Genomic DNA, 115,343 nt, shown 5'->3' with positions numbered 1-115,343 from the left:
TGGGGTAGTGTTAAAATTAAACGATCATCTAATGCTATATTATTTAATTTCAAAGCTGCTAAATAACCTTCCTTTCTACTTTCACTTACGTTAAAATACTTTTCTGTGGTTATTAAAGCTATTTTTACTGCACCAGCCTTAACAAAATGTGTTACGGAATCACCGGCAGCTTCAAAATCGTTTAAAATAACTTTATCACAATCTATTTCAGTAGTTATACGATCAAAAAGTACTATTGGGATCCCTTGATCAAGCAATTCTTTTAAATGGGTGAAATCGTTCTTTTTTTGTGTTTCAGCGCTTAATGAAAGAATAAAACCATCAATACTTCCATTTGCCAACATTTCCATGTTTATGACCTCTTTATCATAAGACTCATCGGAAATGCATACTATGACATTATACCCCATAGCATTCGCATATTTCTCAATACCCCTAAAAACCGTAGTAAAAAAATGATGTACTATATCCGGAATAACAACACCAATATTTTTTGTTCTTTTATTTTTTAAACTTAGAGCTATATTATTTGGTCTATAATTGTAGAATTTTGCAAAAGCCTTTATTTTGTCCTTTGTTTCCTTACTGATTTCTTTGCTATTCTTTAGTGCTTTGGAAACGGTAGAAATTGATACGTCTAATTCTCTTGCAATGTCTTTTAAAGTAATTTTTGGTTTCAAGATAGAAGGTTTAAAAATTTAAGATAAGAACTTAATCTCTTCTAAAAGTTAAAGTTTACCATGAGGATGAAAACGGTAAATATATTCAAAAATCTAAATTTTATATATTTGTAGAATAATCATATTTTCATATTAATACAGATATATAATTATGAATATAACAAAAAGTCCTTTTAACATTCATTATACTCGCAAAAATTAAAAGTTATCAACACGAAACCGTTTTCGTAAAACTTTATATTTAAGCTTTCTACCATTCACACGTCTTTTTACATATTTTTAACATTTGAAATTAAATTAACTCAACTTAAATTAACAATTTATGAAGATTACATTCCTAAAAAGTCTGTTGGTTCTTGGAGCATTTTTATGCTTTGGATTCTTGCAGGCACAAGAAGTATCTGGAACTGTTTCAGATGCAAGTGGACCTTTACCAGGAGCTAGTGTTCTTGTAAAGGGGACTACGAACGGTACACAAACCGATTTTGACGGTAATTATACTTTGACCGCTGAAGAAGGTGCAGTACTTATTGTAAGTTACATTGGCTACAAGACTCAAGAAGTAGCGGTAAACGGTAGAACTTCAATCAATTTTACTTTAGAAGAAGATGCTGAAGCATTGGAAGAGGTTGTAATTATTGGTTATGGTACAACTACCGTAAAAGATGCAACCGGATCCGTAACAGCGGTTACTGCGGAAGATTTTAACGGTGGTAACATTGCTTCACCAGAACAACTGATCCAAGGTAAAACTGCAGGTGTCAACATTCAAGAAACAAGTGGTGAACCTGGTGCCGGTATTCAAATTAACATTAGAGGTTCTAACTCTGTACGTGCCAATAACAATCCATTGTTCGTGGTAGATGGTGTTCCATTGGGTGGAGGAGATACATCTCCACAAGGTGAGACCGGTTTTGGTCAAAGTGCCGTTAAAAACCCATTGAACTTTATTAACCCAAATGACATTGAAAGCATCAGTATTTTAAAAGATGCATCAGCAACGGCAATCTACGGTTCGCGTGGTGCTAACGGTGTCGTTATTATTACTACTAAGAGTGGTAAAGGAAGTAGCCAAGGCGTGTGGGACTTCTCTAGCTCTTTAAGTATATCTAAGGCTGCCAATACTTTTGACCTTTTAGATGCATCTGAATTTTTATCTGGTGTAACTTCTGTAGGTGGTGATGCAAGTGCGGTAAATTTTGGAGCTAATACAGATTGGCAACAAGTGGTATTGAGATCAACTGCTTCTCAAAACCAAAACCTTTCTTATTCTAAAAACTACGGTAGTGGTAACGTAAGAGCTACTTTTGGATATGGCAAACAATTTGGTATCGTTGAAAATTCCGATTTAGAAAGAATTACAGGTAGATTAAATCTTAACCAAAGATTCTTAGAAGACAAGTTAGTTTTAGGACTACAAATGTCTATTGCACGTATTAATGATTCTCAAGCACCAATTAGTGCACAAGCAGGTGCTGCAGGTGATGTTTTAGGTGGAGCTTATGCCGCTAACCCAACATGGCCAGCTAGCTCAAGCTTTAATGCAGGTGGTTTAAATGTTAACCCGCAAAATGCACTTGACAATACACAGAACATCACCAATACAAACAGATACCTTTTAAACGGTTCTGTTCAATACAACTTTACCCCTGAAATTTCTGCCAAATTAAATGCAGGTATAGACATTTCCGAAGCTTCTAACACATCTGTTATCTCAAGAGACATCAACAACATTAATGGTGTTTCAGATATAGGTCGTGGAAATTATGGTGTTTTAGAAAGAGACAATAAAACTTTAGAGGCTACTGTGAACTACAACAAAGAATTTGAAAATTCTAGTTTAGAGGCATTAGTTGGTTTTGGTTACCAAGATTTCCAAACTTTTGGTTTCAATTCTGGCGGTAGAGGTTATTCTACTAGTGATTTAAATGCTATGGGAAGAGACTTAAGAAGTGCGGTTAACGACTTACAGAATGCAGTAACCGGATCTTATCAGCAAGCGTATTATGCACCCAACACTAATGGAGTTTTAATCAATAGATTATTACCAACAGTTGTAGCTCAAGAAGAATTAGGAAGAAGCCTTAACAGCGCTGTAACTTCTGTTTTTACAGATTCTTTTGACAATACAGATGAACTACAGTCTTTCTTTGCAAGATTGAATTACACATTGAACGACAAATATTTATTTACGGCAACAATGAGAGCTGATGGTTCTTCCAGATTTGGTCCTGAAAATCAATACGGATATTTCCCTTCCGGTGCATTTGCTTGGAAAATGAACGAAGAAGATTTTGTTGGCGAAAACGTTTCTACCCTTAAATTACGTTTAAGTGCGGGTATCACCGGTAACCAAGATGGTTTAGGTTACGGTAACTTCGTAGCAAGACAACGTTTTTCAGGATTAACAGTTCAACAAAACCTTGAAATTAACGCAAATGGTACAGCAATTGTTGCTACAGATAGACCGGACTTAAAATGGGAATCTTCTTTTAACTTAAATGCAGGTTTGGATTTTGGATTTAACAATGATCGTTTAAGTGGTAGTATTGATATCTATAGAACTGAAACTACAGATGTTCTTTTACAGACTCCACCAGCTGCACCTGCAGTTGACCCGTTCCAGTTCCAGAATGTTGATGCCAGTATCATTAACCAAGGTATTGAATTTGCATTGGCTTACGATTTCGTAAGAACTGATGACGCTACTTTTTCCGCAGATTTTAATATTGCCTATAACGACAATGAGGTTCAAAATTTTGATGGCCTTATTGACACGGGTGAGGTTAATGGTCCAGGTCTTTCTGGCGCCTTTGCTCAACGTTTTGCATCAGGACAATCTTTATATTCATACTTCTTACCAATTTTCACAGGTTTTGATAGTGCCGGAACTCCAACATACCAAGATGTAGATGGGAATGGTGTCGGTGATCCTTTCCAAGACAAAACCTTTGTTGGTGAAGATGCTTTACCAGATATTACAACAGGTTTAAGCTTAAACTTAAAAGTTAAGGATTTTGATGCTTCTGTATTCTTCCAAGGTCAGTTTGGATTCTCAGTATATAACAACACTGAAAATGCATACTTTACAGCCGGTGCACTTTCTAACTCTAGAAACGTTACACAAAGTGTTTTAACAAGCGGTGAAGACCCTGGAGCTTCTGCCGATGCTTCTACACGTTTCTTGGAAAAAGGAGATTTTGTACGTTTCCAAAATGCTAGTATTGGGTACAATGTTCCATTATCTGGTGAAGGTGCATTAAACTCTTTGCGTTTTTCAATTACAGGGCAAAATCTTTTCTTAATCACTGATTATAGTGGTTTAGACCCAGAGGTTACTGCCAACACTGGGGATTTAGGTTCTGGTGTACCATCAAGAGGAATTGATTATGGTTCTTACCCAAGACCAAGAACATTCACTTTTGGTATTAATGCATCATTTTAATTAAAAAAAATTGTATATCATGAAAAATAATTTTAAAATCTTAACACTTTCTATTCTATCGTTGGTAGGGGTTTCTTCCTGTACCGACCTAGAAATAGAAGAAACAGATTCGATCATTTCTGACGGATTCCAAGGCTTGGCCGATCCATCATCAACAGTAACGAATTTATATGGATCAATAGCGGGGCAATATGCCGATCAAGGTAATTTCTTCGCTCTACAAGAAGTTACATCAGATGAACATTTGATTCCTACGCGTGGAGGTGACTGGGGCGATAATGGTCTCTGGAGAGTCTTACATACGCACGATTGGGACGGACAGCATGCATTCATCACAAATGTTTTCCAGCAATGGAACGGAAACCAACTTCAAGCATCTCAAGTTTTAGACTCTAGAAGTAATCCTTCTACAGAGAATGTAGGTGACGCAAGCTTTATTAGAGCTTATAGTATGTGGGTTATTCTTGACAACTTTGGACAAGTACCTTATAGAGATACCGAATTACCATCTTCTTCTGTACCTGAAGTACTTACGGGTCAAGCAGCATTGGATTTCATTCTTGCCGATATAGATATGGCTATTGCTAATGCCCCTGCAACATCTGCAGGTAGTGGCGAAGCTAACTTAAGAGCAAGTAAAGCCGCTGCAAGATACTTAAAAGCTAAAGTTCTTTTGAACAAGCATATTTATCTTGGCACAGCTCCAGAAGCTTCAGATATGGCAGAAGTAATTTCTTTGGTAGATGCTATTACTGCCGATGGTTATGCATTACAAGAAGGTTATTTTGATCTTTTCTTACCAGATGCCGATACCGAAACTATTTGGTCTCTAGAAGCTAATACTATTAACAAAGTAGTAATGGGACTTCACTATAACAGCACAAGTATTCAAGGTGGTGGATGGAACGGATTCAGTACCCTTGCCGAATTTTACGATTTATTTGAAGGAGATTCTGAATCTAATGAATTAGATGCGGACCAAAACCCTGTTGACGGGCAAGAAGAACGTAGAGGTGGTGTACCAACAATAGGTGTCCCTTTTGACAATCAACCTTACGCTTCTGAAAAAGATGGTTATGTAAATGGATCAAATGTTGGATATGGTTTTCTTATCAACCAACAATATGACCTAGACGGAACTCCATTACAGGATAGACAAGGAGCTCCTCTTACTTTCAAAAGAAACTTTAAAGATGGTGCGGGTAACGTAAACTTCATTAACAATGATGAAACTACAGGTATACGTATTCAGAAGTATGCTGCTAGAAATGGAGAAGCTTCTATTAGTCATCAAATCGTATTTAGATATGCTGATGCTCACTTGATGAAAGCGGAAGCAATGTTTAGAAGTGGTGGTGATCCTACGGCAATGATCAATGAGTTAAGAACTATACGTAATACTCAAGAATTATTAGGTACCGTATCTGAGCAAGATATTTTAGATGAAAGAGGAAGAGAGTTATACCAAGAAGCTTGGAGACGTAATGACTTAATTCGCTTTGGTCAATTTGGTAGAGATTGGTTATTTAAAGCCGAAGGAACCATCAATAATGATGATTACAATGTGTTCCCAATACCACAAGCTCAATTGCTTGCAAATCCTAACTTAGTACAGAACCCAGGATACTAAGCAAACATAATTTTTAGTTTAAGTTGAAAAGGCCTCCAATATCATATTGGAGGCTTTTTTTATTTATATAATACGCTATTTGAACAAATTAGCTGTAAGATTTCATTAGCTAATGACTGATTACAAACCAGATTGGCTAAATTCAATGGAAATATTACTCAATACACCAAAACAATATCTTTTCCTATTATTGCTTACAGTTATATTTGCTATTACATAGCATTCTATCTCGACAAATTATTTCTTTCTCATACCGGTAACAATGGTTCACAAGAACTTAACGGTGAGAGGACTTGAATTTAGCAACAGCCATTTGCCACAACATACGGTACGGTTTTTAAAGTATTTTTGCGTTATACAACCTATCATTTCATTTACAAGAATACTTTCTATTCTATACTGAACAAGAAATAGAATGAAACATAGGTCAGCTAACAAATAAATCAAAATAGCCACATCAAATACTTGATGTGACTATTTAACTCATGAGTTGTAAAATTCTTACTTTGCAAAGAACACGTAAATGCCGATTACAATACAACAAATAGCTATACCTGCCTGATTCACATACTTATACGGTGTAATGGATACTTGATCCGTATACTCCAAAACAAAAGGTTCTTTTCTTGGTTTAATAGCACCAATAATTAACATAATAACAATATTGGTCACAAACAATATCGCCATTATGTGCAAGAAATGAGGATACGCATCAGCCTCAATCAATTTCAATTGCATAGGGTCTGTAATACCTTTTGCATTAGCATCTGCCAATGCTGCATCTACAAATTTATTCTTCAACCAAAATTGACTAATAATATATAATGCAGAACCTGAAAGAATACCTACTTTGGCAGCAATAGCCGGAACTCTTTTAGTCAAATATCCAACAACTATTATGGTGAAAATAGGAATGCTATAAATACCGTTGATTTCTTGCAAATAATTGAACAAGCTTCCTGCATTTGCTATAAGCGGAGCTATGAACATAGCCGCTAACGCCAAACATATCCCGAAAATTTTACCGTATTTTACCACCGTAGTTTCTGGTGCCTCTGGGTTAATATGTTGTTTGTAGATGTCAATACCAAATAGGGTTACAGAACTATTAAGTACACTATTAAAAGAACTTAAAATTGCACCGAACAATACAGCTGCAAAGAAGCCAACTAATGGCTTAGGTAAAACCGCCCTTACCAATTCTGGGTAAGCCAAATCACTTGAAGCTAAACCACCATCAAAATAATGATATGCGATCATGCCCGGTAAAACCAAAATTAATGGTCCTAATATTTTTAAAAATGAAGCCAACAATAATCCTTTTTGACCTTCGGCCAAGTTTTTTGCCCCTAATGCCCTTTGTATAATTTGTTGGTTGGTACCCCAATAAAACAACTGTACCAACATCATTCCTGTAAAAATAGTTGCAAAAGGTACTTCTTGACCTGGATTTCCCGTAGAATCAAATCTTTCAGGATTCGCACTTACCAATATATCAAGTCCGCCGAAAACACTTCCATCCCCAATAGCCATTAATCCGAATATCGGAATCAACAATCCACCTATCAATAAACCAACTGCGTTAATAGAATCTGAAACAGCCACAGCTTTCAATCCGCCAAAAACCGCATATACGGATCCTATTAATCCAATTCCCCAAATACAAATTACCAATGCCGTACTATCAGAAACCCCCAATAATGTAGGCACATCAAACATACCGCTAATCGCCACCGACCCTGAATACAGTATTACAGGCAACAACACTACGACATACCCCGTTAAAAACAAACCAGAAGTGATGGTCTTTGTTGTAACATCAAACCTTTTGGCCAAAAATTGTGGTATGGTGGTCAACCCACCTTTTAAATACCTTGGCAACAGAAAAATTGCTGTTACTACGATTGCGATAGCCGCTAAGGTTTCCCATGCCATTACAGATAAACCATCTGTATATGCACTACCGTTTAGCCCTACAATTTGTTCTGTAGAAAGATTGGTCAGTAATAAAGAACCCGCTATTACGCCTGCCGTTAGACTTCGACCCCCTAGAAAATATCCATCTGAGGTTTGCTCATCTGTTGTTCTAGTTGCTAAATATGAAATTACGGCTACCAATATGGTGAAGCCTAAGAAAGAAAATATGCCTATCATCTGTTGAGTTGTTTGTTACTTAGTCAAGGTTAAATATATTGGATTATTTTCATTACTTCTAAAAAGATGCAGCAAAATCTCATTATTCGCATTTTACTACGTACACTATAACGATTTCTTTAAATTTTAACGTCTACTTTTGGCAAATAAACCTAACAAATATTAGGTATTTGGCTATATTGCAAATCATTTTTGAATAACCTATTACACAGGTGACTAACTCAATTTTTACAGCGCATATTATTACTCAAAAATCCATTTCAAACATAAAAAGAATGAACTTCAATTTTCTTAAGCTATGCTTGCTTGGCTTATTTTTTTTACTAATACAATCCTGCGGTTCAAAAGAAGACGGTAACACTCTTGAAAATAATAGTGAACCTACACTTTTTACACTTTTACAACCTGAAGAAACGGGTATATCTTTTGTAAATAAAGTTGCGAACTCAAAAGAATTCAACATTTTCAAATACCGCAATTTTTATAACGGAGGCGGTGTTGCCATTGGAGACATTAATAATGATGGGCTATCCGATGTTTTTTTAACAGGTAATATGGAACCCAATAAACTCTTTTTAAATAAAGGAGATTTAAAATTTGAAGACATATCGGAAAAGGCAGGTGTAAAAGGAAACAAACCTTGGTCAACGGGTGTTGTTATGGCAGATATCAATAATGATGGTTACCTAGACATTTATGTTAGTAACGCTGGTAATATGGAGGGAAACAATCATGACAATGATCTTTATATCAATAACGGTGATGGCACTTTTACAGAAAAAGCCCATGAGTATAATTTAGCGGAAACAGGTTTTTCAACCCATGCTTCTTTCTTTGATTATGATAAAGATGGTGATTTAGATGCCTATATTCTAAACAACAGTAATATACCAGTAAGTAGCTTAGGGTATGCCGAACAAAGAGAAGTAAGAGCCCAAGATTGGGAAGGTGTTCCAAAAATTTTTAGAGGTGTTGGCGATATGCTTTTAAGAAATGACAACGGAAAATTTGTAGATGTCAGTGAAGACGCCGGTATTTATGGTAGTCTAATTGGTTTCGGATTAGGTGTAATGGTAGTGGACATCAATAATGACCTATACCCAGATATTTATGTTTCCAACGATTTTTACGAAAGGGATTATTTATACATTAACAACCAAGACGGGACCTTTAGTGAGGAGATTCAAAAATGGACCAATCACCTAAGTTTATCCGCCATGGGGATCGACATGGCAGATATTAATAATGATGGTCTTACCGATATCTTTATTACAGATATGCTACCTGAACCGGATCAACGTGTAAAATCGGTGATGGAATTTGAAGGTTATAATATTTTTAAGCTAAAACAGAGCAAAGACTTCCACCAGCAATATATTCAGAACACGCTGCAGCTTAATAATGGTAATGGCTCTTTTTCTGAAATTGCATATTATAGTGGTGTAGAAGCTACAGATTGGAGCTGGTCTGGACTCATGTTCGATATGGATAATGACGGACTAAAAGATATTTACGTCACTAACGGCATTAACCATGATTTGACAGACCTTGATTTCGTGGATTTCTTTGCCAATGAAATCATTCAAAAAATGGCATTGACCGGAAGAAAGGAGTCTATTGATTCTATTATAAACAAAATGCCGGTTACCCCATTACCAAATTACGCGTACAGAAATAATGGTGATATCACGTTCAGTAATTACAATAAACAATGGGGTTTTGAACTGCCAAGTAGATCAAACGGTTCTGCTTATGGTGACCTAGATAATGATGGCGATTTAGACTTGGTAGTCAACAACGTAAACATGGAAGCCTTTGTATACCGTAACAATTCTGAAACGCAGTCTAACAACAACCATATCACTTTAAAATTCAGAGGTGCAGAGGGCAATAAGTTTGGAATAGGCACCGTGGCCCGCTTATATTACACAGATAACATTATAGAGCAAACATTAATGCCTTCTAGAGGTTTTCAATCTTCTGTAGATTACCCTATGACCATTGGTTTGGGCACTACTGAAACTATAGATTCTGTCCGTATCATATGGCCAAATGACACTACAATAAAACTTGAAAACGTAAAGGCAAACCAGACCATTACCTTTAACCAAGAAGAGGCTACAGATATTTACAAAGTCAAAAACACCAAAGCCTCTACCCTGTTGAAATCTATAGAAAACAATACTTTCTTGACCCATAAAGAAAACAATTATATGGACTTTGATAATGAAGGATTAATATCAAAATCATTGGCAGAAGAAGGTCCTGGTTTAGCGGTTGGCGATGTAAACGGAGACGGCAATGATGATATTTTTATTGGTGGTGCAAAAAACCAAACTGGCGCACTATATCTTCATAATGGCAATGGTTCACTTTCTAAGCCCATAACAAATTTCTTTGTTGAAGAAGCTCAATTAGAAGATACAACAGCATCATTTTTTGATGCCGACCAAGATGGTGACCTTGACCTTATGGTTGGTACCGGTGGTAATGAAATAGGCAATCAAGGTTCTTACGGAATTAGACTTTACATAAATGACGGCAAAGGAAATTTCTCTTTAAGCACCAACAAACTTCCAAGCATCAATAAAAATGTTGCGGTAATTTCTCCCTCAGATTTTGATGGCGATGGCGATGTAGATGTCTTTGTAGGTTCAAGAAGTATTGTAGGAACGTATGGTGTAAACCCAGACCACTTATTCTTATCAAATAACGGTGATGGAACTTTTACCGATATTACTGAACGTTCCGCATATGACCTTAAAGATGCCGGTATGGTTACGGATGCCAGCTGGGTAGATATGGACGGTGATGGTAAGGATGACCTGATTACAGTATCTGATTGGGGAAGCCCAAAAATTTATAAAAACTCTGGCAGAAGGCTTAGTAAATTTACAAGTTCGTTAGATAGTTTAAATGGATGGTGGGGAGCTGTTGAGGCCTATGATTTAGACAATGATGGCGATCAAGATTTAATTCTTGGTAATATGGGTAGTAATATCCATTACAAACCAGCTCCTGGCAAGCCTATGAAAATGTGGGTGAACGATTTTGACAATGATGGTACCATTGAGCAAATTACCACCCAAAACTATGACAATGGCGATTACCCGTTACACCAGAAAAAAGAATTGACAACACAAATATTAGCACTGAAGAAGAAGAATATTAAAGCTTCAGAATATGCAACGAAGACTATTCAAGACCTATTTTCAAAAGATATTCTAGATAATACCATACAAAAGCAGGTAAACATATCAGAATCTGTTATTGCTATTAACGAAGGTAATGGTAATTTCACCATTAAAATTTTACCACCACAAGTACAGTTCTCATGTATTTGTGGCATTCAATGTTTAGATGTAAATAAAGATGGAAACCTAGACCTTGTCATGGCAGGTAATAATTTTGAATTTAAGCCTCAATACTCTAGACTAGATGCCAACTATGGAAATGTCCTACTTGGTGACGGTAAATTAAATTTTAAATGGCAAAATTATTCTGACAGTGGTTTCTTTATACGTAATGAAGTAAAACAATTAAAAACCATAAAGGATAAAAACGGAAACGAATTTATTATTGCCGCAATTAATGACGACACTCCAAAACTGTATAGATTAAATGAGGAATAAGTTATTGTACATATCTTTTTTGGTTTTTGCGTTAGGATGCAAACAAAATTCCGGTGAATTATTTACAAAACGCCCTGCTAACGAGACAGGCATCACCTTTGAAAATACACTCACCGAAACCAAAGACCTAAGCATATTAGATTACCTCTACTTTTATAACGGTGGTGGTGTTGCCATTGGTGACATCAATAATGACAGTTTACCTGACATCTATTTTTCCGGCAATCAGGTAAAGAATAAGTTATACCTCAACAAAGGCAATTTACAGTTTGAAGATATTACTGAAAAGGCAGGCGTTGAGGGTAATAGTTCTTGGAATACCGGAGCCATAATGGGAGATGTAAACGGTGATGGTCTTTTGGACATTTATGTCTGTGCAGTTGTTGGTCTAAACGGATTCAATGGATATAATGAGCTGTTCATAAATCAAGGAGATGCTACTTTTAAAGAAAGTGCAGCTGAATTTGATCTTGATTTTGAATCTTATAGCTCATCTGCCGCATTTTTGGATTATGATTTAGATGGTGATTTAGATATATATCTCCTTAACCATGCCATACACACTCAAGATTCTTACGGTAATGCGCAAATAAGACATAATCGTATTTACGAAACTGGCGACAAATTGCTACGTAATGACAATGGTAAATTCGTTGACGTCAGCGAAGAAGCCGGTATTTATGGTGGAGTAAATGGATACGGATTAGGAATAGCCGTTTCTGATTTTAATCAGGATGGTTACCCTGATCTTTATATTGGGAACGATTTTCATGAGGACGACTATTACTACCTAAATAATGGTGATGGTACTTTTAAAGAGAGTATTAAAGAGGCTTTTGGACATACCACACGATTTTCTATGGGAAGTGATGTGGCAGACATTAACCATGACGGTTTACCAGATTTAATTTCTTTGGATATGTTGGGCAGAGATGAAGTTGTTCTCAAATCATCCGAGGGTGATGATGATATCCAAATTCAAAAAATGAAAACCGAAACTTTTGGATACCATAATCAGTATACAAGAAATATGCTTTCTGTAAATCAACCCGATGGTAAATTCATAGAAACCGCATTACAAAGTGGCGTTGCGGCAACAGATTGGAGCTGGAGCGCGTTATTCGGGGATTTTAACCAAGACGGTGAGCAAGATCTTTATATTAGTAACGGCATACCTAAACGTCCTAATGATCTAGATTATATTAACTATATTTCTAATGATAACATTAGATCAAAAATCAACAATACCAACCTTGTAGATCAAAAGGCACTTAAAATGATGCCATCGGGTTTTATAGGGAATATGATTTTTAAGGGCTCAAAAGACCTTCAATTTATCGATGAATCAAAAAACTGGATTGCCCAAGACACTATAATAACCGGTGCTACAGCCTATAGTGACCTAGATAATGATGGCGACTTAGATTTAGTCACCAACAATCTTTATAGCCCTGCGGAAATACAAGAGAACACTACTAATGATAAAGCCCACTGGCTTAAGATTAAATTAGACTATACGGCAAAAAACAAATTTGGTATAGGCACTAAAATTTTCTCTTACGCAAACGGTGTTCAGCAATTTAAAGAAATGTATACGGTTCGTGGGTTCCAGGCTTCCTCAGAACCTATAATTCATTTTGGGTACGGTGACCTTACTACTATTGACTCCTTAAAAATCATATGGCCGGACAAAAGCTATCAGACTTTAAAAAATATAGCAGTAAATCAAACATTGAATATTAGTCCAAGTCAAAACAAACCTTTTGATTATAATAGCCTACACTTTCAAAAGCAATTACTGTTCAAAAAAACATTGAACAACCTAGGCATTGACTATATTCATAATGAAGATGCTTATAGCGATTATTTACGTCAAAAATTGATTCCTTATCAAATGTCAGACAGAGGTCCAGCAGTAAGTGTAGGCGATTTAAACGCAGATGGTAAAGAGGATATTTTCTTTGGTGGCTCAAAATACATTCCTTCTCAAGTTTATATTCAAGGTGACACTGTCTTTCAAAAAACGAATTATCCAGAGATAAAAAAGGATAGTATTAAAGAGGATATCACTTCGATAATTGCAGATTTTAACAATGATGGAAAGAACGATTTGATTGTAGGGACAGGTGGTGCAGATTTTTACAACGAAATGAAGCCCCTTACAAATTCCTACTACGTATCAAATAATCAAACTTATTCTAAAAAAGAATTTCCCGAAATGTTCGAGAACACATCCGTGCTCTTAAAACTTGACTACGACCATGACGATGACTTGGACCTTTTAGTCTGCAACCAATCTATAAGTGCAGATTATGGAAATAAACCTAACAGTTATTTATTAAAAAATGAAAACGGCAACTTTAGCTTAGCCAAAAATACATTTGAGAACCTAGGTATGGTTACCGATGCTTTGGTCACAGATTTCAATAACGACGGATGGGAAGATCTTTTATTTGTAGGTGAATGGATGTCCCCTAGGTTTTTTGAAAATAATGAAGGTACTTTCAAAGAAATATATCCTTTAGAAAACGATAAGTTAAACGGTTTATGGCAGGCTGTCACTAGTTTTGATATTGATGGTGATGGCGACCAAGATTTTCTTTTAGGCAATTGGGGTTTGAATACGAAGTTCTCCACATCAGAAGAACATCCTATGAAAATGTATTATGGAGACCTTGATAAAAATGGTGCATCCGAAACCATTGTAAGTACATACAAAGACGGTAAAGATTACCCTGTAGACGGATTAAAAGAATTAGCCAGCCAAATGGTTTCGCTTCGTAAAAAATTCAACAACTACCATTCTTTCTCTGGCAAACCCATAGATGAAATACTAGGTGAGAATATGCTAGCAAATGCCGAAATTTTAGAGGTGCACACTTTAAATTCTGGCTATCTTAAAAATAACAATGGTAAATTCACTTTTGTCCCTTTTAGTTATGAACTGCAATTGGCACCTATAATGTCTTTCTTGGAATTTGACTTTAACGGAGATCTTAAAACTGAGGTACTAGCAGCCGGAAATTATTTTGGAGTTAAACCATACCATGGCCGTTTTGATTCTTTTCCCGGGGCGTTGATAAGTAGCGACCGCAATATTACCTTAGCGAATAAAATTGGTCTCGATTTAACGGGAAAATCGATTCGTAATATGAACATAATCAATTTCAACAACAACAATTATATATTGCTCACCTTTAATGACAAAGCAGCAGAGGTGTACCAAATACTCAAACCTTAGTACAATGAAAAAATATGTATTTATACTTTTAGCAGTGGTCTTATTTGCAAACTGTACAGAGAAAAAACAAGAACCAATTAAGATTTCTCCAGATGATCTACATAATTCTATTGACCATGTTATAGATATCATGATCCATGATATTTTCTCTCCGCCAGTAGCCAGTAGAATATTTGCATACCCAAACATTGCGGCATATGAGATTGTTGCTCAAACAAACCCTGACTACCAATCTTTGTCCGGTCAATTAAAGGATTTAAAACCAATACCGGCGATAGATACGGCATCTGCTATAAATCCACAATTATCCGCATTAATTGCCCATATGAACATCAGTAGACAGCTCATCTTTTCTGAAGATAAATTTGATGTACTGCAAGATAGTTTGTTCACAAAATGGAAAAATATGAACGAACCGGAATTTGAAGCCTCTAAAAGCTACGGCTTAAAAGTGGCAGAACATATTAAAGAATGGATGAACAAGGACAATTACAGTCAAACCAGAACAATGCCTAAATTTACGGTCAATACAGACGACCCGGGGAGATGGCAACCTACCCCACCTGCTTATATGGATGGTATAGAACCACACTGGAATAAAATTCGCCCATTTATTATTGATTCGGCATCGCAGTTTAAACCAGTACCACCACCGCCATTCTCATTAGAAAAAGACTCCGACTTCTATAAAGAACTTATTGAGGTTTATAATATTAGTAATGATATCACCAAAACCGGAGATGAATCTGAAGAAGTGGCAATTGCCAAATTCTGGGATTGCAACCCTTATGTTTCGGTAACTAGAGGACATTTGATGTTCGCTACCAAAAAAATTACTCCAGGGGCACATTGGATCGGTATTACAAAAATAGCGGCAAAAAAGACCAATAGTAATTTTGATGATACGGTATTTGCATACACCAAAACTTCAATGGCCATTGCTGACGGTTTCATTAGCTGTTGGGATGAAAAATACCGAAGCAACCTTATTAGGCCAGAAACATTGATCAACCAACATATAGATGAAAACTGGAAACCTATTTTACAAACCCCTCCATTTCCGGAATATACCAGCGGACACAGTGTAGTATCCGGTGCAGCCTCTACAGCATTGACCAGTATTTTTGGCGATGATTTTAGCTTTGAAGATGATACCGAAACTCCTTATGGTCTACCTATAAGAAAATTCAATTCTTTTAACGAAGCTGCCGATGAAGCTGCCATTAGTAGAATGTACGGAGGAATTCACTACCGAGCTGCGGTAGAAGTAGGTGTTGGCCAAGGTAGAAAAATTGGCGATCTTTTAAACTCTAAAATTAAAATGAAGAAAAATTCAAGTTTAGCACATAATTAATTCGCATGAAAAAAGGCTTAACTATAACCATTGCCATATTAATGGTTGCATTGCTTTGGTATTTTCTTATTAAACCACAAGATTATCAAATAAGGGTTGTAGCCAAATCTAACACTGGTACTATAAATCAAGCTTTAAAAGCTTGGAACAATACCTTACCAAATGCCACTGTAAGACAGCTTAATAACTTGGGTAATTTAGAACAAAAAGTTGTTACCGGAGATTCTACCCATATCTATAATTGGAACATAACCCCCATTACGGATTCTACTTCACAATTAATCGTGAATGTAAAAGATGAAGACCATAGTATGGGCAATAAACTTGTAATCCCATTTTACGATAGCGATTTTGAAAAACAATCAAGAAAAACGGTGACCGATTTCATTGAGAGCCTCAATGCCCACAGAAAGGAATTTAAAGTTACATTTATGGGAGAAGATAACCTACCTTCTACCTACTGTGCCTGCGTTGAACACAAAACCACACAAATAACCAAGGCTTTTGGCATGATGGAGAGTTATCCTTTTCTCAATTCCGTAATAGCAAGTAATGGCATTCAGGTAAACGGTATTCCATTTATTGAAACCACAGATTGGAATATGCAAAATGATAGCATAAGCTTTAATTTTTGCTACCCCATTATCAAAAGCGATACCTTGCCTCAAATAAAAGATATTATTTATAAAGAGTTCATTGGCAAAAAATCACTTAAGGCTATTTACAATGGTAACTACATGACCTCTGATAGAGCTTGGTACACTTTATTGGACTACGCTGAAGAAAAGAACATTGCCATAGAAAAAAATCCAATAGAATTCTTTTTTAACAACCCAAATATGGGTGGCGATGCTTTGCGTTGGAAAGCTGAAGTATTTATGCCATTAGCTGATCAAGATGAATAAAATAGTTTTAAGCACATTTTTAGTTTTATCTGTATTCACCTCGTGCTCTAATTACGGTCAATTAAAAGTAATTGCAGATTTGCAAGGCAGTTTGGATGAAAACTCTGGATTGGCTACTTATGGCGATTCTACAGTTTGGGTCATTGAAGATGGTGGCAACAAAGATGAAATATATCAAATAAACCTTAAGGGAGATATTCTTAAAAGTCTTAAAGTTAAAAATGGTGACAATCAAGATTGGGAAGATTTAACCACTGATAAAGCAGGCAATCTCTATATTGGTGATATTGGAAACAATGCGAACAAAAGAAAAGATTTGGTCATCTATAAACTACCCAATCCTACTATTGAACCAGGAGACAAAATTGACGCTGTTAAAATTAAGCTCCACTATCCGGACCAAAAAGATTTTCCACCTAAAAAAGAGGGTTTATTTTACGATTCAGAAGCTATTTTTCACCACGATGGTAAAATATTCATAGTAACCAAAAACAGGTCTAAAGCATTTACAGGAGAAGCCCATATTTACTCAGTACCAGATACCAAGGGTACTTATGAGGCAACCCTTGTAGGTTCATTTACGCCTTGCAAAGATTGGAAAATATGCCAAATCACATCCATTGACATATCTCCAAAAGGGGACAGAATCGTTGCGCTTAGCTATGGTAAGCTGTTCATTTTTACAGATTTTACTTGGGATGATTTTACAAAGGGCAACATGCAAGAAATTGATCTAGGTGCCCGTTCTCAATTAGAATCGGTTTGTTTTCTCAATGATGACACCCTACTAATTTCCGATGAAAAAGCACATAGTGAAGGTGGTAACCTATACACCTATTCTATAAAATAATATACTTTTCTAAAAACCGAAACCTAATCCAAAAGTAAATCTTGGTCCGTCTTCACTAGCAAATATTGCCGTATTCACCGAGATAATATCTGATGCATTTAAGAAAAAACCGCCACCATAAGAGGTATGCCAACGACCAGAACTCATTTCAGGCATCCACACCCTTCCATAATCAAAACCACCAAAAAGCCCCATTGCAGTAGGTAGTAGTCTTGTGCGTTTTTTAGCAAGACTAAATCTAATATCCGTATTTTGATAGTAGGAAGTTTTTCCTGTAAAACGCTGATTTCTAAAACCACGAAGACCATCAACTCCACCTATACTAGCAGCTTGGTAAAATTCGTATTCATCACCTAAGTTAAAATGTGCCTTCCATTTTGTAGCAAGCACCAGCCTTCCGCTTGGTATTAATTTATAATCAAAACTTAAGCTTGGTATTATATACCCAAAACTACCTCCTTCTTTAGAAAGATTTTCTTTATACCCTGCTTCTAACGAAGTTCCCATTCCTAAGGTTGGGAATGCTTCATTATCCCTGTTTTCGTAAGTATAAGTGGCATGAGCTCCAACAAAATCACTATTGGTTTCTTCTCCATTTTGTTGATAAAAAGTGTTTATGAACCTATCATTGGTTTCTTCTACACTAATGTTCTCATAGGACAACCCCAGTTTCACCTTAGCGCCCAACTGTCCTCTCCAAACCAATGATGGTGAAAAGTCTATTTGCCTAAGTTTTACCCTATTAAAATCCAACCCTAAGTCATCATCAAAATTTTCTGTATCGTTACCAAAACCAAAGAAATTCACCGCAAAATTAGGACTTGTAAAACGGGCTTTCAATTCTGCGTTCCAATTCTCAAAAACATGGGCAAATTCTCCCTGATATTTTACGTCAAAACCGCTTGTGGCAAAATAATAAGATGCACCTATGGTATGTTGTTGCGTAAAAGGATTTTGTCTAAACCCATTATAGGTGTATGTATTTAAGAAACCTATTCTAACCCCATCATCTGGATTAAAACCTATAGTAGGTATAATTTGATTGAAACTATTTCTCAATTTAAGTGGTTGATAGGTATTTAGTTCATAGTCATCTGATAATTTAACTTTTGCCCCACTTGTCTTTTCAAACGTGTTTTTCTTGCTCTTAAAATCATACAATGCCACGTTCTTACCATTATCCACTCGATATATATCATTGTTGTGCCCCCCAATAATCCTCACCTTTACTCCCGTAAAATTGGAAGGATTCTTAACCTCAAAAATATCATCGTCATCCAAACCAAACACCCAAAGTTCTTTGGTATCATCACTTGAAAAAATCTTATAATAAAAAAGACGTTTTTTCTTATCTCCTATATTTCTAAAAACCTTTACCTCAGTTTCCTTATCATTAAGTCTATTGATTTCAAACCAATCATCTTTGTCGGTACCCGCTACAACAGCATACTTATTTAAAATCTTGTAGTATTCATTTGCCGTTTCTTGAATGTGGCTTAGGCGTGCCAAAAGTGTTTGCTTAATTTCATTGACCGTTTCATCCCTTACCTCTTCCGGAAAAGCTTTAAACGCCTCATCAATATCACTTTCCTTTAAATTCTCTTGCAAGTATTTTGCCTGAGCTAACCATTGACTTTTTTCTGTTTCTCCTAACAAGGTAAGATCCAAAACATAGGTCATAGGAGAAGAGTTAAAGCCCTTTACACTTCTAATTTCTTCATTAAAACCTTCCATTAACCTTAAACCTGGTATTATACGCGTGGCAATATTCATTAAAGCACCATCGCCCATTTTGGAGTATACTTGGTCACGATCCCTAGGTACAGGTCTATATACTACCTTATCCTTTTTATCGTCTTTAAACTCTGCCCATCTCCACTGATCAACATGCCTGTCCCAATCACCTAACACCATATCAAAAAGCCGAGCTCTTAAATAAAGATCCTTGTCCACTTCATACTTTTCATCATCACGCAAGTCTTCTAGCATTCCATCAGTACTCTTTAAATCATTTGAATATCCAAAGCTTGCCAAATCTCCATGACCATCTCCAGTGTGTTCCTCAATCATATACAATTCATCTCCAAAAGAATCATTATACTCCTTTAAAGCCGGCTGTTTTGGCACATAATACAATACAGGATTTGTATGGTATATACCAACAGCATCTGATAATTGCGCTGTGGTAAAAGGAGCATACGGGTGTGAGCCTGTATAAAAATCCTGCAAAAGTTCTTGGGTATAGGTCTCCTTTAAATCATCCAATACATACTGATCTTGAAAAGCCATGGACTGCAAGTATAGCTCGGCGCTCTTTTTTAAAGCTCGCATGACATACTCCCTACCATCCTTTGCGCGAAGACGAAGTGATTTAGATTGATGACCTCCGCCTTTCTTAACAGGTTCTAGACCACCCATAAGGGAATCTAAACGTACTGTAGGCACCTTTACCTTTGTCCCATAATACTTACGATAGCGTTCACCCCAAATTCCTTTATAAAACCTACTTTTTTCAATCTCATTATCTGTGTATACGGACGCCTCTACAGAATCTGGGAAACTGACTGAAAGTTCAGCTTCAAACGTTACTTGCGTAGGTGGCAACACTTCATTTGTAAACAAAAATTCTTCATTATTGTTTTCGCCAACACCATAAAATCTAACTCTTGACGACCCATCTTTATATACTTCTAAAGTAGCATAACCCATTTTCCCCGTACTGAACTGAGAACCGTTCAGCAACTTTGTAAAACCTTCTTTTGCACCTGAACCACTAACAATTTGCGGCGTATTATTTTCAAGGATATACTGTAATGTGTGTTCATGTCCTGATGCGAATATTACCCGATCGGAATATTGTGCCAAGGTCGTTACCCTTTTCATCAATTCTCTATAACGCTTGTTATTTACATCTTCAATGGATGCGCCAGATGTAGTTCTTAATACATTAATAAAAGTGCCTAAAACAGGTACCGGCACTGCCATTTTTTTTGGATAGAATTGTTTTCTTAACGAATACTGCCCTCCATGCTCGCCATAACTGTTTGATGGATGGTGCATGGCTATTACCGTGGTGCGATCTCTATAATCTTTTATGGCATCTTCCAATTCCAGAAAAAACTTGTCCCTACTCTTGATCTCGCATTTATTATTAATATCGGGGCGTTTGTCCCAATTGGTCAAGTACCATTCTGTATCTATTGTAATGATGGCAACATCTTCCCCAATTTCTATGACATCTATTGGGCAACCGTTCTCAGGTAAAAAAGGGTCTTTTTCCTTCTCTTTTAAAGCTCTTTTTATATAATTTTCTTCCCGTTCCAGACCAATTAAACCTTCAGTGTACCAATCATGATTACCAGGAATAAAAAGTGGCCTGCCCTTAAAATTCTCCAAAGTTTTTATTTGGGCATCTAAATGATTTTTTGCCTCTATATAGGCTTGTGTAGAATCTTTTGGATCCGGTAGCCCGGCAGGATAAATATTATCACCCAAAAATATGGCAGTACTGTTCTTCTCTGCCTTATCCAACTTATTTTTGAAAATTTTGAGTGCAGGATTCATACCCCCAATAGGAGACAAACCTGCATCACCAATTAAATAAAATGTATGTGAAACTTCTTTAGAACTATCAACATCTACAGCATATTTATCATCTACATATTTTGTACTATAGGTTGCACAACTTGTAATAAATATAAAAACCGATAGATATGCATAAATCTTTTTCATAGTAGCCTTGCCCTCTTTAAATTTTCGTAATTTGGGTTATTATTATTCAATTTTCATGTCAGACATCTTAGATAACACACAACAATTTGTAACAGACTTACTAACCAATCAATTGGATCATAAGTTTTTATATCACAATCTAAGACATACACAAAGAGTCGTTAAAAGTACTAAACAATTACTTGAATCTTGTTCTCTATCGGATCAGGATCAGGAAATTTTGCTGTTAGTAGCTTGGCTACACGATACTGGTTACACAAAAGGTACTAAAAACCACGAAGAAAGTAGTTGTGAAATTGCCGAAGAGTTTCTGTCAAAAGTAGGTTATGCAAAAGAATTAATTGCAAAAGTGAAGTCCTGTATTCTTGCTACTAAATGGAATGCAACCCCAAGTAATGAAATGGACATGATTATTCGCGATGCGGATTCTTCTCATTTTGCACAAAGCAGTTATCTTGAAACGTCTGACCTTTTGCGCGAAGAACTTAAATTACTTGGCTTAAAAAATTACTCTCAAAAAGAATGGTTAGACCTAAATATTCAAGTATTTAGAACTGACCATCAATTCTATACGGATTACGCCAAGGAGAATTGGCTGGAAAAAAAAGACAAGAATTTAAGAAAGCTAGTTAAGGACAAAAAGTCACAGAAAAAACTAGCAAAGAAAGAACGACTAAAAGCGCAATTTAAGAGCGAAAGTCCTGATCGTGGCATTCAAACACTCTATAGGGTTACCTTAAAAAACCATATTACCCTTAGCGATATTGCAGATACCAAAGCCAATATTTTATTATCGGTCAATGCCATAATAATTTCTTTGGCGCTCTCCAATCTAATTCCAAAATTGGATAACCCATCTAACGATTACTTAATCTACCCTACCGTAATCTTTGTATTCTTTAGTGTGGTATCTATGATTTTGGCAGTATTGGCAACAAGACCTAACGTTACTAGTGGCGAATTCACTAAAGACGATGTAAAAAACAAAAATGTAAACCTGTTATTTTTCGGTAATTTTCATAAAATGGCACTGAGCGAGTATGAATGGGCCATACAAGAAATGCTAAAGGACAAAGATTACATTTATACCTCTCTGACCAAAGATCTTTACTTTCTTGGAATTGTATTAAATAGAAAATACGCTCTTTTACGATGGACATATACCATATTCATGATCGGCATGATCCTTTCGGTCATAGCATTTGCCGTTTCATTTAAATTCTTTGGTCCGGATCGTAAACTTGAATTATTAAGCCAGGTACTATTCTTTTAAAGCATCCATTAAATCCTGGTAAGTATAGGTTTTTTCTGGTTCTTGCTCTCTTTTATATAAAATTTGAGCACGTATTGCCTTTAAACCAGACACGCCTTGAAGACCTTCTAACTCAACAATTTCTATTTGATTGGTAAAGTATCCTTTAGATTTCAAGAATTTGATATACCTTAAATATTCTAGCTCATCTTTTTTCTGTGAATACACAATTGACAATACTCCTTTTTGGGTCAATCTTTGCTCTGTACCCTTAATGTAAGATTTATCTATTCTCTTTTTAATTACCTCATAACGGGCATTGTACGTGCCATCTACATCAAATTGTTTTTCATCCATTCTAAAACGAATAGATAAAGATGTGTTATATACCAATATTAATGATGCCGCATCCAACGGTACAGGTAATTTGGGTTTTAACGAGTAATGTGCATTTTCCATTTCGCACATTACCTGTAATTGCCATAATCTTAAATTATTTAAGTATAACGGATTGTACTCTTTACTCTCTGAAATAGAAGATCCAATGTACATATTATGCTCCACACCATCTGTCTTATAACGCTCATAGTAATGTGGAAACATATTTTGGGCACTTTCCTGTCTTTTATCAATAACCGACGATAAGGTTTTATTGACCAAGGTTACGCTTTCATCGTAATTTTTTCTATGATCATAATAAGACCCGGTACCCATATCTATTTTGGACTCATATACCAGTATATGATTTTCTATCTCCTTATCCGCTTTTTTAAGATGTTCAAAAACCGGTGAAATTTCATCTTGAACAAAATCGAAAATAGCTTGTTCACTATTGGTGTAGAGCATTTCCTTAATACTATCCAAGTGATTATTTACCCTAAAGATCAACTCTTCATAAATAGGTAAATTCCATTTTTTCAAAGCAATATTCAATACACTATCTATTTCAGAAAGCTGTATCATCAAATCTCTTTGTATTGCCAAATTCCTTGCTTGGGAAGAATCCTTTATATCTATTTGCCCAAATAATGGGTATACATCTTTAAAAACAATTTCCTTAAAAGAAGGTGATCTACCTTCTATTTCATCTTGCATAAACCTTTTGGCCTCTTCCTGAAACCTCCAATACACCGAAGAATGAACAGAAGTACATTCATTTTGAATAATGGCATCTATTCTATTGTTCTCTTCGTTCTTGGTACGTACTACGGCAGAAACAATGAACGGCATTACATCATCTAACTTTTGTGCGTTAACCCCATTGAGCACTCCTTTTTTCTGAGAAACTATTTCTAAAATACCCAATAACTTACCTTCATATGCTATTGGCGCAAATATGGCACTTTGCACTCCTTGATCCTGTAGCCCTTTATATGGCTGCATTTCACCAGATTGCCCCACCATACGATCCATATCCGTAATGGTAAAATAAGAGTTGAAATCTATTAGTTTATGATAAGATTCTTCACACAATGCTACTTTACAGTCAATTGCATGTCTACCCCTTAAAAGAAAGCTATCAAAACCAATACCTGCAACTTCTTCAAACTGATCTTTTTTGGCATCAAAAGAAGCAAAACCTACTTTAATATTAGGTAAACGAAAGAATGATTTAAAGGTCTCCTGCAAATCATTCATAAACTTTACAGGTTGTAAAGTGTCCTTTGAGATTAATTTCGACTTAATATTTGAAATTGCCTGCTCCATGGTAACATCGAACAAATTGGCAATTACAAATCCTTTAGAAATAAAACTTTCTGGCGGAATCTTCTCCTTCCAAAGCTTAATATCAGTTGGGTTTGCCAATAACTCGTCTACATCTTCTTGGGTTACTTCCTTTGCCTTGTCCGTAGGGATAACATCAATAAAATCTGCATTATATAAAATACGATAGTGACGCATTACGCCGTTGGCATCTGGAATATCATAAAAATATGGTCTACTAAAATCTAGCTTATAACCATAATAGTAATTTAATACTACCACACAGCTCATGATATAATCCATATCATCCCCAACGTTTCTTATTTCGGGTTCATAACCGTCACCGGCTTCATGAATTATACTTTGAAAACGTTTGGATGATTTTATAATAACATCTTGGTAGGGCAAGGTAGCTACCTTTATTTCATTACTGCTCAAAGCCTCTGTAAACGTATCTTGTAAAATACGATCGATCAAGTCTTTATTTTTCTCCAATAAAGAAAAATCAGAAAAACCATTCCTCAATTCAGGAAATCCTTTTTCCACAGCCAAAATACGCTCGGCGGTAGCTGCCAAAAAAGGGTCGTCACCTTTCAAATGTTCATCGTACTTCGTAAGAAGCTTTTCAAAACTTATGAGGTGCTTAAACGGCATTTTCATTCTATCGTGCTTTCCCATGTTCTGGTTAGTCTACTAATTTTGTGTAAAGTTACAAAACCAACCCTATTTTTTGACCAACTATAGCATTATGGTTAACGGGATTTTCGGATATTTAGCGAAAACTACAGTATGTCATCGGAAAACAGACTTAATAGAGCTTATGAAAACGCTAAAACTATTCCGTTTGACGACACTTCAAAATTTATTCTATTTAGCGACTGTCATAGGGGCGATAACAGTTTTGCAGACGATTTTGCAAACAATAGAAACATTTACTACCACGCCTTAAAATTCTATTATTCAGAAGGTTTTGATTACTGTGAACTAGGTGATGGAGATGAGCTTTGGGAGAACATTCATTTTGAATCTATTTTTGAAGCCCATAAAAATGTTTTTAAATTATTGAAGCAATTTCATTTAGAACAAAGACTTCACATGATTTGGGGAAATCATGATATGGTCTACAAGGATGAAGCTTACGTAAAAAAGCATTTATCTAGCTATTTTGAACCTATAGATGATAAAGATAAATCACTATTTGAGGGCATAAAATACCATGAAGCACTTATACTAAAACATAAAGAAACCCAACAAGAAGTTTTTCTTACCCATGGTCACCAAGCAGATTGGTGGAATTACACTTTTTGGCGCTGGGGCAGATTTTTGGTAAGGGTACTGTGGAAACCCCTACAAGTATGGGGCATAGCAGACCCTACTTCACCCGCAAAAAACTACACTGAACTCATAAAAGTAGAGCGCCGTATTAAAAGATGGATTTTAAAGAACAGATTAAAAGTTACTGTTGTAGGTCATACCCACAGACCTCGTTTTCCAGAGCCTGGAGATATACCTCTCTTTAACGATGGTAGCTGCGTTCACCCAAGAAGTATTACCGGAATAGAAATTGAAAAAGGATCTATTTCCCTAATCAAATGGCAAATTAATACCACTGATGACGGTACATTACGCGTGGTTAGAATACTGTTGGAAGGACCGCAAAAACTAAAAGATTATGTGGAAAACACTTGATGCATAATTTTATGCAATGTGTTTTAATATAAGTACACCATACTATTTATAATTACAATAAACTCAGTAAAAACTATATAATTAGCTATTATATCACAATAAAACTCATAAAAAATTGTGACTTCATTAAACTTTTGGTTTCTAAATACATACAATCAATTAAACCTTAAGAAAATGAAAAAGTTTATTGCAGAATTTATAGGCACTTTATGGTTAGTTTTAGGTGGGTGTGGTAGTGCCGTACTTGCCGCAGGATATCCAGAATTAGGAATCGGTTTTGTTGGGGTCTCCTTGGCCTTCGGTTTAACCGTGGTAACTATGGCCTACGCCATTGGTCATATTTCCGGTTGTCATTTAAACCCCGCCGTAACTATGGGTGTTTGGGTAGGTGGTCGTTTTGAAGGTAAAGACGTTTTTCCTTACATCGTAGCTCAAGTAATGGGCGGTATTGCCGGAGCAGCCATTCTATTTCTAATTGCCTCCGGCAAAGCTGGTTTTGAACTTGGTGGATTTGCTTCTAACGGGTATAATGAACATTCACCTGGAGGGTATGATTTAACATCAGCTTTTACTATAGAACTTGTGATGACCTTTATTTTCTTATTCGTCATACTGGGATCTACTTACACCAAGGCACCACGAGGTTTTGCCGGGTTGGCTATAGGGCTTTGTCTAACCTTAATTCACCTAATTAGTATTCCTGTTACCAATACATCTGTAAATCCTGCAAGAAGTACCAGTCAGGCATTATTTGTTGGTGACTGGGCGCTAGATCAACTTTGGCTATTTTGGTTGGCGCCAATGATCGGAGCCATTTTAGCGGGATTGATCTATAAGACCATCTCACCCGAGATGACTGATAAATTATAGAATTACAATGTTTAAACTCATCATAATTAGATAATATATGATGAGCTTTTTTTTTATGGTATATTTAGATGATCAACTTAACTAACTCATTTTTAATATGCCATTATTCATTGTTATTTTAGGAATCTTACTCCTATTCATTCTCATTGCAAAATTTAAACTCAATGCTTTTATCACATTTATCATCGTATCACTTTTTGTGGGTATTGCCGAAGGCATGGAACCTATCAGTGTCGTAGATTCCATTCAAAAAGGTATTGGTAATATTTTAGGATTTCTCGTTATTATCTTAGGACTTGGTGCCATGTTGGGCAAATTAGTTGCCGACAGTGGTGCCGCTCAACGAATCACCACCCATTTAGTAGAAAAATTTGGTAAAAAGAACATTCAATGGGCCGTTGTCTTAACCGGCTTCATTGTAGGTATACCCATGTTTTATTCCGTAGGTTTCGTAATCCTAGTTCCATTGGTATTCACTATTGCAGCAGCCACCGGCTTACCACTACTTTATGTAGGTCTACCCATGCTGGCATCGCTGTCTGTCACCCATGGATATTTACCTCCGCATCCTGCTCCAACTGCACTGGCGTCCATGTTCAATGCTGATATTGGCAAAACACTGTTATACGGTATTATAGTTGCAATACCTGCAATTATTGTTGCCGGTCCTATCTTTTCAAGAACTTTAAAAAACATTAATGCAACACCCTTAAAGGAATTTCTAAACCCCATCATCCTAAAAGAGGAAGAAATGCCAAGCATGGCAAACAGTATTATCAGCGCACTTTTACCAGTAATTCTTATTGCCATTGCCGCACTAGCCCAACTTTTGCTACCGGCGGATTTCTTTCTCACCAAGATTTTGGTTTTTATGGGCAACCCTGCCATTGCCATGCTTATTGCAGTTTTGGTAGCAATCTATACTTTAGGTTTGGGTCGCGGTAAAAGTATGAAAGAAGTTATGGACTCTATTGGCAGTGCCATTACGGGTATTACCATGGTACTTTTGATTATTGCAGGTTCTGGTGCCTTAAAGCAAGTATTGATAGATAGTGGCGTAAGTAAATATATTGGGGGTATTTTAGAACAGTCATCTATATCTCCTTTAATTTTAGCATGGCTGATCGCTACCGTAATTCGCGTTTGCGTGGGTTCTGCCACTGTCGCTGGCTTAACGGCTGCAGGTATTGTATTACCATTGGTGCAAGGTACCGGAGTTAGCCCAGAATTAATGGTGCTAGCCATTGGATCGGGCAGTTTAATGTTGTCCCATGTAAACGATAGTGGTTTTTGGTTATTCAAAGAATACTTCAACCTATCCGTAAACGACACTTTAAAAAGCTGGACAGTTATGGAAACCACCGTAGGTGTTATGGGACTAGTAGGTGTTCTAATAATAAATATGTTCATTTAAACAATTAAATATGCAAAAGAAACCTTCAGAAAGGATTAAGGAATTAGGACTTATATTACCCCCTGCCCCACCTCCGGCAGGATTATACAAACCCGTTTTGGTGGTGGATCATTTTCTTTACATTTCAGGGCAAGGACCAATGCAAAATGACGGCTCACTAATAGTAGGTAGAGCCGGTCATGATATGACAATGGAAGAGGCTAAAATTGCAGCAAGGCAAGTTGCATTGACCATGCTATCTACCATACAAACCCATTTTGGCGACATTGACAAAATAAAAAGAATCGTAAAAACCTTGGGCATGGTCAACTCTACCCCAGATTTTGGGCAACAACCTTTGGTCATTAATGGTTTCAGCGAACTTATGGCAGAGATTTTTGGACCTGATAACGGTGTGGGTGTTCGTAGTGCGGTTGGTATGATTTTACCTGGCGGTATTCCTGTAGAGATAGAGGCACATTTTGAACTACATCATTAAAAGATATGGAAGACAACAATTGGTATTCATTGACCCATCCGGAAGACGTAATTTCTCCGTCCCTATTGATCTATCCCAATAGAATTCAACATAATATTGAATTAATGATTTCTATGAGGGGCGATGTAAATCTCTTGCGTCCGCATGTAAAAACATACAAAAACGCCAATATCATTGTTATGCAAATGGATGCCGGTATTCAAAAATTTAAATGCGCTACCATTGCAGAAGCCGAATTACTTGGTAATTGCAAGGCAAAAGATGTACTGTTGGCCATGCAACCGATAGGACCTAATACCAAACGTTTTGTTGAACTTATAAAAGCATACGGCAATACCAAGTTTTCCACTCTTGTTGACAACTCTAAATCTTTACAACTTTTAGGTGACCTTGCTAAAGCCAACAACATTAAAATTCCGCTGTGGATAGATATTAATAGCGGCATGAACAGAACGGGTATAGCTCCTGATCAAAAGGCATTGGCCCTATATCGAGAGTTAAGCGAACATGAGCATTTAATTGCCGAAGGCTTACATGTGTATGATGGTCACTTACGCCATACAGATCCCACTATTCGTGAGGCAGAATGCAATACAGCATTTGAACCTGTATTGAGCTTAAAAGCCAACATTGAGAAACTTGACATACCAAGTCCCAAAATAGTGGCCGGTGGCTCACCGACTTTTCCCTTTCACTGTAAACGAGATGGTGTGGAGACCAGCCCGGGCACTACTTTACTTTGGGATGCCGGTTATGGCAATCTCTTCCCTGAGATGCATTTTTTACCGGCAGCTGTACTAATGACACGTATTCTAAGTAAACCAACTACGGGAATTCTTTGTTTTGACCTTGGTCATAAATCCTTAGCACCTGAAATGCCTTTTCCCAGAATAGCTTTTTTAGACCTAAAGCACAGTAAGCAAATTAGTCAGTCAGAAGAGCATTTGGTCGTTGAGTATGACGACCTTACCATACCTGAGGTAGGGGATGTGCATTACGCAGTTCCTAAACATATTTGCCCTACCGTAGCCAAATACGATACCCTAACGGTTGTTAAGGATAATAAAGTTATAGATCATTGGCCGGTAACTGCAAGAACCCAAAAATCTATGATATAAGTATGTTCATTTTCGATGCCCATTTAGACTTGTCCATGAACGCCATGGAGTGGAACCGCGACCTTACCTGGTCTGTTGAAGATATTAGAAAAGGTGAGCAAGGCATGACCGATAAACCAGATAGAGGTAACAATACAGTATCGTTAGATGCTATGCGAAAAGGTAATATCGGGCTCTGCGTGGCAACGCAAATTGCCCGTTATGTCCATAAAGACAATGCATTACCGGGATGGAAGTCACCTCAACAGGCTTGGGCGCAAACACAAGGGCAGTTGGCATGGTACAAAAGCATGGAAGATGCTAAAGAAATGGTTCAAATCACCAACAAAACTCAACTTGATGCGCACCTAGAACTTTGGAAAACCGATAAAGAAAAGAAACCTATTGGGTATTTATTAAGTTTAGAAGGTGCAGATTCTATCATAGACGTTTCATACCTACAACGTTCATATGATCAGGGGTTACGTGCCATTGGACCTGCACATTACGGTCCTGGCACATACGCCCATGGCACCAACTCATCTGGTGGTATTGGTACCAAGGGAAGAAATTTATTAAAGGAAATTCAACGTTTAGGAATAATCTTAGATGTAACCCATTTATGTGATATCAGTTTTTGGGAAACCATGGTAAATTATGACGGCCCTCTTTGGACCAGCCATAATAATTGCAGGGCCCTAGTTAACCACCATAGGCAGTTTACAGATGAACAAATCAAGGAAATTATAGCGCGTAAAGGTATTATAGGTGTTGTGCTTGATGCTTGGATGATGGTTCCAAATTGGGAAAGAGGGGTTTCTACACCGCAATCTGCAGGCGTAAGTCTACAGCAAATGCTCGATAATATTGACCATATTTGTCAACTTGCAGGTAATGCCAATCATGTAGGTATAGGTTCTGACCTAGATGGCGGATTTGGAAAAGAACAAGGTCCTGCCGATGTAGATACCATTGCAGATTTGCAAAAATGTGTTCATTTATTGGAAAACAGAGGTTATTCACCTCAAGACATTGAGAAAATAATGAACGGAAATTTTATTTCGTTCTTAAGGGAAAATTTGAAATAGAATAGTTCGTTTATCGAAAAAACACTATCCTATACTTATTTTAACGTCGCCTTAAGTGCCCATGGCAGGGTATTTGTTATCTTTATTTCACCCAATGTAAAGTTTAGATGAGAAACCTTTATTATCTTTTTATTGTTTTGTTCTCCCTTTCCATGGCACAGGTTTCTGCACAAACAGATTTACCTACTGCCAAACCATTGAAAATTGAGAAAGCAAACCCTATAAATTCTAGTGGAACCGCTAGCCCCGTTCTTAAAATGCCCTCATTGATCAAAGAACAGCCAAGTCTAGACATGAACAGCAAGAACCCTGTAAAAATGTTACCCGATGAAGAATTGGTACAAGCAGGAACCGGTATGAAAATTGACCCAAAAGTAGCTCCTGGAGAACGCTTAAATGGATCTGGTCAATATTTTCCTGATCAATATCTTGGGGATGTAAAAAGTAGCGGAAAATTTATTGGTATTGTTTGCAGGGACCATGAATATGTAGATGGAGACCGTGTTAAGATTTATATGAACGATATGGTCGTGGAACAAAACCTGCTATTAACCGGAGCGTTCAAAGGAATCAATGTAGACTTACAAGATGGTTTTAACCGCTTAGATTTTGAAGCACTTAACCATGGGTCATCTGCACCGAATACTGCTCAGGTTGATGTATATAACGATAAAGGAGAATTGATTTACTCCAACAAATGGTTGTTGTCCGCAGGTTCTAAGGCTACATTAATCGTTACCAAAGAATCTATGTAAAGTGCTTTAAAGTATTATTTTGTTTTTTCTATTATTCTATTTCTTCCAGACTAATTAAATTATCATCGGGAATTCTATCAATCATTTTATTATACGGGTCTATACCAGCTTTAAACGGTTTTTTACTGGTGATAAACGTAAAAGTACTCGTACCAGGCTTAATCCATTTTTTCTCTAGAATAAGTGGAACTTTTTTTGTTTTACCGTTTATAATGGTGTCATTTTGAAATACTGCAATATCCAATAAATTTGGTTGATCAGGAGCTCCTAAATCTTTACCGTTACCGTCATAATAGTTCTTTTCACTTTCTACGGTAAGCTTAATTTCATAGGAATCATTATCTAATTTTTTAAACGTTGCTTCATTGACCTTATTTGTATATAAGGTAATTTTTTCAAAGCTATCCTCTAAAAAATACTGTAAAGAATCTGGAGTAACCTCTTTGATATAGCCGTACCATTCGTTTGACGTAGCAAAAGGTGCATGAGGTCTAAATGCCGCACTATCTATAAACTTCTTAAACCCTAAATTGAGCTGATTTTCACCTATGTAATCTTGTAAAGCATATAAAACAGATCCCCCTTTTCTATACCAAACATAGGCTTGAGTGTCATTGTCCAATAAGGTTTTTTCAAATTTATTTTCACCGGCACGACCTCGCAAATAACTATCCAATTCTCTTTTCAAAAAATCTTGCATTGCATCTACGCCATATTCTTTTTTCATGACCATAAGCGATGAATATTCTGCCATAGATTCTGAAATTTGATTAGCTCCACGTGTGGCAGAGGGTGTAATTTGATGACCCCACCATTGGTGTGCTACTTCATGAGATGTAACCATATAAGCATAATCCAAATCTTCCGGATCACTAAAATCTCCGGTCCATCCAAAACTTTCGGCATAGGGTACCGTATTTGGAAAAGACTGGGCAAAAGACTGGTATCTTGGAAATTCAATTATTCGCATCTGACGATATTGATATGGTCCGTAATTTTCTGAGAAATAGTCTAAAGAATGGCGAACAGCTTTTGCAAATCGTTTAACATTATAAGGGTGATCTGGATGATGAAATATCTCAATTACAACTTTTTCCCCATTTTCACCTGTCCAATCTTCTTTGTAAATATCATAGCGTGCAGAGGAAACATTAAAAAAATAATCCATTTCGCCTTCCATTTTATAATGGTAATATTTTCTGCCATTTTCTTCCCATTCTTTTTGCAAATAACCGGGCATTATGGCAATCTGGTCAGGAGCCGTACTCACAGTACCTTCGAAAGTTACGTAGTCTGCATCATCATTGAATAATAAATTACGTAATCCCCATTTATCATTTTGAGGAGGAGCCGTATATTCCTTTACCGGCAAATCGTATTCTTTTCTATACTTATCGCTTGTAAGCTCGTATTGTAAATTATAGCCGAAAGTCGGAAAAAAATCATTGTTCAAAAATGTACCGTTATAGACAATATCCGACCCAGAACCCTCATTTGGGAAACCCTTATAACCACGTTTTATTGCAAGATTCATGACCAAGGTATCACCAGGCATCATTGTATTTGGTAATTTATAAAGTTTATAATTGGATTTGCTATATACTTTACCCTCTTTTAAGTCAATATCTCCTACAGAAAACCTTAATAATTCAGTATGCAGCAATTGATTATCGCCCCAGTTTAAGTGTAACGAATCTATAGGTGTTTCTCCTTTATTCACCATAATGAATGTACCGGACATTGTTGCGTATCTTTCTTCAGGAACTAAATCTACCTCTACCTTTACGTCCGTAAATTTTGGTTGATTTATGTAGTTGTATTTACTAATATCTTTCTCATAATTGGCAGCTAATTCCCTTCCTTGTTTTACTGTTCTATAAGAATTTAATTCACTAACATTATAATGAACATACCATCCTGCACCAGCACAAACCAGTACCCCAGCAATCATAGCCGCCTTCTCCTTTAAGCCAAAACGGTGTCTTGCCTCTTTCCATCTGGGCTTTATCCCAGAATCAGTTCCTCTTTTCCAAAACAATAATCCAACTATCGCCAACACAAAACCAAAACCTAACCAATACAAACGAAACCAATTTTGTCCGGATAAGAAATGGCCGAATCCATTCATATCTGAAATGGTATAGCCCGGTGCATAACCATACAAATACATATTATAATCAATATCCGCCAGACTACTAATAGCAAATAACGCTGCCCAGATAGCTATGGTAATAACATGACCTAAAAACTTTTTGGCAATTACGGCATGTACAAAGAAAGCTAACATAACATAAGAAATATATTTGGGAAATTCTATTAAGTAGAGGTCGGTAAAATACATATCAAACTGAAAATTGTAGTACCCCTGTAATATTTGATTTAGCAATCCACTTACTAAAATCATATTTACCAATACAAAACAAATAAAAACCAAGGCCAGAAACTTAGAACCGTAGACTACCCAATTAGGTAATGGTAGGGCACCGTATATTTGATCGTATTTTACACTACGCTCCCTATGTAAAACCTCACCTGTCATAAAAACAATAAGTATAAAAATGAGTACTACATAGTTATAATCTTTAATCTCTAACATATAGTAGGTCATGGGCAACATTGGTGTACCGTAGGTTGGGTTACCAAACCATCCATCAAAAAACAGGAATCCAACGGCCGCAATTAAAATAGCCTTAAAAAATAAATCCTTAGTTATATTTCTAAATTCCATCCATGCCAAATTACCTAGCATTTTCACGTTATGAGACCTACTAAAAACCTGAGAAACTACCGGTATTTTTGTTAGAACTGCAGCTGATGAACCATCTACCTCACCTGCCACTTTCTTTTTAGAACCTAGCTTCTCAGTTAAAAATCGTTGAAAATCAAATCTAAAAACTGTAAACAAACAGATTAAAAGACCTATGCCCACCCATAATATTCTATTCCACATTACAGTATCCTTAAAAGGTACCGTTAAGGTATTTTGCTCTTCTGGAGTCCAGTATTGTATAGTATTATTCAATGCTCCAAAGCCAAAAGGATCTAATAGACTTACCAACTCCTTATTTTCGATATCCTGAGTAAGCGTTAAGGTCACTAAATAAACAATGAACAATATTGCACCACCGGCATAAGCTAACATAATACGTTTGGTCAAAGCAACCAAGGCAAAGAAAATACAACCTGAAAAGAAAAAATTAGACCAATAAAAAACCAGAGAAGGCTGTAAATAGTGCCAGAAATTAAAATCAGCATAACGCTCTGCCGGTTCAAAACCTGCATAAGGACCTATGGCGTAACCAATTATGAAGCCCAAAATCAACCCTAAACTTACTAAAAATAGTGTTAGCATTGACCCCGCAAACCTACCCGAAACATATCCTTTCTCACTTATAGGATAACTGAATAAATAATTCTGTGTACCATGTTCTATATCTCGATAAATTGGAACGCCCATAATGGCACTTGCCAACATAATTCCGAAAATACTGACGACATTCAAAGTTGAAGCTATATTGGTTGGCGCATTTAAAAACACTTTCTCCGACCCCCCTTCGAAACCTCCAATGGAAATAATCATTCCATATAAAAAAAGTATTCCAAAATAGGCCCAAGTTGCAGGACGTTTTAAACGATAATTTAATTCAAATAAGAATATTTCAGTAAACATGATAGTTGGCTTTAGGTGGATGGAAAGAAAATCTATACGGTAACAGCGTTTGATCTAGCTGTAATTTCTGTGAAATAAACATCTTCCAAATTCGCAGGGCTTGTTTCAAAAGTTTCATTTGGCCTCATTTCACTATAAACATGGATAATAGTTCTACCTGCTTTTAAATGAGTTGAAATAACCTGGTGTTCCGCTTTATAGGCATCAAGATCTTTTTTATCAATCATTTTTTTCCAGATTTTACCTTGTATCCTAGAAGTTATCTCTGTCGGGTTGCCTTGAGCCACAACCTCGCCAAGACAAATAATTGCCATGTTCTTACACAAATTAGCCACATCTTCAACTATATGGGTTGAAAGAATTATAATGGTATTTTCCCCAATTTCACTCAACAAATTATGAAAACGCACACGTTCCGCTGGGTCCAAACCGGCAGTAGGTTCATCCACTATTATTAATTTAGGAGATCCAATTAAAGCTTGAGCGATACCAAAACGCTGTTTCATTCCACCAGAATATGTACCCAAACTCTTGTTACGTACATGCCAAAGATTGGTTTTGTTTAAAAGTGCCTCTACTAAATCTTTCCGTTCTCCCTTATTTGAAACACCTTTCAATGAAGCTATATGATCTAACATTTTATAAGAAGTCACTTTTGGGTACACCCCAAACTCTTGTGGTAAATAACCCAAAACTTCCCTAACCCTGTCCGTATCATTTAAAATATCTATATCCCCCATGGTAATACTCCCAGAGTCTGGTTGTTGCAGCGTAGCCATGGTACGCATTAGAGAAGATTTACCGGCACCATTTGGTCCTAAAAGACCAAACATACCTTGTGGAATTGTTAAAGTAATATTCTTTAAAGCATGTACTCCATTAGAATACGTTTTACTCAGGTTTTCAATTTTTAGCTCCATGTACAGTTAGGTATTTAGTGTCAATTTTATTAACACACTGATTATTACCTAAATATACTAATTTCTTTCACCGGGCCTGTAAGTTTCTTCTGCCCTTTTTAAAACATCTTTCTTATAAAAAGGTACTTCTTTCCAATCTATATTTCTGTACCTCTCAATTTGGTCATTAAAATATGGAGAATCAGGATCACCACTTTGCCCACCTGCCAAAATACTTTTGGCTTTAACGGTTTCACCAAATTCAACCACTGCTGCAAAACTGTTGCCCCTTGTACCGTATATCTTTTTTGCGCCTTCGGTGGTGTATCGCGCACCGTATGCCGCCAAGGCTCCCCACCTACCGGAAGCAAACCCTATTGGAATACTTGGTTTAGCATCATCAAAATGCTGTACGATATCTCCTGTAGTTCGCTGATATCTATTTACTTCTCCCCATGGCATTTTCCATGTACCAAAATCTGACTCAATTTGGTTGATTACTTCTTCAAAAATGGGCAATACGGCTTCTGTGTTGTTCCCAAAATAAATCATGCGCTCCATATCACTTATTCCTTTTGGTTGGTTTGCATGTTTGCCTATTGCGGTACCATAAAAATGTGCCAATGTCATGGCTACTTGATCTTCTCCCGTTGTATAGTCCCATTCCTCAAGCATCTTAATCGGCTCTTTTAATTTCGGATTCTTATCGTTATGAGAATTATAAGCTTTTACCAAGCCAGGTATCAAAGCTTTGAATGCCGGTAAATACGGATCATGCGCTAACTGAATAAGACTATCAATGGTGTACCCTTTTCTGTCTTTCAATAATTCTATGGCATGAACGCCTCTAAAGTTCTCTTGATCTCTAGACATGTAATACGGGTAGTCTTCCTTCTTTGGACTAAATTCTAGTGCTGATGTAAACGGAGTAGAATTACAATTCTGAATCCAACCGTTCTCTGGATTTAATACTAGAATATTCTCATCTACCGTATGCAAACCTTGCCAATCTGTTTTAGGGTTGCTACCATCTACCGGTTTTGTATAATTAAATTGAACATCTCTTTTTGGAACGTAATTACCATGAAAATAAGCGATGTTTCCTTCCGCATCTGCATACACTGTATTGTTACTTGAATTGGTACGAATATCCATCATATCCCGAAAACCTTTGTACCCGTTTTGTTTTGTTCGGATGAATGATTGCTCTAACGCTTTCACCGGTTCCCACATCATGGCAGATGCCGTCCATTGGCCATCTGCAACATGGGTTATTGGTCCGTGGTGGGTTCTGTATGCAGGATACTTTTTCTCTTTCAATTCCTCTCCATCCAAATATTTCAATAGTATCTCAGATGATTGCACCGGTAGTAGTTCTTCTCCGTATTGATAGAATAAATTATCATCGTTCTTAACTATTGTCTCCTTAAATTCATCCATAACATCGGTATAAGTGGATGTATGCATCCATCCGGTTTTTTCATTAAAACCTTGATAAACGAAAAACTGACCCCAAGTTACCGCACCATAGGCATTTAATCCCTCCTCTGAAACTACATGAACTTCCCCCCTAAAATAAAACGAGGTATGCGGATTGATCAATAACAGCGGATTACCGGACTGTGTCAACTTTCCTGAAATAGCAATACCGTTAGAACCTTGTGGCTCCTCGGCTTCTTTTTCCTTCTCTAATTGCAACAATTCCATTTCTGGTAATGCCATATCGCTTTCATAGAAGGCAGCAATCTTCTTAGTTGAAATTCGCTCAATATCCCCACCAATGGATCCTTCACTAAAATACATGGGCATCCATGGCTCAAAATGCGTCAACAATCTAGGTTTTACATCTGGGTGCGTATGTAGGTAGTAATTAATTCCATTAGCAAAGGCATTACACAACTCTTTTAACCAAGCGGGACTCTTATCATAATTCGCTTTAGCCTCTTCTTCTGTCATGAACAGTTTTGCGCGCAAATCGCTATACAAAGCCTCTTCGCCATCTACTTCTGCCAACCTACCTGTTGCCCAAATGTAGTTTTGCTCTACGCGATTAAAATCATCTTCGCATTGGGCGTACAATAACCCGAACACTGCATCGGCATCTGTCTTACCATAAATATGAGGGACTCCAAAGTTATCTCTTATTATTTCAACATTAGCAGCTTGGGCTTCCCATTTTTCAACTTCAGGGCTTTTTGGTTTTTCTGTCTTACATGATAAAACCAAGACAAATGCTAACAAGTAAATTATTCTGTTCATGGATACTATTTATTTTGAATATTTGAGATACATAAAAGTACTTGAATTTTACCAACTTCCGCTTGCTCCACCACCACCTGAGCTTCCGCCACCGCCAGAAAATGAACTACCACCACCTGAAGAGCTACTGCCCGAACCGAAAGAGTGGGAACCTGATGAAGAAAATGTTTTTCTGTAATATGTTCTATCGTTCTTTAGCCACGAAATACTGAAACCTTCGTTATCAGATAGTTTAAGCTTAAAAAAAGCGATTATGGCAGCTATGCCAAAAAACGGTAGTAATAACCACAACAGAACTTTAGGATGATCAAAAATTCGCATGGCAAGATCTTGGTCTGCGGTATAAATACTATACCCCACAAAAAGAGGCACCACCATAAATACCATACCAAAAATAGTAGAAATAGAACCTCCTAAAAGCATAAAAACACCAGGTAATACGCCTAATTTACCCATAAATATTCCTCTAAAAACCTCTATAATATTTCTATAGCTTTTAAGAAAGAAAAAACCACCTACCCCAATAAATATTGACAGAAAAACACCAAGAAAAATGTTCATATAAAGCCTTTCCTTCCGTTTTTTATCTTCAATTTCTTGTTTAAACTCATCCAAAGCTTCAGGGTTATTGAGAAACGCTATAAGCTGATCAGTAGCCTCATCAACACCATCAAAATATGCCTCCTCCTTAAATTTGGGAATCATCGTATTTCTAATAATTCTTGAAGCAACGGCATCTGTAATGTACGGTTCCAACCCATAACCTACCTCTATTCTTACTTCTCGGTCCAATTCTGAAAACAGAATCAGTAATCCGTTATCCTTTCCTTCTTGTCCAATTTTATTTTGATTGAACAGTCCGTTCGCATAAGACTCAATGGTATCAAAACCCAACTCATCTATCGTGACTATTACTAGTTGATTGGTAGTATTCTCCTCAAACGCTACCAAACGCTGATTTAAATCTGCTGTTTGACTTGCTGTGAAAATGTCCGCACTATCGGTTACGAAATCACGCAATTCATAGTATTGCTCTTGTGCATTCGTATAAAAAGTAACTAATAAAAAAAGAAAAATGGTTTTTTTAAGCATCGGTCGGTAATCAGGATACTCAAATATAAAAACCTTTATCCATACTCTTAGCCAATATCAAAACCTATTCTAGATTCGGTAAAACTTTAGAATTGAAGTAACTTGCAACTCATTGCCGATCGGTCTCGACTGCGCTCGAACGGACAATGGAATAATTAAACAGTAATTAGTTAGAGCAAACACCTATGGCAGAAAAAAAAGTAAGCATACTAACAGCTTTCAAAACAATTATATGGCCACGCAGAAAACTGGTTTTGTTGGGTTTATTGCTTATCGTAATCAGTAAAGCTGCTAGTTTTGTGGCACCGGTTTCTTTACGATACTTTTTAGATGATATCATCCCTAATAAAAACTATGACCTATTAAAAATATTGGTTGCCGTTGTTATTTTTGCATTTTTGATACAAGCGGTCATGTCTTTCCTACTTACCAAAGTGCTTAGCATTCAGGCACAATACATGATTTCCGAGCTTCGTGCACAGGTACAAAAGCAAGTACTTTCATTACCTATTCGATTTTTTGACAACACCAAATCCGGCTCATTAGTTTCTAGAATCATGAGCGATGTGGAAGGGGTTAGAAATTTAATTGGCACCGGACTCGTACAACTTGTTGGTGGTACCATTACCGCTGTAGTGTCTCTTGTATTGTTATTGAGAATTAGCCCAATAATGACCTTATTGACTTTTGTACCCTTAATATTATTTGCATTCATTGCTCTAAAGGCATTTAAGATTATAAGACCTGTTTTTAGGGAGCGTGGTAAAATTAATGCAGAAGTAAAAGGAAGATTAACGGAAACTCTTGGTGGAATTCGCGTTATTAAAGGCTTTAACGCAGAGGTGCAAGAAAGTAAGGTTTTTGAAGAAGGGGTTGACAAACTATACCAAAATGTAAAAAAGAGTTTAACGGCTACCGCTTTTATGACCAGTGCTTCTACCTTTTTATTGGGATTGGCCACTACAGGGATTATGATGGGGTATGGTGGATACCAAATGATGCAGGGCGAATTGACTACGGGCGAGTATTTTGAGTTTACTTTTCTTCTTGCCCTAATGGTAGCGCCCATTGTACAAATGAGCAATATTGGAAGCCAGCTAACCGAAGCTTTGGCCGGTTTAGATCGTACCGAAGAATTGATGAACAAGGTTTCAGAGTCTGACGAAAAGGACAGAACTATGGTGCTTTCCCAATTAAAAGGAGATATGGCTTTTAAGGACGTAAGCTTTGCGTACGAGGAAGATAAAGATGTCTTGCACAACATTAGCTTTGAAGCTAAATCTGGTGATGTTATTGCCCTTGTGGGTAGTTCTGGATCCGGGAAGTCTACCATTGCAGGTTTAGCGGCTAGTTTTTTAAATCCGGATTCAGGAGTGATCACCATAGATGGCACGGACCTTTCAAAAGTTGACCTAACCAGTTTTAGACAATTTTTAGGCGTGGTTTTACAGGATGATTTTCTATTTGAAGGCACTATTAGAGAGAATATTCTTTTCCCTAGACCAAATGCTTCTGAAGAGGAATTACAAGCAGCGATCAAAGCAGCGTACGTAGATGAATTTACAGATAGATTTGAAGATGGATTGAATACCGTTATAGGGGAACGTGGCGTAAAATTATCTGGTGGTCAACGCCAGCGTATTGCCATTGCCAGAGCTGTGTTGGCAAATCCAAGAATCTTGATTTTAGATGAAGCCACCTCTAACCTTGATACGGAAAGCGAAGCTTTAATTCAAAAGAGTTTGGCTGAACTAACGAAAGGAAGAACCACTTTTGTCATTGCGCACCGTTTAAGCACTATCAGAAAAGCAAATCAGATTTTAGTGATTGAAAACGGACGTATTGCCGAACAAGGAACCCATGAAGAGCTGATTGCCAAAGAAGGCAGATACCATAATCTGTTTACGTATCAGGCTAGGATATAATTTTAGGAGTTAGGAGAAAAAATAAATACAAATTCAAATTCAAAAAACAAGTTCAAGTTCGAAAATTGTTGTTGGTTGTTGGTTGTACGAATAATAAACAATGTTATTTAGCGCAGTGAAAAACTTAGGAACACGAATTTAACAGATTTCTTCGTCGCGAAATGCTTCTCGCAATGACGTAAGCAATAATCTTTTCGTCATAGCGAGCAAAGCGTGGCTGTCTGTTTATTTGGAACTCGTATCCGCTTAATAGCTGTTGGCTGTTGGCTGTTGACTGTTGACTGTTGGCTGTTGGCTGTTGGAAAATAAATTTTTATTTTCCAGCACAAGACTATTACGAGCTCTTTGAATCAATCAAACAGATTACTTTGTTTATCTGATTGCATCTCGTTTTCTCGCAATGAGATTTATAGATCTTCTGGAGCCAACTCTACTTTGAGTCCGTCCATGTCTTCAGAAATATGCAATTGACAGCCTAAACGTGAATTATCTTTCACATTAAAAGCTTCGGACAACATAGCTTCTTCGTCATCGCTCATTTCCGGCAATTCGTGGTCAGATTCCACATAACACTGACAAGATGCACACATTGCCATACCTCCACAAATACCTATGGTTCCTTCTGGCGCCAGTTCATACGAACGTACGACTTCCATAAGGTTCATATTCATGTCTGTTGGGGCATCAATTTCATGAGATACTCCGTCACGGTCTATTATTGTAATTTTTATATCGGTCATAAATTAGTGGGTTAGTGGGTTAGTGGGTTAGTGGGTTAGTGGGTTAGTGGGTTAGTGAAATATATTACTTCATTGATTTAATAAAGGCATATAACATTTTTGATACTTGATTAGTTTCATTTATCAATTCTAGTGCCATTTCTTTTTCTACATATGCTAATCTTTGCGCAAGATAAAGCATGGATCTTAGTTCACTGTTGGAAGCTAAAGAAAAATATAAAAAGCGTTTAAAATCCGCATTAGAACTTCTTTCAAAACCTTCAGCTATGTTATTAGAAATAGATACTGAAGCCCTAGTAATCTGATCCCTAAAACCAAAGTCTTTTAAATCCCTAAATTGTTTATAGATAAGAACCGCTAAATCCTGAGATTTCTGCCAAACCTTTAGGTCTTCAAATCGTTGTATAGTCATCTTTACTAATTCACTATTTCACTAATCAACTAATGAACTAATTCACTTACTTTATTCAATCTTTTTCACCACCGCTTTAGGCGCTTCTTTTTTTGTTCCATCAAATCCGCTTACTCCACCTACGGTAGTGTATTTCATTACGTACTTCTTATCTGGATGAATTTTTTGAAAGGCGCTTTGGCACATTAGCGTTGCTTCGTGAAAACCACAAAGTATCAATTTTAGTTTACCAGGATAGGTATTGACATCTCCAATGGCGTATATACCCGGAATATTGGTTTGGTAATCAAAGGTATCAACCTTTATGGCATTTTTTTCAATCTCCAATCCCCAGTCCCCAATAGGTCCTAATTTGGGAGATAGCCCGAATAAAGGAATAAAATCATCGACCTCCAAAACAAGCTCTTCCTTAGCATCTGATATTTTTCTGATTAGAACAGATTCTAATGCTTCATCGCCATTTAAGGCAATAATTTCAGCGGGAGTAATCAGATTAAGCTTGCCTTGATTCTTCAGTTCCTGAACCTTTTCCACAGAATCCAAAGCGCCCCTAAACTCATTTCTTCTGTGCACCAATGTGACCTGAGCAGCTACATCTGCCAAAAATATGCTCCAGTCCAATGCCGAGTCTCCACCACCCGCAATAACCACTCTCTTATCACGATACACTTCTGGATCCTTAATCATGTAAGCAACACCGTTATCTTCAAATTTTGCTAAATTATCCAACAAAGGTTTTCTAGGTTCAAAACTTCCTAACCCACCTGCAATGGCTATAACCGGGGCATTATGCTTTGTTCCCTTATTGGTAGTGACCACAAAACTACCATCTTCTAACTTTTCAATAGTTTCGGCTCGTTCGCCCAAAGTAAAACCTGGTTGAAAAGATTTGATCTGCTCCATAAGATTATCCACCAAATCGCCCGCCAAAACTTCTGGAAAGCCCGGAATATCATAAATAGGTTTTTTTGGATAAATCTCTGCACACTGACCACCAGCCTGTGGCAAGGCATCTATTAAATGGCACTTAAGTTTTAGGAGTCCTGCTTCAAAAACGGCAAAAAGACCCGTAGGTCCCGCGCCAATTATTAATATATCGGTCTTAATCATTACTAAGATGGTTTGTAATATTTCTCAAAATTATCATTCTATTGTATTAAATATCATGACAATTATCAAGATCTAAGCTTCTATATTAATTACATTTTGAATTTGTGGTGCGTATTTCTTAATGGTCATTTCCACACCGCTCTTTAAGGTCATTTGATTGACACTGCAACCAACACAAGCACCTTCTAAACGCACTGTAACCGTTTCTTCTTCAATAGAAATAAGACTAATGTCCCCACCATCGCTCTGTAAGAAAGGTCTAATTTCTTCCAATGCTTTTTCCACATTCACTTTTAGCTCTGTTGCAGTCATATCTATTTTTTATTAACCGGCGAACAACCCGCCATTGTAGTAATTTTTATTGCTTCTGTAGGTGGCATTGTCTTGTTTCTAGCAACCACCTCACTAACCACCTGCTTTGTCAATTCTTCAAATGCTTTTTCTACAGGTGTAGCGGTTTGCAAAGCCGCAGGCCTACCAACATCACCAGCTTCACGTATGCTCTGTACCAATGGCATTTCGCCTAAAAAAGGTACATTTAAATCTTCTGCCAGGTTCTTAGCGCCTTCTTTACCAAAAATATAATATTTGTTTTCCGGCAGCTCTGCAGGTGTAAAATATGCCATATTCTCCACGATTCCTAAAACAGGAACATTTATAGAATCTTGCTGAAACATGGCCACACCTTTTCTAGCATCTGCCAAGGCAACCTCTTGTGGTGTACTTACTACAACGGCGCCTGTAACCGGCAAAGATTGCATGATACTCAAATGAATATCACCGGTACCCGGTGGCAAATCGATCAGCATAAAATCCAACTCGCCCCAATGTGCATCAAAAATCATTTGGTTCAATGCTTTTGACGCCATAGGCCCTCTCCATATAACCGCTTGGTCACGTTGGGTAAAAAACCCAATAGACAATAATTTTACTCCGTAATTCTCTACAGGCTTCATTTTAGATTTACCCTCTACGTTTACCGCCAATGGTTTCTCATTGGCAACGTCGAACATAATAGGCATTGAAGGACCATATATATCAGCATCTAAAAGACCTACTTTAAAGCCCATTTTTGCCAAGGTAACCGCAAGGTTGGCCGTTACCGTAGATTTACCCACACCTCCTTTACCAGAGGCTACGGCTATAATATTATTAATACCCGGTATAGGCTTACCTTTAATTTCGTTCACCTTTGGTTTTGCCACAGGTGCTTCAACCTTAATATTGATCTTAATCTTAGCTTTTTCATACACCTCTCTGTGGATGACTTTTAAAATCTCCACTTCAGTCTTTTTGCGTGCTTGTAAACTAGGGTTGGCAATGGTAATATCTACCTCTACCTCATCACCAAAAATTTGAATATTGGTTACCGCACCACTTTCTACCATGTTTTTGCCTTCCCCGGGAACCGTAATATGCTCCAAAGCCTTTAAAACATCCTTCTTATCTATCTTCATTGTATAAATTCATTCAAAACCTGCCCATTGACAAGTAGGTTACAAAGATAATCCTTAGTTATCAGATTAGGAAGCTAGCGTATTGAAAATGAAGATGCCATTATAAACAGATCCTCTTATTCATAGATATTCAATTCACATTTTTTTATGATTTGGCAATTCACATAAATTTTTCAAAAGACGTACATTAGAATCTTCTTAAAAAACCAACATACATGTACCAACCTATCAAAAGATTATCCCAACTCTTCTTTTTTAGTCTACTTACCACTTTATTAATTACATCTTGTTCCAGCTCTAAGAACGATTTCTCCAAAAAAGACGTTAAGCGCTCTCAAAAACTAATAGGGCTTGATTTTGACAAGAAATACATAGACACCTTATACCCCTATTTACAGCGGAATAAAGAAGGATTTGATTCTCTTAGAAAATACACTCTGGATTACGATGTAGTTCCTGCGGTTAGATTTGACCCATTACCAATGAATTTTACGCCAAAACCACAATCTGGGTTTCCAGAATGGGAAATTCCAAATAACATTGACGTACCTGAAAATAAAGCTGATCTAGCTTTTTATTCAATACCTCAACTAGCATCCCTAATTAAAAACAAAAAAATTAGCTCGCTAGAATTGACCCAATTTTTTATTGAACGCTTAAAAAAATATAACGACATCTTACAGTGTACCATAACCATAACCGAAGAGATGGCACTGGAACAAGCTAAAACCATGGATGCCGAACTTGCCAACGGAAAATATCGTGGAATTCTTCATGGCATTCCTTATGGCGTTAAAGATTTAATGGCAGTAGAAGGTTACAAAACTACGTGGGGAGCAGCACCCTACCGCGACCAACAAATTGATATGACCGCCACGGTGGTGCAAAAGTTACAGGATGCAGGTGGCATTTTAGTAGCCAAGTTAGTTTCTGGTTCATTGGCACGTGGTGATGTTTGGTTCGACGGTAAAACAAAAAATCCTTGGGATACGACACAAGGAGCATCGGGTTCTTCCGCGGGCTCAGGATCGGCAACCTCAGCAGGACTAGTACCTTATTCATTAGGAACAGAAACCCTTGGCTCTATATTATCACCAAGTACCAGAAACGGGATTACTGGATTACGCCCTACTTACGGTAGAGTAAGCAGACATGGTGTAATGAGTTTAAGCTGGTCTATGGACAAGGTAGGTCCTATGACCAGAAGTGCTGAGGACTGCGCAATTGTTTACAGCGTAATTACAGGCAAGGACCCTAAAGATGGTATGACGACGGATTTACCTGACGGATTTGAACCCAACAAAGACTATAAGTCTCTTAAGGTTGCCTATTTAAAAAATGACATTGAAAAAGACTCTTCACTTAGTAAAGAAAATTTAGATAATGCCGTGAAGAAATTTGAAGATATGGGCATTTCCTTACACGCCGTAGAACTACCTAAAGATGTGCCCTACAACAGTTTTGATATCATTTTAAGAGCAGAAGCGGGTGCATTTTTCGATGATATGGTCCGAGCTGAAGAAGTCGATAAAATGGTAGAACAACACCAACGTTCAAGAGCAAATTCATTACGCCAGGCACGCTTTATTCCCGCAGTGGAATATATACAAGCCAACAGACAAAGACAGGTACTTATTGAAAAAATGCAGGCCGTTATGAAAGATTATGATGTGCTTATTTCACCAAGTTCCGGCAACAGACTTTCAATTATTACAAACCTTACCGGTCATCCGGCAATTTCTATTCCTACTGGGTTAGATAAAAAAAAGCACCCAACCAGTATCACACTAATTAGCAACTTGTATGATGAAGCTAGTATTCTTTTATTAGCAAAAGCATTTCAAGACCAAACGGATTTTGATGAAATGCATCCTGAAGGGTATACGGATTAGTGATTCGTTGATTGTTAGTAGTTAGAAAGCTATAATTTTAATTAACTCGGAAAGCTATTTAATTGTGATGATTTATCCTAATTTTTTAAAAATTAGGATAAATCATCATTTCAAGACTAAATCTGTCTGCCGTCTAAAAGATTGATAATTCTTGAACCATACTCCGCGTTCTTTTCCGAATGCGTTACTTGAATAATGGTGACGCCTTCTTCTTCATTAAGCTTCTTAAAAAGCTGCATGATTTCTTCGCTTTGTTGAGAGTTTAGGTTGCCTGTTGGCTCATCTGCCAATATCAGTTTTGGGTTTGCAATTAATGCTCTTGCCACACCAACCAATTGTTGCTGACCACCACTTAACTGTGTTGGGAACAAATCTTTTTTACCAACAATGTTGAATCTATCCAACATATCGGCTACCAAAGCTTTACGTTCAGAGCCCTTTATTTTCTTATATAATAAGGGCATTTCTAAATTTTCTTCTACCGTAAGATCATCTAACAAATGGTATGACTGAAACACAAAACCTATATATTCTTTATACAGATTAGAACGGTATTTTTCTTTTAAGGTATGTACCGATTCGTTCAAGAAATCATACTCTCCTTCATCAAACGTATCTAGCATACCTATAACATTCAATAATGTAGATTTACCTGAACCGGACGGACCCATAATTGAAATGAATTCGCCTTCCTGCACTTCTAAATTAATATCCTTTAGCAAAAACACGCGTTGACCGCCTTGCTGTACCCATTTGAAAATATTTCTTAATTGTAATAACATCTTTATGTAGTGAATTAGTTGATTAGTGAAATAGTCAGTTAGTGGTTAATGGTTAAATCTTATTTATTATTCCGTTCTCAGGCTTTTTATGGGATTGTTATTCGCTGAATTCAGAGTTTTAATTGTCATAATCAATAATGATATTACCACCATAAGAATACCGCTTAAAGCAAATACCCACCAGCTCAATTCGGTTTTGTTAGCAAATTCCTCCAACCAACTATGTAATCCATACCATGCAATTGGCGCAGCAATAACAAAAGCGATCAATACCAGTTTTAAAAAGTCTTTGGACAAAAGTATATTAAGTTGAAAAATATTGGCTCCAAGAATTTTTCGAATCCCTATTTCTTTTGTCCTACGCTCAGTGGTGTGAATAACCAACCCAAATAATCCCAAACAACTTATTAAAATTGCCAAGCCTGTTGCCCACTTTAAAAGTGTCGCTGTTTTTTGTTCGCTTTCATAAAATTGTTTTACAGTATCATCCATAAAAGCGTATTTAAAATCGGACTCAGGATAAGTTTCTTTCCATATACTTTCTATTGATGATATAGTTTCTGACCAATTAGAAACTTCATTAGGATTTAATTTAAAATGAATTGTTTTAAATTGTGTCCACTTGCCTGTATATGAACTTCCAGTAAAAGCCATTGGAGATACTCCATATTTTAGGGAATGCTGATTAAAGTCATCCATTACACCAACTATAGGCATATTATCCCCATCAACTACTAAATTCTTGCCTATTATATCTACAGCATTTTCTACACCTACGACTTTCAGATACGATGTATTCACTACAAACTCATTAATAGAATCATTTAAAGGCATTCTACCGGCTAATAATTTTAAATTATATAAATCAAAATAGTTAGCAGTACCATACATGAGCTGCAAATCTGAATTAACTTCCTTGCTGTCATCTATAAATTTTACCGCCATACTCATGGTAGTAAATGAAGCCGGAGGATTACCTGCTAATACAGCACTTGATATACCCGGCAAATCTTGCACTCTATTAACAAACCTTGTTCTTTTTACTGCTGATGTATCTTGCCATGGAGTTTTAAAATATGCGATTGCATCTGTATTAAAACCCATATCTTTTTTCATAATATAGTTTAACTGTTTACCTACCATTAATGTAGCTATGATAAATATCTGTGCAATTACAAATTGAAATACGGTTAAATACTTTCTTAACAACCCCTTATCTGAACTTGGTGTTATTTGTTGTTTTAAAACCGAAACTGGTTTATATTTTGACAACACGAGGGCAGGATAAAATCCGGACAAAATAGTCACTGCACCAAGTAAAAGGAAGACACCCAATACCAACCAAGGACTTAAAAAAATATCAAAGCTCAACCCGGCAGGAATAAAATCTGAAAATAAAAGAAGTAACCATTTTGAAAGAAAGAATGAAACTACGGCTGCAGATAAGGTCAAAAGAAATGTTTCTCCCAAATATTGAGAAATTAATTGAAATCTTGAACTCCCTAAGGTTTTTCTAATACCTATTTCTTTCGCTCTTTTAATTGCTTGCGCCGTATTTAAATTAATGAAGTTTATACAACCTAAAATCAATAAAATTAAAGCCAACAACATTAGACTTTTTAATGCTGACATTGTTGTACGGCTATCGTTGAAATCAAAAGTACCGTAGTTAGGATTTAAGTGTAAATCATTTAATGGTTGCAAATTGAACTTACTCGTACTCCCACCTTGGTAGGTATCTTCTGGTTCATTATGATCATCTGCAATTTGAGTAAGTGTTTTTTGAACATTATCTGCACTGGTATTCTCAGAAAGTTTTATAAAAAGTTGCGAGGCAGAATTTGTATTGTTCCAATCCGCTTCATTAATCGCATTGGTCATATCTTGTGTATCCGCTGTTTTTAAAGATATAAATTCTTCAAAAACAATATCTGTACGATCATTAAACCCTGCTATAATACCAGAAACCGTAGTGTGTATACTGTCATTATAAACCAGGGTCTTACCTATAATATGCTCTATTTCTTGATTTGGAAAATATTTTCTTGCACGTTCTTGCGATAGCACTACCATATTTGGTTCTTCTAAAGCAGTTTGTGAATTTCCAGCTAACCAATTATATTCAAATGTTTGGAAATATGAAGGTTCTGTATATATTACAAATTCGGGATCTTTAAACCTATTACCGGTTGCCGAATTTTCTACATGTAAAGGATAGATCGTAAAAAATGGAGCAACGGTTTCAATTTCCACCATTTTTAAATCTTTGAGCTCTTGTGCCAATGGAACGGCAACACCTGCGTTATGAAACACTCCAGACGCACCTTCAAACGAAGTAGTGACCCTATAAATCCTTTCACCATCTTGATGAAAATTATCGAATGTGAGGTCATAAAAAACCATTGCCCCAATTACAAATGCAGCGCTAAGACCAATAGAAAGCCCTAAAATGCTTATTATAGAAAACACCTTATTTTTCCAAACATTACGAAAAGCTATCTTTAAATAATTACGAAGCATAATAATTAAATTTTATTCCGTTCTTAAGCTTTTAACAGGGTTCGCCGCCGCTGCTTTCATAGTTCTTGCTCCTACCGTCAACAACGCAATTAAAGCTGCCAGCATTCCTGCACCAATGAAGAACCAAATACTCAATGGCACCCTAAAAGCATATTCCTGCAACCACTTATCTAAAGCAAACCATGCTATGGGCGCCCCTATTAGGAATGCCAAGCCTACCAATTTTAAAAAATCTTTGGTCAACAGTATGGTTATGGATGATGTACTTGCACCTATAACTTTACGAACACCTATTTCTTTTGTACGTTGTGCAACGACTAATAACGACATAGCAAACAATCCTATGCAACTAAGAACAATACCAAGTACCGAGCCGGCTGTAATAATAGTTGCCATCGTTTTTTCACGTCTAAAGGTTCTGTCTATATTTTCATCTAAAAACGAGCCTAAAAATTCTGCGTTTGGCTCAACCTTTTGCCAAGCATCTTTAATGGCATCAAAAGAATTTGCCATATCTGCCGGTGCTACTTTTACATAGGCATAATACAAATCAAAATTATCATCAAGAAATAAAGTCAATGGTTCTATACTTCTACTGATATCTTGATGATTATAGTTCTTTAATACCCCTATGACATTATAGGCTACGGAATCTTCATCAAAATATATTCTTGTGGCCAAAGGATTATCCTCTTCGTTCAGCTCTTTTACCATGGCTTCATTGATGACCATGCTTAAGCTATCCGCACTATATTCCTTACTGAACATACGCCCTTGCAACAATTGTAGATCTAAGGTTTTTGCATAATCATAGTCTACATTAAGTACATTACTCTGCACTACCCTACCTTTATGTTCAAACCCGAACTTACTGATGGACATGCTGCCGTCTTTTCCTCGTCCTAGGTTATTGTCCGACCCGGTTACACTTAAAATATTTCTATTTCCACTAAGTTCATTTCGCAACAACTCTACAACTCGGTAACTATCTTTTTTTCCGTTCAACGGTATGGACACTACCTGTTCTTTATTAAAACCAAGATTTTTGCTTCTCATAAACTCTAACTGTCCTTGAAAAACCAAAGTGCCGGTAATCAACACAATAGCAATTACGAACTGTACGACGATCAACGCATTTCTTACTCCGTTTTTGCCCAGTTCCCACTTACCTTTTAAAGCCTTCAAGGTATTTAGCTTGCTCAATAGTAATGCCGGGTACCCACCCGTAATCAATGTGACCAATAAAACCCCAAAGAAACAACCCGCTAAAATTGTAGGTGCCATCATATTTGAAAAAGTAGCCTGGGTATTAAATAAGGTCTTAAATGGGTCTATTAACACATTGGCAAGAATTAATGCCAACACAATAGCAATAGCAAATACCAACAAACTTTCTAACCAAAACTGTCCAAATAGCTGTCCTTTTACCGCACCTAACGTTTTTCTCATGCCTATTTCCTTCAGACGCTTTTCACCCAAGGCAATGTTCATGTTCACAAAATTGGCACAAGCAATAAAAATAATTAAGAATGCTATACCCAGTACCAAATACGGAAATGTTCTTTTTACCTGTAAGGTTTCTGCATTGAAATTAGCGAAATGCATATCTGTACTAGGCAATAATTTAAGTTGCGCATAATTGCCGTTGACATCCGGTTGAGCGCCATCACGTTTCATGTTATTGATCTGCTCCTCATTATGTAATAGCGTAAAATCTACCGTACTTTTTTCAAATTGCGAAGTAGTTACCCCTTTCTCTAATTGCATATACACTGGGTGATTTCTAGAATCCCAAGCATCAACATATTCTTTATAGTCCCAATGAGTGGTGAACGGTATAGCGATTTCAAAATTTATACTACTATTGTTTGGTATGTTCTTTAAAATCCCAGAAACTGTAAAAGGCTTTTCCTCTTTTCCTATTTGAAGTCTAATTATTTTACCCAAACCATTAGTAGATCCAAATAATTTCTTAGAAACTTCTTCAGTTATGGCAACCGAATTTTGATCTGGCATAGGCTTGGCACTATCCCCTATAAGGGTTGGAAAACTGAATATGGAGAAATAGTCCGTATCAACAAATTCTGCATCTAAATTATAATCGTTCTCCCCAAAAGAAACCAATACATTTTCACTTAAAGCTCTTGTTATATGCTTTATGCCGGGCACTTCATCCTTTAAAGCCGGAGCAAAGGGAACGGGGTTAGCAGTTGACAATTCCGACCCTTTTGGAGTTTGAACATTGTAATACACTTGATAGACCGACTCTTTGTTCTCATGAAACTGATCATAAGATAACTCGAACAAAACGGTGATGGTCAACAATAGTGCAATCGCAAATGCTAAGGTTAAGCCCAAAATATTAGCCGTGGTAAACACGCGGTTCTTTATCAAATTTCGCCAAGCGATTTTAAAATAATTCTTTATCATGATTACACTATTTTGATTGATTGATTGATTGATTGATGATATATCTATTATTCCGTTCGTAAACTTTTCACTGGGTTTGCCCTTGCTGCCTTAATAGCTTGAGCACCCAATGTAAATGCCGTTATGCACAAGGCAATACAACCAGCCAAGGCAAACATCCACCATTGAATTGATATACTGTATGCAAAACCGCCCAGCCATGCATTCATCATATACCAGGCAACAGGGAATGCAACAAAAGCCGCAATGCCCACTAAAATCATATAATCCTTGGAAAGCAATACCACAATTTTCAGCACACTTGCACCTAGAACTTTACGAATACCAATTTCTTTTATTCTTCTTTTTGCCATAAAAGAAATAAGACCGAACATACCTAAACATGAAATAAATATGGTCAATAAGGCTACGACGTTTACCGTTTTCAACATACCGTCCATTAAACGATATTGTCCACTTACTTTTTCGCTAAGATCATTTTGAGAATAGTTTTTTCTAGAATCTATTTTAGAGAATGCGGAAGCTATCATATCCTTAACCTCTTTTTCCTTACCGTCTACTACCCTAACAGTTAAATATCGATGTTTATCCAAATCATCTTCACTTCTATAATAATGTACCAAGGGCTCAACAGCATTTTGCAAGTCTTGATAATGAAAATCTTCCATGACACCAACCACAGGATTCCCGATAAAATCGTCCTTTTTAAATTTTAATCGCTTACCTTCTATTGTTGTCCAGCCAAAAGCGGCCATAGCAGTTCTATTAATTATTACTGGTCTTTCCTCTACACCATCCATTTCTTTACTGAAATTTCTACCTTTTACTATTGGAATTTTTAATGTGCTTAAATAACCCGCATCAGTAAATGAACGACGCAGACGCACATCCCTATCGGTATTTGCATCATAAAACCGGGTATAATTAAAGTAGTAATCTGATGGTATTGCCTGACTTGTAGCAACATTAGTGACATACGGATTTGCCTCTAGGTCATTTAAAAGCGCCTTGAAGCTAGACTTGGCAGCATCCAAATCTTTAAAATCAAGATCGATATTGCCCACTATTACGTGTTCTCTTTCAAAACCTAAATCAGCCTTTTTCATAAAACTGATCTGACTGTTCAGAATAACGGCAACACAAATAAATAGAATAGCTATGGAAAACTGAATAATTATAAATGTATTTCGCAATATAAAACTGCCTTTTGCGCTATCTATTTTTCCTTTAATGCCTTGTGAAACTGGTAAAGAAATAAATCGTAATGTTGGCAAAATACCAACTATTAAAGTCACCAAAACACCTAATAAAATAGCACCTATTACTACTGGATAATCATTTGCCAGACTAAAATTTATCTCACCAAATTCAGCACCAAAAATATCGTTCAATTTTGGCAATAAAAAGCCAAAGAAAAGTCCGCCGGAAATCAATATAGAGAGTAACACCAAAATTCCGTTTTCCAGGCAAAACTGAGTAATTACTCCCTTTTTACCACCACCTAAAATTTTACGTACAGCAATATCTTTTGTTCTACGGAACATGGTAGAGGTATTTAAATTTAAAAGATTAACAAGTACAAGAAGCAGTACAAAAATTGATGTAGCAATATTTCCCGCTATAATTATTTCTACTACGGGTATAGAATCAATACGCACATTATTATGTGGTATCACTTCCATTCTTGAAATAACAGTTGGGTCTTCATAATTTTCTTTCACCAATTGACCTACACGTTTCTCAAATTGCTGAATGTTGGCATCTGAACGAAGTTTCATAAACACCGGAGAAAAACTACTATCCCAATTGTTTTGATTTTTAAATGCTATGTTATCTTTTAATATCGTATTCGGCATTAAAATATCTAAACGAAATGAAGAATAAGGACTTATGGGTTCTAACACACCAGTTACAGTAAGATTTAAGGTGTCTGCCGCTATTAAACTTTTCCCTACAGGATTCTCTTCCCCAAACAATTGCTTACTTACCTTGTCGGTCAAAACAATAGAATACTTTTCATTTAGGGCAGAATTATGATTACCATATTTTAATGGCAAGGCAAAAACATTAAAAAATTCAGGATCGGCATAGGTAGTTGTTTTCTGAAACTCATTATCCCCTACCTCTAACCAAATATTGCCCCAACCGTGTAAATGTGTGCCGGCAACTACTTCTGGGGAAGTGCTTTTTATTTTATCCAATAACGGATATACCGCTTCATTATAATCATTGCCGTCTGCCAAATGTGTCTTTAGATAATAAATATGTTCCTGATCCGGTATCATATTATCCGCCACGTAATAAGCGTACACTGAAAACATAAGTGTTAATACACCACCAACACCTATACTTAAACCTAAAAGATTTAATGAGGATAGCAATCTATTTTTCCAAAGATTCCTAAAGGATAGTTTTAGATGATTTCTTAACATTTTTTAAAATTATTCCGTTCGTAAACTTTTCACTGGGTTTGCCCTTGCTGCCTTAATAGCTTGAAAACTTACCGTGGCAATGGTCACTAACATTGCGCCCAACATGGCTACCGCAAAAATCCACCATTTGAGTACTACTCTATACGGATACTCCTGCAACCATCCGTTCATAATGAAATAAGCTATAGGTACGGCAATAAAACAAGAGATAACCACCAGTTTTAAAAAGTCTTTGGACAACATATTCCATACATTAAAAATAGACGCTCCCAATACCTTACGCACCCCTATTTCTTTCTTTCTTTGCTCGGCTACAAATGATGTCAACCCAAATAACCCCAAACAACTAATTAAAATTGCCAATGCCGTAAATACTCCCGAGAGTGTACCAATACGTTCTTCCGATGCAAACTTTTGACCATATTCGCTATCTATAAATTCATATTCAAAGGGAATATCCGGAAAATGCTCCTTAAACACATTCTCTACGGTGGCAATACTCTTAGATGCATTGTTATTAGGATTCAACCTTAGGTTATAATAACTGGCATTATTGAACCTATCATACACATAAACACCTTGTTTTACCGGTTCGTAAGGTGATTGGGTGATCATGTCTTGAACAACACCTATAATTTTTAATGGCGGATTAGGGTCTTCTTCGTCATCGTCTCGTAATAACTGCCCTACAGGATTCTCCATACCCAGATATTTCTTTGCGGTTTCATTGATCAACACCCCTAATGAATCAGTTGCAAAATCTCTTGAAAAATCGCGCCCTTCTAAAATTTTAAGATTCAATGATTTTGCGTACTCCGGTGAAACTTCTGTCCACGCTAAATCTTCTTGAAAACCTTCTGGTTTGCCTTCCCATGTAAATCCGCCTCTATTAGACCATATTTGGGTAGTTGGACTACTGGAAGTGGACATTTCCACTACCGCTCCGGACCCTATGAATTCGGTTCGCATTAAATCATATTTCCCCACAAAATCTTGACTGAACGTCGGTATTTGGATCAATCCTTCCTTATCATACCCAACAGGTCTATTTTTTGCAAAATTGATTTGCTGCATTACAATCACCGTACCTATAATAAAAGCTACCGAGACCGTAAACTGAACTACAACCAATACCTTTCTTGGCAACCCTGCGTACTTTCCGGTCTTGAACGTACCCTTAAGCACATCTACCGGTCTAAAAGATGATAGGTATAACGCCGGATAGCTACCTGCCAACAAGGAAGTGAACACTATAAACACCAATGACACCATCCAAAACATACCATTATCCCACGGAAAGGATATTTCTTTTCTAGATAGCTCATTAAATCCGTTCAAGGAAAGTAATACCAACAATATGGCTACTACAAATGCAAAAACAACCACAAGAAACGATTCGCTCAAAAATTGATAAATCAATTGCCCTCTTTGAGAACCAATAGATTTACGTATGCCAACTTCCTTGCCCCTTTTCTCTGAACGGGCGGTACTCAAATTCATAAAATTGATACATGCCAACAGTAATACAAAAGCTCCAATGACACCAAATAACCACACGTACTTTATGCGCCCACCTTCTTGTTTTCCATTTTCAAAACTGCTACGCAAATACCAATCTTTCATTGGGAACAAAAAGATCTGCGGATTAAACTGAGCTGTATCTTCGTTTAAATCTTTCTTTACGTTTTTAATATTATTGGTTACCTGCTCAATGGTTGTATTATCTGCCAATTGTACGAACATTTGAAATGAATTGTTGCCCCATTGATCTTCGGCATTTTTTATCCATTCGTTCACTGCCAAATACTTCTCCCAAGGAATAATATAATCGGTATCGTTAAATGAATTATTGACAGGTATATCACTGTACACCGCGCTTACATTCAACTTGTGCTCATTACTTACGGTAACCGTTTTACCTATGGGGTCTTCATTACCGAACAAGGCATCTGCCGTTGATGCTGATAACATAATGGAATTGATCTCCCGTAGCGCATCTTGCTCTCCCTTAATAATATCCAGACCAAAAAGCTCAGGTCCATTTTGTTGCATGTAATTACCTGGTCTAGATATGCTCTTTTCACCATATTTTAAGTAATGGTCATTGGTCCAAGAACACATGACCAAATGCTTAAAATTATCACCGTAACCATCTCTTAAGGCTTTCTCCAAAGGTCTTGGTATGGCAGGTCCTGTTCCTGTTTCGCCATTAAAGGTTTGCGATTGAAAAACTTGGGCTATACTTTCTTTATTCTTGAAGTAGCTATTATAGGACAGCTCATCTTGGATCCAAAGTCCAATAATTAAAGTTACCGCCATACCAAGGGCAAGTCCGCCCACATTTATAACAGTATACCCCTTATTCTTAAGTAGATTTCGCCAAGCAACTTTTAAATAGTTCTTAAACATGATCGTTCGTTTTTTGATTGATGATTAGTTGATGCTAAACATTGATTGATTGATTGATGATATAAAATATGAAACTAATTCCGTGCCACTATAGTAAACATCTAATTATCAACTACTTAAAATGACAGTGCATTTTCGTGTGTAAAATATTTTGACAAAAGATGTACAATATATTTACAATGACTACTTAAAAATTAGAATGTTACACCATTGTCATCAATGCAAAACCAAGTTTTGACCATACATTTCAAAAATTACTCTGAACGCAAGCTTTTTACGGGATTTGCTGCTGCTGATTTTAATGATTGCAGTCCCACAGTCAAAAATGTGATTACCATAACAAGTACACCACTTGCCAAAAACACCCACCACTTAATTTCAATACGATACGTAAAACCCTCTAACCATCTAGAGATAAAGTAATAGGCTATTAGTGATGCTAATACAAAAGCAATGAGTACCAATTTAATAAAGTCTTTAGTTAGTAATTTAACTACTGACCGTACACTTGCGCCCAACACTTTGCGCACACCTATTTCTTTTTTCTTTTGCTCCGCTACATAGGAGATAAGTCCAAATAAGCCCAAGCAGCTTATGAATATTGCTAAAATGGTAAATCCTACAGAGATAAACCCTAAACGCTTTTCTTCTTCATATAACTTTTCTACTTCTTTATCTACAAATCTATAATCAAAAGGGATGTTACTTAACGTAGATTTCCATTGTTGTTCCAAACCTTGTAGCAACTGACCATAATTTTCTGTGTTTGCCTTAATAAACAGCCAATTAGGATCCGTTTCCTTATGCAAGAACAATGGCTGAATCTCTTCTTTTAAGGAAGCAAAATGATAGTTTTTTACCACACCTATAATTCGTAATTCATCAATTTCATCGCCATAACTTTGCATTAAAGTGGCACTTAACGCGTTTTCAATATCAATATTAAAAGCCTTTAACGTAGCCTCGTTCACTATGATCTGGTCTACGGTATCGGCAGCATTGAAATCCCTACCTTTCAACAATTCTATACCCATGGTGTTAAAATAGCCATCGCTAACGCCGTTACGTTTTACCACTGTTTTATTTTCCTTATTTCCGCCAGGCAAGTAAAATCCATTATCTGCCAATATAATTTCCGACGGCGAATAATTTCCACTTGACACTTGTAATACGCCCGGTACTTTTAAAAATGATGCTTTTAAAGATTCAAACTTATTAGATGATTCTTCGGTCCCTACCCGCAATGCCAAAAGGTTATCTTTCTTATAACCTAAGTCTTTGGTTTGGGCATATTTAAACTGTTGGCCTATAATAATTACCGTACTTATTAAACATATAGAAATTACAAATTGAAATACTACTAAAGCTTTTCTAAACGTAACGCTACCAGATTGTAAAATAGCCGAACTTTTTAATGCTCTCACCGGTTTTATAGAAGATAGGACAATAGCAGGATAAACACCTGAAGCCAAACCTGTAATTACGCCTATAGCCAATAATATTACCAAAATCTGCCATTGGTACAAACTTGTATAGGTCAATGATTCCTGTGTAACTTCATTTACAAATGGCAAAAGCAATATAACTATAGGAATACTGATCAACATGGCGAATATGGACAGTAACAAAGACTCGCCCAAAAATTGTCGCATTAATGCATTTTTACCTGCGCCAACTACTTTTCTAACCCCAATTTCACGCGCCCTTTTACTAGCCCTAGCCGTACTAAGATTTATAAAATTAATACATGCCACCAATTGTATAAAAAATGCCAAACTCAGTAAAAAATAAAGGTAGGTACTATTGGATACGCGACCCAGCTGATTTTTTCTACCGTTGGAGTACAGGTGAATATCAGTAACCTTTGTAAGCTCTAGCGTCTTACTGCTCATACCGGCATCTTTTAAATCTTGCGCTCCTCTATCTTCCATAAACTGGGGCAATTTCCGTTGAAGACCTAAACCACTACCATTTGAGGTCAATTTCACATAACTGTAGGCAAAATTATTGGTGGCAAAGCTCTGGAAGTTCTGCACAAAGGTTCCCATTCCCGGGGTACTCATGCTTACAATGTAACTAGGATTAAAATGCGTTTTATAAGCCTTTTCATCATAAACTCCTTTTACGGTAAGGGTTAATGCACTTTCCCCACTGCCCCAAACTACAGTTTTGTCCAAAGGACTGGTTTTGCCGAATAACTTATCGGACAAGTATGATGACAGCATTACGGTATTAGGTTCATCTAAAGCCGTTTTTACATCACCTTCAAGTATTTTAAAATTGAATACTTTGAAAAAAGTTGAATCTGCCAAATAGACCCTTGGTTCATAGTAAGCATCTTTACTATTTGTCGCTCTTATTAGTGGACTGTAAAATGCATCGGTCAATACAACTCTGGTTGCTTCTTCTACCTCGGCAAAATCTTCTTTTAATGCAAATGCTATTGGTGGTGACGAGGTGGCGGAGTCAAAAGATTCTTGACCATCACGATCTATAATTGTCTCCACCCTATAAATTGATGATGCCTCGGTATGGTGCTGATCATAACCCAACTGCGCAAATACATATAACAATATTACTAAACAGCTTACGGTACCAAGCGTAAGACCCAATAAGTTGATGATAGTTTGCTGCTTGTTCTTTATTAAATTACGCCAAGCTATTTTGATATAATTCTTTAACATGATGTTCTTTTTGATTGATGAAGTTTGATGCTTTGCTTACTCTGACCGTAAACTCTTAACAGGATTTACAATTGCCGCTTTTATACTTTGGTAGCTAACCGTTAGTATTGCTACGATAATGGCAAGCACAGCCGCCAACAGGAATACCCCAACACCAATCTCAATTCTGTATGAGAAATCTTCAAGCCATTTATTCATGACAAACCAGCCTATGGGCAAAGAAATCAATATGGCTACGCCCACTAATTTTAGGAAATCTACCGTAAGTCGGTAAGAAATTTGACTTACAGTAGCTCCCAACACTTTTCTAACACCGATTTCTTTTGTTCGTTTTTCGGCATTAAAGGCAGCTAATCCAAATAATCCCAAACAAGCAATAAAAATGGACAGCATAGTAAAAATGAAAAATATCTGACTCAGTTTTTGTTCGGCTTCGTAGGTGGTATTAAAGGCTTCATCCATAAAACGATAATCAAAAGGTTGACCAGGCGCCATGGTGTTCCACGTATTTTCTATCGCAGCAATATTATTGGCATAATTTCCACCACTCATTCTTACCGCCATGTTCTGTGCATTTGAATTCAAATGCATTCCCAAAGCGCCTATATTCGTTCTTAACGTTCTATAATGAAAGTCTTTGACCACTCCAATTATGGTATAATAGGCAGGATTTTCTTGATCCATTTCCTCGGATATACGCATGCCTAAAGCTTCTTCTGCCGTAACTTTTAAAATAGGCAGCGTAGCTTCATTGATAATAATTGCTGTAGAGTCTGATGCATAGGCAGGATTAAAATCACGACCGGCAACCAGTTCCATTTCCATAGTTTTTAGATAATCTGTATCTACATCCCACTCTTGCATTTGAATGGCACTTTCTTGATCTCTAGAACCTTCTTCAAAGAACGAAGTATCTGACCGCCAAGATGGCGTTGGATAATAATTGCTCAACGTAGCACTCTCTACAAAACCCATATTAGCAATCTGTTCTTTAAAAGCCTTGGTTTTGGACCCTAATGCACCCAATTCATTTATTAGCAATACTTGGTCCTTGGAGAAGCCCAAATCTTTATTCTGTATGTAATTCAATTGCTGAAATACTACCAAGGTGCTGATAATAAGAAATACCGAAATTGAAAATTGAAAAATTACCAAGGCATTACGTACCCTACCATTGCCCACACTTTCAGAACTGTTACCTTTTAACGTTTTAACAGGTGTAAACCTCGACATAAAAAATGCAGGATAACTTCCTGACAACAGCCCAAGTAACATAGTTGCCCCCAAAAGTGCCAACCAGAATAAGGGCCGCGTAAACGGAATTTCAATTGATTTACCTGTAAAGCCATTGAAAAACGGCAAAGCTACCAGTGTAATCAATAGTGCCGCTAACAAAGACACAAATGCAATTAATCCTGATTCGGTTAAAAATTGAAAGACCAAATTCAGTTTATTTGAGCCCAAGGTTTTTCGCACCCCTACTTCTTTAGCTCTCTTTAACGAATGAGCCGTAGACAAATTCATAAAATTAACACTTGCCAATATGATCAAGAACAGCCCAATAAAAGAAAGAATGTAGATATTCTGAATACTGCTCGTTGCACTCATTTCCGAGCTTTTATCTGAATGCAAATGAATATCGGTCAAGGGCATGGTGTGGTACCGAATATAATTACCGGATGCCGCAAACGACTCTGCCGTCATACCAGGAAAATACTTTTGCGCCCATGGCAACATATAACGCTCTAACATACCTTGTAAAGGCTCTTGAAAATCTTCAGCCTTGGCTCCGGGAATTAACTTTATAAATGTAAAATAATTATTACCGCCCCAATTTTCTTCTCTTGATGCCACGTTGCCCGCCATTGCCAAAAACACACTGTAATCATTGAAATAAGAATTTTTGGGCATATCTTCTATGACACCGGTTACCGTATAGGTATCGGTATTATCCAACAATAAATTTTGACCTATAACATCAGTAGAACCAAAATGTTTTTCTGCTGCAGTTTTAGTAAGCACTAATGAGTTAGTCCCCGTTAATGCTGTTTTGGCATCACCCGCAAGTAAGTCTATCCCAAAAAATTCAAAGACAGTGGAATCGGCATAAGTGATATGGTTTTCTTTGGCACTTCTGTTTCCCCCAACTTTCTTTACATAAGCACTACCTATGGTCCTAAAACGCACTGAAGCTTCTACCTGTGGATAGTCTCTTTTTAAGGTTTCCGCCATTGGTGCGGCAGATTCCCCAGCCTTAATTTCCGCTCCACCAAATTTAATATCAGAGTCTATACGATAAATCCTATCTGCATTGGCAAACATTTTATCATAACTAAGCTCATCGTAGATATAAAGCGATATAATTAATGCCCCCGCCATTCCTATGGCTAGACCGAAGGTGTTTAGAAAAGTGAAAAAGGCTTGCTTTTTTAGACTCCTCCAGGCGATTTTTAGATAGTTTTTAAACATGGTTCTCGTTTTTTGATGCTTGATTACGGAATATCAAATTCTATTTCTATGCCAAGAATACAAAATATTGATTTTCAATTATTTATGAAAATACACAAAATACTAAGTGTCAAATATTTAGACAGATTATGTCCAATATATTTACAAAGCCACTACTCCGTTCTTAGACTTTTTACCGGGTTTACCCTTGCTGCATTAATAGCTTGAAAACTAATGGTCAATAACGCTATTACAATGGCTACCGCCCCGGCAATTATAAACGCCCAAGCATTAATTGAAGTTCTGTATGCAAAACCCTCTAACCAATTCTGCATTAACAACCAGGCTATTGGCGTTGCAATTATTATTGCCACACCTACCAATTTCATAAAATCTTTAGATAATAAGCCCACAATACCTGTAATACTTGAACCTAGCACCTTTCGTACGCCAATTTCCTTTCTACGTTGGTCCGCAGTAAAAGCGGACAAACCAAAGAGTCCCAAACAAGATATTAGGATGGCCAGCAGTGCAAAAACCTGGGATAAGTTGCCTATTAATTGCTCACTTTTAAATTTGGCATCGTAAGTGTCATCCACAAATTCATATTCAAAAGGAAACGCTGGGTTAAACTTATGCAACGTTGCTTCCATTGCATTTAGTGCCAATGATGTTTCTATTCCCGTTGTAGTTTTTACATACAAAAAACGTGCTTGACTAGGGTCGTTGAAAAAAATGACAGGATCACTTGAACCATACATATCTCCGTACACATAATCTTTTACAACCCCTATCACAGGATAATCTTCTTCTATAGTTTTACCAATGGCACTGCCGCTACCCATAAGTTTTGCAAAAGATTCACTGACAATAATATTGACACTGTCCTGTGCAGGATTGTTACTAAATCCGCGTCCTTCAATAATTTTCATTCCTGTAGTGTTGAAGAAATCTACTGTAATATCTCTAACCGATACCAGTACATCTTCAGTATCTACACCGCCTTGCCAGCTTAACCCCGATGTATTATTTCCACCGGATAAAATATCAGAATTAATGAATCCGATGCTTTCTATCATCCCCGAAGCTTTCATGTCTTCTTCAATAGGTTTGAAGTTTTTGATCATATCTCCGTTAACGGGAATTTTTACCAGATTTTCTTTATTGTAGCCTAAATCTCGACCTTTTACATGCTGTACTTGTTGATAGACGATAATGGTGCTAATGATAAATACTATGGAAACCACAAACTGAGTAGCTACCAGCCCTTTTCTTATCATTGAGGCACTTCCTTTTGACCTTCTTGCTCCTTTTAAAACGTCAACAGGTTTAAAAGATGACAAATAAAATGCCGGATACCAGCCTGCAACCAAGCCACAAATCAATGTGATACCTAACAGCGTTAACAAATGCGTTGGGTTTACCAGGTTTAGCGCTAATTGTTTGCCGATCATGGTATTAAATTGCGGCACCAATAACTTTAACAAAAGCACACTTAACACGGAAGATAACCCTGCTGTGATTATCGCTTCTGCCATAAATTGAGAGATCAGTCCTTTTCTCCCAGAGCCTAAAACTTTACGCACCCCTACTTCATTTGCCCTTTTCTCGCTACGAGCCGTAGCCAAGTTCATAAAATTGATACAGGCAATTAATAAAATAATGAGTGCAATAAGACTAAACAGCCGTACATAGGTTATTTGTCCTCCTATATTTTTACCGCCTTCAAATGCCGAACGTAAATGCCAATCTTTCATGGAGAATAAAAAGGCGATGGTTTCATCGTCCTCGGTTTTCATTGGTAGTATTGCCTTTACTTTATTATTGACCACATCAAAATTTGCTTCTGGAGAAAGTTCCACAAAAGTGTCCGCGAAGTTTCTATCATATTCGTTTACCCATTCATTATCCTTTGCAAAGTGATCAAAAGGAACAACCCAATCAAAACTATAGGTTACATTGTGCGGCAAATCTTCGTAAACTCCTGAAACGGTATAACTTTCTTCGTTGTTTATTTTAATTACTTTATTAATCGCTGAAATATTCTCACCAAATAATTGTGTAGCCGTTTCTTGTGAAATAACAATGGCATCTACATCATCAAAAACAGTTTCTAAATTGCCTTCCACAAATGACAGACTGAACATACTTAAAAAATCAGGATCTGCGTAACGTCCATTTTTATTGATGGCCGTTTCACCTACCTGAAATAAAAAATCTTCTTCTTTTGTTCGGGCTGCACCTAAAATACCTGGCACCTCTTCCTTTAAAACTTCTGCCAACGGACCGGGAGTTGAATGAAATGTACGCCACTCACCTTCATATTGCTGATTTGTGGGTACATAATATACCACGTCTTGCTTATCAAAATTAGCATCGTAACCAACCTCATCTTCTACCCAAAGCAAAATCATGGCTGCACAGGTGATACCTATTGCCAAACCAAAGATATTCAGCATACTATAGCCCTTGTTCTTCCAAAGGTTTCTCCAAGCGATTTTTAAATAGTTTTTGATCATGATTTTTGTTTTTAGCCCCCCTTACTCTTTACCTAGGGGAGTAGATTTGATGAATTCTATAGTGTACCCACTTTTCTTTCAAGAGAACATATGGGATGTATTTTACTCTGTTCGCAAACTCTGAGCGGGGTTTGCAACCGCTGCCTTCACTGCTTGAAATCCCATAGTAAAAAGGGCAATGACCAGGGCCATTCCGCCGGATACTATAAACACCCACCAAGGTATTTCTATTTTATAGGCGAAATCTTGCAGCCATTTATTCATAAAATACCATGCAACCGGTGTCGCTATCAACATGGCTATTACAATTACCATCACAAAATCGCGAGCAAGCATCTGTACAATTTCACTAATGCTTGCACCCAAAACTTTCCTAATCCCAATTTCTTTTGTTTTCTGTTGGGCTATGAACGCTATTAACCCCAACAACCCCATACAGGCAATAAATATGGTCAAGAAAGAAAACACCCCAAACAAATTTGCCTGTCTTTGGTCTGATATATATGCGGTATTTAAATCATCATCCAAAAAAGAATATTCAAAAGGCACATTTGGTTGATAGTCATTCCATTTTTTTTCTATAGAAGACATCAATTTTCCAATATTTTCCGAACTCACCTTTAAAGTGATGTAGGAAACGCCAGTTTCATAACTCTCCGAGGTATTCGAAAACAATGCGAATGGTGTAATATGACTATGCAACGATTCTAAATTAAAGTCCTTTAAAACTCCCACCACTTTGTATGATTCCATTTTACCGCCAGGATACTGAATCATTCTTCCAATAGGGTTTTCCCATCCTATTTGCTTTGCTGCTGCTTCATTGATCACAACTGACAACGAATCATTGAAGTAATTATCAAACGCTCTACCTTTTATTAACTTTAAATCTAGGGTCTTCATAAAATGTTCATCAACCAGGTAAGATTGTAATATAATATCCTTAGCGACCTTTTCGTCAGAATTAGATGCTTTTGGAAAGTAAAAATCACCAAAACTACCTCTGGTAAGCATACCTGAAGAAACGGCGGCATTTTTTACTTCTGATAGCGCCTCTAGTTCCGATCTAAAGGTTTTTTCGCTACCGTCCAATTTTTCTGCATTACGAATTACAAGCAAGTTTTCTTTATCATAACCTAAATCACGGTTTTTTGTATAGTTCAATTGCAGATACACAACACTAGTTGCTATAATCATGATTATGGCAACGGTAAATTGAAAAATCACTAATCCGTTTCTAATAAAACCGTCTTTACTGTTAGCTACTTTAGAAACCCCTTTTAAAACATTTGCCGCTTTAAAAGAAGTTAGATAAAACGCTGGATAAATGCCCGCCAGAAGAGCGGTAAATAAACTAAGGCAAATAATAAATAACCAAATACCATTATCATATATAGAATTGAAATTAATGGTTTTACCAGCTAACTGATTAAATAACGGCAAAAACACCCATACTAACACTACAGCTAAAAACGTGGATACTACGGTATAAAAAATGGCTTCCGCCAAAAACTGTTTTATAAGTTGAATTCTGGGAGAACCCAGCACTTTTCTAATTCCAATTTCCTTACTTCTCTTAGAGGCCTGCGCTGTAGCTAAATTGACAAAATTAACCGAGGCCAGTATTATAATAAAAAACGCAATTATTGCAAAAATGTATAAATTCTTAACACTGTTCTGTTCAGTAATTGCAGATTCAATATCATTAGAATGTAGATGAATATCGGTTAGTGCCTGCAAGTGTAAATCCCATTTGTTCCCATTTTCCAAAAACTCTTCATACGGCTGCCCTATCCTGTCAAAAGCATTTGCTGCATGTAACCTAATCAATTCAGGAAACTGTGATTCTAAATGATTAATCACTTCTGGGTTTTCCGCTGCTTTTTCAGTTAATTTCACATAAGTAGCCATTTGTAACCATACCCAACTCCAATTAAATCGTTTTACATTTGAAAAATTTGAAACAGGAACTAGTATATCAAATTCTACAGAAGTTTGTAGATTGTCCATATCTTCTAAAACACCCGTAACCTTCAACGGTGTTCTTTCCTTTCCATAAAAAAGAATTTTACCAAGCGGATCTGCATCTCCAAAATATTTCTCTGCAATACTATTGGTTATAACTACACTGTTCCCTTCTTGCAAACTTTTTATGGGATCACCCTTTAACATAGGATAGCTTAAAACCTCTAAAAAATTGGCATCTACCGCAAACATGTTTTCTTCGTTGAAAATTTGTTTTTCAGAACCATTGGAATATTCAAGAACATCAACCCCGGGTCTGTATATACGAGTATAACTTTCAATTTCAGGAAAATTGGCAACCAAAGTCTCACCTGCTGGTGGAGGTGTATAACCCGCATAGAACTCATCATCGCCCATTTTACCATTTAAATTGACCCTATACACTTGGTCTGCATCATTAAAAAAACGATCATAGCTTAATTCATCGTTTATAAAAAGGGCTATCAAAATAACACAAGTTAAACCAATTGCAAGTCCAGCTATATTAATGATACTATTGCCCTTATATCTAAATGCATTTCTAAAGGCGATTTTTAAATAGATCTTGAACATGATTTTTGTTTTTTGATGATGAATTATTCCTTACGCAAGCTTTTTAAAGGCTGTATCAGCGCAGCGCCTATAGATTGATAGCTTATGGTCAAAATAGCTATGGTCAATGCAATGAATCCTGCGATAAAGAATATGCCCCAACCAATAGTGATGTGGTAGGCAAAATCCTCTAACCAACGGCTCATTAAATACCACCCTACAGGTATGGCAATGGCGATAGAAATTATAATCAGTTTCATAAAATCTACGGTAAGCAATTTATAGATGCTTTTAAACGGAGCCCCTAAAACCAAGCGGATGCTGATCTCTTTTTTACGTTGTTCTACCATAAAGGCAGATAGTGCAAACAAGCCTAAACAAGCAACTAAAATGGCGAACAGGGCAAAACTGTTGAATATTTTACCCATACGTTCCACATCATCGTGCATATGGCTGAACTCTTGATCTAAAAAACTATAATTAATGGACTGACTGGGCACATTTTTATCCCAAATCGAAGTAATTGAAGCCAAGGCTTCATTCACATTTCCTTTTTCCAACTTTAGCGATATAGACCCTAAATCTTTACCGATTACGAGCGATAGCGAAGAAATATCTTCTTTTAAGGACTTAAAATGAAAATCATCTATTACACCTATGACCTTAAACTGTTGACCGTTATTGTTTAGTTCTTTGCCAATAGCGTTTTCCAAGCCCAATTCACGTTGCATATTGGCGTTTATAATAATTGAGTTCAAAGCATCAGATGCAAATTGCTTAGAAAAATCTCTTCCTGTTTTAACCGTAATACCAAGCGTTTTAATGTAATCATAATCTACTCTCCAGATTTGGGCAGGTATACCTCTACCTTCATTTCCTTCATCTTCCCTTCTAAATGTATTACCGTTTCTACTACCACCATCTACCGGCAAATAATTAGAAATGGTAGCCGATTTCACTTGTGGCAATTGAAGTAGTTGTTCTTTAAAATTTTCAGCACTTTCCCCTAAGATTCCGGTACCTTCTAGAACAACAACCTGTTCCTTATCATACCCCAATTCTTTTTGAAGAATAAAATCCATTTGTTTGTAAATAATCAAAGTGGCAATGATCAGCACTACCGATGTGGTAAATTGAAAAATAACGAGTCCGCTCCTTAATTTGCCACTTTTACTGCCAATACTAAGACTTCCCTTTAAAACATTTACCGGTTTAAATGCCGATAAATAAAATGCCGGATACAAGCCCGCCAAAGCACCTACCAAAAGAGCAGCAACTATTATTACCGGAACAAACCACCAAGCAGACCAAGGCATTTCTATAGTTTTAGATGCCATGTTGTTAAATGTTGGCAGTAATGCCCAAGCCAATAACACGCCTAATAGAAAAGACACAAAACTAAACATCATAGATTCGGTCAAAAATTGCGTTATCAAATTGCTTTTAAAAGCACCAATGGTTTTTCTTAAGCCAACTTCTTTAGCCCTATTGGCAGACTTTGCGGTAGAAAGATTAATAAAGTTGATTACCGCCAATAATAGCACAAAACCGGCTACAGCGGCAAAAAGCCAAACAAAACGGATATCGCCATGTTTAAGTCCGTCTGACATTTTAATATCCGAATACAGATGAATATCGGTTATGGGCTGTAGTTTGTACTTCATGGTTCTAAGCACCTCAATAAAGTCTGGAGCACGCCCTCGTTCGCGCTGTGCGGGAATAATATAATCTTCAACAATAGAAACCATTTTTTGCTCCAATTCCCGCACGTTCGTATGGTCATCTACCAACACATAGGTAAAGTAATTCTGGTTGGTCCAGTTTGCATTGGTGTCTTCAATGGGTAACAGAAAGTCATAGGCTAGATGTGAGTTTTTTGGAGCGTCTTTCATGATCCCGGTTACCGTATACGGAGTACTCGCATCATTATCTAAAATGATGGTTTCGCCCAAAATTTTATCCTCATTAAAATACTTTGCCGCTTTGGTTTCCGATATGACAATACTTTTTGGATTTGCCAATGCGGTTTTAGGATTACCTTGTTGCAACTTCACCTCCAAAAGTTCAAATGCTTCTTGATCCGCAAGCACAAATCCGGTTTCCAAGTTATTTTGAGCTGCCCCAGCTAAGCGAATACCGCGTTTACCTGCCCCAAAAATTTCAATTGTATTTATTTTCCCTGCCTTTTTTATTTCTGGAAAATCATTTTGCAAGGCTTCTGCAAAGGGTAATTGAAAGTGAGTGCTTTTCATGACTTCACCTTTGTACATGCCTTCTAACACTACCCTATATAACTGATCTTTTTTGGTATAGTGCTGATCATAACCCACTTCATTGTGAATGAATAAGGCTATTAAAAGACAAGCCGCTATACCAACAGCAAAGCCACCAATTTTAATGGTGGCAAATAGCGTATCCTTCTTAATACTTCTCCAGGCTATTTTAAGATGGTTTCTGAACATGGCTCTCGTTTTTATTGATCGATGATTAAATTATTATCCGTGATTAAGGGATAAGCTTGGTTGGTTTGGTTTGTTGGTCGATTAGTAATCTTCACTTCGGCTCTGTTCAGTGAACAGAATTAATGATTGATTGATGAATAAACTCCCCTACATCATGGCACCTATAGCCCTATTCTGACTTTCAGTTACGATTTGACCGTCGAATAGATTTACAACTCTATGCGCGTAATGTGAGTCCCTGTCCGAGTGTGTTACCATTACTATTGTGGTTCCTTCTTGGTTTAATTCTGTCAACAAGTTCATTACCTCAATTCCGTTTTTAGAATCCAAGTTCCCCGTTGGCTCATCGGCAAGTATTAATTTAGGATTGGTAACCACCGCTCTTGATATTGCCACACGTTGCTGCTGACCACCTGATAATTGCTGCGGAAAATGTTTTTCCCTATGTGCTATTTTCATACGTTCCAGCACTTTCATTACTTTCTCCTTACGTTCTGCCTTTCCCATTTTTAAATAGATCAATGGTAGTTCTACGTTTTCAAAAACGGTAAGTTCATCTATTAAATTAAAGCTCTGAAATACAAAACCTAAATTACCCTTACGCAGTTGGGTACGCTCGCTCTCCTTTAAGCCTCCCACTTCATTACCTGCAAAATTGTAGCTACCCTCCGTTGGGTTGTCTAGCATTCCAATAATATTCAATAATGTAGATTTACCACAACCAGATGGTCCCATAATGGCAACAAACTCGCCATCTTCTACTTTTAGGTTGACACTGTTCAATGCCAAGGTTTCTACTTCTTCTGTTCTAAAACTCTTTTTTAGGTTTGTAATGGTTATCATGTTTCCTTCTTTTTGATTGTTATAATGACATCGAAAATTCTCTGATGTGACAGTTTTATTTTAAGACGATTCTTTCCTACTTTCTACCCTTCGACTACGCTCAGGGTTCGAAACCAAACACTTAAGGTAGCTGAGCGGAGCCGAAGCTATTTTAGTACAATTCTTTCCGCTTCCCCAAAATTATCGTAGTTACTGGTAATTACTTTTTCCCCTGGTTCCAAGCCTTCCAATACTTCATAGTATCTAGAATTCTGTTTTCCTATTCTTATATTTCTTTTTATGGCTTCTCCGCCATCTGGGTTTAGTACAAATATCCATTGACCGCCGGTACTTTGAAAAAAGCTTCCTTTTGGTAATAACAGCGCATCGTTAGATTCCCCCAATTGTAATTTAATATTGTAGCTCTGTCCTGAACGTATGGTCTCTGGCTTATTATCGGTAAATACTAAATCTACCTTGAACCTACCATTTCTAACTTCTGGATATACTTTGCGTAAACGCAATGGAAATTCTGCGCCATTACGCTCTAAAACCGCCGTAAGGTCTCTTTTTACACGATCAATATAATGCTCGTCTATATCTGCCTCTATTTTATAATCTGTTAATACGTTGATCTGCCCTATACGCTGCCCTTGGGCAATACTCTGACCAATTTCAGCATCTAAAAACCCTAATTGACCATCTGCAGGAGCGCGAACATTTAAATGATCCAGCCTTTGGTACACCATACCCAATGTTTTTTGCATACGTGCCAAATCTGTATCTAGACCTCTTAGTGAAGTTTCGCGTAACTCATCATCCTGCTCGGTCTGTAGCTTTACAATTTCATGCTGCTTTTGAGAAAGTTCATAGTTTTCTTTTGATAGTTGATAGGCTTCCCTAGATATTAATTCCTCATCGAACAACGCTTTGTTCTGCTCGTAATTTCTCTTTAACCGCTGCAGATCTGTACTTGCCGTTGCCAATGACTTTCTACCTTCTACTTGTCTAGAATCGAAATTCAATTTTGTGGATCTTAAATCGTTTTGCTTTAATGCCAGGTTACTTTCACTCGCCAAAATCTGTTCGTACAGATTCATGTTTTCCAGCTTTAAGATGATATCGCCTTTTTTGACCATAGCACCTTCTTCTATTAACTTTTCGCTTACACGACCACCTTCATAGGCATCCATATAAATAGTTGCAATAGGTGCAACGTTACCGTTAATGGTAATATAATCATCGAATTTTCCTGCAGACACCTCAGCAACCGAAAGTTTATCTTTCTCGGTTCTAAATGTGGATACCGAACTGGCAAATAACAGTTGGTAACCTACAAATAGTAGCAATACACCCAGAGCAATGTAACCGTAGTGTTTTGGTTTTAATCCTTTTTTCTTTTCTAATTTTATATCCATGGTAATCGTTTGTTCGTTGTTCGTTGTTCGTTGTTCGTTTTTGGTTGCTGGTTCCAAATAAAAATTTAGTTGGCTTCAATATTAAATACTGGTAGTCCTCGGTAAAAGTCCAATGTGCTTTTATTGATCTCTGAACGTAATTTTACCTGTAAATTCTCATTTTGTGCACTAGCATATAAATTTTTGGCGGTAAAAAGCTCTAAAGCATTTATCAGTCCTTTTTCATATCTTTTTTGAGCAATGGTAAAGGCTAAATTCTGCGCTTCCATTTTTTGGTTGCTCTGCACCAATTCTACCAATAATGAATTATAATCTTGCACTAATTGCTGAATGGTTTGAAACAGCTCTTGCTCTTGTGTCTTTAAATTATTCTCTGCACGAAGCTTTTCTATTTTAGATTGCTTCACCTGTGATCGTGCAGACCAACCGTTACTAATGGGCACACTCAAATTCACTCCAATATACTGCGAAGTATTGTCCCTAAATTGTTGCCTAAACGGTAAGGTTTTGCCAAGCGTGTCTCTCGTAGTTTCAAAATACCCAGTACCAATTCCTGCAAAGAAAGAAAGTGACGGATACAATCTTCCTCTGGAGACCGCAACCTGTTTTCTTGCTGCTTTAGCTCTTAATTCCTGTGCTTTTATCAATGGTAAAAACTCGCGAGCTTCGGTGTAAACAGAATCCGATTTAATTTCGTTAACCATTGCATCTGTTACCACTTGCGGCAATTCTTTTGTAATTTCAATTTCAGAGGTATTCTCCAAGTTCATTTCTTGGATCAAGGTTAATTTTGCCGTCGCCAGTTGATTGGCACTTTGTGTTACGTTCAATTTATCGGTCAATAGTAACGACTCTGCCTCATAAAGATCGGCACCGGCTTTTAAGCCTAATTCTACCTGCTTTTCTACCAAGTTGTAATTGGTTTGCGAAACCGTTAACTGTTCTTTTGAGATTTCTACCAATCCTTCAAAAAACTGAATATCATAAAACGCTTGCATTACCCTAAATGCCAGTAAATATTTTTGTTGCAATACATCTTCTTTGGTTGCTTTAAACAACAATTTAGATGCTTTAATGGCATTTATTTTTTGAAATCCCTGAAACAAATCAATGGAAGACTCCAACGAATAATTATTAGAGTAGAAATCCTGATTTACAAATGTTCCCGTATTAGGATCTTCTGCCCTACCATAATTAACAAGATAACTAGATGATGCGTTTACCGATGGCAACAAGTTACGAACCGATTGTCTATAGGTTTCTTTATTAGATTGATTGGTATACTTAAAATCATTCAACTGTAAATTATGCGCTAAGGCATATGAAACACATTCATCTAATGTCCAACTTTCTTGAGCAAATACAGATGCCCAAATGGTCAGCAGTAAAAGTGTCGTTATTTTAAATTTTTTGTTCATTTCTTTATTGGTATGCCATTCTCTATACTATATGCGTGCCATAATTTTAATTTATTGATTTACAAGTATTTAACTTGTAATAAAATTTGACAATATTTTATCAGTGTAAAAATGTTGTACAGATATTGTCAAAATTTTTTACAGTGATATGAAAATACAAACTTCTATGTGTAGATTTAAATGAGTTAAAAAGAACGTAATCATGATCGATGCCAAGATTCTTGTAATAGATGATACCAAAAGCGTGCTCAGCGCATTAGAAATACTATTACAGTTTGAATATAAAAGTGTACAAACCATTTCTAACCCTAATTTACTTTCATCTTTTCCCAACCTTAAGGAAATAGATATCATATTATTGGATATGAATTTTTCTGCCGGAGTGAATACCGGTAACGAAGGATTGTATTGGCTGCGAGAAATTAAGAAAAAGGCTCCGCACATATCGGTTATTATGATGACGGCTTATGGTGCCGTTGAGCTTGCAGTAGAAGCCATTAAAGAAGGGGCAACAGATTTTGTATTGAAACCTTGGAATAACGAACGACTTTTAACTACGGTTAAATCTGCCTACGAACTTAGAAAATCACAGAAAGAAGTACAACACTTAAAACAGAAAGAGAGTAACCTAAAACAGGTTATTAATCAGAATTCCAATTACATCATAGGTAATTCAAAAGCACTTAATAGTGTACTGAGCCTTGTGCAGAAAGTTGCCAAAACCGATGTAAATATTCTAGTAACCGGGGAGAACGGTACTGGAAAGGAACTTATAGCCAGAGAACTTCATAAATCATCTGCCCGAAATAATGAGGTTTTTATTTCTGTGGATATGGGTTCTATTTCTGAAAATTTATTTGAGAGCGAACTTTTTGGCCACGTAAAAGGCTCCTTTACAGATGCCAAAGATGACCGTGCCGGTAAGTTTGAAGCTGCTAATGGAGGTACTTTGTTCTTAGATGAAATAGGGAATCTTTCTTTGCAGATGCAAGCCAAACTATTATCTGTCATACAAAACAGAGTGGTGGTACGGGTAGGATCAAACAAACCCATACCTGTAGATATAAGATTGGTATGTGCAACCAATTGTAATTTAGAGCAAATGGTGGCAGACGGACTTTTTAGAGAAGATCTGTTATATAGAATAAATACCATTCAAGTACAGGTGCCTGCATTGCGCGATCGTGATAATGACGTTTTGGTTTTGGCAGATTATTTTCTAAAAAAATATGCCCACAAATATGGTAAACCAAGTTTAAAAATAAACCAAACTGCACAAGAAAAACTAATAACCTACCCATGGCCAGGAAACGTAAGAGAACTTCTACATACTATGGAACGTGCCGTAATCTTATCTGAAGGAAATGTACTAAAACCAACTGATTTTTTATTGGACGCAAAACCAGCCGTTGCAATGGAAGCCGGACCAAAAACCCTTGAAGAAATGGAATTGTTGATGATAACCAAAGCCCTTAACGACAATGACGGTAATTACAGTGCCGCAGCGGACCAATTGGGTATTTCCAGACAAACACTTTACAATAAACTTAAAAAATCAGGGAAATAATGGTCAGCAAAAGCATATACTACCAACTTGTATTTCGCATTGTTCTCATTGCTATTTGTGCACTTTGTACCGCTTTTCTTTTTTCTAAAGAACAGTATTTACTCGGTGTTATTTTAACCGTTGTATTTATAGGATTGGTATACGCTCTTATACATTACGTAAACCAGACGAATAGAAAAATAGCCTATTTTTTTGATGCTATAAAAAATGAGGATTTTACCCTACGCTTTCCCGAAAAACTAAGCGTAAAGTCTATTGAAGAATTGAACCATAGTTTGAATATGTTAAACAATATGATTCAAGATATTCACCTTAAAAAACAGGCGCAAGAACAATACTACCAAGAGATTTTACGACAAGCGGATATTGGCATTTTTACCGTTAATGATAAAGGACACATTCTCTATGCCAACCCTACCGTGCAAGATTTGCTCAATTACAGACCTTTAAACCATGTAAAGCAATTAAAGCAGATAGACCCTGGTCTTTATGGATTGTTTGAAAATCTACAACCGTTTGAAAGTACCATACACTCACTTGGCAATGAACGAGGAAAAAAAGAGCTAACGTTAAAATGCACCCCAATTTCCATTGAAGGACAGCAACTACTATTAGTCGTCGTTCATGATATACAAAAAGAATTGGATGACAGAGAAACCGATTCTTGGGCAAAGCTTATACGTGTACTTACGCATGAAATCATGAATACCATTACACCAATAACCTCTATTTCTGAATCTATTTTAAAATACTTTAAGAAAGGAAATGAACTGACTACCCCAGAAGAATTTGGAGAACTACAAATAAAGAATTCCGCCAAAGGTCTTGAGGTCATTAAAGAACAGGGCAATGACCTTATGAGTTTTGTACAGTCTTACCGTACTTTTTTAAGTGTACCTGAACCTGACAGGGAGCTAATACCAGCGACCAAAATTTTAGAAAAAGTACGCCTCCTACTACAAGAATATACCAATGCACACGACATCACTCTTGAGGTAGTCGCAGAACCTGAAGATCTAGAACTGTATATTGATGAAAAACAACTTACCCAAATACTCCTAAATCTGGGAAAAAATGCACAACAAGCGTTAGAAGGTCAAGAAGAAGGAAAAATAGTGATCACGGCAGGTGAATCTCCACAAGGCAAGAAATATATTACCGTAACGGATAATGGTCCTGGTATTTCTCCTGAAATGTTAGATGAAGTTTTTGTTCCTTTTTTTACGACCAAAAGTACTGGTACCGGAATAGGGCTTAGTTTAAGCAAACAGATTATGCGTTTACATGGGGGATCAATACGTGTAACATCAAATGAAACAACGACGTTTACGTTAACCTTTCAATAGCATTACAATTCTGCTTTGAGCTCAGTAAACGGGTCCCAGAAATGTTTATCTAAATCCACTATTTGCAGATCTTTAATTTGAACACCTTCTGCCTCTAACAATTGTTGCATAAGGTTGGTACCGTCAAAATGGTGTTTTCCGGTTAATATCCCAGCCTTATTGACGACCCTATGTGCAGGTATATCATCCATATTGTGAGATGCGTTCATTGCCCAACCTACCATTCTTGCACTACGTGCCGCACCTAAATATTTGGCAATGGCACCATAGGAAGTTACCCTACCTTCAGGAATTAACCGTGCCACCTGATATACTCTTTCAAAGAAATTCTCATTTTCAGGTTTCATGGCATCCTATTGTTTAATTAAATAATCGAAAAGCAGTGATGATAAATAGCAATACCATTAATCCGCTTAAAATATAATTACTGTTCTTAGAGAATGAAGCCGCTCTATGCTCCCATCTATTGAAATAAATAACATATAAATACATTGCCAAAAAAGTACCACTACCCGTTGCCAATATAAATAGCACCTCATCTATAATTTCATAGGTCATAATACCCTGAGAGTGAAACACAGTATTAAGTCCGCTGTAATAAGGTATGGCCAGTAGGTTAATGAGTGCCAAGAACACCCCTTTTGAAAAACTGTTTCGTTTTTTGGTCTCCACCAACATTAAGGGTTTACTTTTCTGATTTCTCCCTTTGATAAAAAACACGATCGCCAATATAAAAAAGATACCCAATGCCAATTGTAGCAACACCTCTATAACATGTTGATTTCTTGATATTAGTTTGGCGATACGTACAGCAATATAGGTCTGTAGCATTACGGCCAGTGCTACTCCCAATCCAAAAATAATACCATTTGCCTTACCTTTCTCCACACTGGTCTTGGCTGCATTTAAGTTGAGCAGACCTGGTGGCAATGATGCAATAAAAGCTGCACCAAAAGTAAAAACAAACAAGGTTGGTAGTTGTTGCATTGATTTAGTTTACCCTGAACCTAACAAAGGTTATAGGCTTTCCCTTTTCAAGATACTGATTTTCATAGAAAGTCTGTATTTCTAAAACCTCTTTAGGACTGCCTTCATTTTTGTATACATCATGGTTAGCATACAGTACCTCTAAACCAAGACCATGCAATAAGCCCAAAGTATACCCGTGCATAAACTCGCTATCTGTCTTTAAATTAACCGTTCCTTCTGGTTTTAAAACTTGTTTATAGCGCTCCAAAAATGTAGCATTGGTCATACGGTGCTTTGTACGCTTATATTTTATTTGCGGATCAGGAAAGGTAATCCAGATTTCAGAAACTTCGGCCGCACCAAAAATATGATCGATCAGTTCTATTTGTGTTCGTATAAAGCAAACATTGGGTAAATCACCTTCAATAGCTTCTTTGGCTCCTTTCCAAAAACGGGCACCTTTGATATCAATACCAATAAAATTCTTGTTTGGAAATTTCTTTGCCAAGCCAACGGTATACTCACCCTTACCACAACCCAATTCCAAAACAATAGGATTGTCATTTTTAAAGTGTGTATTCCATTTTCCCTTTAATGGAAAACCACCTACCACCTCTTCTCTGGTTGGCTGAATTACATTTGAAAACGTCTCGTTTTCCTGAAATCTTTTTAACTTATTCTTACTTCCCACAATGATTACATCTAAACTGGGGCAAATCTAAGAAAAAAGCAAGGGTTAGCGATTATTGTACTTCCTCTATTTGAACGATACTTTTCTCTAAAGTAAAAGAAAACTCAGATCCTACCTCTACGGCACTTTCTACGTAGATTTTTTCGCCATGTGCCTCTATAACATGTTTTACTATGGCAAGCCCCAAGCCAGAACCGCCTTCACGACGGCTACCACTTTGATCTACCCTGTAAAAACGTTCAAAAAGTCTTGGTATATGTACTGCCGGTATACCTTCTCCATTATCGGTCACCCTTACAATAACCTTGTTCTTGACAAGATTTTCTACGCTCACTTCTGTAGTTCCGTTAAAGTTGCCGTATTTAATGGAATTTACCAACAAATTGGTAAGAACCTGTTGAATCTTTTCTTTATCGGCAAAGACAAATATGGGATCAATATATTCCATATCAAAAGTAAGGGTGATGTTCTTCTTTGCCGCTTTCATTTCCAATAGATCAAAAACACTCTGTATTAAATCTATAATATCAAAAGAACGTTTTTCAAGATTAAGATCCCCCACTTCTAACTTTGTAATAAGGTCTAGATCTTTTACGATATAAATTAAACGATCTACTGCTTTATTTGCTCGTATTAAATATTTCTTGCGTACGTTCTTATCATCAATGGCACCATCTAACAAGGTCTCTATATAACCTTGTACCGTAAATAATGGTGTTTTTAGCTCGTGGGAAACATTGCCCAAAAAATCTTTACGGTATTCTTCACGAATCTTTAAGGTATCAATTTCAATTCTTTTGTCCTTGGCAAACTTTTCTATTTCTGCGGTTAGAGTTCTCATATCCGTTGTTACAGGATACGAGGGTATGGTACTGGACTCTAACAATTCAACATCATCGTATATTTTCTTAATACGTTTATAAATGAATTTTTCTATCCTTAACTGCAATGTTATAAAGGAGATAACAAAGAAAAACAGTGCCGCAAACATCAAAATACCCCAATTTATGGTACTAAACCTCCATTGTAATACGGCCAATACAGAAATGCCAATTATTACAATATAAAGCGATGATCGAAATGCAAAGCGATATGATTTTTTTGAACGTAAAGGCGCTGCCATTTAGAGTACAAACTTATATCCTACTCCCTTTACGGTTTTAAAATGGTCTTCACCTATTTTCTCACGGAGCTTTCTAATGTGTACGTCTATTGTTCTACCACCAACAACCACTTCATTACCCCAAACTTTATCAAGAATGACTTCTCGTTTAAATACTTTACTAGGTTTAGACGTTAACAAGGCCAACAATTCAAATTCTTTTCTTGGTAAAATAATCTCTTTACCTTTTTTAATGATCTTATATTCTTCCCTGTTAATGACAATATCACCCACCTTGGTAATATCTTCTTGAGCGTTTTCCTCATTTTTAATTCTTCGAAGAAGTGCGTTTACCTTACTTACCAAAACTTTAGGCTTAATAGGTTTGGTAATGTAATCATCTGCCCCGGCATCAAAACCGGCTACTTGAGAATAATCTTCTCCCCTAGCGGTCAAAAAGGTTATTATGGTACTTTCCATACCCGGTGTTCTTCTTAAGATTTCACAGGCCTCTATACCGTCCATCTCTGGCATCATTACATCTAACATAATAAGATGTGGCAGTTTTTTCTTAGCCTTCGCAACACCGTCCGTACCGTTCTTAGCAGTATAAACGTCGTATCCTTCTGCGGATAGATTATAACCTATAATCTCTAGGATGTCTGGTTCATCGTCAACTAAAAGTATCCTAATATCCTTCTTTTTCATGGTTTTTAAAATGGATTGATTCGCTCAAAAGTAAAGATAATACTATTACTGATAAGGTAGTTAACATTCATTTAATGTAGTAACATTTAGATAACATTATCAAAATAAATGTTTAACATGGATCTAACCCGAACATTACAACCCATCTCTTTCTTTGCCGTGCAATTAAATTTTATGTGCTTAGAACACAATTGCCAACCTAATTAAATTAATAAATTTAAAAAGAAACGATGAAAAAAATTATTTGGTCACTTGCTACAGTTACCGCTATTATTGCTGCAGCATCTTGTGAAAAAGAAACTGTTGTAGAAGTTGAAAAAGAAGTAATTGTGGTTGATACGGTTACAACTGAAACTGAAGTAGAAACTTCCATTACCGTAACTGATGACATTACAACCGATGTTACATGGACAGCCGACAAAATAGTGAACTTAGATGGTAGAGTTTTCGTTACCGAAGGGGCTACCCTTACTATTGAGGCGGGTACAATTATAAAAGCTAATGCTGGTTCTGGTGCTAACGCTTCTGTACTAGTAGTTACAAGAGGTAGTAAAATTGAAGCTGTAGGTACTGCTACTCAACCTATTGTATTCACTTCTGCTGCTGACAATATAGAAATTGGTGAAACTGCCGGAACAAACCTTGACCAAAATGATCGCGGTCTTTGGGGTGGTTTAATCGTGTTAGGTAATGCACCTGCATCTTTTGATGGTGATGCCGAATCTGCACAAATTGAAGGAATTCCTACTGATACTGATGGTGACAAGGGATTATATGGTGGTAGTGATGCTGCAGATGATTCTGGTACATTACAGTACATTTCAATTCGTCACGGTGGTGCTTTAATAGGTGAAGGAAATGAAATCAACGGACTTACTTTAGGTGCTGTAGGTACAGGAACGACTGTAGATAACATCGAAGTTGTTGGTAATGTTGATGATGGCGTAGAATTCTTCGGTGGTACAGTAAACGCAACCAACCTATTCGTATGGGCACAAGGTGATGATGGTCTTGATATTGACCAAGCTTACTCCGGTACTATTGACAATGCAGTAGTTGTACAAGGTGGTATTTCTGACCATGCATTAGAAATTGATGGTCCAGAAGGCTCTTTACAAGGTGCATACACATTAACAAATGCCACTTTGATAGGACTTGACGATAATGTTGCTGGAGGTGAAATCGCTGATTTCAGATCAAATGCACAAGGTACTAACAACAATATCTTAGTAACTGGTTTTACAGGTATAGGTACCGATTTAGTACTTTCCGATGTTGAATTGGATAACGAAGGTGTTGCTGCAAACTATACTGCCGGTACATTAGTATTGACAAACTGGGAAATAGTTTTACCAACAGGTGTTACCAGCTCTTCTGAAGTATTTAACGATACTACTGACAGCACTACTTTTGAAGCTGATGCCGCTACTTTTTCATCTGCTGTTACAGAAGGAACTGTTGGTGCTGAAACATCGGCATTTTCTTGGACTTATGCTAACTCTAAAGCTAGCTTAGGTTTCTAAACCAAACATTAATAATAGTTACACATAATAATTGCTCGCCTTAAGGATATCTGTAGGCGAGCAATTTATTTCTTTTTAACATTTTCAATTCATTACTTATGAAACTCAAGTTATTATTAATTTTACTGACCATCTTTTCCGCACAAATTATATCTGCACAAGAAGGTATAATATCAGGAACTGTGAATGACGGTGAATTTAATGACGTCTTACCTTTTGCCAATATTCTTATTAAAGGAACAACAAAAGGAACTACATCAGATTTTGATGGAAAATATGTTCTAGATGTAGAGCCAGGCACCTATACCGTTACTTTTTCTTATCTAGGTTACGAAACCAAGGAGGTAGCAGAGGTTATAGTTAAACCCGGTGCCGAACAAATTATAGATATTACATTGAATCCACTTGCAAACGCATTGGATGAGGTTGTTGTTACTACAACCGTTAGTAAGAATACAGAAGCTTCCGTTTTAAATCTACAAAAGAATTCGGTAGCACTTTTAGATGGCTTATCCATTCAAAGTATTAAAAAATCTGGTGCAGGTGATATTGCCAGTGCCATAAAAGCAGTACCTGGCGTTTCTGTTCAAGGAGGTAAATTTGTTTACGTACGTGGATTGGGCGACCGTTACACCAAATCTATTTTGAACGGTGTTGATGTTCCTGGTCTTGATCCAGATAGAAACACATTGCAATTAGATATCTTCCCAACTAATATTCTTGATAATATTATTGTTGTTAAATCGGCAACTGCTGACCAACCTGCAGATTTCACAGGTGGTGTAGTTGATATCGTCACTAAAGATTTTCCATCTAGAGCAGAGTATAGTTTTTCTGCAGGCTTGGGCTATAACTCTAGCATGCATTTTAAAAACAACTATTTAAAATATGATGGTAGCCCAACAGATGCATTAGGTTTTGATAATGGTCAAAGAGATTTGGCAATACCACAACATATCGAAACCCCTTTACCTGTTACAGACGGTAATAGATCAGCTGCATTGACAAGATTATTGGAGCCTAACCTAAAGGCACTTGAAGAACAGAGCGGCATGGACTTCAACTTAGGCTTTACTGCTGGCAATCAATACAACCTTAATGAAGATGGTAGTAAAAAATTAGGCTATTTAGCTTCACTAACCTATAAAAACAATACCGAATTTTACGAGGACATTGTTAGTGGACAGGTTTTTAGAAAACAAGATCAAGATAAATCTGTACTTGAATTGACCGATGATAGAACACAGTCAGGAAACTTAGGTGTTAATAATGTACTAATCAGTGGTCTTGCAGGAATTTCATTAAAAAGCCTACAATCTAAATACAAATTAAACGTACTTCATATTCAAAATGGAGAATCTAGCGCTTCTTACCTTAGGCAAGATAACTTTAATGTTAACTCTAATACCATTTTCAAAGATGTATTAACTTATACTCAACGATCTATCACCAATATTTTATTAAATGGTGAGCACACAAATGAAGACGGTTCTTGGAAAGTATCTTGGAAGGTATCACCAACTTTTTCAAAAATTTACGATAAGGATCTTAGGACTACACCTTTTAGATTTGATCCTGAAACGGGTAGTTATACCATTTCACCAAGTGAATCTGGAGACCCAAGTAGAATTTGGAGAGATCTAGAAGAATACAATGTTGCCAGTAAGTTAGACTTAACCCGAAAGCATCAATTATTTGGTAGAGATGCAAAGCTTAAATTTGGTGGTGCATATACTATTAAAGAAAGAGATTTTGTAGTTAACCAATTTTCCACTCCAATTCAATCGCAATCAGGTAATTACAGCCTTAACTTTGGAGGTAATGCAGATTTAGTTTTAGCTCCTGAGAATATTTATAACCCTGAAACAAGAGAAGGAACATATGTTAGACGTGATTCTAACATTTCCGACTCTTTCAACTCACAGATTACAGTTGGGGCAGGGTATGTTGGTGACGAATTTAAATTTTCCGACCGTTTCAACGCTATTGTCGGTGTAAGGTTTGAAAAATTCGACCTTAATTACACAGGTGAAAATCAAGATGGTGAAGTTTTTGATAATGTAAATATTCTAGACAAAGCTGACTTTTTTCCTTCTGCTAATTTCATATACGAATTAAACGAAGAGGCAAATAAGAAAATTAGAGCATCTTTCTCTAGTACTACAGCAAGACCTTCCTTTAAAGAAGCTTCAAATGCCCAAATCTTTGACCCGGTTTCAAGTACATTCTTTATCGGTAATATTGATATTCAACCAACTTATATCAATAACTATGATATTAGATTTGAAGCTTACGGTGAAGGAACAAACTTTTTTGCCATTAGTGGTTTTGCCAAAACTTTTGACGACCCTATTGAACTAACTTTTATCAGGGAGGCAAGAGGTCAATTTATTCCCTTAAACTTAGGTGATGCAAAAGTATTTGGTGCCGAAGTTGAGTTCAGAAGAAATATGGGCTTTATACCGGGATGGGAAGATTTTTCTTTTAATGCTAACATTTCGGTTATTGAATCACAACAATCGTATAGCGAAGATGAAGAGGCAGCAAGACGTGACAACCTTAGAACTGGCGAAACACTGGATGATTATAGACAATTACAAGGACAATCTCCCCTTTTATTAAATGTAGGCTTCAGCTATGACAATAACGACAATGGCTGGCAAGGTGGTCTTGTCTATAATGTTCAAGGTAAAACATTAGAAATTGTTGGTAACGGTGATATCCCAGATGTGTACACATTACCATTTCACAATTTAAAATTTAATTTAAGCAAAGAATTTGGCAAGGACAACAGCAGCAAAATATCATTGAAGTTCGAAAATATTTTAAATGATAAATTTGAAAGTGTTTATCAGTCATTTGGCGCCCAAGATCAAATATTTTCTTCAAGATATCCAGGACAGGCTATTTCATTAGGATATAGCTACCAGTTCTAAAATCTTAAAAACACAATGATTAAAAGCTCGCAATTTGCGGGCTTTTTTCATTATTAAAATCGATAACCATTTGATAACATTTTACCCACAGTAGATGTATAATTATATTTTAATTTTAATCAGAGTCTTAATATTTAAATGATGAAAAAAATTACCTTTTTTTTAGCTAGCTTTATTACAATCTTTTTAGTGTCTTGCTCAAAAGAAGAAAATGTAGACGAGTCAACATCTGATGAAATATTAACACCAATATCTAATGATGATGCATTTCTAATTCCTTTAGGAACTCAGATCTTAAAAGATTCCTTAGAAATTACATTGAAATTAAGAGACTTTGATTTGGAAATCAATTTTGAAGAAATTCACTTAATATCTTTGTTTTTTGAAGATCCCAATTTAAATGAAATGAAACCTTTAGCTTATATAGATTTAGATAAAGACTATCGCATATCCTACGAAGGAGGAAACGACCTTGAAGAATTAGACTATACCATATATATTGAAAGTGCTGATGGAACCAGTGATTTTGGTTCAAGTTTTGAACTTAAAAACCTAACGGTTATTGGTTTAAATATTTACAAAATTAGAGATATCCCTACAGGAACTTTAGATTATAGGGATTACAATGAGCTGGTAGATTATTTTAATCTTCAAGATTAATTAAAAATATTCTTACAATCCAGGACTACACGCCAGTTATAAGCCCAATAAAACAGGTAGCTCAAGTCATAAATAGTGTATTTCATCGATTATTTTGCATTTCATCGATCTTTTCACAATATCTCCTCCTACAAAAATACAAGAGCGTGTTAAATTCCTATATTTGTGGCATAGCATTTGTAACCAGCTATATATGAAGCACCTTTACCTAATCCTCTTCTTTTTTATTATTTCTTTCAGCTATGGGCAAAGTACCCAAAGCAATGGGGATATAGGTGGTTTTACCATGTACCCCAACCCGGTTACCACAGGTAAAGTTTACATTTCTACCAATCTCAACGCTCCAAAAGAAATTTTCATATATGACGTTTTTGGAACCTTGTTATTAAAAACGACCATCCTAGGCAAGGAGTTAAATTTATCTGATTTAGATGCGGGCGTTTATGTATTACGTGTTCTTGAAAAGGACAAAATGTGTACACGTAAGTTGATCGTAAAGTAAACTTAGCCGCTACTATCCACAACTTTTCTAACAAATCACCATCGGTTAAATACACATATTTACGATGAAATGCAAAGGCTATTTCATTGACCTACATAAAATTAGCTTTCACAACATTTTCAGTGTACCAGTTACACTTCTATCTACATTTGTAGTGTTGACCCCAAATCAATACAAAATGAAGAAAATCTACTTAATGCTATTTATGGTAGTCTCCGTTGGTTTATATGCCCAAGACACCATAGACATCAACAACTTGGACAATGATGAAATTACCGGATTCAAATTATACCCAAATCCGGCAATTGCAGATGTTGTTTATGTTACTACGCAACAGAACTCTTTAAAGGAAATTAGAGTATATGATGTTTTTGGCGAATTAGTATTGACCGATAAACTATCTGCCAAAGCATTGAATATTTCAAAACTTTCACCAGGCGTATATGTTGTTCAAGTGACCGAAAACAACAAATCTATTACCCGTAAACTCGTGGTGAAATAAAAGCTTACTTAATTACGGTACAAATACATAAAAATAATTTGGTTCAGTACCTTTGTCCCCTTAGGCAAGAACCATGGAACACAATGCTATTTTTGACATACGCACGGCAGCTGATTTTTTACATCATGCATTGCGTATTTTTAAGTTTCAACACACGCACAACCCAGTGTACAAAGCTTTTTGCTCCTATTTAAATACAGACCCCAATGCTGTTCAAACTTTAGAACAGATTCCGTTTTTGCCCATTGAGTTTTTCAAATCTAAAAGTGTTCTCAGCTCAACTGATGCTGCAGAAATAACCTTTACCAGTAGTGGTACTACAGGAAGTGAAACAAGTAAACATCATGTTACCGATCTTAGTCTATATGAAGAAAGCTATTTAAAGGCATTCAATCATTTTTATGGTGATATTGAAGATTATTGTGTACTTGCCCTTTTACCTTCTTATTTGGAACGTACTGGATCTTCACTGATCTATATGGCAGATGATTTGATCAAAAAATCAAAGCACCCAAAAAGTGGCTTTTTTCTAAATGAATATGAACAGCTTTATAAGCTACTAGTAGAACTACAAAAAACAGATACCAAAATATTGATCATAGGGGTATCTTTTGCTTTACTGGAGTTTACAGAGCAGTATCAATTAGACTTAAAGAATGCAGTAGTAATGGAAACCGGAGGCATGAAAGGTCGCCGAAAAGAAATTGTGAGACAAGAATTACATGAACTACTTTCTAAAGGTTTTGGTGTACCACACATACATTCTGAATATGGAATGACAGAACTACTTTCTCAAGCCTACTCTAAAGGTAACGGTGTTTTTGATTGCCCTTCTTGGATGAAAATTTTGGTAAGGGACACTGAAGACCCGCTTACGTATTTAAAGAACGGTAAATCTGGCGGAATCAATGTCATTGACCTTGCCAATATCAATTCTTGCTCGTTCATTGCCACACAAGACCTTGGAAAAATCAATCATGATGGTACTTTTGAAATAATCGGTAGGTTTGATAATAGTGATGTACGTGGCTGTAACCTTATGGTGCTTTAATTGTTCAAATAATTTTTAATTATACGTTTTATAAAACCCAAACGTTGTGTATTAACATATTTACGGTAAATAAATGTTAATGCGCCTTTATACTTATCTCTTCATACATCTAATATTCAGCATTACTATTAATGCACAAAAAGTAAAAAAAACACCTCTTCCAAATTGGGTAACCCCAATTATATACCAAGAAGAAAAAGAACCTAATAATGAGGGTGCTTACAAATATCTGGTTTTAGATTATCAGGATAATCTAGTTCAAAAAGAGCAATTTATACATTATGCGGTTAAAATTTTAAACAATGAAGGCATTCAAGAAATGTCTGACATAAATGCTGTTTTTGACCCTGCATATCAAACTATAGCTTTTCACAAAATACAAGTTATTCGTAATGGTGAAAAAATAGATAAGCTACAAAACGCAACTATTAATACTTTCCAAAGAGAGACCAATTTAGAGCGCTCATTATATGATGGTTCCTTAACTGCGGTAATTAATCTATCGGACATAAGAGTTGGTGATATCGTTGAATATGCTTACACCTTAAAAGGTTACAACCCTATAAACAAAGGAAATTACGCTAATTTAGTTTACGAGGAATACACTATACCCGTCAATAAAATATACAGTAAGGTCTTAACAGATAAAAACAACCCAATATTTTATAAATTATTAAATGGGGCCAATGAGCCTAAAATTGAAAATACCAGTTTTGGGACAGAATATTCCTGGGAAAACAATAGCAATGAATTTGTAATTTACGATAGCAATACCCCGTATTGGTATAACGTGCAAAAAAGAATTTCCATTTCAACTTTTAATAGCTGGAAAGATGTTTCTGAATTGCTAACACCGCATTACCAAATACCAAGGACGCCATTAAAACTGCCTATTACAATTGACAAAAACTTAGATTCTAAACAAGATGTCATTGTAAAGCTAATCAGGTTTGTACAAGATGATATTAGATATTTAGGTTTTGAGGCCGGTGTAGGTGCATTTAAACCGCACAAACCATATGATGTATTGAACCGCAGGTACGGTGATTGTAAAGACAAATCAATGCTATTATCTACATTACTGCAACAACAAGGAGTGGACGCTTATCCAATCTTAGTTGACAGCGGATCAAATGATCATTTAAATGAATATGCTCCTAACCACTTTATTTTTGATCATTGTATCGTCTATTTTGAACACAATGACAAAGAGTATTTTGTAGACCCTACAATAGCCAACCAAGGCGGAGACCTTTATCGACTTTCCACGCCAAATTATAAATTTGGATTGGTATTAAAAGAAGGTAGTAACCAACTTAAAGAAATACCTAATTCTACGAAACCAAACATCCATATAGTAGAAGATATTACATTGGATTCTATAGGCGGCAATGCAAAATTTGATGTTAAAACTGAATATTTTGGTAGTAAAGCCGACGAGATAAGATCGTACTTTAAAAATAATACCGAACAAAACATCAATAAAGAATACTTAAGTTTTTATAGTAACCTTTACCCTAATATAAGTTCTAGCGGCAAGGTGAGCCTATTAGACGAAACAAGACCTTATGAAAATATAGTTACAACAAATGAGCATTATTCCATTGAAAAATTATGGAACACAATTGAGGGAGAAGAAACCATTTATTTCGACACCAATTCTTTGGTGTTAGATGGTTTAGTTAGTTACAACAATTCATTAAAGAGAAATATGCCCTACAATGCCGGCATACCATTTAGCTTTACCCAAGTAACCCGTATTTTAATGCCAGAACCTTGGTACATAGATTTAAAAGACATTGTAATAGATAATGATTTTTATAGCTTTAAGAAAAGTATTAATGTTAACGGTAATATGGTCACTATAGATTATAGTTATGAACTAAAAACAGATATAGTACCCGCAAAAGAAACCGAGACATTTTTGAACGGCCTTGACAAGGTAAGAGAAGATATTGGCACTCAATTAACCTATACCTATAACACCGCCACATCTGGCATTAGCTGGCTTTCAGTTTTTATAGCAATTTCGGCTATTGCCATAAGCATTTTTTTTGCATTCAAAATTTTCAAAAATTTCAACCCAAATAATGAAATTGCAGCTTTACCTGCACAACCATTTGGCGGGTGGTTAATTTTGCCCATTATCGGTATAGTTCTTACTCCAATTCTCATCTTAGCTCAAATATTTGACACCGGATATTTTAACAATAGTATTTGGGAAGGCTTTGAATATGCTGGTTATGACAATGTAGGCTTTTTAAAGTTGTATTTAGGTATGGAACTTTTTTACAACTTTACATTTTTAGTATTCGTAATCCTTACTATAATTCTGCTATTTAAAAAACGAACCTGTACACCAATTATGATGAGGATTTTCTACGGTTGCAACCTAGTTATCATTTTATTGGAAAGTTTTTTATTGAATCAATTTGGTATACCGGACCCAACTGTTGGTTCTGATATTTTTAGGACTGCATTATCTGCCGCTATTTGGATACCATATTTTCTATATTCTGATCGGGTTAAACATACTTTTGTTACAACTTACAACAAAAGCAAATCCATAACAGCAGAATCATTCATTAAAAATACTGTGCAATAACAATTATTTGACCAGTTGATAATCTAACCCAGGACCATCACAGGCCATCCATAAACTAGAAATTTCAGTTGAACTTCTGTAGATCAGTATTTCTTTATTATCGCCCGTACAGTTACCGGCTAACTCTTTCCCTGTTTCAAAAGTGAGTTCTAAATAATGATTTGGATCGTCATCGTATTCTAAAACCTCAATACTTCCGGTTGCCTCCATTACTTCTTCTTCCACAGTTCTAGATTTTACAAAAGTACCTTCTGGAGAGAAAATATAATATTCTTGCCACTCCATATCCTCGCCCTTAGTTTCAGAATTTTGGAAACTTCCGGACATTTGTGTCAACACCCATTTTTGTTCTGAAAACACAAATTGTGTAGATGCTAAACCATAATCATCATTACTGGCACAAGAAGCCAATGTAACTATTAACAAAATATAAATTGCATAATTTCTCATAGCACCAAGACTTGTAAGTAATTACAAGATACCCTAGTGTCCATAACGTTGCGTTAAGGCAATCTTAAATTATTAAAGACCTAAAATTTTGGCGTCTACAAAGAACGTAGAGTTCACCTCCAATTCATGATCGGTACTCATTAATTCATCGGTTACAGTATTTAACCTTAGACTGAATTGATCTTTCTTGATATACTCTTTTAAATCAGCATCAGAGGTATCTAATGTTATTACATTGCCTGCATCTTCAGGCACTTCTTCTAAGTAAGCTATTCTAATTTCTTCTAGGTCATCTGCCGAAATATAAACCTCTATAGCGTTTAAAAAACTAAAATCTGCAGTATCAGGAGAAATGACTACCAATTCTAACTCGGTGAGCTTAATTTCCTCTATGAGATCTTTTCTAGTATCGTTTACTTCAAAAGTAGATTCTGAGTTCGTTTCCATTTCTGGCGTAAAAACATCAAAAGGTAAATCTATGCCCGCAGAAGATGGTATGGTAGCACGTTGACTATATTCCATATCAAACTTTGTAAGTTCATCTAATTTGTCACATGAAGAAAAAATGGCAAATAAACAGATAATGGAAATATACTTCTTGATCATAATTCAGGGGTTTATGCTTATTAACGAAGTATCCCCTTAATTATTTTAATAACTAAGGGGATACTTAAAGAATTATTCCATGCCAAAAAACGTTTTCATTTTAGTCATTGAAAACCAGTACAAAATAATTTTTCTTTCCTCTTTGTAAAAGCACAAATTTATTATTGATCAAATCATCTTCAGTAATTAAAAAGTCTTCTTTAACCTTCTCTTTGTTTACCGAAATAGAATTTTGTTTCAATTCTCTTCTTGCTTCACCATTTGACCCCAGGAAGTTTGTTTTAGCAGCCAATGCACCTATCATATCCAATCCGTCTGCCAACTCAGATTTAGAAAGTTCCGCTTGCGGTACACCTTCGAATATATCCAAGAACGTTTTTTCGTTCAGCCCCTTTAAATCCGATGCCGTAGATTTACCGAACAGAATTTGACTGGCCCTTACCGCATTATCAAGATCATCTTGGGAGTGTACCATTACGGTAATTTCATCTGCCAATCTCTTTTGAAGCAATCTTAAATGTGGTGCTTCTTTATGCTGCTCAATTAATTCCTCTATTTCTTGTTGATCTAAGAAAGTAAATATTTTAATGTACTTATCCGCATCCTCATCTGAGGTATTCAACCAATATTGGTAAAATTTATAAGGTGATGTTCTTTCCGCATCTAACCATACATTACCACCTTCTGTCTTACCGAATTTAGTACCGTCTGCCTTTGTAATCAACGGACAGGTTAAAGCATACCCCTTACCACCGGCAATTCTTCTAATTAATTCTGTACCCGTGGTTATATTGCCCCACTGATCACTACCGCCCATTTGAAGGCTGCAGTTATGCTCTTTATACAAGTGAAGAAAATCATACCCTTGTACCAATTGATAAGTAAATTCCGTAAAGGACATGCCTTCTTTTGATTCTGCTGAAAGACGTTTCTTTACAGAGTCTTTAGACATCATATAATTTACGGTAATATGCTTACCGACATCTCTAATGAATTCCAAGAACGAGAAGTTCTTCATCCAATCATAGTTATTGACCAATACCGCAGCGTTTTCTTCGTCTCCTGAAAAATCCAAGAAACGAGATAATTGCTCTTTTAATGCCTCTTGATTATGACGTAGCGTTTTCTCATCAAGCAAATTACGTTCTGCAGATTTACCAGATGGATCACCGATCATACCCGTAGCGCCACCGATCAACGCATAAGGTTTATGCCCTGCCAATTGAAAATGACGTAACATCATTACGCCCACCAAATGACCTATATGTAAAGAATCTGCCGTAGGGTCAATACCCACATAAGCAGACTGCATATCTTCCAATAAATGTTCTTCTGTTCCTGGCATTGCATCATGCAACATACCGCGCCACTGTAATTCTTTGACAAAATTTGTCATTTCTTGCTTAATTTTAATTGAACTGCAAATATAAATGGAATTCTTGCCAGTACCCAGAAGTTTAAAGCATGAATTTATCCACCTGTATTTCCTAAATTTGAATTATGGTATTAGTCACAGGAGGCACAGGTTTGGTGGGGTCGCATTTGCTACTGAAATTGACAAGGGAAAATATTGCGGTCAGGGCTTTATATAGATCTGCGGACAAACTTTCTCAAGTAAAAAAAATCTTTAGTTATTACACGGATGACTCCCTTTCCCTTTTCAACCAAATTGAATGGATCCAGGGCAATATTTTAGATATCCCCTCTTTAGAAAATGCAATTGTAAAAATCACCCAAGTATATCATTGTGCCGCATTCATTTCTTTTGACCCTTCCGATTTCAAAAAATTGGAACGAGTTAATAGAGAAGGTACCGCCAATATTGTAAACATTTGTATTGCTGCGGGTATCAACAAGCTATGCCACGTAAGCACCATAGGCACTATTGGAAGAACACTCAATGGAGAAACTGCAACCGAAGAAACCGATTGGACCCGACAAAACGCCAACCCTTATGCCATTACAAAATACCTTGCAGAAATGGAAGTATGGCGCGGCGCCCAAGAAAATTTAAATGTGGTCATTGTAAACCCCGGCGTAATTCTTGGTCCGGGATTTTGGGATTCCGGCAGCGGTTCTTTTTTCAAAACAGCATCTAAAGGCTATAACTACTACCCTCCTGGAGGATCTGGTTTTATTAGCGTTACAGATGTTGTAACGATAATGACGACTTTAATGAATTCTAATATTCATAGTGAGCGTTATATTCTAGTGGCCGAAAATCTTTCTTATAAAGACGTACTGCATAAAATTGCTTTGACCATGGGAAAAAGACCTCCCACAAAACCACTTAAGTTTTGGCAATTGAATATTGGAAGAATACTGGATAAATTAAAAACAATATTTACCGGTAGCAACAGAACCATTACTAAAAATACCATTTACGGTTTAAAACACCCTAGTATTTTCAACAACTCAAAAATTAAACAGGTCATAAAAACCGATTTTGAGAGCTTGGACGAGCAGATTACTTTTTCATCAAAGCTATTTATTGCTGAACACTCTTGATCAACGTTGAGTCTTTCTCTTTAAGGTCAATATTTTTTTTAACCTTCTCTGCTTTGTTAATACTGTCACGTACTTTTTTTTCTGCTTCCAATTTTAATCGTTGCTCTTCCAATTCTTTTTCCACTTGTTTGTACATAGTTTCATAAACCAGTGGTTTAGATGCGTAATACCTGTCGCTATTTACAAATTGTGCACTATCGATCTCATACTTTTTAAAGATATAAGACGTTGGATCTACACCGTTTTCCCTAAGCTTACTAAGATTTGTAGCTTTACCGGCATTAACAATGGCCATATCTTTAATTATGGTGACCATTTTATCTTCTGGTATTAAATTATCCGGTTTTTCAATAAGTTCCTCCGCGCAAGAAGAAAATAACACCACCGCCAGCGTTAGAAATAGAAACTGTTTCATGATCTGTTGAATGTAAGTCTTTTTGCATTTCGTTTTTCAGAAAACACACCATTGCTATATCCCAAATGACCGTTGATAAAAGTATGTACCACTTTAGATGAGAACGTAGTATCCTCAAAAGGAGACCATTTACATTTATAAGCGATATTTTCTTTACTTACCGTCCAAGGGCTATTTAAATTAGCTACTACCAAATCTGCATAATAGCCTTCACGAATGTACCCTCGTTTTTCTATCTGAAACAATATTGCAGGATTATGGCACATTTTCTGTACCATTTTTTCTAAGGTAATGGTACCGTCCTTGACCTTTTCAAGCATTGCGTTCAAGGCATGTTGTACCAATGGTCCGCCAGAAGGTGCCTTAGTATAAACATTGTTTTTTTCCTCTAATAAATGAGGTGCGTGATCTGTTGCAATTACATCTATTCTATCATCTAACAAGGCATTCCAGAGCATATCACGATCCTTAGCAGTTTTAACCGCCGGATTCCACTTGATCAGTGTTTCTTTATTTGCATAATCAGCATCTGAGAACCAAAGATGATGTATACATACTTCTGCCGTAATTTTCTTTTGCTCTAACGGAATATCGTTACGAAACAGATCTGTTTCCTTTCCGGTAGACAAATGAAACACATGCAACCTTGCCCCTGTTTTTTTAGCTAATGCAATTGCTCTTGATGAAGACAAATAACATGCTTCTTCACTTCGTATAATAGGGTGCATCTCTACCGGAATATCATCACCGTACTCCGCTTTGTACTTCGCAAGATTTTCACGTATGGTCGTTTCATCTTCACAATGTGCAGAAATGACCATCTCTGTATTACTGAATATGTTTTCAATGACTTTTTCATCATCTACCAACATATTGCCCGTTGAAGAACCTAAGAACAACTTTATTCCCGAACAGGCATTTTTATCAAGTCTTTTTAATTCCTCTAAATTATCATTGGTTCCCCCAAATAGAAAAGAATAATTTGCAAACGCAGAGTTTGATGCAGTTGCGAACTTTTCTTCCAATTTCTCTATGGTAGTTGTTTGCGGCGTAGTATTGGGTTGCTCCATAAACGTAGTTATACCACCAGCAAGTGCCGCTCTACTTTCTGTTGCTATAGTTCCTTTATGGGTAAGGCCCGGTTCTCTAAAATGTACCTGATCATCTATGACCCCAGGTAAAATATGCATACCGGCAACATCTATAACCTCTGCAGCCGCATCAGAAATATCATCGGCTATTTTTGAAATTACATCATCAACTATTAGAATATCTTTTTCCTGTACTATTCCCTCATTAACAATTGTACCGTTCTTCAATACTATTTTACCCATATTTAAAACTTATTTTTCAGAAATAAACTTCTCATTTTCATTATAAACACTCCCCAAATCGCTTCACTAATGATTGACGAGCTCATTTTTGATTTTCCCAATACCCGATCTCTAAAAATAATGGAAACTTCTTCTATCTTAAAATGTTTTAAGTACGCCCTAAATTTCATTTCTATTTGAAATGCGTAGCCTACAAAACGAACCGAGTCTAGGTTGATAGCTTCTAACACCTCTCTCCTATAACAAACAAAACCCGCTGTTGGATCATCTACCCGCATACCGGTGACCAACTTTACATAAATTGATGCACCATAGGATAACAATACCCTATACAAAGGCCAGTTCACCACATTTACCCCTTTTTTATAACGAGACCCCACTGCAAGATCCGCGCCGTTCTCACAAGCCTTTAAAAGCCTTAACAAGTCTGATGGAGTGTGCGAGAAATCCGCATCCATCTCAAAAATATAATCGTAGCCTTTTGCAATTGCCCATTTAAAACCGTGAATATAAGCCGTACCTAAACCAGATTTCTCCAATCTAGTTTCTAAAAAGAGTCTTCCTTTAAACTCTTCTTGCAGTCCACAAACGCAATCTCCTGTTTTATCTGGCGAATTATCATCTACTATAAGTACATGAAACTCTTTCTGCAACACAAATACAGCCCTAATTATAGCCTCTACATTTTCTATTTCATTATAAGTAGGTATGATTACTATACTACTGGACATAAGATAATTCTAGGTGTTTGGACAAAAGTAAGGTTTTAAAAGTCGTCTTAAAATGGCCTACAATATCTTTATGAAATATTTAAACTAGGTAGGTAGTCTTAAATTTGTAATTTTACCACTTAGTACTTTATGCAAATGTTGACTAAAATACCTAAGCAGTTTTACTTTTTTTTGGCTGCAATTTTCATTCTAAACCTTGTTCAATCTAGTTTTACGCAACTCATTTTTGATGAAGCTTACTACTGGTATTACAGCCAAAAAATGGCATGGGGCTATTTTGATCATCCACCCATGGTGGCCCTACTGGTAAAACTCAGCAGTTTCTTTTTTAATGGTGAGCTTGGCGTACGCTTTATGAGCTGCATTCTTTCTGCCGTCAATATTATTCTACTGTGGTTAATGATAGACAATCCAAAAAAGAACGATTACATTACCCACTATTTTGTTCTGGTTTTTTCCATGACACTGCTAAATGCCTACGGTTTTTTCACCCTACCAGATACGCCTCTCTTATTTTTTACAAGTTGTTTTTTGTTGACATATAAGCATTTCATCAAAAAAAACACTTGGGTACTGGCTATTTTAATGGGTGTTTTTATGGCCGCGTTAATGTACAGTAAGTATCATGCCGTTTTGGTAATTTTCTTTGTGCTATTATCAAACCTAAAACTTACTACCAACAAATATGCTTGGTTAGCGGTCATAGTTGCATTAGGTTGTTATGCTCCCCATTTTTACTGGCTTTATGAAAATGATTTTGTATCCATTAAATATCATTTATACGAACGCCCCAATGCGGCTTATAGTTTTGAAAAATACACTTTAGGTTTTCTCGTAAACTTGGTTGCTATCTTTGGTCTAACTTTTCCTTTTATCTATAAGGCACTTTTTAAAACCAAAGGCAACGATCTCTTTAATAAAGCTCTAATATATCTTACTTACGGAGTTTTGATTTTCTTTTTTATTTCTAGCTTCAATAGAAGAGTACAAACACAATGGATCATCATTGTCTGTATACCTCTTGTAGTTATTGCTTTTAACTACATGCTACAAAACAAACAAGCCTTAACTTGGATTTTTAGATTAGGACTCATCAATACCGTTTTAATACTTTATTTGAGAATGGGACTTGCCTACCAGCCCTTGCTCTTTAATTTCTATTATGAAAGCCACGGCAATAAAGAATGGGCAAAAGCCATTGAAGATGAGGTTGGTAACATACCGGTAGTGTTTGAAAATTCGTACAGAAACGCCCCCATGTATTCATTTTATACAAATGGCACACCTACGTTTTCCTTAAACAACTTTATGTACCGTAAAAACCAATATTCTATAAACGATACAGAAGAGCAAGTGCGCGGTAAAGATGTTGCCTATGTTTCTAAATATTTAAACAACCCTGCATTTACCTATTCAAGAGAAGATGGCGGACTCTACAAAGGTAAATACATATCTAACTTTCAATCATACCGCAAATTAGATTGTATTATTGAAGATGATGAGGTAAAATTGCATACGGATAAGGCTATAGACCTAAAAGTATATAATCCTTACAAAGAAGACATAGACCTTAAAAAACTGAAATTTGCCGTGACGTACATGGATAACTATAAACATCCATTAGAAACCTTACGAATATCCCCAGAAACTTTGCTTAATGACATTACAACTTTGAAAAAGCAAGATACTACGGTATTTAAATTTCAGCTACCAAAAACTAAAACAGAAAATATTGGCTACTTTAGGGTTGTGATTTCTGAAAATGACCTTTTATACGGTCTAAACGGAAAACCAATTCCCGTAAAATAATGGAACCCATTGCAAGAACATTTGGACAAACCGATTGGATTACCATAACCCTTATGGCTAGTCTTTTGTTCCCTATAATTGCAAAAAGCATCTATTATCCACGTTTTTTAAATTTTATAATACTACCGTTTAACAACAAGTACATTAGCATGTACACCAAGAAAGAAAAACTGTTTAATTGGTTTCATTTTCTAATGAGCGTGTTTCAAGTGATCAATTCTACACTTTTTATTTTTTTTATTTGGCGTTCTTATTTTAATCCTACCGAAGCAAAAAACCCATATATTTTTCCTTTACTACTTGCAGGGGTTTTCTTATTTATTGGTACAAAAACCATGGCTCAGCTTTTTAACGGATTCATTTTTAATTCATACAATACGTTTAACGAGCTGATATTTAAGAAATTAACTTACTTAAATTATTCTAGCATTATTCTGTTTATAGCCAACGTATTTTTAGCTTATGTTTTTATAGACTCAAAAATTATCATAATCATAGCTTTAATTTTATTTTTAGTTATCAATATAATTGGTTGGATAACAGTTCTGAACAACTATCAAAAATTTATAAGCACCTATTTTTTCTATTTTATTTTGTACCTTTGCGCACTCGAAATTGCACCCTTAGTTATTATGGGAAGCTTTCTAAAATAGTGCAGCATATGAAAGTAAAAACGATTTTGGTCTCTCAACCTGAGCCAAAAATGGAAAACTCCCCCTATTCCAAGCTTATCGACAAAGAGAAAGTAAAGGTTGATTTTAGACCGTTCATTCATGTAGAAGGAGTTGACGCAAAAACAGTTCGCCAGCAAAAGATAGATCTGAACGATTTTACTGCGATTATCTTAACCAGTAGAAATGCAGTAGATCATTTCTTTAGAATTGCGGATGAAATGCGCTTTAAAGTGCCAGATTCAATGAAATACTTCTGCCAATCTGAAGCGGTTGCCTATTACCTTCAAAAATACGTGGTCTATAGAAAACGTAAAATATACGTTGGAAAAAGATTATTTGCCGATTTGGTACCATTGATCAAGAAGTACAAAGATGAAAAATTCCTACTTCCTTCTTCTGATGTATTAAAGCCAGATGTGCCAGAAACATTAGAATCTTTAGGCATCAATTGGAAAAGAGCAATTTTTTACAAAACCGTTATAAGCGACTTGTCCGATCTAAGAAATGTTTATTATGACATTTTAGTTTTCTTTAGTCCGTCCGGTATTGAATCTTTACTACAGAACTTTCCAGATTTTGACCAGAAAAATACTAGAATAGCCGTATTTGGAAATTCTACGGTAGATGCTGCAACAGACGCAGGGTTAAGAATAGATATTAAAGCCCCTACGCCAGAAACACCATCTATGACTATGGCGTTACAGAAATATATTATGAGCGTTAACAAATAACGAACTACATACATAAAAAAAAGCCTTGCAATGCAAGGCTTTTTTTTATCTCCTAAAACGCGTACCGTTGTGGTCCGCCCCTTCTTATTTCTTCACTGGCATAACTTTCAAACTTTTTAAAGTTTTCCCTAAAAGCATTTGTCAACTTAAACGCAGTGGTGTAATATTTTTCATCATCGTTCCAAGTAGCTCTAGGACTCAAAACCGATGTTGGCACCCCAGGACACTCTCTTGGCTGTGCAACACCGAATACTGAATGTATATGGTATTTATCATAAGAATAAAGACCTAACTCTCCACTTAAGGCAGCTGAGATCATTGCTCTTGTATACTTTAATTTCATTCGAGTTCCCACTCCATAAGGACCACCTGTCCAACCCGTATTTACAAGCCATACATCTACACCAGACTCTTTCATTTTCTTACTTAGCATTTCTGCATACTTAGTTGGGTGCAAAGGCATAAACGGAGCTCCAAAACATGCAGAAAATGATGGTACCGGCTCTACAACACCAGCTTCTGTACCTGCCACCTTTGCCGTATAACCAGAAATAAAGTGGTATGCAGCTTGACTAGGAGTTAATTTAGATATTGGAGGTAGCACACCAAAAGCATCAGCAGTCAAAAAGAAAATATTCTTCACATTCTTACCAATTGATGGCTGCTGAATATTATCAATATGATGAATTGGATAACTCACCCTTGTATTTTGAGTAATTGAAGTATCTGAAAAATCAACATTACCCTTATCATCTAAAACCACATTTTCCAGAATTGCCCCTGGCTTAATGGCACCATAAATTTCTGGCTCTTGCTCTTCAGACAAGTTAATCACCTTGGCATAACAACCGCCTTCAAAATTAAAAACGGTATTTCTACTGGTCCAACCGTGTTCATCATCACCTATTAGTTTTCTATTGGGATCAGTTGACAAGGTTGTTTTACCCGTGCCTGATAGTCCAAAAAAGATTGCTGTATCACCATCCTCACCAACATTTGACGAGCAATGCATTGGCAATGTTTCTTTATATACCGGTAAAATAAAGTTCAATGCAGAGAAAATTCCTTTTTTAATCTCACCCGTATAACCCGTACCACCGATCAAAGCAATTTTATCGGTGAAATTTAAAATAGCAAAGTTATGTTGTCTTGTACCATCAACAGCAGGATCTGCCATAAAGCCAGGTGCATTGATTACCGTCCATTCCGGAGTAAAATCTTCCAATTCGGCTTCGGTTGGTCGTAAAAACATATTATACGCAAACATATTAGACCAAGGATACTCATTAATGACCCTTATATTCAGTTTATAATCTTCATCTGCACAAGCATAACTATCTCTAACAAAAAGTTCTTTTTCGTTTAAATAGTCTATTACCTTAGTATATAGTGCATCAAATTTTTCTTTTTCAAATGCAATGTTGATATTACCCCACCAGACCTTATCTTTTGTGATATCATCTTTAACTATAAATCTATCCAAAGGAGACCTACCTGTAAATTCACCGGTTTTGACCGCAAGTGTTCCGTTACTGGTTTCAACTCCCATGTCCATTTCCAGAGTTGCTTTTTGAAGCTGTTCAGGGGTTTCTTGATAATGAAAATTGGCGTGTGTAATCCCATAATTTTTCAGGGATATGGTATTCGCATTTGTCATTGAGCTTTTCATGCTTTAGAAAATTTGTTCGTGTAAAACTAAAAAAATAAAAGCTGAACCTCTGATTTTCAGAGTCCAATTAGCACCTTTTCACGAAGAAATACGAATTCAATTAAAGATTGAGTAAAAAGGAAAATTATTCGCAGGCACTTTATATTTTTCAATACACATTATAAAGCAATAACGTATTATAATTGCATTATTGTTATTTACACCTTAAAATTTTAAGAAATAAATAAAAAAACGACTTTTTTTTACTAATTTTTAGATGAAATATTCTGCAGTTTTAGCGGATAAAAGTTGGGCGGCATTCTTCATATTATAATCAAGATCCTTACTGGTATCTTGTATTTCCAATACATCAAAAACACCTTTACCCTTTAAAGCATCTTTTGATATTTGTAGTGCTCCACAAATTGTGATTACTGGGATTTTATAATTTTTACCAAGTTTAATTACTCCTTGTAATAATTTACTGTTCAGGTTTTGCTCATCTATTTTACCTTCGCCAGTTATGATATAATCAAATTTTTCTTGATTCAAAAGTTGTTTTAATCCAGATAATTCAACACTAAAGTCCATGGCTCCCAAACCTTTGGCACCTAAAAACGTTTTCAACCCAAAAGCTGCTCCACCCGCAGCCCCTGCACCCGGCAAATCATTATAAAATACTTTATATTTTTCTGAAACTACTTTGTTCAGCCTTATTAAACCCTTATTCAATTCCATTATAGAATTTTCGCTTGCCCCTTTATATTTTGCATAAACAAAAGCTGCACCGTCTTTACCAAATAATGGATTAGCAACATCATGTACCATAAAAATGTCTACATCTTTCAATTGTGCTATAACTCTAGATTCATCTATGGATTTAATTAATTGCAAACTTGACCCCAAAGGCATTAGCACTTCTCCCTTATCATCTAAAAAATCATATCCAAGAGCACTGGCTATCCCAATTCCACCATCATTGGTAGCACTTGCGCCAAGACCTATATAAATATGTTTAATACCTTTCTCTATAGCATCTTTTATTTGTAATCCTGTTCCATAAGTACTAGTAAGCATTGGGTTTCGCTCATCATAGGACAACAATTGCAGACCAGAAGTATTTGCCAATTCTATATATGCGGAATTACTCTGCTTATTATATAGATAGTACGATCGTATTGGCTCACCTTTTGGGTTTTCACTGATTACATCAACAGAAATACATGGCCTATATTTTGCTACGGTATTTAAAAACCCTTCTCCACCATCGGTTGCCTTAATATACTGGGTACTAAAAGGCTTCCCTAATTTTTTCATACCGGAAACAAATGCATCTGCGAAAGCTTCACTCGTTAGAGAGCCTTCAAATTTATCTGGAATTAGTAATAGTTTCATTTATTTAAATTTCTGGGGGAAACTATTTATTGAGATATCCCATAATTCTGGGAGAATAAAATATACAAAAAAGGTCAATATAAAAATAGAAATTATATTCATAAATAAACCCTTACCTACCATATCCGGAATTCGTAGGTAACCAGAACCAAAGACTACAGCATTGGGTGGTGTGGCAACCGGCAACATAAAAGCACATGATGCCGCAACCGCCGCCCCTACCATTAACACAAAAGGGTGCACGTCTATAGTCAAGGCCATTGGCGCCAATACCGGCAGTAACATTGCGGTCGTAGCCAAGTTAGAGGTTATCTCGGTTAAAAAATTGACCGAAGCTATCAATACCAATATGAGTATAAGTATTGGTAGACCCGATAAAGTTGTCATTTGACTACCTATCCACTCGGCAAGTCCACTAGATTCAAAACCTTTGGCCAAGGCCATACCGCCTCCAAAAAGTAGAATAATTCCCCAAGGCATTTTTACCGCCTCTTCCCAGTTGATCAATTGCTCATCTTTTTTCTTTGAAGGAATTAAAAACAACACAATAGCAAAAAATATGGCTATTATGGTATCATCAAGCGCTGGTAGCAGTTTTTGTAATAAAACTGACCGTGTAATCCAACAGAATGCGGTCAAGGCAAATACCAAGGCAACGATCTTTTCTTCATATGTTATTCTGCCAAGACTTGACAATAAGCGTTGTATTTCTTGTTTCCCGCCCGGAAAAGACTTTTGTTTAAAGCTAAAGGCATATTTGGTCAAGTATTTCCAACAGATAAAAATTAGGATAATGGAAATAGGCAAACCAAAAGCAAACCATTGCATAAACGTTATTTCATAACCATAGGTATCCAATATCACCCCTGCCAACACTAAATTGGGCGGAGTACCTATTAAGGTTGCAACACCACCAATAGATGCACTGTAGGCTATTGCCAGCATCAATGCCTTACCAAAGGTCTGGTTTTCATCTTCTACGATATCTGGGTTATCCTGTAATTGTTTAATTATAGCCAAGCCAATGGGCAACATCATCACTGCCGTAGCCGTATTGGAGATCCACATGGACAAAAATGCAGTTGCCATCATAAAACCTAAAATTATCTTTCTAATATCAGAACCTATTAAATTGATAATATTCAGCGCTATTCTTCTATGTAGATTCCATTTTTCTATTGCAATGGCGATTATAAAGCCCCCCATATATAAAAAGACATACTTATGACCAAACGCGCCAGATGTTGACGATAGATCCAAACCACCTGATAACGGAAACAACACCAAGGGCAGCAATGCAGTTACCGCAATAGGAATTGCTTCGGTTATCCACCAAATAGCTATCCAAATGGTAGATGCCAATACGGCATTTGCCTGTACGGACAAACCTTCGGGACGAAAAAAGAACAGAATAAGTATAAAGGAAACAGGACCCAAAACCAGACCCAATAATTTAGTTTTACTCATAAAAGCACCATTAACGGGTTGAAAATACGTTATTTAAGAACTAACTAGGGCTATTTAGCCGGCTATTTCACAATTTTAGACCTTAATATATTATAACCCAAGATCAACCATGCCGCCATCAAGAAAAGTCCTCCGATCGGTGTTAGTGGTCCAATTACCTTGAGGTCAATACTAAATAGCGAATTCAAAGACAACAGGTATATGGAGAATGAAAACAATAGCACTCCTATAACCGTGCATATATAAATTGTTTTTTCTGACTTTAGAAATTCTTTTGGCAACAGACCAAGCGCAAATAAGAAAAAAGCATGATACATTTGATACCTTACCCCGGTTTCAAACGTCGTCACTGCTTGGGTATCTACCAATTTCTTCAACCCATGTGCACCAAAAGCTCCAAACACCACCGCCAGCATTCCAAATACGCATGCAGTTGTTAAAATTGTTTTTTTCATAACTTTAACTATAACTTTTTTTATAAATGTAACAATTTGATACCTTAGTAAATCCTTACCAATCAAAAATACTGAAATCGTATGATGCGAAAAATTCTTGTTATAGGCGCAGGTAAATCTACCTCCTATTTATTAGACTACCTATTAGGCAAAGCAACCACAGAAAATCTACATATTACTATTGGCGATATAAATCCTGCCGCCATACCAACTTCTATTGCCAATCATAGCCATTGTACCGTTATTGGTTTAGATATTTTTAATGACACGGAGCGAAAGGATTCTATTGCAGCTTCTGACTTGGTTATTTCTATGCTACCTGCCCATTTCCACATTAAGGTTGCAGAAGATTGTGTTCAACTGAAGAAGCATTTGGTCACAGCATCCTACGTTAGCCCTCAATTATTGGGCTTAAATGATAAGGTAAAGGAAAACGGATTGGTTTTTATGAACGAAATAGGTTTAGATCCAGGGGTTGACCATATGAGTGCCATGCAAGTTATAGACCGTATTCGTGAAAAAGGAGGCAAAATTATACTGTTTGAATCTTTTTGTGGCGGTCTTGTTGCCCCTGAACATGATAACAACCTATGGAACTATAAATTTACTTGGAACCCAAGAAATGTAGTGCTCGCAGGACAAGGTGGCACGGCTAAGTTTATACAGGAAGGCACCTATAAATACATACCCTACCACAGACTTTTTAGAAGAACAGAATTTTTTGAAATTGAAGGTTACGGAAGATTTGAAGGTTACGCCAACCGTGATTCACTGAACTATAGAGAAGCTTACCAATTACAAGACGCCCTAACCATATATAGAGGTACCATGCGCCGTGTAGGATTTTCCAAAGCATGGAACATGTTTATACAATTAGGGGTTACAGATGACACTTACTCCATTGAGAACTCAGAAAACATGAGTTACAGGGAATTCATTAACCTATTTCTTCCTTATTCTCCTACAGATTCCGTAGAACTTAAACTAAGACATTACTTAAAACTTGACCAAGATGATATTCGATGGGATAAATTACTTGAACTCAACATATTTGATCAAACTAAAGTACTAGGTATACCAAACGCTACCCCAGCTCAGGCACTTCAAAAAATTCTTGAAGATAGCTGGACACTTAAAGCCGAAGAAAAAGATATGATCGTTATGTACCATAAATTTGGTTATGAATTAGATGGAGAAAAAAAACAAATTGATTCTAAATTGGTGGTAACAGGTGAGAACCAAACCTTTACCGCAATGGCAAAAACAGTTGGTTTACCCGTAGCCATGGCAGCATTAAAAATACTTAATGGCGAAATAACAACACCGGGAGTTCAAATACCCATTTCTAAAGAGGTTTATGAACCTATATTGAAGGAACTGGAAACTTATGGTGTAAATTTCAAGGAATATGAGGTACCTTATTTAGGGTACAACCCCAATTCTGTAATTACATAAGGTATTTTAACTATCATTCTGAAACCAAATAAGTACATTTATGTTTTGATTCCTTATTGAGGATGCAATTTCTTTAAGGCTTTCCTTGAAATAATAAACATATTCATAAGCTCACCTCCAATCTATGGATTGGGGTTATTGATTTAACGATATATGAAAACACCTACTTCTTTGGCTAAAATTGACGGAATTGACAAAAAGATCTTACGATTTCTAATGGAAGACGCTCGTAAACCAGTACTAGAAATTGCTAGAAGTATTGGCATATCTGGGGCGGCAATACATCAGCGACTAAGAAAACTAGAAGCTTCTGGACTTTTATCCGGTTCTAAATTTATTGTCAATCCCAAATCATTGGGTTATACTACCATGGCGTATATTGGCATTTATTTAGATAAAGCTATGAGCAACCCAATGGCAGTGAAACAACTTGAAAAAATACCCGAAGTGTTAGAGTGCCATTATACTACCGGAAACTGGTCTATTCTAATTAAAGTACTTTGTCGTGACAACGAACATTTAATGCAAGTGTTAAACAAGGAAATTCAAGCAATAGAGGGAGTTTCAAGAACAGAAACCTTTATTTCATTGGCACAACAGATCGACAGGCAAATCACTATTTAATATTTTGATTTAATCTAAATAAGCTTTAGATTTGCCCTATGAAAGTGGTTTTTCAATCTAAATTTTATACGCTTTATCAATCCGATAAAGAGAAATGTCATTACCTTGACATGAACCAAAAGACCATTAAATTATCTTTTTGCCAGTTGCTTGCCCTACGCAACAAAGTGCAAAATATTTCAATAGAAAATCATTTTGATTCTGACCTTAACAAACATGGTTTTGAAGTATTAATGCTTTGCAACAAAGAGCACTTATTCATATTAAATACCATTGAGCTTTTAGACTTAAAAACGTTGGTAGACTATAGTTTTATATCGCTTGATATAGACCACATAGTAACCACATCTTAAAGTTTACCCAGTTTTCTTATTTATAATTGGTCTTAAATCAAATTCAAATTAAGACCCAAATACTATAATTCATATTATAGTCGTTACTTTTATACTAAATTTTAAGAGTAATGAAAGATATAGCGAGATTAAACATGAGTATTAAGGTAACATCTTTAGATGCCCTTAATGACCAAATACAGATGGAAGGCAAGGCTTCTTCATCTTATTTAGCAATGGCATCATGGTGTGATCAGCATTCATATACCGGTAGTGCAGAATTTTTCTACCGACAAGCAAATGAAGAACGTGAACACATGATGAAAATTTTCAAATTCATCAACGATTGTGGTGGCAATGCAATTTCACCGGAAATATCGAATATAAATCATGACTTCTCTTCTTTAGAGGAAATTTTTGAAACTGCATTAGAGCAAGAAATTGCCGTAACCAATTCGATCAACAAAATCATTTCTTTGGCGAAAAAGACCGAAGATTTTGCTGTTGAGAATTTCTTACAGTGGTTTGTAAAAGAACAATTAGAAGAAGAGAAATCTATGAGAGATATTCTAGACCTATTTGAAGTAATCGGTAGAGAAGGAATTGCCCTTAAATTAATTGATGAGCGTATTAAATAAATAACTTATCTAACTTAAAAAAGGGAGCTTACTTTTGCAAGCTCCCTTTTTTTTATACCTATACTTTATGTTTAGTCTCTGCCTCCAAATACTTGAAGTCCCCAGTAGACCAAAGTTGCCAATGACCCAATAGCAGCAACTAAATATGTACGTGCCGCCCATTTTAGAGCATCCTCTGAGCCTTCAAACTCTTGTGGGGTAACAACGTTCTTATTCTTAAGCCATGCCAATGCCCTATTACTTGCATCATATTCAACAGGCAAGGTTACAAAACTGAACAGTGTTGCCATACCCATCATTATTAGACCGGCAACAGCTACCCAATAACCAAAACCAACACCGGCAGCAGCACCCAATGCCAAACCACCAAACACAACCCACATAGACATCCCAGAGGTTACACTAACAATAGGTACCAATTTAGATCGCATACCCAACCACTCATAGGCTTGTGCATGCTGTACGGCATGCCCTACTTCGTGAGCGGCTACCGCAGCTGCAGCAGCATTTCTTTGATTATACACACCTTCGCTTAAGTTGACCGTTTTATTTTTTGGGTTGTAGTGATCTGTAAGCATACCAGCAGTAGATACCACTTTTACATCGCGTATGCCATGATCCGCCAACATCTTTTCAGCAATCTCGGCACCACTCATTCCATTTTGCAAATGCACCTTAGAATAATGCTTGAACTTACTCTTTAATTTATTACTAACTAACCAGCTGACCAAAGCTATAGCCCCGATCAATATATAATATCCCATCATAACTTTTCTAATTTTAAATCGATTAAATATACTAAAGATTCATACTTAAATATGAATCTACATGTATAAAAGCAAAAACCCCGCCAAATTCCTTTCGGATATGACGAGGCATATTTTACTGACAATTTGTACAGATTAGGCTACAATCTCTTCCCAACCAAAAGCTTCCATTATCTCTTGATATACCACTTTGCCTTCTACAATATTTAATCCCTTATGTAAAGATGCATCTTTTTCACAGGCTGCTTCCCAACCCAAATTAGCCAACTTTAATGCGTAAGGCAAAGTTACATTGGTCAATGCCATGGTAGACGTATAAGGTACCGCACCTGGCATATTAGCTACAGAATAGTGTACCACATCATCAATGATATAAATAGGATCTTCATGCGTGGTAGGCCTGGTAGTTTCAACGCATCCGCCTTGATCTACGGCAACATCCACGATTACAGTTCCTGGTCTCATTTCTTTCAACATGTCTCTAGTAATCAAATTAGGAGCTTTAGCACCTTTCAACAAAACACCTCCTATAATTAAGTCGTGCGTTTTAATTAATTTTCTAATATTAAACTCGTTTGAGAATTCTGTTACCACATGTGGCGGCATTACATCATTTACATAACGCAAGCGCTTCATGTTAATATCCAAAATAGTAACATGCGCACCTAGGCCTGCTGCCATTTTAGCAGCTTGTATACCCACTACACCTGCACCCAACACCAAAACCTTACCTGGAGCAACACCTGGAACACCTCCCAAAAGTACCCCACGTCCTTTTACGGGTTTCTCCAAATATTTTGCACCTTGTTGTATGGCCATTCTACCTGCAACCTCTGACATGGGCGTTAAAAGTGGCAATGTACCCTCTTCATCTTCAACGGTTTCATACGCTATACAAATAGCTTTTTGTTTGATCATTGCCTTTGTCAATGCCTCACTAGATGCAAAATGAAAATATGTAAATAGTATTTGCCCTGCTTGAATTAGATCGTACTCTTCTTCTATAGGCTCTTTTACCTTTACGATCATTTCGCTCATGGCATATACCTGACCGATCGTATCAAGAATAATTGCACCAGCTTGTTGATAATCTTGATTGAAAAAACCACTGCCTTCACCAGCCTCTGACTGTACATATACTTTGTGGTTGTTCTTTACCAATTCGAAAACACCGGCCGGCGTCATACCTACCCTGCTTTCATTGTTCTTAATTTCTTTTGGAATACCAACAATCATGATTTATCATTTTATATTACACTGCAAAATTGATACTAATTAGTCATATATCAAACAATAATTCGATAAAACACAGGGGTCTCATGTCATAATTATCATTTTATAACCACTATACCCCTATTTTTTAGGGGGTGCATTTCATTTAGTGATAAATAATTCAATTAAACTTCAAAAATTAGCTATTACCTTGATGAATATTTAACGCAAAAAAAAGAGGCAATTCCCATTGCCTCTTTTCTAGTTATACTACCTAAGAATTAACCAACGATATTTACAATTTTACCAGGTACTACAATCACCTTTTTAGGAGTACGCCCTGCCAATTGTTGTTGGGTTTTTTCATGTGACATAACCGCCGCCTCTATTTCGTCTTTATTTAAATCTAAAGACAACTGCATGGTAAATTTCATTTTACCGTTAAAGGATATCGGATATTCTTTATCACTTTCTTTGATATACTTTTCTTCAAATTTTGGGAATGGTGCCGTAGCAATAGACTCTGAATGACCCAATTTGCTCCACAATTCTTCCGCAATATGTGGCGCATATGGCGATACCAATATAGCCAATGGCTCCAATACTTTTCTGCTGACACATTTTTGAGCTGAAAGTTCATTTACACAGATCATGAAAGTAGATACCGATGTATTGAAACTGAAGTTTTCAATATCCTCTTCTACCTTTTTAATGGTCTTGTGCAATGTTTTCCAAGATTCTTTAGAAGGCTCTTCTTCACTTCGGCTATGCTCAGCGATCGCGGTTTCATCTAAAAATGGCGTGTACAATTTCCATAATTTCTTTAAGAAACCATGTGCTCCGGTGATACCTGCCGTGTTCCAAGGTTTAGATTGCTCTAACGGACCTAAGAACATTTCATACAAGCGCAGACTGTCCGCCCCATATTCTTCACAAATAGCATCTGGATTTACTACGTTGTATTTGGATTTGGACATTTTTTCGACTTCGCGACCTACTTTAAATGTTCCATCCTCTTCAGTGATAAATTCCGCATCAGCAAATTCATCCCTCCAACTTTTAAATCCTTGAATATCCAACTCGTCCGATGCATTTACTAATGATACATCTGCGTGAATTGGAGTTACATTTCTTCCTTCTATTAAGCCTTTAGAAATCAATGTTTTTCCATCCTCATCTCTATATACAAAAGCACTAGTCCCCGTAATCATTCCTTGGTTGATCAGCTTTTTAGCAAACTCATCTTTAGGCACCAAACCTTTATCGAACATGAATTTTTGCCAAAAACGAGAGTACAATAAGTGACCTGTTGCGTGCTCGCTTCCACCTATATATAAATCTACATCTTGCCAGTAATTAATGGCTTTCTCTGAGAATATTTCTTCGCTATTATGCGGATCCATATACCTATTAAAATACTGCGAACTACCCGCCCAACCAGGCATAGTATTCAACTCTAGCGGAAATACAGTGGTATTATTTATCTCGCTATTATTCACTACCTTATTGGCAACGGTATCCCAAGCCCATACCTCAGCGTTACCTAATGGTGGTTCGCCGGTTTCGGTTGGCAAATACTTTTCCACTTCCGGTAACTCAATCGGCAAATGTTCTTTTGCGATCATCTGCGGCATACCATCTACATAATATACAGGGAAAGGTTCTCCCCAATATCTTTGGCGACTAAAAACAGCATCGCGCAAACGATAATTTATTTTTCCTTCACCATGTCCTATTTTCTCCAACTCATAGATTGCCAATTTCATGGCTTTCTTATACGGCAATCCGTTTAAGAAATCAGAGTTGGCAATTATTGTTTTATCCTTATCGGCAAAAGCTTCTTCAGAGATATCAACTCCCTCAAAAATATTCGGTATCGGAATATTAAAATGCTTTGCAAAGTCATAATCGCGCTGATCACCACATGGCACGGACATTACCGCGCCTGTTCCATAACCCGCTAATACATAATCACCGATCCAAATAGGAATAGGCCCTTTTGTAAATGGGTGCTCTGCATAGGCACCTGTAAATGCACCGGAAATGGTTTTTACATCTGCCATACGATCACGCTCGCTACGTTTTGCCGTTGCTTCAATATATGCCTCTACCTCAGCTTTTTGCTCTGCCGTAGTTATTTTACCTACCAATTCGTGCTCTGGCGCCAAAGTCATAAAAGAGACTCCGAAAATAGTATCGGGGCGAGTAGTAAACACTTCTATTTTTTCATCATGGTCTTTCACATTAAAAATAGCCGATGCACCTTGAGATCGACCTATCCAATTCGTTTGCGAATCTTTCAAGGGCTGGGGCCAATCTATCTTATCCAGTCCGTCTAACAAACGTTGTGCATAGGCAGATATACGCATGCTCCACTGGGTCATCTTTTTACGAACCACAGGGTGACCTCCACGTTCTGACACTCCGTTCACTATTTCGTCATTTGCCAAAACCGTACCCAATGCCGGGCACCAGTTTACCTCGGTATCCGCCAAATAAGTTAATCTATATTTTAAAAGAATTTCTTGCTTTTCAACATCAGAAAAATTGGTCCAGTCCTCCGCAGAAAAAATAGCAATATCATCATCGCAAACCGCATTTACATTGGCATTGCCTTCTGCCTCAAATACTGAAATTAAAGTATCTATATCTTCCGCCTTATCCGTATCGGTATTATACCAAGAATTGAATATTTGAATGAATATCCACTGTGTCCATTTATAATACTCCGGACTAGAAGTTCTTACTTCCCTGCTCCAATCAAAAGAGAAACCTAATTGATCTAATTGCCTTCTATATGTTTTAATATTGGCTGCAGTGGTTATTGCAGGATGCTGACCTGTTTGTATGGCATATTGCTCTGCAGGCAACCCAAAAGAATCATACCCTTGCGGATGCAATACATTAAAACCTTTATGTCTTTTGTAACGTGCATAAATATCACTGGCAATATACCCTAACGGATGACCAACATGGAGTCCCGCACCAGAAGGATAAGGGAACATATCCAGCACATAAAATTTTTCCTTTTCAGAATTATTCTCCGCTTTAAATGTTTGGTTTTCTGCCCAGTATTTTTGCCATTTGGCCTCAATTTCGTTGAAATTGTATTGCATGATAGTTACTTCTTTTCTGTAAGTGGCAAAAATAGGTTGAATCGTTGAGAGTTAAAAAGATATTGCTAATTAACAGCTTTACTTCTACAAACTATAGAACTATTGCCAATTGACTAAATTTGGTATCTTACAATCGTGAAATTAATGTGTCCCAAAAAATTAGTCTTTTTACTTTTCATATTCTGTTTGGTTTCCATAGAAATGAAAGCCCAATTAGGATTTTGCGGTGGCAATTCTGGCGACCCTATTTTTACAGAAGATTTTGGTGCCGGGACAAATAACGGCCCAGCTTTGCCCGCTGGCACAACCACATATAACTTTACCGCCTTTACCCCTAATGATGGGGATTATACTATTTCTAGCACCACAAATTACTTTGATTGGCTATCATTACAGGATCATACCCCTGGAGACACCAATGGAAAAGCATTTATCGTCAATGCCAGTTTTACTGCCGGGGAGTTCTATCAACGTGAGGTTACGGGATTATGTGAAAACACTACCTATGAATTTTCCTCTTGGCTCATTAACCTTCAACCTGCAAATAGCTGCGAAGGCAACAGTATACCCGTTAACGTTCGTTTTCAAATTTGGGACGAAACGGACACTAATCTCTTAGCCCAAGGTGATACAGGAAATATTTTCAATACCGGCACCACCGAGTGGAACCAATATGCCTTGGTGTTTAGAACCGAACCAGGACAAACATCGGTCATTCTAAAAATGAGAAACAATAGTAATGGAGGTTGCGGAAACGATTTGGCCATAGATGACATTTTATTTAGGTCATGCGGAGACAACGTTACGGTCTCAACACCATCTAATGAAGTAAGTTTAGTGGTATGTGAAACCCAAGGCGGAGTCTCAAGAACACTTACGGCTACACCAGATTCTTCTGTTTTTAGCACACACGCCTACCAATGGCAGCATAGTACGGACCAACAAAACTGGACAGATATTCCTGGTGAGAATAGTGCCATTTTAGATACCCCATTAGTAACCACAACTACCTATTTCAGGACAAAAATTGCCGAAGATGTAGTCAATGTCAATAACGATCTTTGCAATGTGGTGTCCGATGTTTTTGATATTACCGTTTTACCTATACCAGCAGCTCCAACAAGTAACGGGGACATTATGGTCTGTGAAGGAGAATTGGGAATATTAACGGTAGCCACTCAAAATAACTACACCGTTAATTGGTATGACGCCCCTACCGGTGGAAATTTAATTTTATCCAATAGCCAAAATTTAGAAATTGGTGTCGGCGGCACGTATTATGCCGAAGCAAACTCAACTGAAATAGTATGTGCATCTACCACAAGAACAGCGGTAACGCTCACCGTAAACCCCTTACCAATAGCACCAGATGACATGAGCACATTTTTATGTGAAGATTCTTTTACCACTTTAGATGCCGAGGTTCAAAATGTCGCCTATCAATGGAACACGGGTGAAACCACACAACAAATTGATGTTACCACACCGGGCGATTACAATGTGGTCATTACCAATGCAAATGGTTGCTCAACTATACGAAATTTTAATGTGGAACAAATAGATCTTCCCAGAATAGACAACATTATATCCGATGGAGCATCTATACGCATAACTACTATTAATGATGGAAATTTTGAATATTCCCTAGACGGAATTTCATTTCAACCAAACCCCACTTTTGATGCTGTTGAAGGTGGATTTTATACTATTTACGTGCGGGACAATACAGATTGCGGCGTAGTAACCCAAGATTTTTATCATCTGGTGATTCAAAAATTCTTTACCCCAAATGGAGATACGTTCAACGATTTTTTTGAACCTGACGGATTAGAGGTTTTTAGCAACATCACCATTTCTATTTATGATCGTTATGGCAAGCTTATAAAATTTGGGAACACAAACGCCACCTCTTGGGATGGCACCTTTAATGGAGAAGATATGCCAGAAGATGACTATTGGTATCTAATTGAAGCAGACACGGCTCAATTTAAGGGGCACTTTAGTTTAAAACGTTAAGGCTTATTTTTTTAAGTACCATTTCACTTTACTTTGCTATTTTTACTGCACTTTTAAGCACTATGGCTAATTCTTTCGAAAATTATCAAAGACGCAAACTTATCTCCTCGTACTTTTCCGTGGTGTTAAGTATTGCATTGGTCTTATTCCTATTGGGAATTTTAGGACTACTTGTTTTAAACACCAAAAAAATGGCAGATCGCTCTAAAGAGCAGATTACCATTTCCGTATTTCTAAAAGAAAATACCAAGGAAATTGAAGTGGAACAACTCCAAAAAACCTTGGCAATGTCAGAATACACCAAGTCTTCTACCTATGTTTCTAAAGAAGAAGCCGCAAAAAAACATAGTGAAGAAATTGGGGAAGATTTTGTAGACTACTTAGGCTACAACCCTCTTAAAAACTCGATAGACGTAAAGCTAAACGCTGATTTTGTTACTGCAGAAAAAGTTGAAGAGATTGCCGCAACACT

80 protein-coding genes (2 of these 80 running past the window's edge) are annotated in these 115,343 nt (G+C 36.6%); 36 read left to right on the top strand and 44 right to left on the bottom strand.

Going from position 1 to position 115,343, the window contains the following annotated elements:
* A protein-coding gene (locus tag CSC80_RS08600; protein WP_058104994.1) for a LacI family DNA-binding transcriptional regulator crosses the window boundary here: on the bottom strand, window positions 1-680 show its 5' portion. The gene continues 343 nt to the left of window position 1, outside the view; the window shows 680 of its 1,023 coding nt (coding positions 1-680); it begins with the start codon at window positions 678-680; the stop codon falls past the left edge of the window.
* 322 nt (window positions 681-1,002) lie between these two features.
* Between CSC80_RS08600 and CSC80_RS08595 the strand changes: the two genes are divergently transcribed.
* Window positions 1,003-4,125, top strand: coding sequence for a SusC/RagA family TonB-linked outer membrane protein (locus CSC80_RS08595; protein WP_091608671.1), 3,123 nt, complete (start codon window positions 1,003-1,005; stop codon window positions 4,123-4,125).
* 19 nt (window positions 4,126-4,144) lie between these two features.
* Window positions 4,145-5,755, top strand: a complete 1,611-nt coding sequence (locus tag CSC80_RS08590; protein ID WP_099191049.1) for a RagB/SusD family nutrient uptake outer membrane protein — start codon at window positions 4,145-4,147, stop codon at window positions 5,753-5,755.
* A 501-nt stretch (window positions 5,756-6,256) separates the two neighbouring features.
* On the opposite strand, the gene CSC80_RS08585 is transcribed toward CSC80_RS08590, so the two are convergent.
* Entirely contained in the window at window positions 6,257-7,909 is a 1,653-nt protein-coding gene (locus CSC80_RS08585) for a solute:sodium symporter family transporter (RefSeq protein WP_074670153.1), read from the bottom strand.
* A 275-nt stretch (window positions 7,910-8,184) separates the two neighbouring features.
* On the opposite strand from CSC80_RS08585, the gene CSC80_RS08580 reads away from it, so the two are divergent.
* Genes CSC80_RS08580 through CSC80_RS08560 form a run of 5 tightly spaced genes read left to right on the top strand, consistent with a single transcriptional unit; the run spans window position 8,185 to window position 17,891 of the window.
* A complete protein-coding gene (locus CSC80_RS08580) occupies window positions 8,185-11,541 on the top strand; it encodes a VCBS repeat-containing protein (protein ID WP_099191465.1) in 3,357 nt (1,118 codons plus the stop codon).
* Entirely contained in the window at window positions 11,531-14,782 is a 3,252-nt protein-coding gene (locus CSC80_RS08575) for a VCBS repeat-containing protein (RefSeq protein WP_099191047.1), read from the top strand. Before CSC80_RS08580 ends, CSC80_RS08575 begins: the two co-directional genes overlap by 11 nt.
* Window positions 14,783-14,786: 4 nt before the next feature.
* Complete coding sequence (locus CSC80_RS08570) at window positions 14,787-16,136, top strand: vanadium-dependent haloperoxidase (protein WP_099191045.1); 1,350 nt, start codon at window positions 14,787-14,789, stop codon at window positions 16,134-16,136.
* 5 nt (window positions 16,137-16,141) lie between these two features.
* The gene (locus tag CSC80_RS08565) at window positions 16,142-17,041 is read left to right on the top strand and encodes a transcriptional regulator (protein ID WP_099191043.1); all 900 of its coding nucleotides are present in this window, start codon (window positions 16,142-16,144) and stop codon (window positions 17,039-17,041) included.
* Window positions 17,034-17,891 (top strand): hypothetical protein, encoded by an 858-nt coding sequence (locus CSC80_RS08560; RefSeq protein ID WP_099191041.1) that lies wholly within the window; start codon window positions 17,034-17,036, stop codon window positions 17,889-17,891. Before CSC80_RS08565 ends, CSC80_RS08560 begins: the two co-directional genes overlap by 8 nt.
* Before the next feature lie 9 nt (window positions 17,892-17,900).
* Here CSC80_RS08560 and CSC80_RS08555 read toward each other — a convergent pair whose 3' ends face one another.
* Window positions 17,901-21,623, bottom strand: coding sequence for a metallophosphoesterase (locus CSC80_RS08555; protein ID WP_099191039.1), 3,723 nt, complete (start codon window positions 21,621-21,623; stop codon window positions 17,901-17,903).
* A 55-nt stretch (window positions 21,624-21,678) separates the two neighbouring features.
* Between CSC80_RS08555 and CSC80_RS08550 the strand changes: the two genes are divergently transcribed.
* Window positions 21,679-22,896, top strand: coding sequence for a Pycsar system effector family protein (locus tag CSC80_RS08550; RefSeq protein ID WP_099191037.1), 1,218 nt, complete (start codon window positions 21,679-21,681; stop codon window positions 22,894-22,896).
* Here the strand turns inward: CSC80_RS08550 and CSC80_RS08545 are convergent.
* On the bottom strand, window positions 22,885-25,257 hold the full coding sequence (locus tag CSC80_RS08545) for a GAF domain-containing protein (RefSeq protein ID WP_099191035.1): 2,373 nt from the start codon (window positions 25,255-25,257) through the stop codon (window positions 22,885-22,887). The two genes, CSC80_RS08550 and CSC80_RS08545, sit on opposite strands and share 12 nt — an antisense overlap.
* A 111-nt stretch (window positions 25,258-25,368) precedes the next feature.
* Between CSC80_RS08545 and CSC80_RS08540 the strand changes: the two genes are divergently transcribed.
* From CSC80_RS08540 to CSC80_RS08510, 7 genes are all read left to right on the top strand, one after another.
* Complete coding sequence (locus CSC80_RS08540; RefSeq protein ID WP_091608647.1) at window positions 25,369-26,268, top strand: metallophosphoesterase; 900 nt, start codon at window positions 25,369-25,371, stop codon at window positions 26,266-26,268.
* A gap of 174 nt (window positions 26,269-26,442) precedes the next feature.
* Window positions 26,443-27,138 carry an aquaporin Z gene (gene aqpZ / locus CSC80_RS08535; RefSeq protein WP_099191033.1) on the top strand — a complete coding sequence of 232 codons (696 nt, stop codon included), beginning with the start codon at window positions 26,443-26,445 and terminating at the stop codon, window positions 27,136-27,138.
* A 97-nt stretch (window positions 27,139-27,235) separates the two neighbouring features.
* Entirely contained in the window at window positions 27,236-28,552 is a 1,317-nt protein-coding gene (locus tag CSC80_RS08530; RefSeq protein ID WP_058104978.1) for a gluconate:H+ symporter, read from the top strand.
* 10 nt (window positions 28,553-28,562) lie between these two features.
* Window positions 28,563-29,030, top strand: coding sequence for a RidA family protein (locus CSC80_RS08525; protein ID WP_099191031.1), 468 nt, complete (start codon window positions 28,563-28,565; stop codon window positions 29,028-29,030).
* A gap of 5 nt (window positions 29,031-29,035) precedes the next feature.
* Window positions 29,036-30,148 (top strand): D-TA family PLP-dependent enzyme, encoded by a 1,113-nt coding sequence (locus tag CSC80_RS08520; protein WP_099191029.1) that lies wholly within the window; start codon window positions 29,036-29,038, stop codon window positions 30,146-30,148.
* 2 nt (window positions 30,149-30,150) lie between these two features.
* Window positions 30,151-31,215 (top strand): membrane dipeptidase, encoded by a 1,065-nt coding sequence (locus CSC80_RS08515; RefSeq protein WP_099191464.1) that lies wholly within the window; start codon window positions 30,151-30,153, stop codon window positions 31,213-31,215.
* Between the two features lie 107 nt (window positions 31,216-31,322).
* A complete protein-coding gene (locus CSC80_RS08510) occupies window positions 31,323-31,970 on the top strand; it encodes a hypothetical protein (RefSeq protein WP_058104974.1) in 648 nt (215 codons plus the stop codon).
* A 31-nt stretch (window positions 31,971-32,001) separates the two neighbouring features.
* Here the strand turns inward: CSC80_RS08510 and CSC80_RS08505 are convergent, their stop codons facing one another.
* The 4 genes from CSC80_RS08505 to CSC80_RS08490 are packed head-to-tail and all read right to left on the bottom strand — an operon-like array spanning window position 32,002 to window position 39,890.
* Window positions 32,002-35,640: a M1 family aminopeptidase gene (locus tag CSC80_RS08505; RefSeq protein ID WP_099191026.1), complete on the bottom strand. Its 3,639-nt coding sequence runs from the start codon at window positions 35,638-35,640 to the stop codon at window positions 32,002-32,004.
* Window positions 35,641-35,672: 32 nt separating this feature from the next.
* A complete protein-coding gene (locus CSC80_RS08500) occupies window positions 35,673-36,560 on the bottom strand; it encodes an ABC transporter ATP-binding protein (protein WP_074670185.1) in 888 nt (295 codons plus the stop codon).
* Window positions 36,561-36,617: 57 nt separating this feature from the next.
* Complete coding sequence (locus CSC80_RS08495; RefSeq protein ID WP_099191024.1) at window positions 36,618-38,798, bottom strand: acylase; 2,181 nt, start codon at window positions 38,796-38,798, stop codon at window positions 36,618-36,620.
* Between the two features lie 48 nt (window positions 38,799-38,846).
* Window positions 38,847-39,890, bottom strand: coding sequence for a TPM domain-containing protein (locus tag CSC80_RS08490; protein ID WP_099191022.1), 1,044 nt, complete (start codon window positions 39,888-39,890; stop codon window positions 38,847-38,849).
* A gap of 185 nt (window positions 39,891-40,075) precedes the next feature.
* Between CSC80_RS08490 and CSC80_RS08485 the strand changes: the two genes are divergently transcribed.
* Complete coding sequence (locus CSC80_RS08485) at window positions 40,076-41,815, top strand: ABC transporter ATP-binding protein (protein WP_099191020.1); 1,740 nt, start codon at window positions 40,076-40,078, stop codon at window positions 41,813-41,815.
* A 407-nt stretch (window positions 41,816-42,222) separates the two neighbouring features.
* Here CSC80_RS08485 and CSC80_RS08480 read toward each other — a convergent pair whose 3' ends face one another.
* From CSC80_RS08480 to CSC80_RS08460, 5 genes are all read right to left on the bottom strand, one after another.
* Window positions 42,223-42,555 (bottom strand): 2Fe-2S iron-sulfur cluster-binding protein, encoded by a 333-nt coding sequence (locus tag CSC80_RS08480; RefSeq protein ID WP_074670196.1) that lies wholly within the window; start codon window positions 42,553-42,555, stop codon window positions 42,223-42,225.
* A 64-nt stretch (window positions 42,556-42,619) separates the two neighbouring features.
* Complete coding sequence (locus tag CSC80_RS08475; protein WP_058104968.1) at window positions 42,620-42,967, bottom strand: four helix bundle protein; 348 nt, start codon at window positions 42,965-42,967, stop codon at window positions 42,620-42,622.
* Between the two features lie 51 nt (window positions 42,968-43,018).
* Window positions 43,019-44,077, bottom strand: coding sequence for an NAD(P)/FAD-dependent oxidoreductase (locus CSC80_RS08470; RefSeq protein WP_099191018.1), 1,059 nt, complete (start codon window positions 44,075-44,077; stop codon window positions 43,019-43,021).
* A gap of 72 nt (window positions 44,078-44,149) precedes the next feature.
* Window positions 44,150-44,389, bottom strand: a complete 240-nt coding sequence (locus tag CSC80_RS08465) for a NifU family protein (RefSeq protein WP_058104966.1) — start codon at window positions 44,387-44,389, stop codon at window positions 44,150-44,152.
* Window positions 44,390-44,391: 2 nt separating this feature from the next.
* Entirely contained in the window at window positions 44,392-45,534 is a 1,143-nt protein-coding gene (locus tag CSC80_RS08460) for an Mrp/NBP35 family ATP-binding protein (protein WP_099191016.1), read from the bottom strand.
* Window positions 45,535-45,749: 215 nt separating this feature from the next.
* Between CSC80_RS08460 and CSC80_RS08455 the strand changes: the two genes are divergently transcribed.
* Window positions 45,750-47,426 (top strand): amidase, encoded by a 1,677-nt coding sequence (locus CSC80_RS08455; protein ID WP_099191014.1) that lies wholly within the window; start codon window positions 45,750-45,752, stop codon window positions 47,424-47,426.
* Between the two features lie 116 nt (window positions 47,427-47,542).
* On the opposite strand, the gene CSC80_RS08450 is transcribed toward CSC80_RS08455, so the two are convergent.
* The 13 genes from CSC80_RS08450 to CSC80_RS08390 all read right to left on the bottom strand — a co-directional run bounded on the left by CSC80_RS08450 (window position 47,543) and on the right by CSC80_RS08390 (window position 74,326).
* Window positions 47,543-48,208 carry an ABC transporter ATP-binding protein gene (locus CSC80_RS08450; protein ID WP_058104963.1) on the bottom strand — a complete coding sequence of 222 codons (666 nt, stop codon included), beginning with the start codon at window positions 48,206-48,208 and terminating at the stop codon, window positions 47,543-47,545.
* Window positions 48,209-48,274: 66 nt separating this feature from the next.
* Window positions 48,275-50,728 (bottom strand): ABC transporter permease, encoded by a 2,454-nt coding sequence (locus CSC80_RS08445; RefSeq protein ID WP_099191012.1) that lies wholly within the window; start codon window positions 50,726-50,728, stop codon window positions 48,275-48,277.
* 12 nt (window positions 50,729-50,740) lie between these two features.
* Window positions 50,741-53,158, bottom strand: coding sequence for an ABC transporter permease (locus tag CSC80_RS08440; RefSeq protein ID WP_099191010.1), 2,418 nt, complete (start codon window positions 53,156-53,158; stop codon window positions 50,741-50,743).
* A 47-nt stretch (window positions 53,159-53,205) separates the two neighbouring features.
* The gene (locus tag CSC80_RS08435) at window positions 53,206-55,590 is read right to left on the bottom strand and encodes an ABC transporter permease (protein WP_099191008.1); all 2,385 of its coding nucleotides are present in this window, start codon (window positions 55,588-55,590) and stop codon (window positions 53,206-53,208) included.
* Between the two features lie 9 nt (window positions 55,591-55,599).
* Window positions 55,600-57,999 (bottom strand): ABC transporter permease, encoded by a 2,400-nt coding sequence (locus tag CSC80_RS08430; RefSeq protein ID WP_099191006.1) that lies wholly within the window; start codon window positions 57,997-57,999, stop codon window positions 55,600-55,602.
* A 254-nt stretch (window positions 58,000-58,253) separates the two neighbouring features.
* Window positions 58,254-60,683: an ABC transporter permease gene (locus CSC80_RS08425; protein ID WP_099191004.1), complete on the bottom strand. Its 2,430-nt coding sequence runs from the start codon at window positions 60,681-60,683 to the stop codon at window positions 58,254-58,256.
* Window positions 60,684-60,719: 36 nt separating this feature from the next.
* The gene (locus tag CSC80_RS08420; RefSeq protein WP_099191002.1) at window positions 60,720-63,152 is read right to left on the bottom strand and encodes an ABC transporter permease; all 2,433 of its coding nucleotides are present in this window, start codon (window positions 63,150-63,152) and stop codon (window positions 60,720-60,722) included.
* A 152-nt stretch (window positions 63,153-63,304) separates the two neighbouring features.
* A complete protein-coding gene (locus tag CSC80_RS08415) occupies window positions 63,305-65,650 on the bottom strand; it encodes an ABC transporter permease (protein WP_099191000.1) in 2,346 nt (781 codons plus the stop codon).
* 102 nt (window positions 65,651-65,752) lie between these two features.
* Window positions 65,753-68,227, bottom strand: coding sequence for an ABC transporter permease (locus CSC80_RS08410; RefSeq protein ID WP_099190998.1), 2,475 nt, complete (start codon window positions 68,225-68,227; stop codon window positions 65,753-65,755).
* A 23-nt stretch (window positions 68,228-68,250) separates the two neighbouring features.
* Complete coding sequence (locus tag CSC80_RS08405; RefSeq protein ID WP_099190996.1) at window positions 68,251-70,668, bottom strand: ABC transporter permease; 2,418 nt, start codon at window positions 70,666-70,668, stop codon at window positions 68,251-68,253.
* Between the two features lie 147 nt (window positions 70,669-70,815).
* Window positions 70,816-71,511, bottom strand: coding sequence for an ABC transporter ATP-binding protein (locus CSC80_RS08400; RefSeq protein ID WP_058104953.1), 696 nt, complete (start codon window positions 71,509-71,511; stop codon window positions 70,816-70,818).
* 146 nt (window positions 71,512-71,657) lie between these two features.
* On the bottom strand, window positions 71,658-72,965 hold the full coding sequence (locus tag CSC80_RS08395; protein WP_343224343.1) for an efflux RND transporter periplasmic adaptor subunit: 1,308 nt from the start codon (window positions 72,963-72,965) through the stop codon (window positions 71,658-71,660).
* A gap of 8 nt (window positions 72,966-72,973) precedes the next feature.
* Window positions 72,974-74,326 (bottom strand): TolC family protein, encoded by a 1,353-nt coding sequence (locus CSC80_RS08390; RefSeq protein WP_099190994.1) that lies wholly within the window; start codon window positions 74,324-74,326, stop codon window positions 72,974-72,976.
* Between the two features lie 202 nt (window positions 74,327-74,528).
* Here CSC80_RS08390 and CSC80_RS08385 point away from each other — a divergent pair, with 202 nt between their 5' ends.
* Both CSC80_RS08385 and CSC80_RS08380 read left to right on the top strand, forming a co-directional pair.
* Window positions 74,529-75,893, top strand: coding sequence for a sigma-54 dependent transcriptional regulator (locus tag CSC80_RS08385; RefSeq protein WP_058104951.1), 1,365 nt, complete (start codon window positions 74,529-74,531; stop codon window positions 75,891-75,893).
* Window positions 75,893-77,239, top strand: a complete 1,347-nt coding sequence (locus CSC80_RS08380; RefSeq protein ID WP_099190992.1) for an ATP-binding protein — start codon at window positions 75,893-75,895, stop codon at window positions 77,237-77,239. Before CSC80_RS08385 ends, CSC80_RS08380 begins: the two co-directional genes overlap by 1 nt.
* A 2-nt stretch (window positions 77,240-77,241) precedes the next feature.
* On the opposite strand, the gene CSC80_RS08375 is transcribed toward CSC80_RS08380, so the two are convergent.
* Genes CSC80_RS08375 through CSC80_RS08355 form a run of 5 tightly spaced genes read right to left on the bottom strand, consistent with a single transcriptional unit; the run spans window position 77,242 to window position 80,709 of the window.
* Window positions 77,242-77,586 (bottom strand): MGMT family protein, encoded by a 345-nt coding sequence (locus CSC80_RS08375; RefSeq protein WP_099190990.1) that lies wholly within the window; start codon window positions 77,584-77,586, stop codon window positions 77,242-77,244.
* A gap of 13 nt (window positions 77,587-77,599) precedes the next feature.
* Complete coding sequence (locus tag CSC80_RS08370) at window positions 77,600-78,226, bottom strand: LysE family transporter (protein WP_099190987.1); 627 nt, start codon at window positions 78,224-78,226, stop codon at window positions 77,600-77,602.
* Window positions 78,227-78,230: 4 nt separating this feature from the next.
* The gene (gene trmB / locus CSC80_RS08365) at window positions 78,231-78,899 is read right to left on the bottom strand and encodes a tRNA (guanosine(46)-N7)-methyltransferase TrmB (RefSeq protein ID WP_071340489.1); all 669 of its coding nucleotides are present in this window, start codon (window positions 78,897-78,899) and stop codon (window positions 78,231-78,233) included.
* 52 nt (window positions 78,900-78,951) lie between these two features.
* Window positions 78,952-80,022 (bottom strand): ATP-binding protein, encoded by a 1,071-nt coding sequence (locus tag CSC80_RS08360; RefSeq protein WP_071340490.1) that lies wholly within the window; start codon window positions 80,020-80,022, stop codon window positions 78,952-78,954.
* Window positions 80,023-80,709, bottom strand: a complete 687-nt coding sequence (locus CSC80_RS08355) for a response regulator transcription factor (protein WP_071340491.1) — start codon at window positions 80,707-80,709, stop codon at window positions 80,023-80,025.
* Window positions 80,710-80,939: 230 nt separating this feature from the next.
* On the opposite strand from CSC80_RS08355, the gene CSC80_RS08350 reads away from it, so the two are divergent.
* The 7 genes from CSC80_RS08350 to CSC80_RS08320 all read left to right on the top strand — a co-directional run bounded on the left by CSC80_RS08350 (window position 80,940) and on the right by CSC80_RS08320 (window position 90,488).
* Window positions 80,940-82,232, top strand: a complete 1,293-nt coding sequence (locus CSC80_RS08350; RefSeq protein WP_074670234.1) for a hypothetical protein — start codon at window positions 80,940-80,942, stop codon at window positions 82,230-82,232.
* A 98-nt stretch (window positions 82,233-82,330) separates the two neighbouring features.
* Window positions 82,331-85,168, top strand: coding sequence for a TonB-dependent receptor (locus tag CSC80_RS08345; RefSeq protein WP_058104943.1), 2,838 nt, complete (start codon window positions 82,331-82,333; stop codon window positions 85,166-85,168).
* Between the two features lie 138 nt (window positions 85,169-85,306).
* Entirely contained in the window at window positions 85,307-85,828 is a 522-nt protein-coding gene (locus CSC80_RS08340) for a hypothetical protein (RefSeq protein ID WP_074670237.1), read from the top strand.
* 193 nt (window positions 85,829-86,021) lie between these two features.
* Window positions 86,022-86,330, top strand: coding sequence for a T9SS type A sorting domain-containing protein (locus CSC80_RS08335; protein ID WP_074670238.1), 309 nt, complete (start codon window positions 86,022-86,024; stop codon window positions 86,328-86,330).
* Window positions 86,331-86,508: 178 nt separating this feature from the next.
* Window positions 86,509-86,832, top strand: a complete 324-nt coding sequence (locus CSC80_RS08330) for a T9SS type A sorting domain-containing protein (RefSeq protein WP_099191462.1) — start codon at window positions 86,509-86,511, stop codon at window positions 86,830-86,832.
* Window positions 86,833-86,905: 73 nt separating this feature from the next.
* Entirely contained in the window at window positions 86,906-87,883 is a 978-nt protein-coding gene (locus CSC80_RS08325) for an acyl transferase (RefSeq protein ID WP_099190985.1), read from the top strand.
* Window positions 87,884-87,962: 79 nt separating this feature from the next.
* Entirely contained in the window at window positions 87,963-90,488 is a 2,526-nt protein-coding gene (locus tag CSC80_RS08320; RefSeq protein ID WP_180268590.1) for a DUF3857 domain-containing protein, read from the top strand.
* A 3-nt stretch (window positions 90,489-90,491) separates the two neighbouring features.
* Here CSC80_RS08320 and CSC80_RS08315 read toward each other — a convergent pair whose 3' ends face one another.
* From CSC80_RS08315 to tyrS, 3 genes are all read right to left on the bottom strand, one after another.
* Window positions 90,492-90,938, bottom strand: coding sequence for a hypothetical protein (locus CSC80_RS08315; protein WP_099190981.1), 447 nt, complete (start codon window positions 90,936-90,938; stop codon window positions 90,492-90,494).
* Between the two features lie 72 nt (window positions 90,939-91,010).
* Window positions 91,011-91,544 (bottom strand): hypothetical protein, encoded by a 534-nt coding sequence (locus CSC80_RS08310; protein WP_099190979.1) that lies wholly within the window; start codon window positions 91,542-91,544, stop codon window positions 91,011-91,013.
* A 100-nt stretch (window positions 91,545-91,644) separates the two neighbouring features.
* Entirely contained in the window at window positions 91,645-92,940 is a 1,296-nt protein-coding gene (gene tyrS, locus CSC80_RS08305; RefSeq protein WP_099190977.1) for a tyrosine--tRNA ligase, read from the bottom strand.
* A 104-nt stretch (window positions 92,941-93,044) separates the two neighbouring features.
* Here tyrS and CSC80_RS08300 point away from each other — a divergent pair, with 104 nt between their 5' ends.
* Window positions 93,045-94,052 (top strand): NAD-dependent epimerase/dehydratase family protein, encoded by a 1,008-nt coding sequence (locus CSC80_RS08300; protein WP_099190975.1) that lies wholly within the window; start codon window positions 93,045-93,047, stop codon window positions 94,050-94,052.
* Here CSC80_RS08300 and CSC80_RS08295 read toward each other — a convergent pair.
* The 3 genes from CSC80_RS08295 to CSC80_RS08285 are packed head-to-tail and all read right to left on the bottom strand — an operon-like array spanning window position 94,033 to window position 96,532.
* Window positions 94,033-94,467 carry a DUF4296 domain-containing protein gene (locus CSC80_RS08295; protein ID WP_099190973.1) on the bottom strand — a complete coding sequence of 145 codons (435 nt, stop codon included), beginning with the start codon at window positions 94,465-94,467 and terminating at the stop codon, window positions 94,033-94,035. The two genes, CSC80_RS08300 and CSC80_RS08295, sit on opposite strands and share 20 nt — an antisense overlap.
* Window positions 94,464-95,801 (bottom strand): dihydroorotase, encoded by a 1,338-nt coding sequence (locus tag CSC80_RS08290; RefSeq protein ID WP_099190971.1) that lies wholly within the window; start codon window positions 95,799-95,801, stop codon window positions 94,464-94,466. Before CSC80_RS08290 ends, CSC80_RS08295 begins: the two co-directional genes overlap by 4 nt.
* Before the next feature lie 2 nt (window positions 95,802-95,803).
* Window positions 95,804-96,532: a polyprenol monophosphomannose synthase gene (locus tag CSC80_RS08285; protein WP_091608564.1), complete on the bottom strand. Its 729-nt coding sequence runs from the start codon at window positions 96,530-96,532 to the stop codon at window positions 95,804-95,806.
* A gap of 171 nt (window positions 96,533-96,703) precedes the next feature.
* Between CSC80_RS08285 and CSC80_RS08280 the strand changes: the two genes are divergently transcribed.
* The 3 genes from CSC80_RS08280 to CSC80_RS08270 are packed head-to-tail and all read left to right on the top strand — an operon-like array spanning window position 96,704 to window position 99,746.
* Window positions 96,704-98,341 carry a glycosyltransferase family 39 protein gene (locus CSC80_RS08280; RefSeq protein WP_236973346.1) on the top strand — a complete coding sequence of 546 codons (1,638 nt, stop codon included), beginning with the start codon at window positions 96,704-96,706 and terminating at the stop codon, window positions 98,339-98,341.
* Window positions 98,341-98,994, top strand: a complete 654-nt coding sequence (locus CSC80_RS08275) for a DUF4271 domain-containing protein (protein WP_099190969.1) — start codon at window positions 98,341-98,343, stop codon at window positions 98,992-98,994. Before CSC80_RS08280 ends, CSC80_RS08275 begins: the two co-directional genes overlap by 1 nt.
* An 8-nt stretch (window positions 98,995-99,002) precedes the next feature.
* Window positions 99,003-99,746 carry a uroporphyrinogen-III synthase gene (locus tag CSC80_RS08270; RefSeq protein WP_058104930.1) on the top strand — a complete coding sequence of 248 codons (744 nt, stop codon included), beginning with the start codon at window positions 99,003-99,005 and terminating at the stop codon, window positions 99,744-99,746.
* A gap of 52 nt (window positions 99,747-99,798) precedes the next feature.
* Here CSC80_RS08270 and pckA read toward each other — a convergent pair whose 3' ends face one another.
* The 4 genes from pckA to CSC80_RS08250 all read right to left on the bottom strand — a co-directional run bounded on the left by pckA (window position 99,799) and on the right by CSC80_RS08250 (window position 104,711).
* Window positions 99,799-101,415, bottom strand: coding sequence for a phosphoenolpyruvate carboxykinase (ATP) (pckA, locus tag CSC80_RS08265; protein WP_091608562.1), 1,617 nt, complete (start codon window positions 101,413-101,415; stop codon window positions 99,799-99,801).
* 252 nt (window positions 101,416-101,667) lie between these two features.
* Complete coding sequence (locus CSC80_RS08260; protein ID WP_091608559.1) at window positions 101,668-102,789, bottom strand: glycerate kinase; 1,122 nt, start codon at window positions 102,787-102,789, stop codon at window positions 101,668-101,670.
* Window positions 102,790-104,256: a DASS family sodium-coupled anion symporter gene (locus CSC80_RS08255; RefSeq protein ID WP_099190967.1), complete on the bottom strand. Its 1,467-nt coding sequence runs from the start codon at window positions 104,254-104,256 to the stop codon at window positions 102,790-102,792. It lies immediately after the preceding gene.
* Window positions 104,257-104,318: 62 nt separating this feature from the next.
* A complete protein-coding gene (locus CSC80_RS08250; protein WP_091609145.1) occupies window positions 104,319-104,711 on the bottom strand; it encodes a DUF423 domain-containing protein in 393 nt (130 codons plus the stop codon).
* 81 nt (window positions 104,712-104,792) lie between these two features.
* On the opposite strand from CSC80_RS08250, the gene CSC80_RS08245 reads away from it, so the two are divergent.
* From CSC80_RS08245 to CSC80_RS08230, 4 genes are all read left to right on the top strand, one after another.
* Window positions 104,793-106,166 (top strand): saccharopine dehydrogenase family protein, encoded by a 1,374-nt coding sequence (locus CSC80_RS08245; RefSeq protein WP_091608557.1) that lies wholly within the window; start codon window positions 104,793-104,795, stop codon window positions 106,164-106,166.
* A gap of 153 nt (window positions 106,167-106,319) precedes the next feature.
* A complete protein-coding gene (locus CSC80_RS08240; RefSeq protein ID WP_071340506.1) occupies window positions 106,320-106,790 on the top strand; it encodes an Lrp/AsnC ligand binding domain-containing protein in 471 nt (156 codons plus the stop codon).
* A 38-nt stretch (window positions 106,791-106,828) separates the two neighbouring features.
* The gene (locus CSC80_RS08235) at window positions 106,829-107,143 is read left to right on the top strand and encodes a hypothetical protein (protein WP_071340507.1); all 315 of its coding nucleotides are present in this window, start codon (window positions 106,829-106,831) and stop codon (window positions 107,141-107,143) included.
* A 110-nt stretch (window positions 107,144-107,253) separates the two neighbouring features.
* On the top strand, window positions 107,254-107,760 hold the full coding sequence (locus CSC80_RS08230; RefSeq protein WP_058104923.1) for a ferritin: 507 nt from the start codon (window positions 107,254-107,256) through the stop codon (window positions 107,758-107,760).
* A gap of 71 nt (window positions 107,761-107,831) precedes the next feature.
* Here the strand turns inward: CSC80_RS08230 and CSC80_RS08225 are convergent, their stop codons facing one another.
* The 3 genes from CSC80_RS08225 to leuS all read right to left on the bottom strand — a co-directional run bounded on the left by CSC80_RS08225 (window position 107,832) and on the right by leuS (window position 112,855).
* Window positions 107,832-108,527, bottom strand: coding sequence for a zinc metallopeptidase (locus CSC80_RS08225; protein WP_091608554.1), 696 nt, complete (start codon window positions 108,525-108,527; stop codon window positions 107,832-107,834).
* Between the two features lie 135 nt (window positions 108,528-108,662).
* On the bottom strand, window positions 108,663-109,763 hold the full coding sequence (gene ald / locus CSC80_RS08220) for an alanine dehydrogenase (RefSeq protein ID WP_071340510.1): 1,101 nt from the start codon (window positions 109,761-109,763) through the stop codon (window positions 108,663-108,665).
* Window positions 109,764-110,020: 257 nt separating this feature from the next.
* Window positions 110,021-112,855, bottom strand: a complete 2,835-nt coding sequence (leuS, locus tag CSC80_RS08215; RefSeq protein WP_099190965.1) for a leucine--tRNA ligase — start codon at window positions 112,853-112,855, stop codon at window positions 110,021-110,023.
* A gap of 201 nt (window positions 112,856-113,056) precedes the next feature.
* On the opposite strand from leuS, the gene CSC80_RS08210 reads away from it, so the two are divergent.
* Together CSC80_RS08210 and CSC80_RS08205 are read left to right on the top strand one after the other, a co-directional pair.
* Entirely contained in the window at window positions 113,057-114,871 is a 1,815-nt protein-coding gene (locus CSC80_RS08210) for a T9SS type B sorting domain-containing protein (RefSeq protein ID WP_180268589.1), read from the top strand.
* 62 nt (window positions 114,872-114,933) lie between these two features.
* Window positions 114,934-115,343, top strand: the start of a protein-coding gene (locus CSC80_RS08205; RefSeq protein WP_074670269.1) for a permease-like cell division protein FtsX. It continues 469 nt past the right edge of the window; 410 of the gene's 879 nt are visible here — the first part of the coding sequence; its start codon is at window positions 114,934-114,936; its stop codon lies off the right edge, out of view.

The sequence above is a fragment of the Maribacter sp. 6B07 genome (assembly GCF_002700155.1).
Taxonomy (GTDB): Bacteria; Bacteroidota; Bacteroidia; order Flavobacteriales; family Flavobacteriaceae; genus Maribacter; species Maribacter dokdonensis.
This window is presented reverse-complemented; position numbering and strand designations above follow the sequence as displayed.

What these genes read in the sequence shown, in the direction of transcription:
- CSC80_RS08595 (WP_091608671.1), top strand. Translation starts at nt 1,003, where the DNA reads ATGAAGATTACATTCCTAAAAAGTCTGTTGGTTCTTGGAGCATTTTTA.
- CSC80_RS08590 (WP_099191049.1), top strand. Translation starts at nt 4,145, where the DNA reads ATGAAAAATAATTTTAAAATCTTAACACTTTCTATTCTATCGTTGGTA.
- CSC80_RS08585 (WP_074670153.1), bottom strand. Translation starts at nt 7,909, where the DNA reads ATGATAGGCATATTTTCTTTCTTAGGCTTCACCATATTGGTAGCCGTA.
- CSC80_RS08580 (WP_099191465.1), top strand. Translation starts at nt 8,185, where the DNA reads ATGAACTTCAATTTTCTTAAGCTATGCTTGCTTGGCTTATTTTTTTTA.
- CSC80_RS08575 (WP_099191047.1), top strand. Translation starts at nt 11,531, where the DNA reads ATGAGGAATAAGTTATTGTACATATCTTTTTTGGTTTTTGCGTTAGGA.
- CSC80_RS08570 (WP_099191045.1), top strand. Translation starts at nt 14,787, where the DNA reads ATGAAAAAATATGTATTTATACTTTTAGCAGTGGTCTTATTTGCAAAC.
- CSC80_RS08565 (WP_099191043.1), top strand. Translation starts at nt 16,142, where the DNA reads ATGAAAAAAGGCTTAACTATAACCATTGCCATATTAATGGTTGCATTG.
- CSC80_RS08560 (WP_099191041.1), top strand. Translation starts at nt 17,034, where the DNA reads ATGAATAAAATAGTTTTAAGCACATTTTTAGTTTTATCTGTATTCACC.
- CSC80_RS08555 (WP_099191039.1), bottom strand. Translation starts at nt 21,623, where the DNA reads ATGAAAAAGATTTATGCATATCTATCGGTTTTTATATTTATTACAAGT.
- CSC80_RS08550 (WP_099191037.1), top strand. Translation starts at nt 21,679, where the DNA reads ATGTCAGACATCTTAGATAACACACAACAATTTGTAACAGACTTACTA.
- CSC80_RS08545 (WP_099191035.1), bottom strand. Translation starts at nt 25,257, where the DNA reads ATGGGAAAGCACGATAGAATGAAAATGCCGTTTAAGCACCTCATAAGT.
- CSC80_RS08540 (WP_091608647.1), top strand. Translation starts at nt 25,369, where the DNA reads ATGTCATCGGAAAACAGACTTAATAGAGCTTATGAAAACGCTAAAACT.
- aqpZ (WP_099191033.1), top strand. Translation starts at nt 26,443, where the DNA reads ATGAAAAAGTTTATTGCAGAATTTATAGGCACTTTATGGTTAGTTTTA.
- CSC80_RS08530 (WP_058104978.1), top strand. Translation starts at nt 27,236, where the DNA reads ATGCCATTATTCATTGTTATTTTAGGAATCTTACTCCTATTCATTCTC.
- CSC80_RS08525 (WP_099191031.1), top strand. Translation starts at nt 28,563, where the DNA reads ATGCAAAAGAAACCTTCAGAAAGGATTAAGGAATTAGGACTTATATTA.
- CSC80_RS08520 (WP_099191029.1), top strand. Translation starts at nt 29,036, where the DNA reads ATGGAAGACAACAATTGGTATTCATTGACCCATCCGGAAGACGTAATT.
- CSC80_RS08515 (WP_099191464.1), top strand. Translation starts at nt 30,151, where the DNA reads ATGTTCATTTTCGATGCCCATTTAGACTTGTCCATGAACGCCATGGAG.
- CSC80_RS08510 (WP_058104974.1), top strand. Translation starts at nt 31,323, where the DNA reads ATGAGAAACCTTTATTATCTTTTTATTGTTTTGTTCTCCCTTTCCATG.
- CSC80_RS08505 (WP_099191026.1), bottom strand. Translation starts at nt 35,640, where the DNA reads ATGTTTACTGAAATATTCTTATTTGAATTAAATTATCGTTTAAAACGT.
- CSC80_RS08500 (WP_074670185.1), bottom strand. Translation starts at nt 36,560, where the DNA reads ATGGAGCTAAAAATTGAAAACCTGAGTAAAACGTATTCTAATGGAGTA.
- CSC80_RS08495 (WP_099191024.1), bottom strand. Translation starts at nt 38,798, where the DNA reads ATGAACAGAATAATTTACTTGTTAGCATTTGTCTTGGTTTTATCATGT.
- CSC80_RS08490 (WP_099191022.1), bottom strand. Translation starts at nt 39,890, where the DNA reads ATGCTTAAAAAAACCATTTTTCTTTTTTTATTAGTTACTTTTTATACG.
- CSC80_RS08485 (WP_099191020.1), top strand. Translation starts at nt 40,076, where the DNA reads ATGGCAGAAAAAAAAGTAAGCATACTAACAGCTTTCAAAACAATTATA.
- CSC80_RS08480 (WP_074670196.1), bottom strand. Translation starts at nt 42,555, where the DNA reads ATGACCGATATAAAAATTACAATAATAGACCGTGACGGAGTATCTCAT.
- CSC80_RS08475 (WP_058104968.1), bottom strand. Translation starts at nt 42,967, where the DNA reads ATGACTATACAACGATTTGAAGACCTAAAGGTTTGGCAGAAATCTCAG.
- CSC80_RS08470 (WP_099191018.1), bottom strand. Translation starts at nt 44,077, where the DNA reads ATGATTAAGACCGATATATTAATAATTGGCGCGGGACCTACGGGTCTT.
- CSC80_RS08465 (WP_058104966.1), bottom strand. Translation starts at nt 44,389, where the DNA reads ATGACTGCAACAGAGCTAAAAGTGAATGTGGAAAAAGCATTGGAAGAA.
- CSC80_RS08460 (WP_099191016.1), bottom strand. Translation starts at nt 45,534, where the DNA reads ATGAAGATAGATAAGAAGGATGTTTTAAAGGCTTTGGAGCATATTACG.
- CSC80_RS08455 (WP_099191014.1), top strand. Translation starts at nt 45,750, where the DNA reads ATGTACCAACCTATCAAAAGATTATCCCAACTCTTCTTTTTTAGTCTA.
- CSC80_RS08450 (WP_058104963.1), bottom strand. Translation starts at nt 48,208, where the DNA reads ATGTTATTACAATTAAGAAATATTTTCAAATGGGTACAGCAAGGCGGT.
- CSC80_RS08445 (WP_099191012.1), bottom strand. Translation starts at nt 50,728, where the DNA reads ATGCTTCGTAATTATTTAAAGATAGCTTTTCGTAATGTTTGGAAAAAT.
- CSC80_RS08440 (WP_099191010.1), bottom strand. Translation starts at nt 53,158, where the DNA reads ATGATAAAGAATTATTTTAAAATCGCTTGGCGAAATTTGATAAAGAAC.
- CSC80_RS08435 (WP_099191008.1), bottom strand. Translation starts at nt 55,590, where the DNA reads ATGTTAAGAAATCATCTAAAACTATCCTTTAGGAATCTTTGGAAAAAT.
- CSC80_RS08430 (WP_099191006.1), bottom strand. Translation starts at nt 57,999, where the DNA reads ATGTTTAAGAACTATTTAAAAGTTGCTTGGCGAAATCTACTTAAGAAT.
- CSC80_RS08425 (WP_099191004.1), bottom strand. Translation starts at nt 60,683, where the DNA reads ATGTTAAAGAATTATATCAAAATAGCTTGGCGTAATTTAATAAAGAAC.
- CSC80_RS08420 (WP_099191002.1), bottom strand. Translation starts at nt 63,152, where the DNA reads ATGTTTAAAAACTATCTAAAAATCGCCTGGAGGAGTCTAAAAAAGCAA.
- CSC80_RS08415 (WP_099191000.1), bottom strand. Translation starts at nt 65,650, where the DNA reads ATGATCAAAAACTATTTAAAAATCGCTTGGAGAAACCTTTGGAAGAAC.
- CSC80_RS08410 (WP_099190998.1), bottom strand. Translation starts at nt 68,227, where the DNA reads ATGTTCAAGATCTATTTAAAAATCGCCTTTAGAAATGCATTTAGATAT.
- CSC80_RS08405 (WP_099190996.1), bottom strand. Translation starts at nt 70,668, where the DNA reads ATGTTCAGAAACCATCTTAAAATAGCCTGGAGAAGTATTAAGAAGGAT.
- CSC80_RS08400 (WP_058104953.1), bottom strand. Translation starts at nt 71,511, where the DNA reads ATGATAACCATTACAAACCTAAAAAAGAGTTTTAGAACAGAAGAAGTA.
- CSC80_RS08390 (WP_099190994.1), bottom strand. Translation starts at nt 74,326, where the DNA reads ATGAACAAAAAATTTAAAATAACGACACTTTTACTGCTGACCATTTGG.
- CSC80_RS08385 (WP_058104951.1), top strand. Translation starts at nt 74,529, where the DNA reads ATGATCGATGCCAAGATTCTTGTAATAGATGATACCAAAAGCGTGCTC.
- CSC80_RS08380 (WP_099190992.1), top strand. Translation starts at nt 75,893, where the DNA reads ATGGTCAGCAAAAGCATATACTACCAACTTGTATTTCGCATTGTTCTC.
- CSC80_RS08375 (WP_099190990.1), bottom strand. Translation starts at nt 77,586, where the DNA reads ATGAAACCTGAAAATGAGAATTTCTTTGAAAGAGTATATCAGGTGGCA.
- CSC80_RS08370 (WP_099190987.1), bottom strand. Translation starts at nt 78,226, where the DNA reads ATGCAACAACTACCAACCTTGTTTGTTTTTACTTTTGGTGCAGCTTTT.
- CSC80_RS08360 (WP_071340490.1), bottom strand. Translation starts at nt 80,022, where the DNA reads ATGGCAGCGCCTTTACGTTCAAAAAAATCATATCGCTTTGCATTTCGA.
- CSC80_RS08355 (WP_071340491.1), bottom strand. Translation starts at nt 80,709, where the DNA reads ATGAAAAAGAAGGATATTAGGATACTTTTAGTTGACGATGAACCAGAC.
- CSC80_RS08350 (WP_074670234.1), top strand. Translation starts at nt 80,940, where the DNA reads ATGAAAAAAATTATTTGGTCACTTGCTACAGTTACCGCTATTATTGCT.
- CSC80_RS08345 (WP_058104943.1), top strand. Translation starts at nt 82,331, where the DNA reads ATGAAACTCAAGTTATTATTAATTTTACTGACCATCTTTTCCGCACAA.
- CSC80_RS08340 (WP_074670237.1), top strand. Translation starts at nt 85,307, where the DNA reads ATGATGAAAAAAATTACCTTTTTTTTAGCTAGCTTTATTACAATCTTT.
- CSC80_RS08335 (WP_074670238.1), top strand. Translation starts at nt 86,022, where the DNA reads ATGAAGCACCTTTACCTAATCCTCTTCTTTTTTATTATTTCTTTCAGC.
- CSC80_RS08330 (WP_099191462.1), top strand. Translation starts at nt 86,509, where the DNA reads ATGAAGAAAATCTACTTAATGCTATTTATGGTAGTCTCCGTTGGTTTA.
- CSC80_RS08325 (WP_099190985.1), top strand. Translation starts at nt 86,906, where the DNA reads ATGGAACACAATGCTATTTTTGACATACGCACGGCAGCTGATTTTTTA.
- CSC80_RS08320 (WP_180268590.1), top strand. Translation starts at nt 87,963, where the DNA reads ATGCGCCTTTATACTTATCTCTTCATACATCTAATATTCAGCATTACT.
- CSC80_RS08315 (WP_099190981.1), bottom strand. Translation starts at nt 90,938, where the DNA reads ATGAGAAATTATGCAATTTATATTTTGTTAATAGTTACATTGGCTTCT.
- CSC80_RS08310 (WP_099190979.1), bottom strand. Translation starts at nt 91,544, where the DNA reads ATGATCAAGAAGTATATTTCCATTATCTGTTTATTTGCCATTTTTTCT.
- tyrS (WP_099190977.1), bottom strand. Translation starts at nt 92,940, where the DNA reads ATGACAAATTTTGTCAAAGAATTACAGTGGCGCGGTATGTTGCATGAT.
- CSC80_RS08300 (WP_099190975.1), top strand. Translation starts at nt 93,045, where the DNA reads ATGGTATTAGTCACAGGAGGCACAGGTTTGGTGGGGTCGCATTTGCTA.
- CSC80_RS08295 (WP_099190973.1), bottom strand. Translation starts at nt 94,467, where the DNA reads ATGAAACAGTTTCTATTTCTAACGCTGGCGGTGGTGTTATTTTCTTCT.
- CSC80_RS08290 (WP_099190971.1), bottom strand. Translation starts at nt 95,801, where the DNA reads ATGGGTAAAATAGTATTGAAGAACGGTACAATTGTTAATGAGGGAATA.
- CSC80_RS08285 (WP_091608564.1), bottom strand. Translation starts at nt 96,532, where the DNA reads ATGTCCAGTAGTATAGTAATCATACCTACTTATAATGAAATAGAAAAT.
- CSC80_RS08275 (WP_099190969.1), top strand. Translation starts at nt 98,341, where the DNA reads ATGGAACCCATTGCAAGAACATTTGGACAAACCGATTGGATTACCATA.
- CSC80_RS08270 (WP_058104930.1), top strand. Translation starts at nt 99,003, where the DNA reads ATGAAAGTAAAAACGATTTTGGTCTCTCAACCTGAGCCAAAAATGGAA.
- pckA (WP_091608562.1), bottom strand. Translation starts at nt 101,415, where the DNA reads ATGAAAAGCTCAATGACAAATGCGAATACCATATCCCTGAAAAATTAT.
- CSC80_RS08260 (WP_091608559.1), bottom strand. Translation starts at nt 102,789, where the DNA reads ATGAAACTATTACTAATTCCAGATAAATTTGAAGGCTCTCTAACGAGT.
- CSC80_RS08255 (WP_099190967.1), bottom strand. Translation starts at nt 104,256, where the DNA reads ATGAGTAAAACTAAATTATTGGGTCTGGTTTTGGGTCCTGTTTCCTTT.
- CSC80_RS08250 (WP_091609145.1), bottom strand. Translation starts at nt 104,711, where the DNA reads ATGAAAAAAACAATTTTAACAACTGCATGCGTATTTGGAATGCTGGCG.
- CSC80_RS08245 (WP_091608557.1), top strand. Translation starts at nt 104,793, where the DNA reads ATGATGCGAAAAATTCTTGTTATAGGCGCAGGTAAATCTACCTCCTAT.
- CSC80_RS08240 (WP_071340506.1), top strand. Translation starts at nt 106,320, where the DNA reads ATGAAAACACCTACTTCTTTGGCTAAAATTGACGGAATTGACAAAAAG.
- CSC80_RS08235 (WP_071340507.1), top strand. Translation starts at nt 106,829, where the DNA reads ATGAAAGTGGTTTTTCAATCTAAATTTTATACGCTTTATCAATCCGAT.
- CSC80_RS08230 (WP_058104923.1), top strand. Translation starts at nt 107,254, where the DNA reads ATGAAAGATATAGCGAGATTAAACATGAGTATTAAGGTAACATCTTTA.
- CSC80_RS08225 (WP_091608554.1), bottom strand. Translation starts at nt 108,527, where the DNA reads ATGATGGGATATTATATATTGATCGGGGCTATAGCTTTGGTCAGCTGG.
- ald (WP_071340510.1), bottom strand. Translation starts at nt 109,763, where the DNA reads ATGATTGTTGGTATTCCAAAAGAAATTAAGAACAATGAAAGCAGGGTA.
- leuS (WP_099190965.1), bottom strand. Translation starts at nt 112,855, where the DNA reads ATGCAATACAATTTCAACGAAATTGAGGCCAAATGGCAAAAATACTGG.
- CSC80_RS08210 (WP_180268589.1), top strand. Translation starts at nt 113,057, where the DNA reads ATGAAAGCCCAATTAGGATTTTGCGGTGGCAATTCTGGCGACCCTATT.